The 113,859-nt window shown below is 58.8% G+C and carries 112 protein-coding genes, 3 pseudogenes and 1 riboswitch (2 of these 116 only partly in view); of the genes and pseudogenes, 67 read left to right on the top strand and 48 right to left on the bottom strand.

The window, feature by feature from the left end:
* Window positions 1-160, bottom strand: the start of a protein-coding gene (locus CKW38_RS04725) for a LysR family transcriptional regulator (RefSeq protein ID WP_095111997.1). Its footprint begins 734 nt before the window's first position; the window shows 160 of its 894 coding nt (coding positions 1-160); it begins with the start codon at window positions 158-160; the stop codon falls past the left edge of the window.
* Between the two features lie 115 nt (window positions 161-275).
* Between CKW38_RS04725 and CKW38_RS04720 the strand changes: the two genes are divergently transcribed.
* The 9 genes from CKW38_RS04720 to CKW38_RS04680 all read left to right on the top strand — a co-directional run bounded on the left by CKW38_RS04720 (window position 276) and on the right by CKW38_RS04680 (window position 7,603).
* Window positions 276-677, top strand: a complete 402-nt coding sequence (locus tag CKW38_RS04720; RefSeq protein ID WP_007919094.1) for a RidA family protein — start codon at window positions 276-278, stop codon at window positions 675-677.
* A 73-nt stretch (window positions 678-750) separates the two neighbouring features.
* Window positions 751-1,308, top strand: a complete 558-nt coding sequence (locus CKW38_RS04715) for a helix-turn-helix transcriptional regulator (protein ID WP_095111996.1) — start codon at window positions 751-753, stop codon at window positions 1,306-1,308.
* A 75-nt stretch (window positions 1,309-1,383) separates the two neighbouring features.
* On the top strand, window positions 1,384-1,956 hold the full coding sequence (locus CKW38_RS04710; protein WP_095111995.1) for an HD domain-containing protein: 573 nt from the start codon (window positions 1,384-1,386) through the stop codon (window positions 1,954-1,956).
* A gap of 205 nt (window positions 1,957-2,161) precedes the next feature.
* Window positions 2,162-3,025, top strand: a complete 864-nt coding sequence (locus tag CKW38_RS04705; protein ID WP_095111994.1) for a putative selenate ABC transporter substrate-binding protein — start codon at window positions 2,162-2,164, stop codon at window positions 3,023-3,025.
* On the top strand, window positions 3,022-3,819 hold the full coding sequence (locus CKW38_RS04700; protein WP_095111993.1) for a phosphonate ABC transporter ATP-binding protein: 798 nt from the start codon (window positions 3,022-3,024) through the stop codon (window positions 3,817-3,819). Before CKW38_RS04705 ends, CKW38_RS04700 begins: the two co-directional genes overlap by 4 nt.
* Window positions 3,813-4,637, top strand: a complete 825-nt coding sequence (locus tag CKW38_RS04695) for an ABC transporter permease (protein ID WP_007919103.1) — start codon at window positions 3,813-3,815, stop codon at window positions 4,635-4,637. The genes CKW38_RS04700 and CKW38_RS04695 overlap by 7 nt, the downstream gene beginning before the upstream one ends.
* Window positions 4,634-5,401 (top strand): phosphonate ABC transporter, permease protein PhnE, encoded by a 768-nt coding sequence (gene phnE / locus CKW38_RS04690; protein WP_007919110.1) that lies wholly within the window; start codon window positions 4,634-4,636, stop codon window positions 5,399-5,401. The genes CKW38_RS04695 and phnE overlap by 4 nt, the downstream gene beginning before the upstream one ends.
* Before the next feature lie 188 nt (window positions 5,402-5,589).
* Window positions 5,590-7,269, top strand: a complete 1,680-nt coding sequence (locus CKW38_RS04685) for an MFS transporter (RefSeq protein WP_095111992.1) — start codon at window positions 5,590-5,592, stop codon at window positions 7,267-7,269.
* Between the two features lie 118 nt (window positions 7,270-7,387).
* On the top strand, window positions 7,388-7,603 hold the full coding sequence (locus CKW38_RS04680) for a hypothetical protein (RefSeq protein WP_095111991.1): 216 nt from the start codon (window positions 7,388-7,390) through the stop codon (window positions 7,601-7,603).
* A gap of 521 nt (window positions 7,604-8,124) precedes the next feature.
* Here CKW38_RS04680 and CKW38_RS04675 read toward each other — a convergent pair.
* Window positions 8,125-8,895, bottom strand: coding sequence for a DUF72 domain-containing protein (locus CKW38_RS04675; RefSeq protein ID WP_095111990.1), 771 nt, complete (start codon window positions 8,893-8,895; stop codon window positions 8,125-8,127).
* 159 nt (window positions 8,896-9,054) lie between these two features.
* Entirely contained in the window at window positions 9,055-10,842 is a 1,788-nt protein-coding gene (locus CKW38_RS04670; RefSeq protein WP_095111989.1) for a thiamine pyrophosphate-requiring protein, read from the bottom strand.
* A gap of 185 nt (window positions 10,843-11,027) precedes the next feature.
* On the opposite strand from CKW38_RS04670, the gene CKW38_RS04665 reads away from it, so the two are divergent.
* A complete protein-coding gene (locus CKW38_RS04665; protein WP_095111988.1) occupies window positions 11,028-11,798 on the top strand; it encodes an APH(3')-II family aminoglycoside O-phosphotransferase in 771 nt (256 codons plus the stop codon).
* Between the two features lie 131 nt (window positions 11,799-11,929).
* Here the strand turns inward: CKW38_RS04665 and CKW38_RS04660 are convergent, their stop codons facing one another.
* Window positions 11,930-12,205 (bottom strand): DUF2798 domain-containing protein, encoded by a 276-nt coding sequence (locus CKW38_RS04660; RefSeq protein WP_007913109.1) that lies wholly within the window; start codon window positions 12,203-12,205, stop codon window positions 11,930-11,932.
* A 123-nt stretch (window positions 12,206-12,328) separates the two neighbouring features.
* On the opposite strand from CKW38_RS04660, the gene CKW38_RS04655 reads away from it, so the two are divergent.
* The 3 genes from CKW38_RS04655 to CKW38_RS04645 all read left to right on the top strand — a co-directional run bounded on the left by CKW38_RS04655 (window position 12,329) and on the right by CKW38_RS04645 (window position 14,833).
* The gene (locus tag CKW38_RS04655) at window positions 12,329-13,255 is read left to right on the top strand and encodes a LysR family transcriptional regulator (protein ID WP_095111987.1); all 927 of its coding nucleotides are present in this window, start codon (window positions 12,329-12,331) and stop codon (window positions 13,253-13,255) included.
* 88 nt (window positions 13,256-13,343) lie between these two features.
* Entirely contained in the window at window positions 13,344-14,420 is a 1,077-nt protein-coding gene (locus CKW38_RS04650) for an alpha/beta fold hydrolase (protein ID WP_095111986.1), read from the top strand.
* A 2-nt stretch (window positions 14,421-14,422) separates the two neighbouring features.
* Window positions 14,423-14,833 carry a GFA family protein gene (locus CKW38_RS04645; protein WP_007913096.1) on the top strand — a complete coding sequence of 137 codons (411 nt, stop codon included), beginning with the start codon at window positions 14,423-14,425 and terminating at the stop codon, window positions 14,831-14,833.
* A 59-nt stretch (window positions 14,834-14,892) separates the two neighbouring features.
* Here the strand turns inward: CKW38_RS04645 and CKW38_RS04640 are convergent, their stop codons facing one another.
* Complete coding sequence (locus CKW38_RS04640) at window positions 14,893-15,768, bottom strand: LysR substrate-binding domain-containing protein (RefSeq protein WP_095111985.1); 876 nt, start codon at window positions 15,766-15,768, stop codon at window positions 14,893-14,895.
* A gap of 166 nt (window positions 15,769-15,934) precedes the next feature.
* Here CKW38_RS04640 and CKW38_RS04635 point away from each other — a divergent pair, with 166 nt between their 5' ends.
* The 4 genes from CKW38_RS04635 (at window position 15,935) to CKW38_RS04620 (ending at window position 21,292) form a co-directional block, all read left to right on the top strand.
* Window positions 15,935-16,555 carry a LysE family translocator gene (locus tag CKW38_RS04635; RefSeq protein WP_007913092.1) on the top strand — a complete coding sequence of 207 codons (621 nt, stop codon included), beginning with the start codon at window positions 15,935-15,937 and terminating at the stop codon, window positions 16,553-16,555.
* A 111-nt stretch (window positions 16,556-16,666) separates the two neighbouring features.
* Entirely contained in the window at window positions 16,667-17,506 is an 840-nt protein-coding gene (gene yghU / locus CKW38_RS04630) for a glutathione-dependent disulfide-bond oxidoreductase (RefSeq protein ID WP_007913089.1), read from the top strand.
* Between the two features lie 274 nt (window positions 17,507-17,780).
* On the top strand, window positions 17,781-19,958 hold the full coding sequence (locus CKW38_RS04625) for a TonB-dependent siderophore receptor (protein WP_095111984.1): 2,178 nt from the start codon (window positions 17,781-17,783) through the stop codon (window positions 19,956-19,958).
* A gap of 140 nt (window positions 19,959-20,098) precedes the next feature.
* A complete protein-coding gene (locus CKW38_RS04620; RefSeq protein WP_095111983.1) occupies window positions 20,099-21,292 on the top strand; it encodes a GAF domain-containing sensor histidine kinase in 1,194 nt (397 codons plus the stop codon).
* Here the strand turns inward: CKW38_RS04620 and CKW38_RS04615 are convergent.
* From CKW38_RS04615 to CKW38_RS04605, 3 genes are all read right to left on the bottom strand, one after another.
* Window positions 21,289-21,930 carry a LysE family translocator gene (locus tag CKW38_RS04615; RefSeq protein ID WP_007913084.1) on the bottom strand — a complete coding sequence of 214 codons (642 nt, stop codon included), beginning with the start codon at window positions 21,928-21,930 and terminating at the stop codon, window positions 21,289-21,291. The genes CKW38_RS04620 and CKW38_RS04615 overlap by 4 nt on opposite strands.
* 739 nt (window positions 21,931-22,669) lie before the next feature.
* Window positions 22,670-23,011, bottom strand: a complete 342-nt coding sequence (locus tag CKW38_RS04610; RefSeq protein WP_095111982.1) for a hypothetical protein — start codon at window positions 23,009-23,011, stop codon at window positions 22,670-22,672.
* Between the two features lie 86 nt (window positions 23,012-23,097).
* Window positions 23,098-23,742, bottom strand: a complete 645-nt coding sequence (locus tag CKW38_RS04605) for an ATPase (RefSeq protein WP_095111981.1) — start codon at window positions 23,740-23,742, stop codon at window positions 23,098-23,100.
* A 171-nt stretch (window positions 23,743-23,913) separates the two neighbouring features.
* Here CKW38_RS04605 and CKW38_RS04600 point away from each other — a divergent pair, with 171 nt between their 5' ends.
* The 3 genes from CKW38_RS04600 to CKW38_RS04590 all read left to right on the top strand — a co-directional run bounded on the left by CKW38_RS04600 (window position 23,914) and on the right by CKW38_RS04590 (window position 25,970).
* Complete coding sequence (locus tag CKW38_RS04600) at window positions 23,914-24,162, top strand: hypothetical protein (protein ID WP_095111980.1); 249 nt, start codon at window positions 23,914-23,916, stop codon at window positions 24,160-24,162.
* A 147-nt stretch (window positions 24,163-24,309) separates the two neighbouring features.
* Window positions 24,310-25,467, top strand: coding sequence for a GGDEF domain-containing protein (locus tag CKW38_RS04595; protein WP_095111979.1), 1,158 nt, complete (start codon window positions 24,310-24,312; stop codon window positions 25,465-25,467).
* A gap of 8 nt (window positions 25,468-25,475) precedes the next feature.
* The gene (locus CKW38_RS04590; protein WP_095111978.1) at window positions 25,476-25,970 is read left to right on the top strand and encodes a PaaI family thioesterase; all 495 of its coding nucleotides are present in this window, start codon (window positions 25,476-25,478) and stop codon (window positions 25,968-25,970) included.
* Here CKW38_RS04590 and CKW38_RS04585 read toward each other — a convergent pair.
* Together CKW38_RS04585 and CKW38_RS04580 are read right to left on the bottom strand one after the other, a co-directional pair.
* Complete coding sequence (locus tag CKW38_RS04585) at window positions 25,967-26,413, bottom strand: hypothetical protein (RefSeq protein ID WP_007913077.1); 447 nt, start codon at window positions 26,411-26,413, stop codon at window positions 25,967-25,969. The genes CKW38_RS04590 and CKW38_RS04585 overlap by 4 nt on opposite strands.
* A gap of 155 nt (window positions 26,414-26,568) precedes the next feature.
* Window positions 26,569-28,773: an OsmC domain/YcaO domain-containing protein gene (locus CKW38_RS04580; protein ID WP_007913075.1), complete on the bottom strand. Its 2,205-nt coding sequence runs from the start codon at window positions 28,771-28,773 to the stop codon at window positions 26,569-26,571.
* Between the two features lie 221 nt (window positions 28,774-28,994).
* Between CKW38_RS04580 and CKW38_RS04575 the strand changes: the two genes are divergently transcribed.
* Window positions 28,995-31,607 (top strand): EAL domain-containing protein, encoded by a 2,613-nt coding sequence (locus CKW38_RS04575; protein WP_095111977.1) that lies wholly within the window; start codon window positions 28,995-28,997, stop codon window positions 31,605-31,607.
* 5 nt (window positions 31,608-31,612) lie between these two features.
* Here CKW38_RS04575 and CKW38_RS04570 read toward each other — a convergent pair whose 3' ends face one another.
* Both CKW38_RS04570 and ppk2 read right to left on the bottom strand, forming a co-directional pair.
* Window positions 31,613-31,828 carry a hypothetical protein gene (locus tag CKW38_RS04570; protein WP_007913071.1) on the bottom strand — a complete coding sequence of 72 codons (216 nt, stop codon included), beginning with the start codon at window positions 31,826-31,828 and terminating at the stop codon, window positions 31,613-31,615.
* Window positions 31,829-32,092: 264 nt separating this feature from the next.
* Window positions 32,093-32,908 carry a polyphosphate kinase 2 gene (gene ppk2, locus CKW38_RS04565; RefSeq protein ID WP_007913069.1) on the bottom strand — a complete coding sequence of 272 codons (816 nt, stop codon included), beginning with the start codon at window positions 32,906-32,908 and terminating at the stop codon, window positions 32,093-32,095.
* Between the two features lie 189 nt (window positions 32,909-33,097).
* Between ppk2 and CKW38_RS04560 the strand changes: the two genes are divergently transcribed.
* From CKW38_RS04560 to CKW38_RS04550, 3 genes are all read left to right on the top strand, one after another.
* Complete coding sequence (locus CKW38_RS04560; protein WP_095111976.1) at window positions 33,098-35,224, top strand: TonB-dependent receptor domain-containing protein; 2,127 nt, start codon at window positions 33,098-33,100, stop codon at window positions 35,222-35,224.
* A 59-nt stretch (window positions 35,225-35,283) separates the two neighbouring features.
* Window positions 35,284-36,075 (top strand): enhanced serine sensitivity protein SseB, encoded by a 792-nt coding sequence (gene sseB, locus CKW38_RS04555; protein WP_095112196.1) that lies wholly within the window; start codon window positions 35,284-35,286, stop codon window positions 36,073-36,075.
* Window positions 36,076-36,179: 104 nt separating this feature from the next.
* Complete coding sequence (locus CKW38_RS04550; RefSeq protein ID WP_095111975.1) at window positions 36,180-36,641, top strand: hypothetical protein; 462 nt, start codon at window positions 36,180-36,182, stop codon at window positions 36,639-36,641.
* 126 nt (window positions 36,642-36,767) lie between these two features.
* On the opposite strand, the gene CKW38_RS04545 is transcribed toward CKW38_RS04550, so the two are convergent.
* From CKW38_RS04545 to CKW38_RS04535, 3 genes are all read right to left on the bottom strand, one after another.
* Entirely contained in the window at window positions 36,768-36,998 is a 231-nt protein-coding gene (locus CKW38_RS04545; protein ID WP_095111974.1) for a hypothetical protein, read from the bottom strand.
* Window positions 36,999-37,032: 34 nt separating this feature from the next.
* Window positions 37,033-37,539, bottom strand: coding sequence for a peptide-methionine (S)-S-oxide reductase MsrA (gene msrA / locus CKW38_RS04540; protein WP_095111973.1), 507 nt, complete (start codon window positions 37,537-37,539; stop codon window positions 37,033-37,035).
* A 215-nt stretch (window positions 37,540-37,754) separates the two neighbouring features.
* Window positions 37,755-38,972 carry an MFS transporter gene (locus CKW38_RS04535; protein ID WP_095111972.1) on the bottom strand — a complete coding sequence of 406 codons (1,218 nt, stop codon included), beginning with the start codon at window positions 38,970-38,972 and terminating at the stop codon, window positions 37,755-37,757.
* Between the two features lie 131 nt (window positions 38,973-39,103).
* Here CKW38_RS04535 and CKW38_RS04530 point away from each other — a divergent pair, with 131 nt between their 5' ends.
* Entirely contained in the window at window positions 39,104-39,739 is a 636-nt protein-coding gene (locus CKW38_RS04530; RefSeq protein ID WP_095111971.1) for a TetR/AcrR family transcriptional regulator, read from the top strand.
* Between the two features lie 224 nt (window positions 39,740-39,963).
* Here the strand turns inward: CKW38_RS04530 and CKW38_RS04525 are convergent, their stop codons facing one another.
* The 3 genes from CKW38_RS04525 to CKW38_RS04515 form a co-directional block, all read right to left on the bottom strand.
* A complete protein-coding gene (locus tag CKW38_RS04525; RefSeq protein ID WP_176472283.1) occupies window positions 39,964-41,244 on the bottom strand; it encodes an ABC transporter substrate-binding protein in 1,281 nt (426 codons plus the stop codon).
* A 54-nt stretch (window positions 41,245-41,298) separates the two neighbouring features.
* Window positions 41,299-42,567, bottom strand: a complete 1,269-nt coding sequence (locus CKW38_RS04520) for a DUF1479 domain-containing protein (RefSeq protein ID WP_095111970.1) — start codon at window positions 42,565-42,567, stop codon at window positions 41,299-41,301.
* A 129-nt stretch (window positions 42,568-42,696) separates the two neighbouring features.
* On the bottom strand, window positions 42,697-43,569 hold the full coding sequence (locus CKW38_RS04515) for an AraC family transcriptional regulator (RefSeq protein WP_176472282.1): 873 nt from the start codon (window positions 43,567-43,569) through the stop codon (window positions 42,697-42,699).
* 215 nt (window positions 43,570-43,784) lie between these two features.
* Between CKW38_RS04515 and CKW38_RS04510 the strand changes: the two genes are divergently transcribed.
* Together CKW38_RS04510 and CKW38_RS04505 are read left to right on the top strand one after the other, a co-directional pair.
* Window positions 43,785-44,345, top strand: coding sequence for a hypothetical protein (locus CKW38_RS04510; protein ID WP_007913051.1), 561 nt, complete (start codon window positions 43,785-43,787; stop codon window positions 44,343-44,345).
* Between the two features lie 461 nt (window positions 44,346-44,806).
* The gene (locus CKW38_RS04505) at window positions 44,807-45,169 is read left to right on the top strand and encodes a DUF6124 family protein (RefSeq protein ID WP_095111968.1); all 363 of its coding nucleotides are present in this window, start codon (window positions 44,807-44,809) and stop codon (window positions 45,167-45,169) included.
* A gap of 140 nt (window positions 45,170-45,309) precedes the next feature.
* Here CKW38_RS04505 and CKW38_RS04500 read toward each other — a convergent pair whose 3' ends face one another.
* The 4 genes from CKW38_RS04500 to CKW38_RS04485 all read right to left on the bottom strand — a co-directional run bounded on the left by CKW38_RS04500 (window position 45,310) and on the right by CKW38_RS04485 (window position 47,477).
* Window positions 45,310-45,687: a hypothetical protein gene (locus CKW38_RS04500; protein WP_095111967.1), complete on the bottom strand. Its 378-nt coding sequence runs from the start codon at window positions 45,685-45,687 to the stop codon at window positions 45,310-45,312.
* A gap of 110 nt (window positions 45,688-45,797) precedes the next feature.
* On the bottom strand, window positions 45,798-46,154 hold the full coding sequence (locus tag CKW38_RS04495; RefSeq protein WP_007913045.1) for a hypothetical protein: 357 nt from the start codon (window positions 46,152-46,154) through the stop codon (window positions 45,798-45,800).
* Window positions 46,139-46,921 carry a hypothetical protein gene (locus CKW38_RS04490; RefSeq protein WP_095111966.1) on the bottom strand — a complete coding sequence of 261 codons (783 nt, stop codon included), beginning with the start codon at window positions 46,919-46,921 and terminating at the stop codon, window positions 46,139-46,141. The genes CKW38_RS04495 and CKW38_RS04490 overlap by 16 nt, the downstream gene beginning before the upstream one ends.
* 10 nt (window positions 46,922-46,931) lie before the next feature.
* Entirely contained in the window at window positions 46,932-47,477 is a 546-nt protein-coding gene (locus CKW38_RS04485) for a PAAR domain-containing protein (protein ID WP_007913041.1), read from the bottom strand.
* A 397-nt stretch (window positions 47,478-47,874) separates the two neighbouring features.
* Here CKW38_RS04485 and CKW38_RS04480 point away from each other — a divergent pair, with 397 nt between their 5' ends.
* The 8 genes from CKW38_RS04480 to CKW38_RS04445 all read left to right on the top strand — a co-directional run bounded on the left by CKW38_RS04480 (window position 47,875) and on the right by CKW38_RS04445 (window position 55,144).
* Window positions 47,875-48,864 (top strand): aldo/keto reductase, encoded by a 990-nt coding sequence (locus CKW38_RS04480; protein WP_007913039.1) that lies wholly within the window; start codon window positions 47,875-47,877, stop codon window positions 48,862-48,864.
* A complete protein-coding gene (locus tag CKW38_RS04475) occupies window positions 48,861-49,451 on the top strand; it encodes a flavodoxin (protein WP_095111965.1) in 591 nt (196 codons plus the stop codon). The genes CKW38_RS04480 and CKW38_RS04475 overlap by 4 nt, the downstream gene beginning before the upstream one ends.
* A gap of 24 nt (window positions 49,452-49,475) precedes the next feature.
* Entirely contained in the window at window positions 49,476-50,468 is a 993-nt protein-coding gene (locus CKW38_RS04470; protein ID WP_007913036.1) for an aldo/keto reductase, read from the top strand.
* A gap of 62 nt (window positions 50,469-50,530) precedes the next feature.
* Window positions 50,531-50,998, top strand: a complete 468-nt coding sequence (locus CKW38_RS04465) for a cupin domain-containing protein (RefSeq protein WP_007913035.1) — start codon at window positions 50,531-50,533, stop codon at window positions 50,996-50,998.
* 229 nt (window positions 50,999-51,227) lie between these two features.
* A complete protein-coding gene (locus tag CKW38_RS04460; RefSeq protein WP_095111964.1) occupies window positions 51,228-52,001 on the top strand; it encodes a carboxymuconolactone decarboxylase family protein in 774 nt (257 codons plus the stop codon).
* 121 nt (window positions 52,002-52,122) lie between these two features.
* The gene (locus tag CKW38_RS04455) at window positions 52,123-53,067 is read left to right on the top strand and encodes an alpha/beta fold hydrolase (protein WP_176472295.1); all 945 of its coding nucleotides are present in this window, start codon (window positions 52,123-52,125) and stop codon (window positions 53,065-53,067) included.
* A gap of 48 nt (window positions 53,068-53,115) precedes the next feature.
* Window positions 53,116-54,168 (top strand): alpha/beta hydrolase, encoded by a 1,053-nt coding sequence (locus CKW38_RS04450; RefSeq protein ID WP_007913032.1) that lies wholly within the window; start codon window positions 53,116-53,118, stop codon window positions 54,166-54,168.
* 82 nt (window positions 54,169-54,250) lie between these two features.
* Complete coding sequence (locus CKW38_RS04445; protein ID WP_007913030.1) at window positions 54,251-55,144, top strand: LysR family transcriptional regulator; 894 nt, start codon at window positions 54,251-54,253, stop codon at window positions 55,142-55,144.
* A gap of 243 nt (window positions 55,145-55,387) precedes the next feature.
* Here the strand turns inward: CKW38_RS04445 and CKW38_RS04440 are convergent, their stop codons facing one another.
* Complete coding sequence (locus CKW38_RS04440) at window positions 55,388-56,191, bottom strand: 2OG-Fe(II) oxygenase (protein WP_095111962.1); 804 nt, start codon at window positions 56,189-56,191, stop codon at window positions 55,388-55,390.
* Between the two features lie 265 nt (window positions 56,192-56,456).
* On the opposite strand from CKW38_RS04440, the gene CKW38_RS04435 reads away from it, so the two are divergent.
* The gene (locus tag CKW38_RS04435) at window positions 56,457-57,428 is read left to right on the top strand and encodes an AraC family transcriptional regulator (RefSeq protein ID WP_095111961.1); all 972 of its coding nucleotides are present in this window, start codon (window positions 56,457-56,459) and stop codon (window positions 57,426-57,428) included.
* 1,198 nt (window positions 57,429-58,626) lie between these two features.
* Here CKW38_RS04435 and CKW38_RS04430 read toward each other — a convergent pair.
* Window positions 58,627-60,546 carry a tyrosine-protein phosphatase gene (locus tag CKW38_RS04430; RefSeq protein WP_095111960.1) on the bottom strand — a complete coding sequence of 640 codons (1,920 nt, stop codon included), beginning with the start codon at window positions 60,544-60,546 and terminating at the stop codon, window positions 58,627-58,629.
* Between the two features lie 440 nt (window positions 60,547-60,986).
* Between CKW38_RS04430 and CKW38_RS04425 the strand changes: the two genes are divergently transcribed.
* A complete protein-coding gene (locus CKW38_RS04425) occupies window positions 60,987-62,567 on the top strand; it encodes an EAL domain-containing protein (protein ID WP_095111959.1) in 1,581 nt (526 codons plus the stop codon).
* Here CKW38_RS04425 and CKW38_RS04420 read toward each other — a convergent pair whose 3' ends face one another.
* Both CKW38_RS04420 and CKW38_RS30125 read right to left on the bottom strand, forming a co-directional pair.
* Entirely contained in the window at window positions 62,568-62,966 is a 399-nt protein-coding gene (locus CKW38_RS04420) for a hypothetical protein (protein ID WP_095111958.1), read from the bottom strand.
* A gap of 80 nt (window positions 62,967-63,046) precedes the next feature.
* Window positions 63,047-63,313 carry a hypothetical protein gene (locus CKW38_RS30125; protein WP_095111957.1) on the bottom strand — a complete coding sequence of 89 codons (267 nt, stop codon included), beginning with the start codon at window positions 63,311-63,313 and terminating at the stop codon, window positions 63,047-63,049.
* A 142-nt stretch (window positions 63,314-63,455) separates the two neighbouring features.
* Here CKW38_RS30125 and CKW38_RS04410 point away from each other — a divergent pair, with 142 nt between their 5' ends.
* Both CKW38_RS04410 and CKW38_RS04405 read left to right on the top strand, forming a co-directional pair.
* Entirely contained in the window at window positions 63,456-63,896 is a 441-nt protein-coding gene (locus tag CKW38_RS04410) for a TspO/MBR family protein (protein ID WP_007916213.1), read from the top strand.
* A complete protein-coding gene (locus CKW38_RS04405; protein ID WP_095111956.1) occupies window positions 63,896-64,873 on the top strand; it encodes an alpha/beta hydrolase in 978 nt (325 codons plus the stop codon). Before CKW38_RS04410 ends, CKW38_RS04405 begins: the two co-directional genes overlap by 1 nt.
* Before the next feature lie 313 nt (window positions 64,874-65,186).
* Here the strand turns inward: CKW38_RS04405 and CKW38_RS04395 are convergent, their stop codons facing one another.
* The gene (locus CKW38_RS04395) at window positions 65,187-65,381 is read right to left on the bottom strand and encodes a hypothetical protein (RefSeq protein WP_095111954.1); all 195 of its coding nucleotides are present in this window, start codon (window positions 65,379-65,381) and stop codon (window positions 65,187-65,189) included.
* Window positions 65,382-65,604: 223 nt separating this feature from the next.
* Between CKW38_RS04395 and CKW38_RS04390 the strand changes: the two genes are divergently transcribed.
* The gene (locus tag CKW38_RS04390) at window positions 65,605-67,464 is read left to right on the top strand and encodes an ABC transporter ATP-binding protein (RefSeq protein ID WP_095111953.1); all 1,860 of its coding nucleotides are present in this window, start codon (window positions 65,605-65,607) and stop codon (window positions 67,462-67,464) included.
* 541 nt (window positions 67,465-68,005) lie between these two features.
* Here CKW38_RS04390 and CKW38_RS04380 read toward each other — a convergent pair.
* From CKW38_RS04380 to gabP, 9 genes are all read right to left on the bottom strand, one after another.
* A complete protein-coding gene (locus CKW38_RS04380) occupies window positions 68,006-68,698 on the bottom strand; it encodes a hypothetical protein (protein ID WP_095111952.1) in 693 nt (230 codons plus the stop codon).
* A gap of 88 nt (window positions 68,699-68,786) precedes the next feature.
* Window positions 68,787-69,347, bottom strand: a complete 561-nt coding sequence (locus CKW38_RS04375; protein ID WP_007916191.1) for a hypothetical protein — start codon at window positions 69,345-69,347, stop codon at window positions 68,787-68,789.
* Between the two features lie 13 nt (window positions 69,348-69,360).
* Complete coding sequence (locus CKW38_RS04370) at window positions 69,361-70,449, bottom strand: patatin-like phospholipase family protein (protein WP_095111951.1); 1,089 nt, start codon at window positions 70,447-70,449, stop codon at window positions 69,361-69,363.
* Window positions 70,446-71,351: a diguanylate cyclase regulator RdcB family protein gene (locus CKW38_RS04365; protein ID WP_095111950.1), complete on the bottom strand. Its 906-nt coding sequence runs from the start codon at window positions 71,349-71,351 to the stop codon at window positions 70,446-70,448. The genes CKW38_RS04370 and CKW38_RS04365 overlap by 4 nt, the downstream gene beginning before the upstream one ends.
* Window positions 71,348-73,762, bottom strand: a complete 2,415-nt coding sequence (locus CKW38_RS04360) for a dynamin family protein (protein WP_095111949.1) — start codon at window positions 73,760-73,762, stop codon at window positions 71,348-71,350. The genes CKW38_RS04365 and CKW38_RS04360 overlap by 4 nt, the downstream gene beginning before the upstream one ends.
* 138 nt (window positions 73,763-73,900) lie before the next feature.
* The gene (locus CKW38_RS04355; protein WP_176472281.1) at window positions 73,901-75,313 is read right to left on the bottom strand and encodes a hypothetical protein; all 1,413 of its coding nucleotides are present in this window, start codon (window positions 75,311-75,313) and stop codon (window positions 73,901-73,903) included.
* Window positions 75,314-75,555: 242 nt separating this feature from the next.
* Window positions 75,556-75,969 carry a PaaI family thioesterase gene (locus tag CKW38_RS04350; protein ID WP_095111948.1) on the bottom strand — a complete coding sequence of 138 codons (414 nt, stop codon included), beginning with the start codon at window positions 75,967-75,969 and terminating at the stop codon, window positions 75,556-75,558.
* A gap of 133 nt (window positions 75,970-76,102) precedes the next feature.
* Window positions 76,103-77,203, bottom strand: a complete 1,101-nt coding sequence (locus CKW38_RS04345; protein WP_095111947.1) for a GlxA family transcriptional regulator — start codon at window positions 77,201-77,203, stop codon at window positions 76,103-76,105.
* An 88-nt stretch (window positions 77,204-77,291) separates the two neighbouring features.
* Complete coding sequence (gene gabP, locus CKW38_RS04340; RefSeq protein ID WP_007916180.1) at window positions 77,292-78,692, bottom strand: GABA permease; 1,401 nt, start codon at window positions 78,690-78,692, stop codon at window positions 77,292-77,294.
* Between the two features lie 426 nt (window positions 78,693-79,118).
* On the opposite strand from gabP, the gene CKW38_RS04335 reads away from it, so the two are divergent.
* From CKW38_RS04335 to CKW38_RS04325, 4 genes are all read left to right on the top strand, one after another.
* Window positions 79,119-79,853, top strand: a complete 735-nt coding sequence (locus CKW38_RS04335) for an AraC family transcriptional regulator (RefSeq protein WP_256588337.1) — start codon at window positions 79,119-79,121, stop codon at window positions 79,851-79,853.
* Window positions 79,787-79,981 carry an AraC family transcriptional regulator gene (locus CKW38_RS30330; RefSeq protein ID WP_256588336.1) on the top strand — a complete coding sequence of 65 codons (195 nt, stop codon included), beginning with the start codon at window positions 79,787-79,789 and terminating at the stop codon, window positions 79,979-79,981. The genes CKW38_RS04335 and CKW38_RS30330 overlap by 67 nt, the downstream gene beginning before the upstream one ends.
* A gap of 164 nt (window positions 79,982-80,145) precedes the next feature.
* Entirely contained in the window at window positions 80,146-81,024 is an 879-nt protein-coding gene (locus tag CKW38_RS04330; RefSeq protein WP_095111946.1) for an arginase family protein, read from the top strand.
* 242 nt (window positions 81,025-81,266) lie between these two features.
* The gene (locus CKW38_RS04325; protein WP_095111945.1) at window positions 81,267-81,743 is read left to right on the top strand and encodes a short chain dehydrogenase; all 477 of its coding nucleotides are present in this window, start codon (window positions 81,267-81,269) and stop codon (window positions 81,741-81,743) included.
* Window positions 81,744-81,789: 46 nt separating this feature from the next.
* Here the strand turns inward: CKW38_RS04325 and CKW38_RS04320 are convergent, their stop codons facing one another.
* On the bottom strand, window positions 81,790-82,224 hold the full coding sequence (locus CKW38_RS04320; protein WP_095111944.1) for a DNA methylase: 435 nt from the start codon (window positions 82,222-82,224) through the stop codon (window positions 81,790-81,792).
* 194 nt (window positions 82,225-82,418) lie between these two features.
* Here CKW38_RS04320 and CKW38_RS04315 point away from each other — a divergent pair, with 194 nt between their 5' ends.
* On the top strand, window positions 82,419-82,667 hold the full coding sequence (locus CKW38_RS04315; RefSeq protein WP_007916153.1) for a DUF6555 family protein: 249 nt from the start codon (window positions 82,419-82,421) through the stop codon (window positions 82,665-82,667).
* Between the two features lie 2 nt (window positions 82,668-82,669).
* Entirely contained in the window at window positions 82,670-83,062 is a 393-nt protein-coding gene (locus CKW38_RS04310) for a GFA family protein (RefSeq protein WP_007916151.1), read from the top strand.
* Between the two features lie 81 nt (window positions 83,063-83,143).
* Here CKW38_RS04310 and CKW38_RS04305 read toward each other — a convergent pair whose 3' ends face one another.
* Window positions 83,144-84,151 carry a saccharopine dehydrogenase gene (locus tag CKW38_RS04305; RefSeq protein WP_095111943.1) on the bottom strand — a complete coding sequence of 336 codons (1,008 nt, stop codon included), beginning with the start codon at window positions 84,149-84,151 and terminating at the stop codon, window positions 83,144-83,146.
* Window positions 84,152-84,646: 495 nt separating this feature from the next.
* Between CKW38_RS04305 and CKW38_RS04300 the strand changes: the two genes are divergently transcribed.
* From CKW38_RS04300 to CKW38_RS04285, 4 genes are all read left to right on the top strand, one after another.
* On the top strand, window positions 84,647-85,009 hold the full coding sequence (locus tag CKW38_RS04300) for a DUF6124 family protein (protein WP_007916147.1): 363 nt from the start codon (window positions 84,647-84,649) through the stop codon (window positions 85,007-85,009).
* Between the two features lie 227 nt (window positions 85,010-85,236).
* The gene (locus CKW38_RS04295; RefSeq protein WP_007916145.1) at window positions 85,237-85,455 is read left to right on the top strand and encodes a hypothetical protein; all 219 of its coding nucleotides are present in this window, start codon (window positions 85,237-85,239) and stop codon (window positions 85,453-85,455) included.
* A gap of 241 nt (window positions 85,456-85,696) precedes the next feature.
* Window positions 85,697-86,677, top strand: coding sequence for an acyltransferase family protein (locus CKW38_RS04290; RefSeq protein WP_371857957.1), 981 nt, complete (start codon window positions 85,697-85,699; stop codon window positions 86,675-86,677).
* 147 nt (window positions 86,678-86,824) lie between these two features.
* Window positions 86,825-87,292 carry a thiol-disulfide oxidoreductase DCC family protein gene (locus CKW38_RS04285; RefSeq protein ID WP_095111941.1) on the top strand — a complete coding sequence of 156 codons (468 nt, stop codon included), beginning with the start codon at window positions 86,825-86,827 and terminating at the stop codon, window positions 87,290-87,292.
* Here the strand turns inward: CKW38_RS04285 and CKW38_RS04280 are convergent.
* The 3 genes from CKW38_RS04280 to CKW38_RS04270 form a co-directional block, all read right to left on the bottom strand.
* Complete coding sequence (locus CKW38_RS04280; protein WP_007916136.1) at window positions 87,276-87,767, bottom strand: DUF2269 domain-containing protein; 492 nt, start codon at window positions 87,765-87,767, stop codon at window positions 87,276-87,278. The two genes, CKW38_RS04285 and CKW38_RS04280, sit on opposite strands and share 17 nt — an antisense overlap.
* A 1-nt stretch (window position 87,768) precedes the next feature.
* Window positions 87,769-88,896 carry a saccharopine dehydrogenase family protein gene (locus tag CKW38_RS04275; protein WP_095111940.1) on the bottom strand — a complete coding sequence of 376 codons (1,128 nt, stop codon included), beginning with the start codon at window positions 88,894-88,896 and terminating at the stop codon, window positions 87,769-87,771.
* 100 nt (window positions 88,897-88,996) lie between these two features.
* A complete protein-coding gene (locus CKW38_RS04270) occupies window positions 88,997-92,851 on the bottom strand; it encodes an autotransporter outer membrane beta-barrel domain-containing protein (RefSeq protein ID WP_095111939.1) in 3,855 nt (1,284 codons plus the stop codon).
* A gap of 166 nt (window positions 92,852-93,017) precedes the next feature.
* Window positions 93,018-93,224: riboswitch (cobalamin riboswitch) on the top strand.
* 91 nt (window positions 93,225-93,315) lie between these two features.
* Here CKW38_RS04270 and CKW38_RS04265 point away from each other — a divergent pair.
* The 7 genes from CKW38_RS04265 to CKW38_RS04235 all read left to right on the top strand — a co-directional run bounded on the left by CKW38_RS04265 (window position 93,316) and on the right by CKW38_RS04235 (window position 99,886).
* Window positions 93,316-95,253, top strand: a complete 1,938-nt coding sequence (locus CKW38_RS04265) for a TonB-dependent siderophore receptor (protein ID WP_095111938.1) — start codon at window positions 93,316-93,318, stop codon at window positions 95,251-95,253.
* The gene (locus CKW38_RS04260) at window positions 95,253-95,612 is read left to right on the top strand and encodes a ferredoxin (RefSeq protein WP_095111937.1); all 360 of its coding nucleotides are present in this window, start codon (window positions 95,253-95,255) and stop codon (window positions 95,610-95,612) included. Before CKW38_RS04265 ends, CKW38_RS04260 begins: the two co-directional genes overlap by 1 nt.
* The gene (locus CKW38_RS04255; RefSeq protein ID WP_095111936.1) at window positions 95,609-96,529 is read left to right on the top strand and encodes an ABC transporter substrate-binding protein; all 921 of its coding nucleotides are present in this window, start codon (window positions 95,609-95,611) and stop codon (window positions 96,527-96,529) included. Before CKW38_RS04260 ends, CKW38_RS04255 begins: the two co-directional genes overlap by 4 nt.
* A gap of 50 nt (window positions 96,530-96,579) precedes the next feature.
* A complete protein-coding gene (locus tag CKW38_RS04250; protein ID WP_007916127.1) occupies window positions 96,580-96,783 on the top strand; it encodes a PLD nuclease N-terminal domain-containing protein in 204 nt (67 codons plus the stop codon).
* Between the two features lie 182 nt (window positions 96,784-96,965).
* The gene (locus CKW38_RS04245) at window positions 96,966-98,054 is read left to right on the top strand and encodes an FAD-binding oxidoreductase (RefSeq protein WP_095111935.1); all 1,089 of its coding nucleotides are present in this window, start codon (window positions 96,966-96,968) and stop codon (window positions 98,052-98,054) included.
* A 45-nt stretch (window positions 98,055-98,099) separates the two neighbouring features.
* Window positions 98,100-98,420 carry an isochorismate lyase gene (locus tag CKW38_RS04240; RefSeq protein WP_007916125.1) on the top strand — a complete coding sequence of 107 codons (321 nt, stop codon included), beginning with the start codon at window positions 98,100-98,102 and terminating at the stop codon, window positions 98,418-98,420.
* Between the two features lie 56 nt (window positions 98,421-98,476).
* Window positions 98,477-99,886 (top strand): PLP-dependent aminotransferase family protein, encoded by a 1,410-nt coding sequence (locus CKW38_RS04235; RefSeq protein ID WP_095111934.1) that lies wholly within the window; start codon window positions 98,477-98,479, stop codon window positions 99,884-99,886.
* Here the strand turns inward: CKW38_RS04235 and panB are convergent.
* A complete protein-coding gene (gene panB, locus CKW38_RS04230; protein ID WP_095111933.1) occupies window positions 99,874-100,689 on the bottom strand; it encodes a 3-methyl-2-oxobutanoate hydroxymethyltransferase in 816 nt (271 codons plus the stop codon). The two genes, CKW38_RS04235 and panB, sit on opposite strands and share 13 nt — an antisense overlap.
* Window positions 100,690-100,951: 262 nt before the next feature.
* On the opposite strand from panB, the gene CKW38_RS04225 reads away from it, so the two are divergent.
* From CKW38_RS04225 to CKW38_RS04215, 3 genes and pseudogenes are all read left to right on the top strand, one after another.
* Window positions 100,952-101,434, top strand: coding sequence for a GNAT family N-acetyltransferase (locus tag CKW38_RS04225; protein ID WP_176472280.1), 483 nt, complete (start codon window positions 100,952-100,954; stop codon window positions 101,432-101,434).
* A 19-nt stretch (window positions 101,435-101,453) separates the two neighbouring features.
* A pseudogene (locus CKW38_RS04220) lies at window positions 101,454-101,890 on the top strand (phytanoyl-CoA dioxygenase family protein).
* A 58-nt stretch (window positions 101,891-101,948) separates the two neighbouring features.
* Entirely contained in the window at window positions 101,949-103,490 is a 1,542-nt protein-coding gene (locus tag CKW38_RS04215; protein WP_007916114.1) for a class I SAM-dependent methyltransferase, read from the top strand.
* Between the two features lie 73 nt (window positions 103,491-103,563).
* Here the strand turns inward: CKW38_RS04215 and CKW38_RS04210 are convergent.
* From CKW38_RS04210 to CKW38_RS04200, 3 genes and pseudogenes are all read right to left on the bottom strand, one after another.
* Window positions 103,564-104,491 (bottom strand): annotated as a pseudogene (locus tag CKW38_RS04210) (LysR family transcriptional regulator).
* Window positions 104,488-105,462 carry a quinone oxidoreductase gene (locus CKW38_RS04205; RefSeq protein ID WP_007916110.1) on the bottom strand — a complete coding sequence of 325 codons (975 nt, stop codon included), beginning with the start codon at window positions 105,460-105,462 and terminating at the stop codon, window positions 104,488-104,490. The pseudogene CKW38_RS04210 and the gene CKW38_RS04205 overlap by 4 nt, the downstream one beginning before the upstream one ends.
* A gap of 168 nt (window positions 105,463-105,630) precedes the next feature.
* Window positions 105,631-106,098, bottom strand: a complete 468-nt coding sequence (locus tag CKW38_RS04200; protein ID WP_176472293.1) for an anti-virulence regulator CigR family protein — start codon at window positions 106,096-106,098, stop codon at window positions 105,631-105,633.
* A 125-nt stretch (window positions 106,099-106,223) separates the two neighbouring features.
* Between CKW38_RS04200 and CKW38_RS04195 the strand changes: the two genes are divergently transcribed.
* The 3 genes and pseudogenes from CKW38_RS04195 (at window position 106,224) to CKW38_RS04185 (ending at window position 107,521) form a co-directional block, all read left to right on the top strand.
* Window positions 106,224-106,685: a VOC family protein gene (locus tag CKW38_RS04195; protein ID WP_095111930.1), complete on the top strand. Its 462-nt coding sequence runs from the start codon at window positions 106,224-106,226 to the stop codon at window positions 106,683-106,685.
* A 190-nt stretch (window positions 106,686-106,875) separates the two neighbouring features.
* A pseudogene (locus CKW38_RS30580) lies at window positions 106,876-107,220 on the top strand (alpha/beta fold hydrolase); the annotation flags it as partial.
* 145 nt (window positions 107,221-107,365) lie between these two features.
* Entirely contained in the window at window positions 107,366-107,521 is a 156-nt protein-coding gene (locus tag CKW38_RS04185) for a DUF2986 domain-containing protein (protein WP_077572520.1), read from the top strand.
* A gap of 295 nt (window positions 107,522-107,816) precedes the next feature.
* On the opposite strand, the gene CKW38_RS04180 is transcribed toward CKW38_RS04185, so the two are convergent.
* Window positions 107,817-108,845, bottom strand: coding sequence for a hypothetical protein (locus CKW38_RS04180; protein WP_095111929.1), 1,029 nt, complete (start codon window positions 108,843-108,845; stop codon window positions 107,817-107,819).
* Between the two features lie 394 nt (window positions 108,846-109,239).
* On the opposite strand from CKW38_RS04180, the gene CKW38_RS04175 reads away from it, so the two are divergent.
* Window positions 109,240-109,812, top strand: coding sequence for a GNAT family N-acetyltransferase (locus CKW38_RS04175; protein ID WP_256588335.1), 573 nt, complete (start codon window positions 109,240-109,242; stop codon window positions 109,810-109,812).
* Here the strand turns inward: CKW38_RS04175 and CKW38_RS04170 are convergent.
* Window positions 109,750-110,649 (bottom strand): EamA family transporter, encoded by a 900-nt coding sequence (locus CKW38_RS04170; RefSeq protein WP_095111928.1) that lies wholly within the window; start codon window positions 110,647-110,649, stop codon window positions 109,750-109,752. The genes CKW38_RS04175 and CKW38_RS04170 overlap by 63 nt on opposite strands.
* Window positions 110,650-110,757: 108 nt before the next feature.
* Between CKW38_RS04170 and CKW38_RS04165 the strand changes: the two genes are divergently transcribed.
* Window positions 110,758-111,525, top strand: coding sequence for a helix-turn-helix domain-containing protein (locus CKW38_RS04165; RefSeq protein WP_095111927.1), 768 nt, complete (start codon window positions 110,758-110,760; stop codon window positions 111,523-111,525).
* Here the strand turns inward: CKW38_RS04165 and CKW38_RS04160 are convergent.
* Entirely contained in the window at window positions 111,485-112,231 is a 747-nt protein-coding gene (locus tag CKW38_RS04160; RefSeq protein ID WP_095111926.1) for a class I SAM-dependent methyltransferase, read from the bottom strand. The two genes, CKW38_RS04165 and CKW38_RS04160, sit on opposite strands and share 41 nt — an antisense overlap.
* A gap of 215 nt (window positions 112,232-112,446) precedes the next feature.
* Here CKW38_RS04160 and CKW38_RS04155 point away from each other — a divergent pair, with 215 nt between their 5' ends.
* Complete coding sequence (locus tag CKW38_RS04155; RefSeq protein ID WP_095111925.1) at window positions 112,447-112,722, top strand: hypothetical protein; 276 nt, start codon at window positions 112,447-112,449, stop codon at window positions 112,720-112,722.
* 168 nt (window positions 112,723-112,890) lie between these two features.
* A protein-coding gene (locus tag CKW38_RS04150) for a DUF3772 domain-containing protein (protein ID WP_095111924.1) crosses the window boundary here: on the top strand, window positions 112,891-113,859 show its 5' portion. The gene runs 1,416 nt beyond the window's last position; the window shows 969 of its 2,385 coding nt (coding positions 1-969); the start codon lies at window positions 112,891-112,893; its stop codon lies off the right edge, out of view.

The raw sequence follows: 113,859 nt of genomic DNA, 5'->3' as shown, positions 1-113,859 counted from the left end.
GCGTGGTGCGGTTGAGCAGTTTGACCCGCAGCCGTGCCTCCAACTGTTGAACCAGTTGCGTCACGGTGGTTTTGCTCATGTGCAGGGTTTCTGCCGCTTTGGTGAAACTCCCCGCCTCGACCACCCGGGCAAAGGCTTGCATTGCGTCAAAACGGTCCAAGGTGCGCCCTCGATTGTTTGGATTTCACAAACAGTGAACGCCAAGCTTGCGCGTTTATCGCCCGCCTGCAAATACCTACAGTGGCTCCATCAACTCAAATGAAGGAGACACTCCCATGACTCAGCGCGATGTTGTTTTCCCACCCGCACGCCGCACCCTCTATGAGCGGCATCGATACTCGCCAGCCATTCGCTCCAACGGTTTTCTGTTTGTCTCGGGACAGGTCGGCAGCACCGAGGACGGCACGCCCGAGCCGGACCTGAAAAACCAGGTGCGTCAGGCTTTCACTAACCTCAATGCAATCCTTGAGGAGGCCGGTGGCAGCTTCGATGACGTGGTCGATGTCACCGTGTTTATCGTTGACCCCCAGTCGAAATTCGAGACGATCTGGGATGTGGTGCTGACCGAGTTCTGGGGCGAGGCGCCGCATCCGACGGTAACGGCTGTTGGTGTGACGTGGCTGTATGGGTTTGATTTCGAGATCAAGGTCATTGCCAGACTGCCCGAAGCAGTCTGATCGTCAGATCGATTTGCAGCAGGGGTCGGCAGTCTTCAGACTGGCGGCCCTTTAGATTTTTCCGACATCCATCATGTCAGTTTCATTGCTCAAACCTGCCCTCCCCGGCATCGCCCTGCGTCGTTGGCGCTTGTTGCATCGCGTCAAGCAAAGCCATGCCGCGCAGATGTTCAACGTCACCCAATCGACTATTTCCCGTTGGGAAAGTGGCGTGCTGGCGCTGGATCCGGCTGCGCATCTACAGCTTGAGCAATTGCTGGCCGCGCGTCTCGACACGGCAGCCGATCAGGCTCTCGCCCGTCTGGTGCGCGAAAGCACGCGACCGGTGCATCTGGTCTGTGACCTCACCCACCGCTTGCTGGCCTGCTCCCCGGCACGTGCCGCGCAGTTCGCCAGCCCGTTGAGCCAATTGCTCGGGCAATCGTTGTGGCGTTTCGTGACGCCAGAAATCGCCAGCAACGAACTGGCGCTCGACACACTGGGCTGGCGCGAATTGCAGGCACCGCCGGCGCTGGAGTTTGTCACCGGCAGCAATGACTCCGACCTGGTACCGATCCGCCAGAGCCTGTGCCGCTGGACCCGTATTCCGTTGTCCGACGGCACGGCGGCGCGGCTGGTCGAGACGCTCTGAACGCATATTTTATGCGTGGACGCTCACCCACATCAGTTCTAGGCTTGCCTCTCGGTTCCACCATCGGGCAAGTTCATGGACCTCGAAAAAATCAGCGGACGCCTCGAATTTCTGCGTGAAGCGGAAAAACTCAAGGACGTTCTCCGAAGCGCACACACCTCAAGCGGCCGCACCGAAAGCACCGCCGAACACAGTTGGCGCCTGTGCCTGATGGCGATGGTTTTCGCCGATGAACTGGTCGGACTCGACCTGCTGAAAATGCTGAAGATGTGCGTGATTCACGACTTGGGCGAAGCGATCAACGGCGACATCCCGGCAGTCGATCAGGCCGCGTTCCCCGACAAGGCTGAGCAGGAGCGTAATGACCTTCTGCTGCTCACCCGCTCGCTTGATGAGGCGCTGAGAAACGAGATTCTTGCGTTGTGGGACGACTACGAACATGCCCGGTCAACCGAAGCCAAAGCGGTCAAGGCACTGGATAAGCTGGAAACCCTGTTGCAACACACTCAGGGCCAGAACCCGGCGGACTTCGACTACCGCTTCAATCTGACCTACGGCAAAAAGCACACCAGTGCCGCACCGGTTTTCGCTGCACTGCGCGCCCTCATCGATCAGGACACTCAGGCAAGAATTCAACAAGCGAAGTGAACTCGTCGCGTCCGGCATCGCCCGCGCCCCGGCGAACAATACGATCAACGCTCGCCTTCAAGGGTTGGTCGGCTTACAAATCCACATCTGTTGATGCTGGTCTTTGATGCCTTGAGTGCGTATAACCTCGCCGTTTCGTCTACCCTGAGTTTGCGCCTCACGTCGCCACTTCAGCCCTTTTGACGCTCACGAAACGGAGATTCCCATGCTCAAACGAACCCTGGCACTGACCGCCGGCCTGGCGCTGTCCTTTTCTGCCCTTGTGACCCACGCCGCCGACGTTTTGCGCGTCAGCGCGATTCCCGATGAAGCGCCGACCGAACTGCTGCGCAAATTCGAGCCGCTGGGTGCCTATCTGGAGCAGCAACTGGGCATGAAGGTGCAGTTCGTGCCGGTGGCCGATTACCCGGCAGTGGTTGAAGCCCTCGCGACTGATCGCCTCGACATGGCCTGGCTCGGCGGTTTTACCTTTGTGCAGGCGCGTTTGAAGACTGATGCAACGACGCCGGTGATTCCGCTGGTACAACGCGAACAGGATGCGCAGTTCACCAGCAAATTCATCACTGCTGACCCGAACGTGAAGAGCCTCGCCGACTTGAAGGGCAAGACCTTCGCCTTCGGTTCGGTATCGTCCACTTCCGGCAGTCTGATGCCGCGTTACTTCATGCTGAAAAACGACAACATCAAGCCTGAAGCGTATTTCAGCCGTGTCGCCTACTCCGGCGCGCACGATGCCACCGTAGCCTGGGTGCAGGCCGGCAAGGTCGACGCCGGTGTACTGAACGCCAGCGTCTGGCAAAAACTGGTGGATGCCGGCAAGGTCGACACCAACAAGGTCAAAGTCTTCGCCACCACCCCGACCTACTTCGATTACAACTGGACCGTGCGCGGCACCCTCGATCCGGCGCTGGCGGCGAAGATCAAGAAAGCCTTCCTCGATCTGGACCCGGCCAACCCGGAGCAGAAAAAGATTCTTGATCTGCAGGCCGCCAGCCGTTTCATCGACACCAAGCCCGAGAACTACAAGGGCATCGAGGAAGCCGCCCGCGCCGCCGAATTGCTGAAATGACCCTGAGCCTCAACCAGGGCCGCCTGCGCCACGCCAATGGAGTCGACGCCCTGCGCGGTGTCGATTTGCAGATTGGCGTTGGCGAACAGGTCGCCATCATTGGCCCGTCCGGGGCCGGAAAATCGAGTTTGCTCAACCTGCTGGCCACCGCAATACGGCCCAGCAGCGGCGAGATCGAAGTGCTCGGCGAGCGTGCCTGGCACTTGTCGGCCCGCCAGCGTCAGCGCCTGCGCGCGCGGATTGGTCTGGTGCATCAGGCGCCACCGTTGCCGCCACGTCAGCGCGTGGTCACAGCGGTGCTGGCCGGCAAGCTCGGCCAATGGAGTCTGGGCAAAAGTCTTCTGAACCTGTTGCATCCACTTGATGTGGCCGGGGCGCGCGCGGCGTTGGCGCGGTTGGATCTGGGTGACAAGTTGTTCGCGCATTGTCAGCAATTGTCTGGCGGCCAGTTGCAACGCGTCGGGATTGCCCGGGTGTTGTATCAGGCGCCGGAGATTCTGCTGGCTGATGAACCGGTGTCAGCAATGGACCCGGTCATGGCTGGGCACACCTTGTCGATTCTCTCGCGCCATGCCCGCGAACACAACGTCACCCTGGTGGCCAGCCTGCATGCGGTGGATCTGGCGCTGTCGCACTTCCCACGGATCATAGGTCTGCGCGACGGGCAGATTCTGTTCGACTGCTCCTCCGATCAAGTCAGCCCCGAGATGCTCGATACGCTTTACGCCAACGAAAAACTGCAATCGCCGTCCGCTGCGGTGGCGCCTTTGACTGTGCAGATTCCACGATGCTGAAAGCCGATTCACGCGATCCCGCGGCGTGGCCACGGCTGCTGCTGACGTTGCTGGCGATTGCCTTGCTGTGGCCGGGCGTCCAGCTCAGCGAACTGAATCTGGGTGTACTGCTGCCCGACAGCCAGAATGAGATGGGCCGTTTTGTTGCGCAGTTCTGGCCACCGGCGCACGACCAAGCATTTCTGCAGTTACTGCTCAAAGCCACCCTGCAGACCCTGGCCATCGCCACTGCTGGCATGGCCTTGGCGTTGGTGTTGGCGATACCGGCAGGCCTGATCGCCAGCCGCGCGCTGTCGCTGTCCGCCGCTTCACGCGGTGGAGTGCCAAGCCGACTGGGGCGTCTGTTGCGCTGGCCGGTGCGCGGACTGTTGATTTTCCTGCGCAGCGTGCCGGAAATCGTCTGGGCGCTGCTGTTTGTGCGCGCCGTAGGGTTGGGGCCGGCAGCCGGTGTGCTGGCCATCGCCATCACCTACAGCGGCATGCTCGGCAAGGTCTACGCGGAGATTTTCGAATCCACCGACCAGCGCCCGGCGCACGCGTTGTTGCAGGCCGGCAGCGGCCGACTGGCGGCATTTGCTTACGGCACGTTACCCAATGTCGCGTCGGAACTGCTTTCCTACACGGTCTATCGCTGGGAATGCGCGATCCGTGCGTCAGTGGTGATGGGCTTTGTCGGCGCCGGAGGTTTGGGTCAGCAGATCGACCTGTCGATCCGCATGTTCGCCGGCGGTGAAGTCGCCAGTATTCTGCTGTGCTTTCTGATTCTGGTGCTGGCCGCCGATCAACTCAGCCGCTTGTTGCGCTGGAGGCTGACATGAATCGCCTGATCAACCTGCTGCTGATCGCCGGCATCGCGCTGGCAGTGATTGCCTCGTTCGCTTATCTGGGCCTGGATCTCGGTGAACTGGGCAGCGCCACCAGTCTCAAGCAGATGGGCGCGTATGTGCAGCGTTTTCTCAGCCCGGATTTGAGTGCGGATTACCTCAAGGCAATCTTCCATGGTTCGCTGGAAACATTGGCCATGTCGGCCCTCGGCACGCTACTCGCGGCGGTGTTCGGCATCGTTCTCGCCCTGCCCGCCGCCGGGCGCTTTGGCTGGCCGCTGCAAAGTGCCTCGCGCCTGTTGCTCAATGCCTTGCGGGCGATTCCGGAACTGGTCTGGGCCGCACTGATGGTGCTTGCCGCCGGCCTCGGCCCGAACGCCGGCACCCTCGCCCTCGCCCTGCACACCACCGGCGTGCTCGGCCGCTTGTTCGCCGAGGCACTGGAAAATACGCCGCCGCAACCGGCCGAAGCCATTCGTTTGCAGGGTGGCAATCCGATTCTTGCGTTCTGCTACGGCACACTGCCGAACCTGGCGCCGCAGTTGCTCGCCTACATTCTGTATCGCTGGGAAAACAACATCCGCATGGCCAGCGTACTGGGTTTTGTCGGCGCCGGCGGGCTTGGGCAGATGCTCTATGTGAGCCTCAGCCTGTTTCAGGAAGCGCAAGCGAGCACGGTGATTCTGGCGATGCTGGTGCTGGTGTTTGTGGTCGACTGGCTGAGTGCGTGGAGTCGTCAGCGTTGGGTCAAGGCGTGATGCGCGGGCCGGCGGGTGGATATCTGGCAAAAGCTGATTATGCTTCAGGAAACCTTGCAGCCATGCGAGGCGGTCAGACTGTGCAAGTTTCACGCGAAAGCAATGGCGGTATTTGCCACAAGGCCAGAGTGCGATAAGCAGTAACGGGGGACTCCGGCCTTCAACAATAAGCACGACGGAGAACACCCATGGCCACAATCGACACAGCATCCACCGGCAGCCCACCGCGCAGCGGCGGCATCACCAAAGAGGAGCGCAAGGTTATCTTCGCCTCGTCCCTCGGTACGGTTTTCGAGTGGTACGACTTTTATCTCTACGGCTCACTGGCGGCGATCATCGCCAAGCACTTCTTCGCCGGCGTCAACGAAACCACCGCGTTCATTTTTGCCCTGCTCGCCTTTGCCGCGGGCTTCGCGGTGCGGCCGTTCGGGGCGATTGTGTTCGGCCGGCTCGGCGACATGATCGGGCGCAAACACACCTTCCTCATCACCATTGTCATCATGGGTGTGTCGACAGCGATCGTCGGTATTTTGCCCGGCTACGCGACCATCGGTGTCGCTGCCCCGGTCATCCTGATTACCCTGCGCCTGCTGCAGGGTCTGGCGCTGGGTGGCGAGTATGGCGGCGCCGCGACTTACGTGGCCGAGCACGCGCCGCGCAACAAACGCGGGTTCTTCACCTCGTGGATTCAAACCACTGCGACGCTTGGGCTGTTTCTGTCGTTGCTGGTGATCCTCGCCTGCCGCACCGCGCTGGGCACTGAAGCCTTCGAGGCGTGGGGCTGGCGGATTCCGTTCCTGCTGTCGATCCTGCTGTTGATCGTCTCGGTGTACATCCGCCTGCAACTGAGCGAGTCGCCGGTGTTCCAGAAAATGAAGGCTGAAGGCAAGGCGTCGAAGGCGCCGCTGACCGAGTCCTTCGCGCGCTGGGACAATCTCAAAGTAGTGATCATGTCGCTGCTCGGCGGTACTGCCGGGCAAGCAGTGGTCTGGTACACCGGACAGTTTTACGCGTTGTTCTTTCTGTTGCAGACGCTGAAGATCGACCCGCAAACCGCCAACCTGTTGATCGCCGGCTCACTGCTGATTGGCACGCCGTTCTTCGTGATTTTCGGCAGCCTCTCCGACCGCATCGGGCGCAAGCCGATCATCATGGTCGGCTGCATGCTGGCGGCGATGACCTACTTCCCGATCTTCCACGCGCTGACCCAGTACGGTAACCCCGACGTGTTCATCGCTCAGGAGAAGAACCCGGTCAAAGTGATCGCCAACCCCGATCAATGCTCGTTCCAGTTCGACCCGGTGGGCAAGGCCAAATTCACCAGTTCCTGCGACCTGGCCAAAACCCTGCTGGCAAAACGCGCGATACCGTATGAGAACGTGATCGCCGAACCCGGCACCGTCGCGCAAGTGCGCATCGGCGACAAAGTGGTCGAAAGTTTTGAAGGCAGCGCTCTGCCGGCCACCGACTTCAAGGCTCGCAACGATGCGTTCACCGCGACCCTCGGCAGCGCACTCAAGGAGGCCGGTTATCCGGAGAAAGCCGATCCGGCGAAAACCAATTACCCGATGGTGCTGCTCCTGCTCACCGTGCTGGTGATCTACGTGACCATGGTCTACGGCCCAATTGCGGCGTGGCTGGTCGAGCTGTTCCCGACCCGCATTCGCTACACCTCGATGTCGCTGCCGTATCACATCGGCAATGGCTGGTTCGGTGGCTTCCTGCCGACCGTGGCGTTTGCCATGGTCGCCGCGACCGGGGACATCTATTACGGCTTGTGGTACCCGATCGTGATTGCGGTGATGACGGCGATACTCGGTACGTTCTTCCTGCCGGAAACCAAGGATCGCGACATTCTCAAAGACTGAAAACCGTCAGCGCGCCCTCTCCATCGCGGGAGGGCGCCATTCGGCACTACCCGGCAAAAATATCGAACGCCTGCCGCACTGCCTGCCTCCAATGTTTACACCCCTGGAGGTCACCAACATGAACAACGACGAGAACCCCCCCAAAGCCCCGCCAACCGACACGTCTGGCAAACCGGTGAATGTGGTCGAGCGCGATCTTGAAGACCGGGACGATGACACCGAAGCCGTGGATAAGGTCATCACGCCCTCGTCCACGAGAGTGAAGGAGCAGGACGCCGAGACGCTGCAGCGCAAGATCGATGAGATAGAGCGCAAAGTGGCCGATGGTAATTAGTGGTTTTGCAGGCGATCGCGACAGTCTGTTCGATCTCCCCCCTCACCCCAGCCCTCTCCCCCAAGGGGCGAGGGGGAAAGGGAGCCGATTTGTGGGCTTTTCAAATCTTGCGTTCAACTCGGTATTTCAAGTCGGCGTTACTTGCACAAACACCTCGGTAAGTCCCCTCTCCCCCAAGGGCGAGGGGGAAAGGGAGCCGATTTGTGCGCTTTTCAAATCTTGCGTTCAACTCGGTATTTCAAGTCGGCGTCATTTGCATGAACACCTCGGTAAGTCCCCTCTCCCCCAAGGGCGAGGGGGAAAGGGAGTCGATTTGTGCGCTTTTCAAATCTTGCGTTCAACTCGGTATTTCAAGTCGGCGTTACTTGCACAAACACCTCGGTCAGTCCCCTCTCCCCCAAGGGCGAGGGGGAAAGGGAGTCGATTTGTGCGCTTTTCAAATCTTGCGTTCAACTCGGTATTTCAAGTCGGCGTTACTTGCACAAACACCTCGGTCAGTCCCCTCTCCCTCTGGGAGAGGGCTAGGGTGAGGGCTTCTTCGCCAGGTTGAGTTTCACGGCCACACATTCCTGCTCCCAATCGGCCGTCGGTGTGGCCAGCGTCAAGGCGTTGCCCAGCGCTGCGCCGCTGGCGGTGTTGTCGAATATGCACCAGGTCGCAGCACCTGCTGCGGCCGCTGATTGCAGAGCTTGTGCGAGGTCTAGCAGATAAGTTGAATCGTAGGCGCTGTGGTAAATGCGCGGTGAGCCGTGCAGGCGCCAATACCGGGTTCCGGCCCAGCCACTGGGCGCAGCATCATTGCTGATGCGCGAGGGATCGACGGTTGTTTGGGCGATCTGCCAAGTCATCAACATCGGCTCAGCGATGATCCACGATTCATGCCGTGGCTCGAGCACCACAGGGCCGCAGAAGCGCTGACGCAGTATCTTAAAAAAGGCTTCGGCGATGGTGGCGTCGAACGCCAGTGATGGCGGCAATTGCACAAGCAAGCAACCGAGGCGCTCGCCCAACCCGCCGCACTCAGCCAAAAACTTGTCCAGCGCTGCCTCACATCCCGCCAGGCGTAATTCATGGGTGATGTGTTTGGGCATTTTCACCGAAAAGCGAAAGTCCTCCGGTACGCCATCGGCCCAGCGCTCGTAGGTTTGCCGACGATGCGGGCGGTAGAACGAACTGTTGATTTCCACGCAATTGAGGCGTGCGGCGTAGCGCTGCAAATGCGTGCCTTCCACCGGAAATGCCGGCCAATGCTCGCGCCCCAGACTCCAACCTGCACAGCCCACGAAAATCATCAACTTACCTCTTGTCGTGCCCACTCGATCGGTGATCGTTCCCACGCTCCGCGTGGGAATGTTGCCCGTGACGCCACGCGTCACTGGACGCAGAGCGTCCCTAGAGGCGTTCCCACGCAGAGCGTGGGAACGATCAACAGTTGCCTGTCGATTAACCGGTTACTTTTTTCCGGGCAACACCGAGCCGAGCACCTGCTTGGCGGTTTGCAGGATCACCCCGGCCTCATCCGGATCGCCCTTGAGCAGCGTCGTGGCGAATTTCTTCGCCTGCTCAAGTTTGATGTGCGGTGGCAGCGGCGGCACATTCGGATCAGTCTTGAACTCGATCAACACCGGCACCTCCGAGGCCAGTGCCTGCTCCCAGGCAGCGGCGACGTCTTCTTCGCGATCGACAAAAATGCCCTTCAGGCCAATGGAGATGGCGAACAAGTGGTAAGGCACATCGGGGATGCTTTGCGAAGCTTCGAATTTCGGATCGCCCTCCATCACCCGCTGTTCCCACGTGACCTGATTAAGGTCCTCGTTGTTGAACACCGCGCAGATCCATTTCGGGCTCGCCCACTGTCGCCAGTATTTGGCGACGGTAATCAGCTCGGCCATGTTGTTCATCTGCATCGCGCCATCGCCCACCAGCGCGATGACTGCACGTTCGGGATAGGCGAACTTGGCGGCAATCGCGTAAGGCACAGCGGCGCCCATGGACGCCAGCCCACCGGACAATGAACACTGCATGCCACGGCGAATCTTCAGATCACGGGCAAACCAGTTGGCGCACGAGCCGGAGTCGCTGGTGATGATTGCCTGATCGGGCAGGCGCGGTGACAATTCATACACCACCCTTTGCGGGTTGACCGGGTCAGCCTTGGCCATCGCGCGTTTTTCCAGGGTTTTCTCCCAGCTGCCGCGCCAGCCTTCGACTTTCTTGCGCCACTTGCCAGAGGTTTTCTGCTCAAGCAGCGGCAACAACGCCGCGAGTGTTTCCGCCGAGTCGCCAACCAGATTGACCTCCATCGGGTAGCGCAGGCTGAGCATGTCGGGCTGCAAATCGATTTGCACGCCCCGCGCCAGACCTTCCTTGGGCAGAAACTCCGCGTAGGGAAAACCCGAACCGATCATCAGCAAAGTGTCGCATTCGCTCATCAGCTTGTAGCTTGGCTCGGTGCCGAGCAGGCCGATGCTGCCGGTGACCCAAGGCAGATCGTCGGGTAACGCGGCCTTGCCTAAAAGAGCCTTGGCGACGCCCGCGCCGAGTTTTTCGGCCACCGCGATGACCTGATCGGTCGCCTGCAAAGCCCCCGCGCCAACCAGAATCGCGACCTTCTCGCCCGCGTTCAAAACGTCAGCGGCACGCTGCAGATCCACGTCATACGGCAACACTTTGGGTTTCGTGTAACCCACCCCGGAATGCGCGGTGCCATGGGCGCGTGCCGGTGCTTCGTATTTCAGCTCCTGCAAATCGTTAGGCAGAATCAGCGCGGTTACCCGGCGTTCGCCCACGGCCGTGCGCACGGCCCGGTCGAGCAGATGCCGCACCTGCGAAGGCGCCGACGCCTGCTGCACAAAGGCCCCGGCGACATCCTTGAACATCGACACCAGATCCAGCTCTTGCTGGTAGTGACTGCCCAGCGCCGTGCGTGCCTGCTGGCCGACAATGGCCAACACTGGCATGTGGTCCATGCGCGCATCGTAAAGGCCGGTGATCAGGTGCGAGGCGCCTGGGCCGGAAGTGGCAATGCACACGCCCAGCTCACCGGTGAACTTGGCGTGTGCCGAGGCCATGAACGCAGCCATCTCTTCATGGCGCGCCTGGACGAATTCGATTTTTCCCTTGGCCCGACTGAGCGCGCCGAACACGCCGTTGATGCCGTCACCCGGGTAACCAAAAATCCGCGTAACGCCCCATTGGCTGAGCCGCTCGACCAGAAAATCCCCCACTGTCATCGTCATCTCGATCCTCGTCTTTCTCCGCTGCATGGAGCTGTCCCGGCAGCACATCCGCCGGGAGGTGTAAGGGTCTGGACACTCGGGGCGTTGGCGAAGTTTCGATGGATTTCTGCGCGCCGATCCTTGTTTGCGAACAAAACCGCCAGAGCGGCACAATGCGCACATCGATAATGACAAGGACAAAAGACATGGATTTCCCAGCAGCATGGCGCAGCCAATTTGCCGGTGCGGCCATTGAACAGCAGACCATTGGCGAATCGCGCGCTGATGTATGGCGGATCACGCCTGCCGGGGCTGCGCCGCAATTCGTCAAAACCGAACAGGTGATGACCTGGGGCGAGTTGCCCGGTGAAGTGCAGCGGTTACGCTGGATGACGACTCAGGATTTGCCGGCGCCGCGAGTGCTCGACACCACCACACAAGCGCAACACAACTGGCTGTTGATGACCGCCGTGGCCGGTCGCGATCTGGCCAGCAGCGAGCACCTCTCGCCGCAGCAGATCGTCACGCTCGCAGCCCAGGCGTTGCGCGCACTGCATGCGGTCGCGATCGACAGTTGCCCGTTCGATCATTGCCTGGAGCAGAAGATCACACGGGCCCGCGAACACCTGCTCGCCGGGCTGATCGATGAAGAAGACTTCGACGACTCGCGCCTCGGACAATCCGCCGAGGAAGTGTTCGAGCAGTTGCTCGCCACACGCCCGGCGCACGAGGATCTGGTGGTGACTCATGGCGATGCGTGCCTGCCCAACCTGCTCGCTGCCAATGGTCGTTTCAGCGGGTTTGTCGACTGCGGACGCCTGGGCGTTGCCGATCGTTATCAGGATTTGGCGTTGGCTGCGCACAGCATCACGGACAACCTCGGCGAGCAGTGGCTGCCCTTGTTTTTCGAGGTGTATGGCGTGGAGCCGGATCAGCAGCGGATCGCCTTTTATCAGTTGCTCGATGAATTTTTCTGAGACCCCACAAGACCTACAGGTTGGCGGTGAGGCCATTCGCGAGCAGGCTCGCTGCCACCCGGAATTGAGTTCCAATGTGGGGCGAGCCTGCTCGCGAAGACGTCAGAACAATCACTGCTGACGTGGCGGTTTCAACAATGCGGATGCACTGTCCACGCGACCAGTTTGATCACGATCGGCCGCACGATGAGGATGCACAGGAACGCCGCAGGCATCGCCAGCTTGTAGGCGTGCAAGGCATTACCCAGGTAATCATTATCAATGCCGGAGTTGGCGGCAGTGATCACCAGCGACATCAGAAACGCCATGATCGTCGCCATGTACAACGCAAACACATAAGGCGTGGCGCGCGGCGACAGCTTTCGACGGCCAAGGATCATGGCTTCGGAATTTGTTGGTTGATTCATAAGGCGTTTCCATCCATTGACAGGGAGACCGCACGTTAGCAAAGCCCTCCGGCTGCAACTAGACGCTCAACCGCAGGTACTTTATAAAGCAGAACTTACGAATAAACCCTCAGCGGGACATGGATGAATCTGTTAGCGGCGATTGCCAGCTTTATCAAAGTGGTTGAAGCCGGCTCGATTGTCGGCGCCGCCAAGACCTTGGGCGTGAGCGCGGCGGCGGTGAGCCAGACGATCAATCGGCTGGAGGCGCATCTCGGCGTGCGCCTGTTGCAGCGCACCACGCGCAGCATGGCGCTGACCGAAAACGGCGCGGTTTACTACGAGAAAGTTCGCCGTATTGCGGCGGACCTGGAAGCCGCGCAAAGCTCGATCAGCAGCGATGAAACCGAGTTGCAGGGCCGCTTGAGTATCGCGTCGACGTCTGCGTTCGGCCGCCATGTGCTGGCCTCGCTGATCGCCGGTTTCGCTGCTCGGCATCCGCGTCTGCTCATCGAACTCTCGACCACCAATGGCAAGATCAACCACATCCAGGACGGCATCGATCTGAGCCTGCGGATCAAACCGCAACTGGAGGACGGCATCGTCGCGCGCAAGATCGTTTCACTGCCCTTCGTCATGTGCGCCGCGCCGGCCTATCTACAACGCGCCGGTCGCCCGCAATCACCAGACGACCTGCAAAACCACGCTTGCCTGGCCTTTCGTTATCCCTTGGACGGGCGTTTTCTGCGCTGGAGTTTTACTCGCGACGGCCGGCGTTTCGATGCCCCGATCAATGCCACCGCCGTCAGTGATGACATCGATGCATTGGCGCAAATGGCGGTCCACGGCGCCGGGGTCACCCGGCTGGCGGAGTTTGTCGCGGCACCTTATCTGGCGAGCGGGCAATTGGTGCCGCTGTTTGAACACAGCGACGCCACCCACTCCGCTGTCGAGCCGATGGACATCTACGCCTGCGTACAGGAACGCGCGGCGATGACGCCGAAGGTCAAAGCCTTTCTGGACTATCTGACAGCGCATCTGGCCACGCGCTGGCCGATGGAAAATGTTTAAGACGCAGGGATCAAAGAGGCTCGCTGAAGCGCGCGAAATCGGGCAAAGTTCACCTCGCCCATTCGGCCCATCACGGAAGATAACAACAATGAAAAAGTCTCTCGGCGCCTTGCTACTGATCTGCTTGAGCAGCCACGTATTCGCTGATACCCGACCCGTCGGTTTCCAGTACGCCACGCTGGCCGACCCGCGCAACGAGCGCCCGCTGGAAATGGTCGTCTGGTACCCGAGTGCGACCACGGATGCGACGCCCCAATTGTTCGGTGACAACCCGGTCTTCGTCGGCGCCCCTGCCGTGCTCGACGCCCCAGCCGCCAAGGGTGAGCATCCATTGGTGGTGATTTCCCACGGCAACGGCGGCAGCTGGATCAACCAGACGTGGCTGGCCAGTGCGCTGGCCCATCAGGGTTACATCGTCGCCGCGGTCAACCATCCCGGCACTACCAGCCGCGATCGCAGCCCGCAAGCAGCAGCGCAACTGTGGCAACGCCCCGTTGACCTCAGCCGTGCCATTGATGCGGTAACGGCGCAACCGGGTAAATTCGGTACGGTGGCCAAGGATCGAATTGCCGTTATCGGCCATTCTCTCGGTGGCTGGACGGTGCTGGAAAGCGGCGGCGCGCGCTTCGACCCCAAGCGCTTTGCTGACGACTGCAAAGTCCAAACGCAATTGATCAGTTGCACGGCGTATCAACAGATGAACACTGAAAGCACGGCGCAATCGAAATCTCAGCTCGCCGCCGATTGGCGTGACAAGCGCATCACTGCCGTGGTGTCACTGGACCTGGGCCTGTCACGCGGGATGACCGATGCAAGCCTGGCGACCTACCCCGTACCGATCCTGGTGATCGCCGCCGGCGTACCGTCGAAAGAACTGCCCGCGCAACTGGAATCCGTCGACCTCGCCAAACGCCTGCCGAAAACCTCATCGCGCTTCGTCGAGATCAGCGACGCCAGCCATTTCACCTTTATGGCGATTTGCAAACCTGGCGCCGTGGCCATACTCGACAAAGACGTACCGGGCGACAGCATCATCTGCACCGATGGCGAGGGTGGCCGTCCACGCGCGGTGATTCAGCAGCAAGTGATTTCCCTGATTACCGGGTTTCTGGCGCAGTCACCCGACAGCCTGAAACACGCCATCACTTTTAAGGACTCCCAATAATAATGCTCACGCCCTCCCCTCAAACCTTCCGGGGCAGTTGCCTGTGCGGTACGGTGAAATACCAGATTCGCTCACGGCCCAAAGCACTTTCGCACTGCCACTGCAGCCAGTGCCGCAAAAGCCATGGTGCGGCATTTGCCAGCTATGGCAGCGTGCTGCGCCAGAATCTGGAATTGCTGGCGGGGGCCGATCAAGTCAAGTCTTACCGTTCTTCTGAAGCGGTACAGCGCCAGTTCTGCTCGCACTGCGGCTCGTCACTGTTCTGGGCGCGTGATGAGGGTGAGCACAGGGAATGGATTTCGGTCGCGCTGGGCACGCTGGACACAACGTTCACCAGCGAAAAACAGCAACACGTCGAAGTGACGTCGAAGGCGCCGTGGTTTGAAATCAAGGATCAATGGCCGCAGCGCTGAGTTGAGCTGATTGTGCGCCAGGCGTTAACAGGTTCGTTGCAGCAGCTCTGTTCAGGAGGTCAGCGATGAGAACGGCACACACTCATCGCTTCAGTCAGCCACACTCGGAAGGCGGTGCTGTTGGCGCAGTTTTCGAACGGCCGTGGCGATAGCAGGCAGTAAGTCGATCCGTCCTGCGTAAAACCGAACGGTGCGATCAATTGCCCGGACTCCAGCTCACTTTGCACCATCAGAAAAGACGCCATGCCGATGCCCTGGCCGGCCAATGCCGCTTGGATGCACAGATAGAAATGTTCGTAGTCGACGCGACTGCCGTCCGGTACGCCTTGGCCGACAAGCCGCAGCCAGTTGTCCCATGCCAGCGGACGCGTTTTGCTGCGTAACAGGCAGGCGCCGCGCAAATCAGCGGACTCGGGCTTTTTCGAGGGCAGGCAAACCGGGCCTATCCACTCCTGGCAAATCGTCACGGCATGAACCGATTCATCCCAGTGAAAATCGTCTCGGCGGATCGCCAGGTCAGCACCTGAACGGGCGAAGTCGATCGGCCCTCCGGCAGTCAGCAGTTGCACCTGAATGTGCGGGTGGCTGCGGTGAAAGTCGGGCAGACGCGGGATCAGCCATTTCATGGCGATGGTCGGCTCGCAAGACACCACCAGCACATCGTCATGGCGCTCTTGCTGCAAACGATAAACCACCCCTTCCAACTGCTCGAACATCGGTCGAGTGACCTCGAACAACAGGCGACCGGCCTGATTGAGAAAGATCGCCCGGTTGCGCCGTTCAAACAACTCGACCCCGATCGCCTCCTCCAGCAAACGCACCTGACGGCTCACCGCGCCGTGAGTGACGTGCAACTGTTGCGCGGCTTTGACGAAACTCTGGGTCTGCGCGGCGGTGTTGAAAAAACGAAAGGCAGCCAATGGAGGCAAGTTCATATAGACGACGATTTCTCACAGATTTACGCGACTATAAATCGTTTTTTCTGCAGACGAAAATTCTTCATCATTCGCGCCAAACGCCGTACTGATCACGATCCTGGTCGCGTCATGCAGCGCGACATCTGTGAGTTAACGTAGCGCAAATAATGAATGGAGAATGTTGATGAATGAGTTGTTTCTGATGATCGCCATCACGATGTTGGCGGTGATCAGCCCTGGCCCGGACTTTGCCATGGTCACCCGCAACAGTTACGCGTTCGGGCGACGCAGTGGCTTGATGGCGGCGCTGGGCATCGCCTGTGGCGTGCAGGTTCATGTGCTCTACACAGTGTTTGGCGTGGCCGTGATCATCACGCAGTCGCCCTTGTTGTTTATGGCGATGAAACTGCTGGGCGGCGGATACCTGGTTTATCTGGGCATCAAATCTTTTACCAATACCTCGGTGATGACGTTTGCGGACGCTGGCGGCTCGGCCCCCTCAGCCTGGGCGGTGTTTCGCAGCGGTTTTCTGACCAATGCACTGAATCCGAAAACCATGCTGTTTGTCGTCGCGGCATACAGCCAGTTTGTTCAGGCCGGTAGCTCGCTCGCCATTAACTTCGCGTACGGATTGTTTATGTCGCTGGCCCACTGGCTGTGGTTCAGTCTGGTCGCGTTGTTCTTCTCCACAGAGGGATTGCGCCGCCGCATGCTGGAAAAACAGCGAGTCATTGACCGGGTGATTGGCACCGCCCTGATTGGCCTTGCCGCATGTTTATTGATTCCGGGGATTGGCCAGTCTTGAATGCAGGGGACATTTGGCCTGGCGACCTCTGGATTACACAGCGAGTTCTGTGGTGTCCTGTCTCTTATCAGCGAGGTATTTTTTCCACTTGCCAACGAAGAGGCCCCTTAGATGAGCAAAGCGCCGTATGTTCCGCCCCAGGTCTGGAAAAACGAAGCCCCGTCAGGAGGACAGTTCGCCAGTATCAATCGACCGATTGCCGGCCCCACCCATGACAAGACGCTGCCAGTCGGCAAACATCCGCTGCAGCTCTACTCGCTGGCCACGCCCAACGGCGTCAAAGTCACGATTCTGCTGGAAGAGCTGCTAGCGCTGGGACACAGCGCTGCCGAATACGATGCCTGGCTGATTCGCATTGGCGAAGGTGATCAGTTCTCCAGCGGTTTTGTCGAGATCAACCCCAACTCGAAAATCCCGGCGCTGCTGGACCGGAGCGTTGAGCCGCCGATTCGTGTGTTCGAATCCGGTTCGATCCTGCTGTATCTGGCCGAAAAGTTCGGCGCCTTCCTGCCGAAAGACCCGGCTGGCCGCACCGAAACCTTGAATTGGCTGTTCTGGCAAATGGGCGCCGCGCCGTACCTGGGCGGTGGTTTCGGGCATTTCTATGCCTATGCGCCGGAAAAGATGGAGTATCCGATCAACCGCTTCACCATGGAAGCCAAGCGCCAACTGGATGTGCTCGATCGGCGCCTGGCCGAAAGCGCCTACTTGGCCGGCGACAGCTACACCATCGCCGACATCGCGGTCTGGCCGTGGTACGGGCAACTGGTGCGCAACAACGTTTATTCCGCCGCCGAGTTTCTCGCGGCGCACGAATACACGCATGTGCAGCGCTGGGCCGAAGACATCGCCAAACGGCCGGCAGTCATTCGTGGGCAACGCGTCAATCGCACGTGGGGCGATGAAGCGACTCAAGTGCCCGAGCGACACGACGCCAGCGATTTAAACTGACAACCCTGTTCGTCATATTCACCCACTGAGCACGCCCCTCAGCAGCGCCGGTCACCGACCTTTGTGACCGGTCTGCTACATCTCATTTGCCCCCCAAAAAACCACGACTCTGCGCCAACCCGCGCCACAGAGCGGTCAGCCAATTGTGAAAAATTCGTTAACTAACTAAGCCGTACGGCTTTCTTCACCCGGAATGATCTGACACACTAATGCGAATAATTCCTACACGCACTCGCACTGGATTCGTTTTCGTATCATTTGGGGAAGCAGATTGATGTCGTTTCGCACCATTCACCGCCGTTCAAACCGTTCACCTAACCTGTTGGCGCTCGCCATCTGCATGGCCAGCATCGCACCGGCACTGGCCGACGAGACAACGCCCGCCACGCCTGAAAAAACCGCGCCGACCACGCTGGAACTGGATGCGACGGAAATCGGCGCCACGCAGATGAGCAGCACCACCGAGGACACCCAGTCTTACACCACTGGCCCGATGCGGACGGCGACCAAGCTGTCGCTGACCATGCGCGAAACGCCTCAGGCGGTGACGGTGATCACCCGTCAGCGCATGGACGACCAGAACATGACCAGCATCAACGATGTGGTGCAAGGCACGCCGGGACTGTTCCTCAGTCAGGCCAGCGGTCCAGGGCGGCAGACGTACAGTTCACGCGGTTTCGACATCGACACCATCATGTACGACGGCTTGCCGAGTTCCTACTCGCCCTTTTCGATGGCGGTGCAACCGAACCTGGCGATGTTCGATCGCGTCGAAATCGTCCGCGGTGCGACTGGCCTGGTCACCGGCGCCGGCAACCCTTCGGCGGCGATCAACCTGGTGCGCAAACGTCCGACCGCCGATCAACGCGTCACCCTCACTGGCGCCGCCGGCAGTTGGGATGACTACCGTGGCGAGATCGACGCCTCCAGCCCGTTGAACGAAAGTGGCACCCTGCGTGGCCGCGTGGTCAGTTCCTACCAGGGCGCCGACAGCTTCCGCGACAAGGAAGAAAACGATCATGGTTTGTTCTACGCCATCGGTGAAGCCGACCTGAGCGACAGCACCACCGCGACCCTCGGCTTCTCGCGGCAGAATGAGCAAACCAACTATTTCTGGGGCGGCCTGCCGATTGGCACCAACGGCCATCACCTCGATCTGCCCCGCTCCACCTACCCGGGTACCGACTGGGAAAACCGCAAGCTGCAAATCGACACCGTGTTCGGTGAAGTCGAGCATCGCTTCGACAATGACTGGAAACTGCACGTCGCCGGCTCGTCCTCGACCCTCGACGGCGAGTTCTCCGGGACTTACCTGTCGCGTTACGCGGGCCCGCTGGAAACCACCGCTTATCAATCCCATCACACCGACAAGCAACACTCGCTCGACGTGTTTGCCAGCGGCCCGTTCGAAGCGTTCGGCCGCAGCCACGAACTGGTGGTCGGCGCCAGCAACCGCGTATATGACGCGACCACCAAGGAATACGATCCGTACACCACGGCCTGGCCGATTGGCGCGCCCAAGCCTGATTTCGTGCGTGACGGCAAAACCCGCAACGTCACCACCCAGGACGCGGTGTACCTGACCACCCGCCTGAGCCTGGCCGATCCGCTGACGCTGATCCTCGGCGGCCGTCTCGACTGGTACGACTACGATGACCGCTCCGGCGATGGCGATTACAAGGTCACTCGTAACGTCACTCGCTATGCCGGTCTGATCTACAAACTCGACGACCATCACTCGGTGTACGCCAGCTATACCGACATCTTCACCCCGCAAACCCAGAAGGACCTCGGCGGCAAGGTGCTCGAGCCGATCGTCGGCGAAAACTACGAGGTGGGCATCAAGGGCGAGTACTTCAACGGCGCCCTCAACGCCAGTCTGGCGGTGTTCCAGATGGACCAGACCGGCCGCGCCACCCAGGCCGACACTCAGTTCGGCTGCCCGGTCCTGACCTGCTACGGGTCATCGGGCAAGGTACGTAGCCAAGGCGTGGACATGGAACTGCAAGGCGCGCTGACCGAAAACTGGCAGGTCGGCGCCGGCTACACCTACACCCGCGCGCACTACATCAAGGACGAGAACCCGGCGAACAACAATCAGCGTTTCGATACCGACACGCCTGAGCATCTGTTCAAGGTCTCCACCGTGTACCGCTTCCAGGGTCCGCTGCAACACCTGCGCGTGGGTGGCAACGTTTACTGGCAGAGCCGCATGTACAACGATGTCGCCCTGGCCAATAACGGCAGCTACCGCCTCGAACAGGGTGGCTACGCCGTCACTGATCTGATGGCCGGGTACGAGGTCAACAAACACCTGGATCTTCAGGTTAACGCGAACAATATCTTTGACCGCGTCTACTACTCCGCCATCGGCTCCAATGTCACGTGGGGTTCCAACGACAACTATGGCAACCCGCGCAGCTACATGCTGACCGCCAAATACAAGTTCTGAGTCACTGACGTTCTGATCAGCAGCAATAAACAAGGGCGCCTGGGACATCCACGGCGCCCTTGTACTTTCTGGCCGCTGGATTAGTCATGAGCAGTAATAACCGTTAGTCTCTGAGCGAACTCTTCACGAAGCATCGCGCTATGACCAATCCGGCCTTTACCCCCGACATCGACGCGATCCGCAGCATTGAAGCTGTTCCGGTCATCCTGAGCATGGTCAAGCACCTCACGGGCATGCGTTTCGCTGCGGTAGCGCGGGTCACCGAAAGCAACTGGGTGGCGTGCGCCGTCGATGATTCTATTGATTTCGGGCTCAAACCCGGTGGCGAGCTGGTACTTGAATCGACTATCTGCCACGAGATCCGCCAGCATCAACAACCGGTGATTTTCGGGCACGCCAGTGCGCACCCGGTCTTTTCGCTGCACCACACGCCGAAAACCTATGGCCTGGAAAGCTACATCTCCATTCCCATCGTCAAAGCCAATGGCGACTTCTTCGGCACTCTGTGCGCTATCGACTCGGTCCCGGCCAATATCGACGAACCGGCTATTACCAAAACACTGACCTTGTTCGCTCAATTGATCGCCATGAACCTGGACACGCAACGCCATCTGGAAGCGACCCAAATCGAGCTGGACAACGCCAATGAACTCGGGCGCCTGCGCGAGCAATTCATCGCCGTACTCGGCCACGACTTGCGCACACCACTGAGCGCCGTGCGCATGAGCGCCGACCTGCTGCAAAGCAAAACCGAAGACAAGCGCTCGCTCAACCTGATTGCGGCGATCCGCAATAGCTCGGTGCGCATGGGCGTGCTGATCGAAAACATCCTTGACTTTGCCCGAGGACGCCTGGGCGGCGGGATTCCGGTGCAGCGCAAGCTGGTGGACGACTTGCAGCACACCCTGCAATTGACCCTTGCCGAGGTTCAGGCGTCCCATCCGCAGGCGAAATTCATTCATGAACTGGATGTGCCGGCAGGCGTCTATTGCGATGCGCTACGGATCAGCCAATTGCTTTCCAATCTGCTGGGCAATGCGGTTACCCACGGCTCGAACAGCACACCGATCGTCCTCAATGCTTGTGCAGAAAACGACGAGATCGTGATTTCCCTGACCAATCAGGGCACGCCGATTTCAGCGCAGCTGATGCCACTGCTGTTCGAACCGTTTTCCCGCGCCGAAGCCGGGCAGCGTTGCGAGGGTTTGGGGTTGGGACTTTATATCGCGTCGCAGATAGCGACGGCGCACAACGGCACCTTGAGCGTGACCTCAAGCGCCGAGTTGGGAACCTGCTTCGTGGCGAGATTCCCGGCCCGGTTCAAATGGGTTTAAGCCGCCTGCCGACGCATCGTCAGAATCGCTGCGCCAAAACCGATAAACGTTGAACCGACCACACGACTGACCCAACGGGACAACGCCGGCCGGGTCAGCACGCCCTTGGCGCGGGAAGCCAACGCGGCGTACACGCTCAGTGACGACACCGACAACGCCATGAAGATCGAAGTCAGGATCAGAAACTGCGGCAACAGCGCGGCGCCCTGATCAATGAACTGCGGAAACAATGCGGTAAAAAACATCGTCGCCTTGGGATTGGTCACCGCCGTCAGGAACGCCGACTTGTACAACTTGCCGCGAGTCGGCCGCACCATGCTCGCCTCCCCCTCGACACCCTCCGGCAGCATCGGGCCCTTCTTGAACAGCTGCTTGACCCCGAGGTAGAACAGATACCCGGCCCCGATGATTTTTACCGCATTGAACAGAATTTCCGAACTGGCCAACAACGCCCCCAGCCCCAACATCGCCGCAGCCGACAGACAGAACAAACCACTGGCATTGCCCAGCGAAGACCAGATCGTGCTGCGCTGCCCATGCGCGAGACTGTTATTGATCGCCATCAAAGTCGCCGGCCCGGGGCTGGCGATGGCAATTGCGGCGACCAGAGTGAAGGTCAATATCGAGTGAGAATCCATTTCCGCTGCTCGCATAAGTGAAGTCGCCGCATGTTACAGCAACCTGCTGCATAGCCCAGATCAAAAGCCCCTCACCCTAGCCCTCTCCCAAAGGGAGAGGGGACTGACGGTGGTGTTTGGGAGAGTTACGCCGACGTGCGATACCGCGTTGAACTCAGATTTTGAAAAGCCCACAAATCGGCTCCCTCTCCCTCGGGAGAGGGCTGGGCGGGCGGCGTTCCGATGAAGGGCAGCAACAACGCAAATCAAAAGCCGAACACCCGCGCCCTTCACCACTCAATAGGCCGAGTATCAGCTCGCCTGCTCTTGATCTTGATCCACGGGCGACGTCGGAAGGCTGAGTGGAGGGATTGATCCGGGCGTGGGAGCGCAGCGACCGTTTGGCGCAGCCAAACACAGCGGGAGTAGGTGCAGCGAAGCAAACCGGAGACGCTGCGCCCGGATCGATCCCGCAGCGAAGGAACCCCGAGCCCCAGCGAGCGGGCCGCACGCAGGAGCAAGCGTTTTTTGCTTACTTTTTTTGGCGTTTGAAAAAAAGTGAGTCGCCGTAAGGGCGAAACCGTAATAAGCCATCACCGCAGCAACGGATATTCACAAAGAACACCCCGAGCATGGTCGGCCCAAAGGCCGCCAAGCCCAAACAAAAAAAAGCCCCGCAGCCACATAAAGGCGCGGGGCAAAAAATTGGTTGGTTGCGGCCAACCAAAGGAGCTCAGTCAAATCCATACAAAAGCGAAAATCAGATGCAATCCTGCGCAGCCCGCTCAAAACTCGAAGGCAAAAGATTCGAAGCCAACAAATGCCGCTCATAAATAAACACCTTGCCGCCATTACCCGCCTTGTACGCCTCAAGCACGTTGTCAGCAGAAATCTTGCTCGGCACCACAATCCGGTAACTACGCTGAGTCTGCGAAACCGTCGGGTTCAACGCACTGCCCTGCAACTTCGGCACAACACAATCGGCGTACTGCGCAGGCGTCTTGCTGGTCTGCAAAGTAAGGCTCGGGTTATTCGGCGCCGAAGCACAACCGGCGAGCAACAAAGAAGCAAAGGCCAAAGCAGGCACAAAGAAAAGACGCATCGGTGTCATCCTGAAAATAAAGGTTCGGTTCAACCGGCAACGGTTCAGCCTCACGGAGCCGCCGTCGCCATTTATGTTTTAAGTGATCAGCTCGACGCCACCAGCGCCTTGAGCGACACATCGAATTGCTTCAAGGCGTTGAGTTGCAAGTCACGCTGCCTGTCGATTTGTGCAGCAATGACCGGTGCCGCCTGGTTATGCACCCACACCGAAGGCAGCTGTTTCTCGACGGCGCCTTCAGCCTTGCCGATGTATTGCAGGTCGGCGTCGTAGAAACGTGCGGTGAAACGCGCTTCGACCAGGCTGTTTTGCTGCGTCAGCAAACGATTGAAGGTGTCGAGTTTCACCACGATGTCCGGATGCGCCTGTACCAACGCATCAAGGTTGTCGTAAACGGTCACGGACAAGAACTGCTGTTGCAGCGAACTTACCAGCCAGTCGATGGCCAATTCCGGATCGGAACTGCTGACAAAGGCTTCTCGAATCCGCGAATCCAGCGCACCTTTCGCACCGTTGACCGCCATGTCGTGGTAACGCCCAAGGTATTGCAGGTTGTCCAGCGTGTTCTCACTGAGCAACACGCCCACGGTTTGCGAATGCTGCAACGTGGCGCTGCTGCCCGTGATGGTCTGGAAGTGACACGACCCGGCGTCGGCTGCGTAAGTCGGGGCTGTGAACAGTGCGCCGCCTGTCAGCAACGCGACCAAAGCCAATCGGGTCAGTGTGTTCATCGCGCAAATTCCTTGAGCTGCGTGTTCGATGGGAGTGATTTTCCGCCGATCGCCAACAAAGCAGAACTTGCGTTTCGTGATGGTCACTATTACTTCTAGCAATAGTTGCGCGACGTGCAGACTGATACACACTCAATCACAACGAGAAAAACATGAAATGAGGAGTTCGCCTTGAGAACGTTTGACCTGATCCGAGACGCCGTTTTGCCCGATTTCCGCGAGCGCGTGGCCGAGTATCTGGTTCAGTACGAAAGCGTATTGCTGAACAAAGACGCGACCGACCCGCAGATCATCACCGACACCGCCAACCAGCTGCGCGGCTACCTGCGCGGGCTCAACACCACGCGGGTGCTGGGTATGGCGTATTGGGAAGAACTGGATCGTCGAGTTGTCGACACTTGGCTCACGCCCGAGCAATGACCGATCGGCACGGTGATCAGGGCGGCGGTCAGCAACCGCGCCCTCCCCGCTGCCAATGGTCTGCGCGGCAACACGACCTCTGCGAAAAAACCGCCCGAACGCTTACAATCGCCGGTCTCACCGCCAATCAGACAGGCTCATCCAGAAATGCCGCTCGACCCACCTACGATGCTGACCATTTCCATCGCCCTCGCAGCCGCCGCCTCGCTGTATCTGGCGATCGAGTGGCGCAGCATTCGTGAGCCTTCGCTACTGTTCTGGAGCGCCGGTTTCGCCACCATCACCGTCGGCTCCACCCTGGCTCTGCTGCGCAGCAGCGGCTTTTTGCTGATCGGCATCTGGTTCGCCAATGGCTTGCTGGTGACCGCGCACTTCCTGTTCCTGCTTGGCGTGGCACGCTTTACCCAGATACGCCTTTCGCCGGCCTGGTATCTGATCTTCGCCACTTGGCTGGTCATGCTGTTGTTGCCGGACGGGCCGCTGTGGTCGAAGGTCATGCTGGCGGCCAATTCGCTGCTGGTGGCGCTGTCGACCCTCAAGGCCAGTTCACTGCTGCGCCCCCACGGCAAGTCGCTGAGCGTCGGTGCGGTGCAGTTGCGTTACGTCCTGCTCGGTCACGGGATCTTCTACGTGGCCAAAGCCCTGACCGTGGTGATCCCCGGCACGTTGATCGATCTGGCGGCGTTTCGTGGCGAGATCATTCAGATTTCCCTGGTCGAGGGTGCGATGGCAATCATGTTGATCGCCCTGTCGATGACCGGCACCGAACGTTACCGTCGGGAAAAACAGATCGCCCGCCTCGCCGAGCGCGACCCGCTGACGGCCCTGTACAACCGCCGCGCCCTGGAAAAACGCGCACCGCGCTTGCTCGAACACGTATCGCCGGAGCATCCCGGCGCCCTGCTGCTGATCGACATCGACAATTTCAAACTGGTCAACGACCAGTACGGCCATACCGCCGGGGATCGTTTGCTGATCGCACTGAGCGAGATGATCCGCTCGGTGCTGCCGCGCAATGCGCTGACAGCGCGCCTGGGCGGTGACGAGTTTGTCATCCTGCTCAACAGCGCTTCGAGCGAGCGCGTCATGCAACTGGGCAACACACTGCGCGAGCAGTTTCTGAGCACCACTTCACAGACATTCCCCACTACTGCCGCCGTGACCCTGAGCATCGGCGCCAGCCTGTTCGACAAACCGCCAGCCAACCTCACCGCGCTGATCGAGCAAGGCGACGCCGCCCTCTACGAATCGAAACGCGGCGGGCGCAATCGCTTGCGCCTGACCGGACTCACCACGCCAGGATAATAAAAACCATGTCCAGCCTCGATACTCCTCTGCAAGACCTCGCCGCGCCCGAAGGCGTCTGCTACGGCTGCGGCGGCCGCAACCCGCACGGCCTCCACGTCAAAAGCCATTGGCATGAAGACGGCGTGCACGTCATTGCCGAACACCTGCCGGAGGCCAAATACTGCGGCTGGCCGGATCTGGTCTACGGTGGCCTGATCGCCATGCTGGTCGACTGCCATTCCAACTGGACGGCGATGGCGTATCACTACCGCGCAGAAAACCGCGAACCCGGCAGCCCGCCGCGCATCGACTGCGTCACCGGCAACCTTGGGATCAAATTCATCAAACCGACACCGATGGGCGTGCCGCTGACTCTGCGCGCGAAAGTCGAGGGTGACGTCGGGCGCAAGACCCGGGTGATCTGTGAGGTGTTTGCCGGGGACGTGTTGACGGCGGTGGGTGACTCGGTGTTTGTGCGAGTGGATACCGAGCTGCTGGCGAATGCGGCGCATGGTCGTTAAGCGTTAGAAGACCGTTTGAGCACCGCAGTCGAGACCCGTGGCACGATCATCCTTTCGATCAGCGCCACGACCTCTTTAGCGCCATAGCAGCGGAATTTGACGCTACCAGCGTCGGTGTCCAGACGGATGATCTTGGTGAAGAATCCACCTTCGTTGGCGACAGCGCGGATCATACCGATCGGAATCTCGATGTCTAACGTACCGTCCTGAACCATGCGATTCAGGGCGTTGGCATTGAGGTGAACCGCCGTTTTGGTCAGCACCATCTTCCCACCGACCCACAGACCGCCATAGGCTTGCTTGAACGACTCCATGACCCCGGCCACCACGTCGACATTGCCGGCGCCAACAGCATCGTAAAACTCACCCACCTCCTCGTAATTTACCTCGACATCAGCTACCAGAAAGTTGACCAGTTTGGACTTTACAATCTTTTCCGACATTTACACTTCTCCCTGATTTTAAATCATCGTCCGTGACTTCAGACGCTCGTGGCAAATTCTAGCACTTGGCCACTACTCACCTATAAGACATTCACACGATTCAAGACTTGCAGGTAAAAAAAGCACCCGAGGGTGCTTTTGTTCTAGCGCAGATATCAGCGCGACAAAGCCGTCACATTCGCCCGCGCTGTGTGCAACTTCTTATAGCTCTCGATCAAGCGCAAATGCCGATCCAGCCCTTCCAGCTTCATGCTGGTCGGCGTCAGGCCATAGAAGCGCACGCTGCCATTGACCGAGCCAATCGCCGCGTCCATGCGCTCGTCACCGAACATCCGGCGGAAGTTGGCTTCGTAGTCTTCCAGCTCGAGGTCTTCGTCGAGTTCCATCTCCAGCACCACGTTGACCGCTTGATAGAACAAGCCGCGCTCAACGGTGTTGTCGTTGTACTGCAGGAACGCTTCGACCAGATCCTTGGCCTGTTCGTACTTCTGCAGGGCGAGGCAGATCAGCAGGCGCAGTTCCAGAATGGTCAGCTTGCCCCACGGCGTGTTGTCGTCGAACTCGACGCCGATCAGCGTGGTGATCTCGGTGTAATCGTCCTGCTCGCTGTTTTCCAGGCCTTGGGCGAGGTTGCGCAGGCCGACCTTGCTGAGGTTGTGCAGGTTGAGGATGTCGGCGCGAAATTGCAGGGCTTTGTTGGTGTTGTCCCAGATCAGGTCTTCGACCGGGTAGATCTCCGAGTAGTCCGGCACGAGGATGCGGCAAGCCTTGGCGCCGATGTGCTCATAGACCGCCATGTAGACTTCTTTGCCCATGTCTTCGAGGATGCCGAACAGCGTTGCGGCTTCTTCGGCGTTGGAGTTTTCACCCTGGCCTGAGAAGTCCCACTCGACGAATTCGAAATCTGGTTTGGCACTGAAAAAGCGCCACGAAACCACACCGCTGGAATCGATAAAGTGCTCGACGAAGTTGTTCGGTTCGGTGACGGCCTGACCGGAGAACGTCGGCTGCGGCAGATCGTTGAGGCCTTCGAAACTGCGGCCCTGCAGCAGCTCGGTGAGGCTGCGTTCCAGCGCCACTTCCAGGCTCGGGTGGGCGCCGAACGAGGCAAATACGCCGCCGGTGCGCGGGTTCATCAGGGTCACGCACATCACCGGGAACTCACCGCCCAGCGACGCGTCCTTGACCAGCACCGGGAAGCCCTGCTCTTCCAGGCCTTTGATGCCGGCGAGGATGCTCGGGTATTTCTCCAGTACTTCTTGCGGCACGTCCGGCAGGGCCATTTCGCCTTCGAGGATTTCGCGTTTGACCGCGCGCTCGAAGATCTCCGACAGGCACTGCACCTGTGCTTCGGCGAGGGTGTTGCCGGCGCTCATGCCGTTGCTGAGGTAGAGGTTTTCGATCAGGTTGGACGGGAAGTACACCACTTCATTGTCCGACTGGCGCACAAACGGCAGCGAGCAGATGCCGCGCTGGGTGTTGCCGGAGTTGGTGTCGAACAGGTTCGAGCCGCGCAGCTCGCCGTCACGGTTGTAAATCTTCAGGGTGTAGTCGTCGAGGATCTCGCTCGGCAACTCGTCTTTCGGGCCCGGTTTGAACCACCGCTCGTCGGGGTAGTGGACGAATTCGGCGTTGGCGATTTCTTCGCCCCAGAACTGATCGTTGTAGAAGAAGTTGCAGTTCAGACGTTCGATGAACTCGCCCAGCGCCGAGGCCAGTGCGCCCTCTTTGGTCGCGCCCTTGCCGTTGGTGAAGCACATCGGCGAATGCGCATCACGGATATGCAGCGACCAGACATTGGGCACGATGTTGCGCCACGAAGCGATTTCGATCTTCATGCCCAAGTCGGCCAAAATTCCCGACATGTTGGCGATGGTCTGTTCCAGCGGCAGGTCCTTACCGGCGATGAAGGTGCCTGCGTCCGAGCCGGCCACCGGCATCAACAGCGCCTGGGCATCGGCGTCGAGGTTGTCGACTTCTTCGATGATGAATTCCGGACCGGTCTGCACGACCTTCTTCACCGTGCAGCGGTCGATGGAACGCAGGATGCCCAAACGATCTTTCTCGGAGATATCCGCCGGCAACTCCACCTGGATCTTGAAGATCTGGTTATAGCGGTTTTCCGGGTCGACGATGTTGTTCTGCGACAGACGAATGTTTTCCGTGGGGATGTTGCGCGTGTCGCAGTACAACTTCACAAAGTACGCCGCACACAACGCCGACGACGCCAGAAAGTAATCGAACGGCCCCGGTGCCGAACCATCGCCCTTGTAGCGAATGGGCTGATCGGCGATCACCGTGAAGTCGTCGAACTTGGCTTCAAGTCGAAGGTTGTCGAGAAAATTGACCTTGATTTCCATGCGGGATTACCAGAATACGGCTAAACGAATGGGCGCCATTATCCGGTTTTTGCGCGGGAAGTCTTGCCCTTTCGGGAATCGCCGCTGATCGGCGCGCTGCACTCGGGGAGGCAAATCACGCGGGCTTCACTACGCTTTCAATGCAGTCGCCGAGAAGAATCTGAACATTGCGCCCGCGCCGTGGTTCTAGATTCAGAAGACAGCGGATCAAGGACGAGCACATGGACCTTTCCAGCTATGCAGCCCCGCTTCCACCGCGCCAGAGCGCCGTCACCCGCCGCCTGGCCTTCGCGGTCGGTGCGCTGTTTGTCAGCGGCGTGATTGCGGCGGCGGTCGCTTTGCTGGGTATCGCCGAGCGCCTGGACAGCGAAGAGGTCAACAAAACCCGCTTTTACTCGGCTCGCGCGCTGGAAAACCGCATCACTGCCTCGAAAAACTACATCACCAGCTACGCCTACTGGACCACCGCCTACGAGCATTTGAGCGGTCAGGTCGACACCGACTGGGCCTACACCGAGCAGAACCTCGGCAAGACCCTGTTCACCAGTGACGGCTATGACGGCGTGTTCGTCCTCAACCGCGAAGGCACCCGTTACGCGGTGGTGCGCGGGCAAATGGTCGATGCCGAGCTGTCCGCGTTCGTTCAGGTGAGCGCCACGGAGTTACTCGATCAAGTGCTGGGCCAAGGTGATCTGACCAAGCCGGTCAGTCGCTATTCACTGTTCGAAGGCTGGCCGGCGCTGGTGTCGACGGCAGCGATCATTCCCAACGATGAGCGACCACTCGGCGATCCGCAGACTTCTTCGGTGCTGGTGTTCGTCGACAAACTCACGCCGACCAAATTGCGCCTGATCGGCAGCGGTTACGGCTTGAATAACCTGACCCTGGCACTGGACGATACGCTCGACCCGAACCGCCCTCGCGTGCCGCTGGACAGCACCGGTTACAGCCTGATCGCTGATCTGGAACGGCCCGGACAACATTTACTCTGGTCATTGCTGCCGCCACTCGGCGCAACGATTGTGGTGCTGATGCTGCTGACCGCGTACTTCTTCCGCCATGCCTTGCGCTCATCGCAGTACGTCGACCAGAGTTTTGCCGTCATGCAAACCTCCAATCAGGCGCTGGAACACGCCAATCGCGAGCTGGAAGCCAGCGAAGAACGCTTTCGCGCCGTGGCCGAAGCCGCGTCCGACTGGATCTGGGAAGTCGACCGCAACCTGGCGCTGACGTACCTGTCGGCGCGCTTCAGCGAAGTGACCGGCTACCCGCAAACCCTGTGGCTGGGGCAGGACATCGGCCACCTGTTGAGTTGCGACACCACGCCGCTGGAACTGTGGCTGAGAAAACTGACCGAGGAGAACAGCGCGAGTGACTTGCGTTGCACCTACCGTGACCACTCCGGCCAGACGCGCCATTGTCGGTTGTCCGCCCGGCCAATCTTCGACAAACACGCGGTCATCGGCTATCGCGGCACTGCCAGCGACATCACCGACGAGGTCGCCGCCCATGCGCAGATCCAGCATCTATCGATGCACGATGCCCTCACCGGACTGCCCAACCGCAACAAACTCGCACGTTATCTGGATGAGGCACTGCTGCTCAAGGAGCACGCGCCGCCGCTGTCGCTGCTGATGATCGACCTCGACAACTTCAAACCGATCAACGATTCGCTTGGCCACCCGGCCGGTGATGCCGTGCTGCAGGAAGTCGCCGTGCGCCTGCGTGAATGCACCCGCGAACACGACATCGTCGCGCGACTGGGCGGCGACGAATTCATCGTCGTGCTCAACGGCATGGACAGTCAGCATGAGATCGACAAATTCTGCACCCGCCTGATCGGCAGCCTGCATCAACCGATAGTCTTCGAACATCACCCGCTGCACATCGGCGCCAGCATCGGCATTTCGCTCAGTCGCCGCCACGGCTATGTGCCCAGCGACCTGATCCGTTATGCCGACATCGCTCTCTATCAAGCCAAATCCGAGGGCAAAAACACCTGGTGTTATTTCGAAGCGCACATGAGCGATCAGATCCAGACGCGCCGGCAACTGGAGGATGACCTGCGCCACGCGCTCAAGCACAACGAATTCATCCTGCACTATCAGCCGCGCTACAAGGTCGATGGCAAACACATCGTTTCGGTCGAAGCGCTGGTGCGCTGGCAACACCCCAGCAAAGGCCTGCTCGGTCCGGACCTGTTCATCCCGCTGGCGGAACAGACCGATCTGATTGTCCCGCTCGGTCGCTGGGTGCTGCGCGAAGCTTGCGAAACCGCATTGGGTTGGCCGGAAGACATTATGCTGTCGGTCAATCTGTCACCCGCGCAGTTTGCCGTCAGCGATGTGGTCGAGGATGTTCGCGAGGTGTTGGTACAAACCCGCTTCCCGGCCAGTCGCCTGGAACTGGAGATCACCGAAAACGTGATGCTCAACGACACCGACGGCGCCCTGACCACCATGAATGCCCTGAAGGAATTGGGTGTACGCCTGAACATGGACGACTTCGGCACCGGTTACTCATCGCTCGGTTACCTGCGTGCCTATCCGTTTGACGGGATCAAGATCGACAAGCGCTTCATCGCCTCGATCAGCAGCGGCACCAACGATCGCGCGGTGGTGCAGGCGATCATCGGGCTGGGTAAAGCCATGGGCCTGACCGTGACCGCCGAAGGGGTCGAAACCGAAGAGCAGCTGGATATTCTCGGGGTCGACCAATGCAATGAAGTGCAGGGTTACTTCATGAGTCGGCCGATCGACAAAATCGCGTTTGCGCGGCTACTGCACGATTCCAGGGGCGCACAGCTGAAGGCAAAGAAAGGTCGCGTGACCTGAAGGACTTAACCGTTTGTTCGCCCCAAATCAGCGGTAAACACATTACCTGCATCGCGAACTAACTGCCGCCACTCGGCGCTGGTGATCAACCCCTGCTCCTCCATCTCATCGGCTGCCTTGAGCAGTTCGTCGTACTGTTCTTCCGGATCCAGTCGCATCTGCGATTGCGTCGCCAATTTTCGCCATGCCGCCAGTTTTTCTTGTTTGCGCTGATTGAACATCGGGGAATGATCTCGTGAAGGGCTTCCTTGATAGAAAGAAACGGGATCAAAGGGGTTCAGCGCAGTCGACGGATGGACTGTTTGCTTCTAAAGGGCTTTGCCGATCAACAATGATGGATACACCACCGAATACTGTGGGATTGAGCCTGCTCGCGAAAGCGGTGTGTCAGGCAACACATCCGCCACAGACAATCCGCTATCGCGAGCAGGCTCACTCCTACAGGGATTTGTGCTGGTCAGTTCCCCTGTGTCTGACGCAATTCGTCAGAACTTTTCCGCTACGCGTTTATACGGATAATCCGGATCCCGGTACTTGCCCGGCTTCTGCCGCTTGGGCAACTCGACCTTCTCGCGCTTCACATCCTCATACGGAATGCGGCTGAGCACATCGGTGATGATGTTCAGCCGGGCACGGCGCTTGTCGTTGGAGTCGGCCACCAGCCATGGCGCGTGTTCGGTGTCGGAGTGCTTGAACATTTCGTCCCGCGCCCGTGAGTAGTCGTACCAGCGGCTGTAGGATTTCAGGTCCATCGGTGTCAGTTTCCAGGTCTTGCGCCCGTCGTTGATCCGCGCCTCAAGCCGACGGGTCTGCTCTTCGGGGCTGACTTCCAGCCAGTACTTGAGCAGGATCACCCCGGACTGGACGATGGCGTGCTCGACCCAGGGAATCGATTTGAGGAACTTGTCGGCCTGCTCATCGGTGCAAAAGCCCATCACCCGCTCGACGCCGGCGCGGTTGTACCAACTGCGATCGAAAATCACCACTTCGCCTGCCGCCGGTAGATACGGCAGATAACGCTGCACATGCATCTGGCTTTTCTCGCGATCGGTCGGCGCCGGCAGCGCCACCACGCGAAAGACTCGCGGGCTGACACGTTCGGTCAATGCCTTGATGGTCCCGCCCTTGCCAGCGCCATCGCGGCCTTCGAAGACGATGCAGACCTTGACGCCCTTGGCGATCACCCATTCCTGCAACTTGACCAGTTCGACGTGCAGTTTGCGCAACTGCTCAAGGTAATCCTTGTTCTTCAGCTTCGGACTTTCAGGCGCCGTGGCGGCCTTCTTTTTGCCTTTTGCCATGACCTTGGCCTCTCTCCAATAAATGCAGAAACAGAGTGTTGATTGACGGGACAAACCAGACACGTGAGGTTAGTTCATGCCGTGCTGATTGCCATTGCCGGGCAAAAAGCCAAATTGCCATGTGTTTCCTTCGTTCTTTATTGCGTCGCACTGTTCATTGCCCTGCCCTTGTCTGCCTGGAGTTTCTCGATGCCCGCGTCCAAATCCCTGCCCACCGCCCTGCTCGGCCTGGCCCTCGCCTGCCCGGCAATGGCCGAGACTCAAGGTCTGGAACTGGGGCAAGTGCTGATTTCGGCCGATGAGCAACGGGGGGCGGATGCATCCGTTGAAGAAGCGCAAGAGCGCCTTGATCAGGTCCCCGGCGGCACCAACGTGGTCGACATGCGTCAGCCATTGCAGGGCCGTGTGGCGAGCAATCAGGATGTGCTGGCGTATCAGCCCGGGGTTTATGCGCAGTCGGCGGGCAACGAAGGCGTGAAAATCTCGGTCCGCGGTTCGGGCATCAATCGCGCGCCGGGCGCGCATGCGTCGGGGCTTTACACGATGCTCGACGGCCTGCCGCTGACCGGACCGGGTGGCACGCCGTATGAATTGCTCGAGCCACTGTGGGTCGATCACGTTGAAGTCCTGCGCGGCGCCAACGGCTTTGATCGCGGTTCGCTGGCACTGGGCGGCGCCATCGATTACGTCAGCCACACCGGCTACACCGCGCCGAAACTGCAAGTGCGCTACGCCACCGGCAGCCACGGCTATCAGCAGCGTCAGGTCAGTTCCGGGCAAGTGCTCGGCGACTTCGATTACTACGTGTCGCTGACCGACTCCAACGCCGATGGCTATCAGGATCACACCGCCAGCGAAAGCAAAGGCGTGATCGCCAACTTCGGCTATCACTTCAACCCGAACCTGGAAACCCGCTTCTATATCCGCTACCGCGAGACCGACAACGACCTCGCCGGCCGCGTGACCAAGCACTCCATCGAACACTCGCCTCGCGCGGCCAATCCGTCCTATGTGGCGCGCGATGACAGCCGCAAGCAGCCGGGCAGCACCTTCATCGGCAACAAGACCACGTATTACATCGACGACGATTCGAGCATCCAGACCGGTCTCGTCTATCACGACTATCCGATGGACCTGCGCGAAGGCCCGAACCGTTTGAAGGTCGCCTACACCGACGTCAGCGGAACTTTCGACTACAAACGCCGCGACACGATTTTCGGCATGGAAAGCCGCAGCAACGTCGGCCTGCGCGTGACCAAGCACCTGCCCAACGACGGCGCCAGCGAGTTTGTGCGAGTTCCCTCCGGCAACACCGCCAGCTACCTGCCCGGCACGCGCATGCGCAACTTCACCTATCAGGGTTCGGACACCGTTCTGCATTTCGGCAACGACCTGGAAATCGCCGACGACCTCTGGCTGACCACCGGCCTCGCAGCCATCTACACCCGCCGCGAAAGCGCCGTGACCTACCCGCAAAGCGGCGGCAAAACCAGCATGAACGACTGGGACTACGCGCCGCGCCTCGGCCTGCGCTACCAGATCACCCCGGACCTGCAAGTGTTCGGCAACCTCAGCCGCTCGGTTGAGGCGCCGCATCCGTGGTCGCTGATCTACAGCTCCAACGTGCGCTTCCCCGCTGGCAATGGCGCGGCGACCGGCACGCAGAAAGACCCGATCAAACTGCAGAACCAGACCGCGACCACACTGGAACTGGGCGGCCGTGGTGACAGCGCCGTCGGCGAATGGAGTCTGGCGTGGTACTACGCGCAAGTGCGGCATGAGTTGTTGTCGGTGTTGCCAGATGCCAACGCCGTCACGCCTTACGAACTCAACGCCAGCCCGACCGTGCACCAAGGCGTCGAAGCGAGCCTCAACAGTCAACTCTGGTCGGCCGCCGATGGTCGCCAGTTGAGCCTGCGTCAGGCGTATACCTTCAGCGATTTCCACTATCGCGACGATGATCGTTTTGGCGATAATCGCCTGCCCGGCTTGCCGATGCATTACTACCAGGGCGAGTTGCGCTACGACTGGCCTCAGGGCTTCTTCGCCGCGGTCAACACGCAACTGGTGTCGAAAGTTGCCGTGGATTACGCCAACAGCTACTACGCCGACCCTTACGCGCTGTTCGGCGCGACACTCGGCTACAACGCGCCGAAAGGTGACTGGCAGACGTGGCTGGACATGCGCAATCTGAGTAACAAGCACTACGCCGCCACGGTGACACCGGGGTATGACGACAAAGGTCTGGACGCGGCGCGATCGACACCGGGTGAAGGGATGGGTGTGTATGTCGGGGTGTCGTGGAGTCTGCTCTGACACGAGCCGGTGGCGAAAACCCAAGTCAGCAATTTTCTAGCGAGTCACGGATGGACATCATGGATAACCGGCAAGAAAACCCACTGGAAAAATCGCTCAGGCTGGCCGCCGACGAGCCCGCGCAACGGCCTGAGTTCTTCACGACACTGCTGAACTCGCCGGTTTACATCCTCGGCACGACGGGCACGGCAGACGGCGTGGTCAATCTCGAAGCCGGCAGCAATATCAGCATCGCGCACTGGGAAAAACCGGATGGCACCTCGGTCATTCCGTTTTTTTCGTCGCTGCAAACCCTGCAACAGTCGATCAACGGTGAAGAGACTTATCTGGAGTTGCCGGCCAGGTCGCTGTTCGAGATGACGCTGGGCACGCCTCTTTTTCTCAACCCGAAGTCGCCTTATGGCAAAGAGTTCTTCCCGCAGGAAGTGGCCAATCTGCTCTCCGATGAAGTCGGCCAGACAGCCACCTCGCGCACCGTCGAAAAAGAAACCAAAGTCCTGCTCGGCCAGCCTTCGCAATACCCCACACAAATGATCCATTCGCTGACGCAGTTACTCGCCAAACATCGCAACGTTAAACGCGGTTTTCTCGCGTTGATGCACGACACTTCGGTGGACGAAAAACCGCACTTGATCGTCGGGATCGAGGCGGACGGCGATGTTCAGCGGGTCATGCGTGAAGCCGGCAATGTCGCCGGGGACACGGCGCCGTCGGGCGAACCCGTTGACCTGTACCGCGTCTGCGAAGGTGAGTCGGGGCTGAGCGATTACTTTCTCAAGCAAACGACGCCCTTCTATGAGCGCAGTTGGGGCAGCAAGCTGCGTTCACTGTTTGGCTTGGGCAAGGCTTGAGCGCTGGCGCTCTGTTGGCAAACACCCGCTCGCAATCAGCAAATCAACAGCGTCAGACGCCCGTCTGATCGTGAATCAACTTTGAGTAAAAACAGGTTTTATCGATGAAAAAGATTGTCCTTCCCTTGATCATGGCGCTGTTGGGCCTGCAAGGTTGCGCAGAAATGCCGGCGTACTCCAACGTCGGCGTCACCACCGCAGCAGACGAGTCGCGCTACACCGTGGTCGAAACCGACACCTATGCCGGCCGGCCCCAGCGGCACTTTGCCGATCTTCAGCCGAACCTGAACATCATCCGGATCAACGATGAAAAAGTCGGCAATATCCCGTTCTCCACGTACTACTACAAGAACGATTCGCCGCAGCGCGCGGTGCTGAAACCGGGCACCTACACGATTCAACTGGAATACCGACTGCCGCAACATTTCATGTATGCGGATCTGAAGTTCGATGGCAAGCCGGGCCAGAAAATCATGGCACGCTCGCAATACGTTGGCCTCAATCGTCTGCAAGTCTGGCTGGAAGACACCGCCACCGGGGAAGTCGTGAGTACGCGTGTGAATTGAACACCGTTGCCGCTCCACTCGGGCGCCATCCTGCAACAGATGGCCCCGAAAAGAGCGCTTCAGCCCAGTTGCATCGACAGCTCAATGTCAGTGCTTATGTGCTGGCGCTGGATGGCGACAGGTCGCTCAGCCCAGGTCTCTGTAGGACGTCTTGTCTTGTTCGGGAAAGTCGGTCCGGTACTCGCCCCACTGCATGTGCGCATAGTACTTGGTCATCGCTTCGAAATGACTGTCAGCCTCGACCTCCCAAACAAGCTTCGCGTCCGAATCCATAAGTGCCCGCGCACTATCACCTTGAGCACCGGCCAGACAAAAGGTCTGACAGCCATCAGGGTCCAGCCAAAGTTCATGATTCATATTCGAGGTTCTGGTGGTTAAGGACGTTTTGGACTCACGCGCGTTTCGGCAGCTTCCAGTTCGGCCGAATGAAATGGCAGGTGTAGCCATTCGGAATGCGCTCGAGGTAATCCTGATGCTCCGGCTCCGCTTCCCAGAACGGCCCCGCCGGTTCGATTTCGGTGACCACGCGACCCGGCCACAGTTTTGAGGCGTCGACATCGGCAGCCGTATCCTCGGCGATGTCGCGCTGTTCTTCGCTGAGATAATAAATCGCCGAACGGTAGCTGCGACCGAGGTCATTACCCTGACGGTTGGGCGTGCTCGGGTCGTGAATCTGGAAAAAGAATTCAAGGATCTGTCGGTAGCTGATCACCGTCGGATCGAAGGTAATCTCGATGGCTTCAGCGTGGTCACCATGGTTGCGATAAGTAGCGTTCGGCACGTCGCCGCCGCTGTAACCGACGCGGGTTTGCAACACGCCGGGATAGCGTCGCAGCAGATCCTGCATGCCCCAGAAGCAGCCGCCGGCAAGGATGGCGGTTTCGGTTTGACTGGTCATGGCTTGTCGTTCCTCTCGGGGGTGTTGGGTGTAGCACTTGTTATGAGGGCGGGTTGGCGGATTCCAAGGGGCTGAGCCAATAGAACTACTGACGCGCTGAAACCTGATTGGCTTCATCGAGCAACAAACCCGTAATCCTTCGGCCGCTGTAATCACTGACAAAGCAATTGATTCGTGGTCGCCCTCGAGGCCCACGCAGTGCGCGCGTCCGGGCATCAGTGCCCGGCAACCGCAGCCGCTCCTGCAACACGCGGCCCCGACCTGAACCCGTGCACCCGTGCGCCAAAGGCAATGACAAATCCCACGCTCACCAGCACCACCATGGCCCATGGAAACGAGGCGACACCCCAGCGGTCGAGCAACACCCCGCCGACCACCCCGCTGCCGGCAATCGCGCTGTTCCACGCCACCACATTCAACGACAGTGCGACATCGGCGCCATCACCGGCAGCATCCGCCAGTGCCGTCTGCAACAAAGTCGCCGCGCCGCCAAAACTCAATCCCCACACCAACACGCCGAGGTAAATCACCTGCGGCATTTGTCCCCAAAAGCCAAACACCACGCAAACCAATGCAAACGTCGCCAGGCTCACCAGCACGGTCTTGCGCAACAGCGGCTCAACCAGTTTCGCCGTCAGCCAGATCCCCGCCAACGCTGCGAGACCAAACACCAACAACACCAGATCCACGCGATCCGCCAGCCCCGCCGGCGCCACAAACGGGGCGATGTAGGTGTAGAGAATGTTGTGCGCCAGCATCCAGCTGATCACCACTGCCAGCACCGGTCGGACGCCGGGCGTCGTCAGCACATCGCGCAGCGACAGGCGCTGATGCGCAGGCTGCGGTGGAAAGTCGGGGACCTTCACCAGCACCCATACAATCAAAATCAAAGTCAGCCCGGACATGATGCCGAACGTCGTACGCCAACCGACCAGCCCTCCCAGCCATGTGCCGAGCGGCACGCCCAAAGACAGGGCAATCGGCGTGCCGACCATGGCCAGCGCCAACGCCTTACCCTGCTGATCCGGCTCGACCATTCGCCGCGCATAACCGGCCAACAGGCTCCACGCCAACCCTGCCGAGACTCCGGCGAAGAAGCGCGCCACCAGCGTCACACCATAGTGAGACGACAGCGCCGTGATCGAATTGAACAGCAGAAAACCGAGAATCGTCAGCAACAACACATTGCGCCGACGCCAGCCGCGAGTGGCGATGGTCATCGGGATCACCGCCAGCACCGAGCCCAGCGCATACGCGGTGACCATCTGCCCGGCCATGGAAGGTGAAATCGCCAGGCCGTCGCTGATCAGCGGCAACAGCCCGGCGGGCAAGGTTTCGGTGACGATGCAGATGAATCCGGTCATGGCCAGCGCCAGCAAGGCGCCAATGGGCAGGCGTTTGGGCGCAGCCGTTAGAGTCAATGAAGGTGTCACGGGAAACTCCTTGAGTTTGGAAAATCAGACTTGCATACCGATCGATATAGAATACTGGCGGCAGCCAAGGCACGTTGTCAACGACTTATGTATCGACTAGTATCCAAATCACTTTCCGAGGAGTTTCAGCTATGGCCAGAACCGGCCGCCCCCGCGCATTCGATCGTGACGACGCCGTCGACCAGGCCATGCAATTGTTCTGGCAACACGGCTACGACTCGACATCCCTTTCACTGCTGAAGGCTGAACTGGGCGGCGGCATCTCCGCCCCCAGCTTCTACGCCGCGTTCGGCTCCAAAGAAGCCTTGTTCGACGAATGCGTGCAGCGTTACCTGGCGACCTTCGCCCAAGTCACCGAATGCCTGTGGGACGAAAGCCTGCCGCCACGCCAAGCCATCGAAACCGCACTGCGCCGGTCAGCACGCATGCAATGCGACGACGGGCATCCGAAAGGCTGCATGGTCACCCTCGGCGTTATGAGCGCCCCAAGCCCGGAAAACGCCCACGTCGCTCAAGCCCTCACCCACTCCCGCGCACGAACCCGCGCCGGGATTGTGGCGTGTGTCGAGCGTGGGGTGAGTGAAGGACTGTTAGCGGACGATACGAACGCGGCCGCCATGGCCACGGTGTTCGACAGTTTCCTGCAGGGGATTTCCATCCTTGCTCGGGATAACACGCCGATTGAAAACATTGATGCGGCGATTACGCAGGTGATGCGGACGTGGGATGTGATGGCGGTGAGTGAGACATTGGTGGAATTGCAGTAATTGAAGGGCTCGCGTAGCCGAAAACCATTCGGCTACGCGTCAGCTCATCCAACCGAAATCCAACAGCCGTAAATCCCGCTCAACTATTCCCCAACAACCTCAACATAATTCGACTCCCCGCCCCCACTCGCTCCCGACAGCCAGCCCCACACAAAACTCAACGTCGTCCGCCCCGCCTCATCAACCCCGACCGTCCCCCGCGACCAACCGGAAAGCCTCTCGCCCTACAGCGCAGCTCTGATCGCCGCCAACAACTGCTTTCCGGCCTTTGCCGGATCAGCATCTTTGTCATTCATGAAGTGCGTCACCACATCAAACACCGCGCCCTGCACGGCCTGCGATGTCGACATATTAAACGCCATGCTCGGCGCCAGTGAGCCGGTCTTTTCGGCGTTGGCAAAATCCTTCGCCGAGGCCTGAGCGCAGCTGTCGAATCGGCTCATGTCCAGCCCTTTAATCACTGGAATGGAGCCTTTGTTCTGGTTGAAGACATATTGAAACTCCGGCTCCAGCGCGACCTTGGCCAGATCATCACGAGCAGCAATGTTGCCGGGGTTGTCGTTCTTTGTGGCCAATTTGAACATCGCGAGCGAATCAATCGTGTAGCTGTAAACGCCCTGCGAGCCGGGAAACGGTACGCACAGGTAATCGACATCGGCTTGCTTGCCGGCCGCCGTCCATTCGCTTTTCGCCCAGTCACCCATGATCTGCATACCGGCCTTGCCGTTGATGACTTTGGCGGTTTCCAGATTCCAGTCCTGACCATTGCCGTCGGGATCCAGATAACCCTGCAATTTGTGCAATGCAGCAAACACCTCGGTCATTTTTGGCCCGGTGAGAGTCGCCTCATCGACATCAATAAAGGCTTTCTTGAACCCGTCAGCACCCATGACGCTCAGCAGCAGATTCTCAAAAACGGTGGTGTCCTGCCAGGCCTGGCCGCCATGGGCGATGGCGATAAAACCCGCTGCCTTGAGCTTGTCGCCAGCGGCATACAGCTCTTCCAGAGTAGCCGGCGCCTTGCTCACGCCGGCCTTTTTCAGCACCACCGGGTTCAGCCATAACCAGTTGATGCGATGAATGTTCACCGGCACCGCGACGTAATGCCCTTCGTATTTCATGCTGTCGGCGATGGTCCTGGGCAGCAGGTTGTCCCAATGGTTGGCCTTGGCGACGTCATCCACGCTGGTCAACAAATCGAGCCGACCCCACTCCTGAATATCCGGCGCTTTGATCTGTGCGGCCGAGGGCGGATTGCCCGACACCGCGCGAGTTTTCAGCACGGTCATTGCCGCGCCACCTCCGCCGCCGGCGACGGCGCTGTCCTGCCAAGTGAAACCCTCCCTCTGGATGATCTTCTTCAACACGTCCACCGACTTGGCTTCGCCACCGGACGTCCAGTAATGAACGACCTCGACGGTGCCTTTGCTTTCAGCGGCGTGGACGACGAAGGGGAAAAGTGACGCCAAAGAAACCATTGCAGCAAGGCGATTGATGCGGTTCATTTTCGATACCTTTATTGTTGTTATTGAACGGATTCAGCGGTGCAGTTCGATGACTTACTCGAGCCCAAGACCCGCGCGCCCCAGTGCATTCAAGCCTTCGACACTGAAGCGTTCCTGCCAGTTTTTTTCGTAATGCTCAGGCGGAAAATCGTCAGGCGACGCGCCCCGTTCAAATGCCCTGAATACATCTTTGGCGTAACGCCGGTTTTTCGGACACATCGGCGCCGCAGGCACATACATCACGTTGCCCCAACCTTGTTGGTTGTCCACGGGCGCGACGCTGTGGATCACATCGCAATGCCACCAGACCGAGTCCCCCGCCTGCACATCCGGAATCGGGCTCAGCCCGTCGACCAACAGCGGATGCCATTGCCTTGAAACCGGCAGCACTTTGCCGGGCGCCACGCCGCACAACTCATCCTCGGGCACGTCATCGAGCAACGGGCGAAGCAGCATGTACGCCATCGCTTTCGGAATCGGCAAGGTATGCAGCACGCCCTGATCCGCCTTCATGTCAGACAACGCCGTCCACCCCTGAAACGTGCGAAACGCGGAACACTTGACCGTGTCCTTGTAGGCGTATTCATCAACCTCGGTACGAAACGCCGCGTCCCAGGGGTCGTAGGCGTTGAAATCGTTGCTGTAGATTTTGTCGAAGACCTTCAGGTACGCCGGATGCAACCAGCGCTCCAACGCACCCGAATCGGTGTGCGGCCCCAGCCCTTTGGAATACGTGCCCGGTGGGCGCCGCCGCACCCGGTCGGGATACAGCGCATTGACGTCAGGGTCGAACCATTCCTGACCGTGCGACTGAGTTTTCCAAAGACGATTGAGGAACGATTGCGCGGCGCCCATCCGCTCGTCCTGACGCAACTGCATTTGCGACGCAGACCAATAGATCGGGAAAATCTCCGGACGTGAACCCTCAAGGTTGCCGAAAAACTGGTCAACCGGGCCACGGTAAACAGTGTCGAAGTGGTTTTTATCGAGGTATTCCAGCAGGCCCTTGTCCCAATTCAACACCTGCGCTCGTGGAAAGTGGTTTCTGATCACCACGCAACCCCGGCGTTTGATCAACGCCAACTGCTGCGGCTTCACTTTCGCCGCGAGAATGTCAGCGAACTCCAGCTCCGGCCAAGCCGAACCTGTGAGCGCTTCCTGCTCTTTGATTGAGGCGATTTCGCCAGCAACAAACTCACTGACCTGGGCGAACAACGCATCCACATCGCCGATCTGCTCACGCAGCGCGCGCTTCATATTGACGATGCTGGCTCGGTAATCGCCGGGAAGCGTTGCGCTTTCGAATGCCTGGTATTTGCTCATTGAATGACCTGCTGTTCTTGTTATTCAGGCAGGTATGGAAGCACTTCCGAGGGCTATCGCGGCAGCCTCGATTGAAGCGTCAGGTAATACGATTGTGGCGTTTTGCCCGGATGGGCCGGGACGATCGACCTAGTGAAAATGATGCTCGTGCTGGCGGCGAAACTCCGAGGGGGTCAGCCCTTTCTGCGCCTTGAACTGACGATTGAACAGCGCCAACGACGAATAGCCAACCGCCTCAGCGATCAGCGAAACCGTAGTGTGCCCTTGCATCAACAGCGCACAAGCATGTCCGATCCGTAAGCGCACGATGTAGTCCAGCGCCGTGCAGCGCGTGTGACGACGAAACATTCGATGGAACGCCGACACGCTCACGCACGCCATCTCGGCCAAAGCAGGAATACTGACGGGTTGGGCGTAGTGCCCATGCAGGTACTCCAGGACTCGATGGATGCGCGGGTCTTCGACGATGGGGCTCCCGGCCTGCGTGCTCGGCGCTGGGAGAATCCGCGTGGCATCAACGTCTTTCGCCAGTTTGCCGAGCACCGCCAGCAGCGCAATCAATCGCTCCGCCGGCTCCTGATCGACCATCGCCTCAATCACCGGCCGCACCTCGCGAGACGCGTCCTCACTGAAACTCAACGCATGCCCCGCCGCCGCGAGCAACCGCCGAACCGACCCCAACTCAGGGAACAACGTCACCAACGACTCCGCCCACGCCGCCGAAAACCAGATGACCAACGCAACGTGCGGCTGCCGCGGATCAATCAACTCCGCCGAAGACCAGCTATGCGGCACATTCGGCCCCACCAGAATCAGATCCCCGTCATCGTAAGGCGCAACGTCATTGCTGATATAGCGATGGCCTCGGCTGTTCAACGTCAGCGTCAGCTCATACTCGGGATGGTGATGCCACTCGAACGGAATCGCCTCGGGTAAGCGCCGGTTCAGCAGCGTCCAAGAGGCATCGGCCTCGGTGGGAATTTTCTCGAAACTGGGCTTCATGGTGACGGATTCTGCTAGCTGGCGTGGTTGGCACGCCACGATCGTATCACTCACACCCAGCCGTTCAAGGCGTGAAGTCGTCCTCCGCCCGATCATGGCGCTGCCTTGCCCTATCGCGTGAACACGCTAGTTTTAAGGTCAAGGAATGACGCTACCAATCACCGGGCCTGCGCAAAACACCCTTTTAACCCATAACGCGTACCCCGGGAGGCCTGATGAACAACTTCCCAATCGTCGCCACCGTTCTCTCAATGATCCTCGGGCTCTCCGTCACCCGCCTGCTGCTTGGCGTATTAACGGTGTTCCGCATCCGCCGAGTAGCCAAGCCAGATTGGGTGGCGCTGGTCTGGGCGGTGATGCTGTTTACCATGCAGCTGCAATTCTGGTGGGCCGTCAACGCACTGTCGACGGTGAAACAGAGCTTCTCGTTTCTTGAATTTCTACTGTTGGTGATGCTGACACTGTCGCTGTTCGTCACGGCGGCGTTGCTGCTGCCGAGCCGCAGTGAGGATGAGCAGAACGGGTTGCGCGTGTATTTCGAACAGGATGGGCGCTATGCATTGCTGTCGCTGTCCACGTATCTGTGCCTGGGGCTGATCGTTAATGTCACGTTGTTTGAGGCATCGCCTGTAGCGCTTTGGGGTTTGCTCGATGTGGTCATGATTGCGTTGCCGATTGGCGCATTTGTGGCTCGGTCGCGTAAAGCGTATGCGGCGATTACGTTGATTTATGTGCCGATCAATGTGATCGACACGCTGATTTCGCTGGCGAATTAACTCCCCCTCTAGCCACGGGACTTGCTGCGGTGGATCGCGAAACGGCTATCGCTCATCCAGTCCACAAAGACATCGCAAAAACAGCTCGAACTGCCCTGTTGAAGCAATTCCTGGACTTTGTTTAAAGACACCCCAAGTTACGTCATCCCAACCTACAACGCCTTGCGCCGTTGCCTACGACTACGCCAGAATCCGCCGGCTTGTGCGCCTTGGATGCGGGTTCTATTGTGGGTCGGTCACTGAATAGCAGTGATCGGGTTTGGTAGCCCGTGTATACAAGGTGCGCAATTTCACTATTGGCGAAAGTCTTCGCCTGGCTTTTATGGTGGTCATGCGCAGGGCGCTTTCGAGCGCGCCGGTTTTCCTTGTGTCCCGGTCTACCAACCTGTGCATGGCCGCCACCCATCGTTTGGTAGCGAGAGGGTGATGGCTCCTTTTAAGCGACACAAGGGAGTTACATCATGTTCAAAATCACACCGAATCCACCAGAAACCGACCCGATCGCGGGCGACGAGTCCCCCGACGCCAAGAAATTCAACGAAGCCGTCGACCGCGCCCTCTCCCACTACCTCGGCCCTGCCCCGGAAATCATGCTCACCCCGTACCAAACCAACAAGATGTTTATCGCCAACCCGAACACCAAGACTGAGGAATTGCTGGTGAATGCCAGTGAATCACTCGGCTCGGCATCGGTGATGCTTGGGGATGTGATCGGGCTGGTGCAGGGACCGGCACGCAAGACGCTGCAAGGCATTGCACAGGTGGTGATGCTTGGGGAGTTGGCAGTGAATCGGGCGTTGGATAACGTGGTGCCAACGGAGTAACCGGCCCCCGACTATGGCGGCGATTAGGCCGCCATACGGGAGAAAACAGAGAGAAAAATGAGCATAACGACCAATTTTCGGCCCATTGCGGCTGTTCGGAGTCGACTGATGTAATCGAACAAATATCACCGTGATCACATCTAACTTTCGATGTAACTAGCTAAGCGCATGACGTCGCTCATACTTTTAAGCCTGACAGTAAACTCTCCGTTCGCATTCTCTTTTACGTCGGGAATTCTTCCAAAAATTTCCTCACGCGAAAACTTTTGGAGACGCAGGCACGGCTTTCTGAAGTAGAACAACATCCACTTTTGGTTCGGAATGAATGCAAAATCGCAGTCATCCTCACGCAAGAAACGAAAATCCTTGATGTATCCGTGCGAGCTTGGAAAGCAGTCATAGCCCTTAAGCGTTGATGCCCATCCAATCATGTACAAGAGCGCGTGCTTGGCCTCTGGAGTAACCAGAATCTCGTAGTATTCCCGCAACATCTCACTGTTCTCAGCTCCGCGCAGCATCTCGAGATCTCCCACTCTTTCCGATGGAGGCTGCCTTTAGCGTGAAAAAGCAGCTGCGGTGGTCGCCAGTCTTCAAGGTTCACCAAGCTGAGGCCTTGAAGCATTCTGGATCACAATCTGCTGGCGATTTCCTTCCAAATATAGGCGTAGTTGTATTTCAGCCAGCGCACCAACACCTTATCGAACTGCCGACGAAACCAATTACGTTTTCTCGCAGCCAACCTTTCCTCTATCGACTCTCTGAGTATGTCAGGATCGAAACCAGTCCATACCGGGGGTACTGCGGCCACAAGATTGGTGAAGCACACCGGTGCGACCTCTGAATAGAGAATTTCGTAAAGAATGTCAGGGTCGACGCCTCTTACTTTCCTTGCTAGGTAGTCATATTCAACCGGAAAGTCGTTGAAGGGCTCGGAGAGTGCCGCTCTGACCTTGGTCAGTTCTGGCTCAGTCAGAAGGTGTCCCAATGCGTGAACTCCTCAAGCTCTTCATCCAATGAACTCGCAACAGCTTCGCCCGCAACACCGCCTGCGATTGTTCCAACCAAGACCACTGCGATTGCACAAATGGGGGCACCAGGTCCGCAAAATGCGCTGACGCCCAACCCTGCAAGTACCCCACCAAATGCCCCAGCACCGACAATGATTCCTTGGCGCGCAGCTTCCTTGGGTTTGTTTTCAGCATTCAATATCTGATATGTCGCCAGAGCCGCAGTTACGAGAACACCAAGCTTGCCCATGATCAGCATCTTTTTTGTACCGGCCGAGAACTTGGCATTATCCCGGCCCGAAGATTCCAGAATGGTGTAATGGACTTTGTTCTTCTCTATTTCCGAAAGGCTGTCGTAACCTTTTTGGAATAGGTTTTCAGAGTACATATTTAAAAGTGTTTTGAGCTCCGTCCCACCCTTTTTCTTCCTCTGGGCGATTGCCAGCCCCTGCGCAGAGGTGAACTTGCGATGCTCAACCATGATTTTGTTGCGCATCTCGTGACTGAACTTCACTCCCTCTTGCGCCGTAATCTTTCCAGCTTTCACGTCATCGCGTGTTTGCTGAGACATACGCTGGATATTCTTGATATAGCTCGCTCGAGTTTTTTCATCAGATATCGCATCCAGTGAAAACCGCAGCGCAGAGCCCTCCATTAGCTCTAAAGCCCGATCAAGAGGAGAGTCTTGCAAGGCGTGCTCTCGCTGGACCACATAGCTGCCAGTGACGATGTACGGCTCTGTCATAGGATGGTCCTTATCCCAAAATCGAATTCAATAGACTTTCGGTGAGAGATGCCGCTTCTTCGGATGCTTGCTCTTCAAATTGGAGCATCACGCACGCCTTCCCCGATAGGTTCGAAAATTTAATGGCGTTGTCTTTATCAAATACACCGGGCAACGATGAGCCGTCATCAAAATGCGCGGTGCAGGATAGGCCTTCGTAGCTCTCGTCCGCAGGTATTCTGAAGCCGATCCAACGCGCATACCCCGCTAACGGCGCAGGAGCAACAAACTCACAAGGCGAATGGGTATCACCGATTATCACCGTCCCCGACCCGCCAACTACGACGCCGCCGTGAGTGCCACCCGTGTCAATGGTTGCGGCATTCTTACCGTTGATGAGCACAGTCGAAGATAGGCCAGATGAGAGCGCACTCCCGCATGTGCACGCGTCACCTTGCCGTGCTGCGGCCAGTCCGTCGAAAAACACGTCGGGAGAGCCGACCGCAATAGGGTTGGTGCCGTGTCCTGGCAATGGGCAACTGTATGGATCACTTTTTCGCGCCGCTGGCTTGGCCATAATGACTTCCTGTCAAATCCTTGTGAGCGTCGTAAGCTACCAGAACAGGTCACTTGTTAAAAATCTATGTGTTGGAGGGCATTGTCTATCGCCCTCCAATAGCCGCACGCATTAGCTGATCAGCGTTTGAATCGAGACGTCACAACTCGGATGGGAAAGGCTGCCTCTGATTGCATTCACGGGCAGCAATCGGCCAAAAGCGGACGGTCAAGAGAGTGTCAGATTTTTTGTGTGCGAGCGGTGATGGCCTACCGTGACCCAGGCTTTCATTCGGCAGTCGCCACGTCCCCTTTTCCGGGACTGATGAGCAAACCTCATCAAGCTTTGCCGATTTACCCGTCTAGTCCTCAGTCGTTAGCGCGCTTACTGTTCTTCCCATGCCCAACGGGAGATCAACATGCACAAACGCACACTCGGCAACAGTTCACTCGAAGTATCCGCCCTCGGCCTCGGCTGCATGGGTCTGAGCCATGGTTATGGCCCGGCCACGGACACCGAACAAGCCATCGCACTGATCCGCTCAGCCGTTGAGCGAGGCGTCACGTTCTTTGATACCGCCGAATTCTACGGCCCCTATATCAATGAGCAAGTAGTCGGCGAGGCGCTGGCGCCAGTTCGCGACCAGGTCGTGATCGCCACAAAATTCGGCTTCGCCGTCGGCGCCGACAATACAAAGCAGACTCTGGACAGCCGCCCCGAACGTATTCGAATAGCCGTCGAGGGCTCGTTGCGTCGTTTGAAGACCGACTACATCGACTTGCTCTACCAGCACCGCGTCGATCCGAACGTGCCGATCGAAGACGTCGCCGGCGTAGTGAAGGACTTGATTGGCGAAGGCAAGGTCAAGCACTTCGGCCTGTCGGAGGCCGGTGCGCAGACCATTCGCCGTGCGCATGCGGTGCAGCCGATCACGGCGCTGCAAAGCGAGTACTCACTGTGGTGGCGCGATCCCGAGCAGGAAATCCTGCCGACGCTTTGGGAGCTGGGCATTGGCTTCGTGCCCTTCAGTCCGCTGGGGAAGGGGTTTCTCACTGGCACGGTGACGGCTGAGACCACTTACGGCAGCGACGATTTCCGCAGCATCGTCCCGCGTTTCAGCCAATCGGCGCTCCAAGCCAATCAGGCGCTGGTGGTGTTGGTCCGTCAGATAGCCGCGCAGAAACAAGCGACACCGGCGCAGATCGCGCTGGCCTGGCTGCTCGCGCAGGCACCGTGGATTGTGCCGATTCCGGGCACGACCAAACTGCATCGCCTGGAAGAAAACCTCGGCGGCGCGGAGATCACGCTCGATGCGGCCGAACTCAAAGCGATTGATACCGCGCTGGCGCAAGTCCGCATCGAAGGCGAGCGCTACCCCGAATCCCTCAAGGCGCGTGTCGGCCGATGAGTAACGATCACGATCCGCTGCGGCGCACGGTGATCGCCGCATTGGCCAGCGCGCCACTGCTGTCGCTTGCCGACACGCAGAGTGCCGGTGAAACACCGCGTTCTGGCTCGCGCATTCTGGTCGCGTATTTTTCGCGCTCGGGCAATACCCGTGTGGTTGCCGGGCTGATCCAGCGTGGACTGGGTGCCGATCTGTTCGAGATTTGTCCGGCCCACGCTTACCCCGAGGATTATCTGCAAACCGTGGAGCAGGCCCGCCAGGAGCGTGACAGTGGCTTCGAGCCCGAGCTGCAGAACAAGGTTCATGCCCTCAGCGACTACGACACGATCTATCTCGGTTTTCCGATCTGGGGTGAAACCGCGCCGCCGATCGTGCGCGCATTCCTCAGCGCCCACGACCTGACCGGCAAGACCCTCATCCCCTTCAACACCCACGGCGGTTACGGCTTGGGCAGCAGCCGCAGTGTGCTGGTCAAGCACGCGCCGAAGGCCAAAGTGCTGGAAGGATTTGTGATGGAGGGTGAGCAGGAGCGCAAGACCATGGAACGCGTGAACGGCTGGCTGAACGATCACCCTCTCACGCATTAATCGAATTCTGTACGGAGTGACATAATGAAAAACCGCACGTTGGGCAATGGCCTGGAAGTGTCTGCATTGGGCCTTGGCTGCATGAGCATGACGTCGGCCTACGGGCCGGCAGCCGACCAAGCCAGCATGATCAAGCTGATTCGTTCGGCCCACGAGCAAGGCGTCACCTTGTTCGACACCGCCGAAGCGTATGGCCCGTTCGCCAATGAAGAGCTGCTGGGCGAGGCCTTGCAGCCGATCCGCGAGCAGGTCGTCATCGCCACCAAGTTCGGCTTCGATATCGACCCGATCACCGGCGCACGAGGCGGCGGCACCAATAGCCGGCCGGAGCGTATCCGCGCCGTCGCCGAGGCGTCGTTGAAGCGCTTGCGTACCGATCACATCGACCTGTTTTATCAGCACCGCGTTGATCCGCAGGTGCCCATTGAAGACGTCGCCGGCACCATCAAGGAATTGATCGCCGAGGGCAAGGTCAAGCATTTCGGCCTGTCTGAGGCAGGTGTGGAAACCATCCGCCGGGCCCACGCGGTACAACCGGTCACGGCGGTACAGAGCGAATACTCGCTGTTCTGGCGCGGCCCGGAACTGGAGCTGCTGGCGGTGCTGGAAGAACTGGGGATCGGCTTCGTACCGTTCAGCCCGCTGGGCGCCGGTTTTCTCACCGGTCAGATCGATGAGCACACGCAGTTCGACGCCAGCGACTTCCGCAACTTCGTCCCGCGTTTTTCCCCCGAAGCGCGCAAGGCCAACCTGGCGCTGGTCGATGTGGTGAAAGTCGTCGCTGAGCGTAAGCACGCGACACCTGCGCAAGTCGCGCTAGCCTGGTTGCTCGCACAAAAACCGTGGATTGTGCCGATCCCTGGCACGACCAAACCCCATCGACTGCAAGAGAATCTGGGCGCGGTCGAACTGCAATTGACCGGCGACGATCTGCGCGTGATCAACGAGCAGATCGCGCAGATTCAGGTGCACGGTGAACGCCTGCCGGAATCGGCACTGAAAATGACCGGACTCTGAGTCTGCCCAACGCGGCGCCACGGGCGGCGCCGCTTTTCTTGTCTGACCGGAGAACCAATCCGATGAACCGATTGATTGCGCCACTCGTTGCTTTGTCACTGATGGCGGCAGAGTCCCAGGCCGCCGGCGAAATCCGCATCACGCCAAACGGCGCGCAGCCCTCGGTCAAGGGCGCGGCGCAAAACTTTACCGGCACGGTGCGCGTTGATGGCCTGTTCAAAGGTGAACCGCCGGCGCGCATCGGCGGCGGCACAGTGACCTTCGAGCCGGGCGCACGCACGGCGTGGCACACCCATCCGCTGGGGCAAACGCTGATCGTCACTGCCGGCGTCGGCTATGTGCAGCAAGAGGGTGGCGCGCGTCAGGAGATCCGTCCGGGCGACAGTGTCTGGATTCCACCGAACACCCGTCACTGGCATGGCGCCACGGCCAGCAACGGCATGACCCACATCGCCATCGCTGAAGCCGAGGACGGCAAGACCGTCACTTGGGGGGAACAGGTCTCGGATGCGCAATACGCCGGTAAATGAAGTTACGGAATGTGTCGAAGTTGCGCTCCCGGCACGTTGGGGGCAATCGACTAGTCGACGTCTAAGCCCCGAATCTGCGGGGTTGCGTCTGGATTTCTGCGATGACTGCTCCGTCGATTCATGAGTTCTGCTCAGGAACCCATGCGCAATATCAGGGTTAATCGCCATAACCAACCTCCGTACGATTCAGCGACACCGCAGCGCCCCGCAATGGATGGAGCCCTTCACGATGATCACTGACACCCGCAACAGCACTGCACTCCCCACACTCATGGCGCTCTGCCTTGGCGTCGGGGCGATGTTCAGCGTCACCACTCAAGCAGCCGAGGCTTCGCCCACCATGACCAGCACACCCGCCAGCGCAGCCAGCTTGTCGAGCCAGAAACAAGCCATTCCACTGATCGCGGCGTTCATGGCGACCAGCGACATGCCCAACCTCAACACGGCGCTCAACCAAGGGCTTGATGCCGGCCTGACCATTAGCGAAACCCGTGAAGTTCTCGTGCAGCTCTACGCCTACGTCGGCTTCCCCCGCAGCCTCAACGCCTTGAATGAATTGATGACCGTGGTGCAGGCGCGCAAACAACGCGGCCTTGACGATGCGCCGGGACGTGAGCCGAGCCGGGCGACTCCGGTCGGGGATGAGCTATTGGCAGCGGGTACGGCGAATCAAACGAAAATCTCCGGCGCCCCGGTCAAAGGCCCGGTGTTCGAGTTCGCTCCGGTGATCAACCGGTTCCTGCAAACCCATCTGTTCGGCGACATTTTCGAGCGCGACAACCTCGACTGGCAAAGCCGCGAACTGGCGACAGTCGGGGCGCTGGCAGCGTCCCCGGGCGTGGAATCGCAACTGCGTTCGCACATGGCGGCGAGCCTGCGCGTCGGGCTAAGTGCGGCACAGTTGCGCCAGGTCACCGAGCTGCTTGAAAAGCATGGCGATACACAGACTGCCAAGCGGGCAAGCGCAGCGCTGACCCAAGCGCTCGCAACAGCGGGGAAATGACATGAAATCTGCAAAGCATTTACTGAGCGTCACGCTGCTGAGCCTGTTGGCGGCCTGCGCGAACCACTCCGAAGGCCCGCTGCTGATCCAGAAACAAGGCAGCTTCGCCGCCGGCGGAACGATGACCACGGCACCGGGCACCTTCAACCCGCGCCAACCGATGACACCCAACGGCCAGACCTACCACGGTGACCACGTCCACGCCTTCTATCAAATCCCGGCGGACGCGCGAAAACTGCCCATCGTCATGTGGCACGGCGCGGGTCAGTTTTCCAAGACCTGGGAAACCACCGCCGATGGTCGCGAGGGTTTTCAGAACATCTTTCTGCGCCGCCACTACGGCGTCTATCTGATCGATCAGCCCCGGCGTGGTGATGCCGGGCGCAGCATGGTCGAGACCACCATCAAGCCTGTGCCGGACGAACAACTGTGGTTCAACCAGTTCCGCATCGGCCTTTGGCCCCGCTACTTCAACGGCGTGCAAGTGGCACAGGACGCCCAGACCCGCGAGCAGTTTTTCAGGGCAATGACGCCGAACACCGGGCCGTTTGACATGGGCGTGGTCTCCGATGGTGTGTCGGCGCTGTTCGACAAAATCGGCCCCGGCATCCTGTTTACGCATTCTCAGGGTGGCGGGCCGGGCTGGTTGACGGCGATCAAGAACGACAAGGTCAAAGCCATCGTGGCGTTCGAACCGGGCAGCAGTTTCGTGTTTGCTGACGGTGAAGTGCCGGCGCCGATTCCCAGCGCGTTCGACACGGTGCAAGGCGCAGCGGTGCCGATGGAGCAATTCATGGCACTGACGCGCATTCCGATCCTGATCCTGTACGGAGACAACATTCCGGAACAGACAGTCGATCTGCCCGCTCAGGACAGTTGGCGCGCACGCCTGAAAATGGCCCGGCTCTGGCGTGACGCGGTCAATCGCCATGGCGGTGATGTGCGACTGATACACCTGCCGGAGATTGGCATTCACGGCAATACCCATTTCCCCATGTCGGATCTGAACAACGTGCAGATCGCTGATCTGGTCGCGCAGTTCCTCAAAGAAAAACAGCTGGACTGACCCAAATACTTTTGCTACTGCCGCCCTTTTTTTGCTCAGGAGCTTCACGTGAAAAACACTCTCAAAGCCACGCTCATGTCGGCATTGGTCGGTCTCTCGGCGGGCGAAGCGTTAGCCGCTGACTACAAGAAGAACCCGTTCACACTCGCCTATGACGGCGCGATCAGCAAGAACGAGCCGGGCAAGGTCAACATCCACCCGGTCAGCTATAAGCTCAACGGGCTGGACATCGCCGCCAATGTCTACACTCCTGCCAACTACGACGCGAAGAAGAACTACCCGACCGTGGTGGTTGCGCATCCCAATGGCGGCGTAAAAGAGCAAGTCGCCGGTCTCTATGCCCAGCGGCTCGCCGAACAGGGCTACATCACCATCACGGCCGATGCGGCCTATCAGGGCGCCAGCGGTGGCCAGCCGCGCAGCATCGATAAACCGGCGTATCGCATCGAAGACATTCACGGCATGGCCGATTTCATCAGCCAGTTCGCTGGCGTGGATGACAATCGTCTGGGCCTGCTCGGCATTTGTGGCGGCGGTGGTTATTCGTTGGCGGCGGCGCAAACCGACAAACGCTTCAAATCCCTGGCGACGGTGAGCATGTTCAACTCGGGTCGAGTACGCCGCAACGGCTACAACGACTCGCAAATGGACAGCATCCAGCAACGTTTGCAGCAGGCATCAGCTGCCCGCGCGCAAGAAGCAGCGGGGGGCGCGGTGCTGTATTCGGGGGATGCCAACCTCACCGACGAGCAGATTGCCAAACTGCCTTTCGAACTGTATCGCCAAGGCTATGAGTACTACTGGAAAACCCACGCGCACCCGAACTCGACCTTCAAATACACCACCAGCAGCCTTATTGACCTGATGCGTTTCGACGCCACCGACCATATCGAATTGATCAATCAACCGTTGCTGATGATCGCCGGCAGCAAGGCCGACAGCCTGTACATGACCCAGGATGCGTTCCCCAAAGCCACCGGCACCACCGACAAGGAAGTGTTCATCCTCGATGGCGCCACCCACATTGAAACCTACTGGGTGCCGCGTTATGTCGATGCCGCGATTGGCAAACTGACCACGTTCTACGCCCGTACCTTGTAATCAACTCTCTGGGGGTCGCGCATCTGTGTGCGACCTGCTTTCATGGAATAATCACGCGCCCCCTCATGAGAGGTTCTCATCAATGTCCCGCGCCAATCTCAACGACCTGCAAGCCTTCGTGGTCATCACCCGCGAAGGCAGCTTTACCCGTGCTGCCGCACAACTCGGCGTCTCGCAGTCGGCGCTGAGCCACACCATGCGCGCACTGGAAAGCCGCTTGGGTGTGCGCCTGCTGACGCGCACCACACGCAGCGTCTCGCCGACCGAGGCGGGTCAGCGGTTGTATCAATCGATGGCACCGAGGTTCGATGAGATCGAACTGGAACTGGCCGCCGTCAGCGAGTTTCGCGACACCCCCGCCGGCAATGTGCGGATTCAGGCGTCCGAGCATGCGGCGAACAATATTCTCTGGCCGAAGCTGCTGAAGGTGCTGCCCGACTACCCGGACATCAGGGTCGAAATCACCGTCGATTACGCCCTTTCCGACATCGTCGCGCAGCGGTATGACGCGGGGGTGCGCCTGGGCGAACAGGTAGCCAAGGACATGATTGCCGTACCGATTGGGCCATCGTTGCGCATCGCCGTTGTCGGCTCGCCGCAGTATTTCCAGCATCGGCCTTACCCGATGGAACCGGGAGATCTGGCGGCGCACAACTGCATTAACCTGCGCCTACCGACTCACGGCAGCCTGATGCAATGGGATTTCGAAAAGGATGGCCACGAGCTCAAGGCCCGCGTCGAGGGCCAATGGACATTCAACAGCAGCGTGCCAATTCTGCGTGCGGCCGTGGCGGGATGTGGCTTGGCTTTCCTGCCAGAGGACATGGTGGCGAAGGAACTTGCGGACGGTAGCCTTGTGCGGGTGTTGGAAGATTGGTGTCAACCCTTTGCCGGTTACCATCTCTACTACCCCAATCGTCGCGAACACTCATCAGCGTTTGGCGTTGTAGTTGAAGCGTTACTCTACAGGGACTGAGACATCGACCTTCAAGGCGTCTGGATTTTTTCCGCCCCCTCACAACCGTGAATGAGCAGATGATTTTGATCGACTGCGTCGGGCGCGACCGGCTGCAATGGGAGGTTTACTGCTCATTATGAATGGCAGCTATTGGCCGAGAGCAGCCTTTCGTGAATGGCAGCAATTGGCCGAAAGCTGAACCACCACCAGCTGCTACCACCCAGTCCAAAAAACGGCTGCTTCCCTGATTACGCAGCCTCCTCACGCTTTCGTTCTAAACAACTTATTCATGTAGTACCTCAAACTCCACCGATCCTTCGGCCGCGGCTTATAGTGCGTTTTATTCCTCTGCCCCGGCTCCCCGCCCACCCCACTCGCCGTGTAGTAATAAAGCGCAATCGACCGCCGAGTGATGTGTTCCGGCGTAGTCAACGGCTCCGGATGCCCATGGTTACTATCCTTGTCCGTATTAAAAATCACACACCGGTTATAAACCGGTAGCACTTTCTTCAGACATTTCTTCATCCCCACATCCCAAAGCTCCAGGTTGCCGCCGTACGCCTCCTGCCAGTCCTCGGTCAGGTAAATGATCACGTTCAGTCGCCGCTCAACATTGAGCTTTTTATTCAGCCGAAAATCCGAGTGCACGCCGAGGAAGCCGCCGGTTTTGGTTTCGTGCAGGCCGCCGCCGGTGAAGTAAGGATCGGGGATCAGCCCTTGTATGCCGGTGAGTTTTTCGAGGAATTCCAGCATGGGGGCGGAGTTGAGGGTATTGAAGACGTTCTTCAGGTAAGGGCTGCAGGCGTTGGGGCTGATCTGGCGTTTGAGTTGGCCTTTGTAGCCGCGCTCGTAGATTTGTTCGTTGTTGGTCGGTTCGACCGGGAAGTGTTCGCGGATGCTGGCGATGACGTCAGCGTGCAGGAAGTTGTCGATGACGATGTGCGGGAATGGCGTGGCTTGGGTGTATTCGTGGGTCAGTGATTCGCCGAAGGCGCTGGCGGCGTTTTGGTCGAAGTCGAGTTCTGGGGTCAGGGTGATGGGGAGTGTTTGCGTGTTGGCTTGCATTGCCGCTCCGATGATTTTTGGCTTCCAGGGCTGGACAAACAGGGGCTGGGGCTTGGCGCGGTGCCTGTGTTTGCTTGCTGAGTACAGTGGCGAGCAGGTTGCCATGTCGGCGATTGGCTGCCGAGTGTCCTTTGCTTAAACGTGGCGCGGCGGTGTTACGGCATGTTTCCGGCTGTCACAAACCGGTCATATTTCCTCTGCTAACCTCCTCGGCGCCCTACCCTTCACCCCTGTCCTAGAGCCCCCAACCGAAGGTGCCGCCAAGGTGTTTCCGTCTCCTGTTCGCCAGCAAATTATCCTGCGTTCCGACAACCTCCGTTCGGACGACTTCGGTGCACTGTTTTCCAGATTGTTTGGCAATCGTTATGCCGACAATCCACCGCTGCCGTCGAACATCATTATCGGCGGGGTCTACGGGCGGCACGATGGCGTGAGTTTTCGGCGGATGCATTATCACGGTGATTTCACCGTCGCTTTCCCCGATCCACAGGACGAGATCACCTTCGTCATTCCCACTGCCGGCAAGATCGTTTTCAACCATGCCACCGAGTCTATCGGGGTGTCGCACGTTGGGCTGGCGATTGATAAGGCGGATATCCGTTCGATGCGTTTCTTTGATGATCACGCGCATCACGGGATGTCGATCAATCGGCATCAGCTCACTGAGCGGTTGTCGACGCTGTTGGATAAACCGATTCTGCAGAAGATCGTTTTTGAGCCGAGTGTGGATCTGGAGACGGCAGCGTTTCAGGGGATCAAGGCGTTGATTGATCTGGCCACGGGGACGGAGTTTGATCTGTTGCTCAACAGCGGGACGTTGATGCCGTCGCGGTTGCGCGAGATGTTGGTTGATGCGGTGTTGGAGGCGTGGCCGCATAACTTTTCCGAGGCGTTGCGGCGGCCGACGGCGATGGTTGCGCCACGGCATGTGAAGTTGGCGGTGGAGTTTATTCAGGCACATCCGGAGCAGTTGGTCAGTGGTGTGGATCTGGCGCGGTTGAGTCATGTGAGTCAGCGGGCGTTGCAGGAGGGGTTTCGGCGGTTTGTCGGGATGTCGATTGTGGCGTATCAGCGGCAGGTTCGGCTGGAGCGGGCTTATGAGGTTTTGAAACGGCGGGGTTCGGGGTCGGTGACGGAGGTGGCGTTGCGGTTCGGGTTTAGCAATGTGGGGCGGTTTTGTCGGTATTTTCAGGGGGCTTATGGGGTGAGTCCGGCGGATTTGCGCGGGCGGGATTGAGGGTGTGAGTCTGTTGTGGTGATGGTGGCTGGGAAGGCGCTATCGCTAGCAGGCTAGCTCCCACAGGGGTCTGTGTTGTGATTGAGATTGTTGGCAATCCACAAAACCTGTGGCTGGCTTGCCAGCGATTGCAGTGGGTCAGGCAATGAAGAGGTTGGCTGGGCTGGCCAAATCGCTGGCAAGCCAGCTCCCACAGGGGTCAGCGGTGTGATTGAGATTGTTGGCATTCCACAATCTTTGGGAGCTGCTTGCCAGCGATGGCGGTGGGTCAGGCAATGAAGAGGTTGGCTGTGTTGGCCCAATCGCTGGCAAGCCAGCTCTCACAAGGATTTTTGGTGTGCCTGAGATTGTTGGCAATCCACAAAACCTGTGGCTGGCTTGCCAGCGATTGCAGTGGGTCAGGCAATGGAGAGGTTGGCTGGGCTGGCCAAATCGCTGGCAAGCCAGCTCCCACAGGGGTCAGCGGTGTGATTGAGATTGTTGGCAATCCACAAAACCTGTGGCTGGCTTGCCAGCGATTGCAGTGGGTCAGGCAATGGAGATGTTGGCTGGGCTGGCCAAATCGCTGGCAAGCCAGCTCCCACAGGGGTCTGTGTTGTGATTGAGATTGTTGGCATTCCACAATCTTTGGGAGCTGCTTGCCAGCGATGGCGGTGGGTCAGGCAATGAAGAGGTTGGCTGTGCTGGCCAAATCGCTGGCAAGCCAGTTCTCACAAGGATTTTTGGTGTGCCTGAGATTGTTGGCACTCCACAAAACCTGTGGGTGCTGGCTTGCCAGCGATGGCGGTGGGTCAGGCAATGGAGAGGTTGGCTGGGCTGGCCAAATCGCTGGCAAGCCAGCTCCCACAGGGGTCAGCGGTGTGATTGAGATTGTTGGCATTCCACAATCTTTGGGAGCTGCTTGCCAGCGATGGCGGTGGGTCAGGCAATGAAGAGGTTGGCTGTGTTGGCCCAATCGCTGGCAAGCCAGCTCTCACAAGGATTTTTGGTGTGCCTGAGATTGTTGGCAATCCACAAAACCTGTGGGAGCTGGCTTGCCAGCGATGGCGGTGGGTCAGTCGATGGAGATGTTGGCTGGGCTGGCCCTATCGCTGGCAAGCCAGCTCCCACAGGGGTTTGTGGTGTGATTTAGATTGATAGCAACCCATAGAACCTGTGGTGTTGGTTGGAGTGGGGTCTTCCTTGACCCCGCTTCTGTTTAGAAGGCGTAGCTGGCTTTGAGGCCGCCGTTGAAGCCGTGGCTGTCGCCGCCGCCGTTGGCGCCGACTTCTGCGCCCAGGCTGAGGGCGCCGAGGCTGGCCATGACGTTTACGCCGCCGCTGAATTGGTCGCGGTTGTCGAAGGCGGCGCGTTGTTCGATGTCGAGGCCGAGCAAGTGGCTTTGGCTCTCGACCTGGTTATCGCCCAGTGTGCGTTCGTAACCCACTTGTACGCCCGGCACCAGTTGCCATGCGCCCATCGCCACCGGCGCAAAGGCGACGTTGAGATTGGCAACGGCGCTGCGGCGGGTGGCGGTGTTGTCGTCGACGTCGAGTGAGAGTTCGCTGCCCTTCTCTTGGAAGCCGTTGAGGTCGAGGTGGCTGACTCGGAAACCGAGGCTTGGTTCGAAGGTCATGCCGTTGACCGGGGCGCGATAACCGAGGGCAACGGTGGCGCCGGTGAGGTTGCCGTGGGTGTCGCCCTTGGCGGTGCCGAGGCCGCCGCCGAGGTCGCGTTTACTGTCGTAGTCGATGTAGCCGGCGCTGGCGTTGGCGTCTAGGAACAAGCCTTGTTCAAGGCTGGTGAAGCCGTAGCGGGCGCCGACGTTGAGGAAGGTGAAGTCAGTGTCGGCTTCGCCACCCGCGCCGCCGACGCTGCCTTTGCTGTAGCCAAAACCGCCGCGTGCGCTGAGTTGTTCGCTGAAGCGCTGGGTGATGCCGACCATCAGGCCTTGGCTGTGTTCGTTGCTGCTTTCGGCGTGAGCCGAGCCGTCGGTGCCGAGGTAGCCGGCGAGCGCGGTGGTCCAGAGGCGGTATTGGCCGACCTTGAGATCAGTGCCGCTGGCGAACGGTGCGGCGGCTTGTTCGATCATCGCGTTTTGGCGCAGCAGGTAGCTGGCGGCGTCGGCGTGCACCTGGCCGCCGACCTGGGATTCAACACCGCCGAGGGTGCCGGCATCGATCGCCGATTGCAGATAGTAGTTGTAGGCGCTGTAGGTGCCGGACAGGCTGGTGTTTTGCAACTCGCGGAGCAATTCGGCGCCGGCAGCGGCGTTGCCGATCAGCCCGGCCTGACCCGGCAGGCTGTTGTATTCGACCAGTTTGCCGCGCAGGACGTAAATGGTTTCTTGCGACAGGCCGAGGCCTTGTTTGAGGTAGTTGTCCATGCTGCCGTATTGCGCGGTGACTTCGTCCAGACCTGCCTGCAAGTAGCTGGCCTGGACGCCGAGCAACGGCTCGTAAATGGCGGCCATGCTCGGCGGCAGCGCTTTGAGCGTGGCGGCGACGCGGGCGGCGGTGTAGTCGTTGGTCGCCAGGTAGTTGGCCATGATGGTGGCGTTGTCGACGCCGGCAATGCTCTGCAACACGGCAGCGGTCCAGCCGGTCCGATCCTTGCCGGCGGTGCAGTGAAACAGTTGCGCGGCATCGACACTGGCCAGTTCATTGAACAGCACGCCGAACTGACCGCGCATGCCGGCATCGCTGACAAAGGCGCGGTTGGTCTGTTCCATCATGGCGATCGCGTCGGCGGCGCTGTTGAAGGAAATGTTGGTGATATTCGAGCCGGAGGTGGTGCTGCCGATGATGTCGATGTTCTGGTAGGTCGCGCCACTGATCATTGTGTCCGGGGTGGCGGCGATTTCGCTGGGGGTGCGCAGGTCGTAGATGGCTTTGATGCCGAGACTGTTGAGGGTCGCCAGATCGCTGGTCGTCGGCGTCAGCGCGTTGGAGCGGTAGAACACGCCGCTGCGCATCGTGCCGTCGTGGGCCGTGGTGTACGCGGTGGTGATGCCGGCGATATCACGGAAGTTGTCGATACCTTGCAGGCGCGGCGTGTCCAGCGGCACGGACTCGGCAGCATGGGCGGCGGCGATGGACAGGCTCAGTACGGACAGCGAACACAGAAGACGTTGAAACACAGTGCAGCCTCATTGTTTAAGCGTTGGGCTGGTCACTATGGGTAGGCAAGTGATACTGAATATGACAGTTTTGCTTTGAATGGAAATGGCTGCGTGATCGGGCCGTGGGGTGCGCGATTGGTCCGTACCAGGCGCTAATCCAGGGAGCAATTTAGACCTGTCTGCTTGGATGATTGAAGATTTCGGGCGTCACACAATACCTGTGGGAGCATGGCTTGCCCGCGAAAGCGGTAGGTCTGGCTATGAGGATGTTGGACGTGCCGACGCCATCGCTGGCAAGCCAGCTCCCACAAAGTTTTGCGGTGTATGGAATGCTCGCGCAAGGCGGGCCGGCGGTTGATCTACAGCAATATTTGCCCCACACACCGGCGGTATTCTGAATGGGCTGGGAAACAGCCGTGCTGTGCGCACGTCACAGGCCTTGAGGCCAAGGTGGCGCCATGAACAAAAAACGCATTGTCTGGGGGAGCATTCTCCTGGGCCTTCCGTGTGTCTTGCTTCCGGTCATTTTGATGGGTTACGTCGCCTGGATGTTGAATCTGGCAGCGGCTCAACAACGTCTGGAAGCCCTCGCTTCCGTCGCCTCCAGTCGTGCCCATGGCACCTTCAGTGAAGCGGCCGGCGCGCTGAAATCCATCGCCGGTTCCCGGCTCGCTCCGTGCACGCCGGAAAGCATCGACGAGATGCGTCTGCTGACCATCAACACCCTCTCGGTGAAGTCTATCGGCTATGTCGAAGAAGAGATTTACGCCTGCGGGTCATGGGGCCTGGTCAGGCAGCATGCGGCGCCGTGGCGTGAAGACTTCACCACCGCGGATGGCGTGCGTGTGTCGCTCGGTGTGCAGTCGCGCATCGTTGCGGCCAAGCCGATGATGGCGCTGCAGTATGCGGCGTTCAACGTGCTGGTCGATCCCGAGCAGTTTTTGCAGGTGATGCTTGACGAGGATCTGCACCTGACGGTCGGCACTGCTGCCGGACAATTGATCAGTACCTCGCGACCGGGCGCAGAACACTTTCTTGCTCGCGTGCATTCCGGCCCGCACTCGGGCCTTGCCGACGGCTATCTCTACACCCTCGTGCACAGCGGCGACTGGGTCGTCATCGCCGCGCTGTCGCGCCATGACCTGATGCAAGGCTTGATCCGCCGGGAGTTACTGCTATTGCCCATCGGTGGTTTGCTCGCCGGGGTGCTGGTGTTGCTGATCGTGCGCCGCACCCGGCAACGTCTGTCGCCGCTGGCGGAACTGCAAATGGCGGTGCGCAATCGTGAGTTCGTTGTTCACTATCAACCGATCATCCGCCTTAGCGACGGTGCTTGCGTCGGTGCGGAGGCACTGGTGCGCTGGCAGCATCCGGATGGCTCGCGGGTGTGCCCCGATGCGTTTATTCCGCTGGCCGAGCACAGCGGTTTGATTCTGCCGATCACCGATCAAGTCATCGACAATGTGATGCGTGACCTCGGCCCGTTGCTGGTCAAGGAGCGCAGCTTGCACGTGGCGATCAATCTGGCGGCGAAGGACGTCAGCAGCGGGCGCTTTCTGGCGAAACTGGAGGCCGCGCTGGACCGGGCCAACGTGCAGCAGCATCAAATCTGGCTGGAGGCCACCGAGCGCGGATTCGTCGAGATCGACGCCGCGCGGGCCACGGTCAACCATGCCCGTGAGCTGGGTTATCTGGCGGCTATCGATGATTTCGGCACCGGGTTTTCCAGCCTGCAGCATTTGCAGCAACTGCCGCTGGACGTGCTGAAGATCGACAAATCGTTTGTCGATAATATCGATCAGGATGCCGCGACCGGCACCGTGACCGGCCACATCATCGAAATGGCCAAGAGCCTGCGCCTGCAGATAGTCGCCGAAGGCATCGAGACCGAAGCCCAGCGCGATTACCTGCGCGATCACGGCGTGCATTTTGGTCAGGGCTGGCTGTTTGGCAAAGCGATGCCGGCGGATGAGTTTTTGCGGTTCTATCAAGACCGGGCAAACGTGCTTGTCGACCATCCAGCGCTAGAAAGCGTGTAACTATCGACGACCTCCGGACAAGCCACCCGTCAGCTGACCAAGAATCTGCACGAGCTCAGGTCGCGTCCATTTTTCCCACGGTACGACCTCCTTGTTATCACCGGTGTGCCAATGCTCTCCAGAATCAAACGCGAGGTAGATGGAAAAAGCCGGCTCGGGCATTTCGGCATCCATGCCGAGGTTCACGATATCGCCGAACAACAGATTCATCACCTCGTCGCATGCGTGAAAGTCGCGTGCACCGCTAAGGAACTGATCGGCCATGGCAATCGCGACTTGATTCAACAGGTCGCGAGGATTCATCTGCACGGCCTGAGAAATAAGGCTCAAGTCGTGAATCGTGTCTTGCTCGAGGATTTGTAGAACGTAAGCAAGATCAGCGCGGCTCAGGGTCGGCAAGGCGTGTCCTCCGGGCGTACAGTGAAGTGTGCGCGCAGCATGCAATGGATCCCCACCGTTGCCAACGTTTGCCTCACCCTTCAGTTGGTCTGGCTGACGACCTTGATGTCCGTAATCCCTACCCGCTCAGCCTGTTCGAGGATCTGCTCGGGTGTTGAGTCTGCAGTGGGCATCATCAGGCCGTTTTCCGCGTCGCCCAAGTGCAGTTCCAGCAGATGCATCGCGGCTTCGTGCTCGGACAACTGCTGTTCCTTGAGTTCAAGCAGAAAAGTCCGCGGCTCGCCGTTGAATCGATATTCGATGTGATAGGTGTACATGATGTCATCCGCGTCAGTTGGAAAAGGCACTGATTATCCTGACGCAGTGGTCAGTTTTTAGTTCAAATTGAATCGCCTCTCTGGCCAATCCGAATTTCATGGCAAACTTTTTCCTTGCCGAGGCGTCCCTTTCTTAAACCCCCAACCGGCTGATTTCAGCCAAGGACTGGCGATGACCTTCTTCATTTTTCTTTTGGCCTGCGCAGCCGCAGCAACCACCGGCGTGATGTTCAAACCGGGGCCGTGGTACGAAGGGCTGAACAAACCCGGTTTCACCCCGCCCAACTGGGCGTTCCCCGTGGCCTGGACGATTATCTATCTGCTGTTGGCCTGGGCCGGTTACCGCTTGAGCCTTATTCCCGGTAGCCAGACCGTGCTGGCGCTATGGGCGGCGCAGATTGCGTTGAACACGCTGTGGACACCGGTGTTCTTCGGTGCGCATCAGGTGCTGGCGGCGATGGTGATTCTCACCGTGTTGTGGCTGGTGGTCGCGGCGATGGTGGTGCTGGCGATACAACTGGACCTGATCACTGGCTTGATCCTGTTTCCGTATCTGGCGTGGCTGTGTGTGGCGGCGGCGTTGAATTTTTCCATCCTGATCAAGAACCGCTGATGAGCAATGCCAATTGGGGTACTGCAACACCGTGGCCGCAGGGCGAACGCGAGTTGGATGAGGTGCGCGCCTTCAACAGGAAGCTGGCCTGGCTGCCACGTTTCAAGATCCGCAATCGCCTGACGCCGCGTGTGATTCAGGCGCTGTTGCGCGTCAGCCAGATCGGCGGTTCCGGCGTGTTGCGCAAGTTTGGTCTGACGGCTGAGCGCAAGCTGATTGATAACGTGCCGGTGCGGATCATTCGCCCCAAAGGCCCGGCGAAAGGCGTGGTGCTGGACTTTCACGGTGGCGGCTGGGTGATCGGCAATGCGCAGATGGACGACAACTTCAACGCGGCCATCGTCGACAGCTGCCAAGTAACCGTGGTCTCGGTGGATTATCGACTGGCCGTGTCCACGCCCATCGAAGGCTTGCTGGAGGATTGCCTCAACGCCACTCGTTGGTTGTTACAAGAGGCTGAGTTCGCCGGCCTGCCCGTCGTGGTAGTCGGTGAATCGGCGGGTGGTCATCTGGCGGCGGCAACCTTGCTGGCGCTGAAACAATGGCCCGATCTGCTGCAGAGAATCAGCGGCGCACTGCTGTATTACGGCGTCTACGACCTGACCGGCACGCCCAGCGTACGCACCGCCCCCGCAGACACGCTGGTGCTGGACGGCCCGGGCATGGTCGAGGCGCTACGTCTGCTCACGCCCGAGTTGACTGACGAGCAGCGCCGCCAGCCACCACTGTCTCCGCTGTACGGCGATTTCAGCGGCTTCCCGCCCGCGTTGCTGTTTGCCGGTGAACTCGATCCGCTGCGCGATGACACTCTCGAGATCGCCAAGCGCTGGGCGCAAGCGGCCCCGGTCGAAATGTACACGCTGCCCTCCTCGCCTCACGGGTTTATCCACTTTCCCACAGCCATCGCCGAGGGCGTGCTGGCGTACAGTCGAAAGTGGATTTCGGCGCGCGTTGAGGCTGGCGCGCTGCGAGATTGAAAACTGGCAGCCCGGCCAGATGCTGAAACGCTGTCCCACACTGTTCCGCGTTACCGGAAGATCAAAAGCAAAAGCCCCACGGCTATCGCAATCCAACCCACAACTCTCGCGGCGCCTGCCCACTGATAATACCGGCGCTTGTCTCTCTGCTCCCTTGTAAGCATCTGAGCGGACATCAGCCGAGACCGCTCGGCCTTAACGGACTTTGAATAGCCAAACATATCTGACACATACAAAATCAGCCCCAGGCCTATCACCAACAGTGCGCAAGCGAAACTCACCACATCGATCCCTCTATCGAAATCCGCCAGATTCAGGCGATGTAAAAGAAGTACAGCGCCAAACCAAGCAACTGCATGAGCAGCATGATTGAAAGAACATGATTGCAAGCCCTCCACGCCTTGCTCACCGGTTTGCTCTTGGCCACCCGGTAACGAAGGTAACTGTCGAGTGACAGCGACGCCGTGGGAATGAGCACGAACAGAAACGTCAAAAAGAAATTAAACATTTCCTTTGCCCATCGACTCCCAACAGGAAACCCGGTGTATTCGCTGCATCTTGCGTTGCTCAAGGCGTCTGAGCAGTCAGTTTAGCTGACCGGCATGCACCCGGAATCCCGGGCGATACTCGGGAATCCAGCGCCCAATGGGGACAAGCCATTGACGTGCAAACCCTCAAAGCCGCCATTCAATGGCAGAATCCCCCAGACCCTGATCATTTCGGAGACCACAATGCTGCGCGTGTTTGAACAACGGCTCGACCCATTTCCTCCCGACGAAGCACCGCCACCGCCCGTCGGCCTGATGCGGTTCCTGTGGGCCTGCACGCGCGGCGCACGCGGTTATATCCTCGCGCTGGCGCTGCTCAGTGCCGGTGTGTCGATCTACGAAGCCTGGCTGTTTTCCTTTCTCGGGCAAGTCGTCGATTTGCTCTCGACGTGGCAGGCCGGTGGCGGCGTCAACGCGCAAGAAAGTCGCGTGCTCTGGGGCATCGGCATTGTGTTGTTCATCAGCATCGGCCTGGTGGCGTTGCGCACCATGGTCCAGCACCAGATTCTGGCGATCAATCTGCCGTTGCGGCTGCGCTGGGACTTCCACCGGCTGATGCTGCGGCAAAGCCTTTCGTTCTTCTCCGATGAGTTTTCCGGGCGGGTCACGACCAAGGTCATGCAGACCGCATTGGCGGTGCGCGAAGTCTTGTTCACCCTGATCGAAATCGCACCGGGCATCGGCGTTTACTTCATTGCGATCATCGCCCTCGCTGGCGGTTTTGCCTTGAAACTGATGCTGCCGTTCATTGCCTGGCTCGCGTTATTCGGGCTGGCCATGGTTTATTTTGTGCCGCGCTTGGGGAAGGTCGGCCAGGAACAGGCCGATGCGCGATCATCGATGACCGGGCGCATTGCCGACGCCTACACCAACATCACCACGGTGAAACTGTTCTCGCACTCCAAACGTGAAGCACACTTCGCCCGCGCGGCGATGGAGGATTTCAAGCTCACCGGTTTTCGCCAGATGCGTCTGGTCAGCCAGTTCGAAATCGTCAATCAGGCGCTGGTGGTCGGGCTGATTCTGGGTGCCGGCGGCTACGCGCTGTGGCTCTGGCATCTGGGTCAGGTCGGCACCGGTGCGGTGGCGGCGATTACCGCCATGGCGCTGCGCATCAACGGCATGTCGCACTGGATCATGTGGCAGATGACGTCGCTGTTCGAAAACATTGGCACCGTGCAGGACGGCATGGCCACCCTCACCCGCGGCCCCAAAGTGCAGGACGCACCGAACGCCAGCGTGCTGGTGCCGGCGGGCGGTGCAGTGACGTTCGACAAGGTCAATTTCAACTACAACGGCGAACGTCAGGTCCTCGACAATTTGAGCCTGAGCATCCGCGCTGGCGAGAAAATCGGCTTGGTCGGCCGCTCCGGTGCGGGAAAATCGACGCTGATCAATCTGCTGCTGCGCTTCTATGATGTCGACAGCGGCGAGATTCGCATCGACGGCCAGAACATCGCGAAGGTGAGCCAAGACAGTCTGCGCAGCGCGATCGGCATGGTCACCCAGGACACGTCGCTGCTGCACCGCTCGATTCGCGACAACATCGCCTACGGCCGCCCCGACGCCAGCGACGAAGATATCCGCCGCGCCGCCGCCAACGCGCAGGCCGACGGTTTCATCAGCCAACTCAGCGACAAGCAAGGCCACAGCGGTTACGACACGCTGGTCGGTGAGCGCGGCATCAAGCTTTCGGGCGGCCAGCGCCAACGTATCGCCATCGCCCGGGTGATGCTGAAGAACGCGCCGATCCTGCTGCTCGACGAAGCCACCAGTGCGCTGGACTCGGAAGTCGAAGTGGCCATTCAGGAAAGTCTTGATGAAATGATGCAGGGTAAGACCGTCATCGCTATTGCGCATCGCTTGTCGACGATTGCGGCGATGGATCGACTGATTGTCATGGATGAGGGGCGGATTATCGAGCAAGGGACGCACACTGAGTTGCTGAACAGAAACGGCATTTATGCGCGGCTCTGGCAGCATCAGAGTGGCGGGTTTCTGGGTGAGGATCAGGGCGTCGCGGCGGCGATGGATCAGGCTTGAGGTATTCAAAAGGCTCAGGCCGGCCACCGACGCATCTCACGCTGATCAGTTCCGTGGACGCCGATACCGGAAGCCTGGTGTTTGCCCACACCGAAGTCGGGGAGCACAGAGTGCATTACACATCACGTGTCGAGTTGCTGAGCATGCTCAACAGCCTTTTGCGTCAGCGCGTGCCCATTGCTGTCGGTGGCATGCTCCCGGGACCTGCCGACGAAGTAGACATGTTAATCGCAAACGAAGTGCTTGAAGGGCCGTACATAGAACTGTCTTGGTCCGGCCCCGGGCAATGGGCCCTGCGCGAAATCGACGGCACTGCTGGGCAATGGCAATTAGTCGCTGACACTCGAAGTATGGCCAATGTGTCATTCGATCCGCAGTCGCTGAGATCCTTATGCCGGTAGTGGCTTGAATCGGCTCATCTACATGACTGGCAAAAGGTTTTAGAAACACAGGCGACACCACGGTTTATACTCTTCATCATCGTAGCCGCGCCCTCTGCCCCCTGCACAGCACATATATCGCGAACTCCAATCAGATGGCGTCATCGCTTTTGATGCGCCAGACACTTATAAATAATAAGCGCAATCACCAAGCCTATAACGATCGCAGCAAAATCGATGATGATCTGAGCCCACTGGAATCGAAGGTGTGTCCAGACACAAGGGCTATTCTCCCCTACCAGTAGCGCCCAGGTGATGCCCTCACTTTGTTGCCATCCACAAGCGCGAATGGTTGGCTCCCAAAAAAACTCACATATCCAAGAGATTGAGAGACAAACTAGCGTCGGAACAATGATCATCTTTGGGTATTTAACGCTGCGCTTGGAACTGTTCATCCAGACTGTCATTAAAACAGATATGACTGCACCTATCAGAGCAAAGATTGCAAAAAAATAGTAGGGAATATTCAGTTCAACAAACTTTGTTAATGCGAGCAAAAACATCAGCAAAACGGGGAGAATAAAAAAATGAACCTTCAGCATCCCCTTGAATGTCATCGAGTAAACATAGGACCATCCGAATAAGACACAACCAATAAATCCAAAAAAGTGGACAGCCTCTCTCCCGCCCACAAACCAGTTTCGTCCCTCGATTCCAAATAGCTGAAAAAAATATTGATCCTTGAACGGCGGATATCCGGTGAGCACCTGCATTAAAACAATTATGCCGAACGCAATTATTGCAACACCCAGCAGCACGATAGATGTTTTGGTTGTAGCTGGAGCTAAATCCATGGAAATCCCCTAACAAATTAGCCAACAACAAATGACTTGAAATTTTATTTAACCAACGACTTCTCGCTTTACCCCGCTAAAGACAGGGTCAAACCCTCAACTCTTCCAGAATAGTCCGCTGGTAAACATCATACATAGGCGAGCTTTTCATCGGCTGCACCGCCCAATGAAAACGCATGCCTTGACCAATCATGATCGCGCTGCGGATTTCATTCATTGGCTCAAACACGTGGTTTGATTTCTGAAATTCCATTTGCCTGTTGCGCAGCGGAGCCGCGCCGTAAATGTCTCGAAATTCGTGGATCAGCATCGCCTCGAAATCGGAATAAACTTTCGAGGCGTTCCGCGCGCGAGGGAAACAATAGCCGATGAGAAACTCATACTCGCCTTGCAAATCCGCGAGTTCCATCAGCCAGTTTTTGTGCTGAGTGATACGTTGTTCAAAGTTTCCTTCGCCGATATAGACCGTGGGAGAAACGCCTAGCGGGTACTGGATGGCGAACAGACCGTTGAGCCTGATCACATAGACGCATCGTTCAAGGTCTTGCTGTTTAACCCCTCTGCGTTGCAATTCCGGCCAGACATCAGTTCCCCACGTCTGACCACAATTCCAATGCAGCCAATCCCATTCAATTTTTACATTTGCCACTTCTGACTCCTTGTCAGGGCTGCCTGGATAATCGTGCCATCGCATCGGCCAGTGTTGCGTCGGCACTTGCGGACTCACTTGCGATGCCTGCAAGAGCGGCTTGCGCGACACGCAATTCGTCGCGGCTTTGCTGAGCCTTCATGACCCGTCCAACACAATGCAGCGTGTCCTGATAACCTTGCTCGATCCAGGTGGGGATCTTGTCGACATCAAAACCGAGCAAGTCCTGAGCGCCGCTCATGAGGCCCGTAGCTCGGTTAAGGCTTTGTTGGGGACGAATTTCCAAAATGGTTGCATCCGGAAATCGTTGACGGCTCCATGGCGATCCATCACTCAAGTGAGTGACGATTACCAGATTGCATCCAGCTTCCAGCAATGGGGTGATTGGCGTATTACCCTGCATCGTCTGCCAGCCACCTTGGCCGCCGTCCGAGTAACGTTTTTCACCGTGTTTGCGGGAGGCGAACAATAGCGGGATCGCAGCAGAAGCCAGCAACACCTGTTTGCGCCGGTCTTCCTCGAGCGACTGTATATGCACGAATTCCGAATCCGGTGTATTGCTCAGCCCCAGCTCAGCCATGAATGCTGACGCCAAGTCCTGCAGACCGCCGTTGCTGCGATACAACGAGACATAGAGTGGGATCCCTGTCGCTAGCTGCTTGCTGTCGAGAAACTCATCCATCAGTTGCTTCAACGGTTGGTCGTCCAGCAAGCCTTCGTCGAGCCCATCAAGCCAGCTCGGCAACTCGAACTCAAAGGCGCCCGCTATTTTCTTCACGGCGTGAACAAGCCCGAGCACAGCCCCTGCCCCCTGAATCCGTAGGCCCGCCGCAGCCAACAGCGCCAGATATCCAGGCGCCTTCATGCTCAACGGGGAGTCATAGGCCAATCTTTCCCAGACAGCCTCAAGGCGCTCGATAGCAACATCCAGCGATGGAGAAGAAGCCAGAACGCCGCCGTTGAGAGCGCCAATGCTGGCGCCTGAAACTGCATCAATGCGGGTGCCGAGTTCGCGCAAGGCTCTGAGCACACCGACCTGATAGGCCCCTTTGGCCCCACCACCGGAAAGTACCAACCCGACTTTCAAGGGAGCATTCATCATGAAGCCTCCAGAAACAGCTCACTGATCATGGCTTCTGTCACCCTTGGCGCTGCAATGATCCTTGGCAAATGCACAGGCAACTCCTCCGGGGTCTGCGAGGCCGCAAATGCGAAAGGTGTGAAATATGGGTCCGTCCAGTCCCCCAGATAGCGAATAGCATCTTCGCCGTCAGCAGAAACAACACTTCCAACAGGACGAGCCAGCCACCGGTCGCGAGTCGCTATACGCTCGCCCTGACTAATTCCTGCATCCTTGTTCATCTGAATGATTGCCTGATTGGCCAGACGCTCAAGCTGTTTCTGTCGTTCGTGCCCGGACACTGTCTGGCAATAGTCGCCAAACGCCCCCCACCGCAGTTCTTCAAGTGCTGCATAGCAGCGCCCGGACAGCGTGAACATATTGAACCGCCCTGCTCCCCACTTGCCGAAGACATCGTCCAGATGCAGGTGTGCCTGCTGTAACCGGTCAATCCTTGCGACATTGCGATCCAGCTCATCACAACGCTCGTCCAGACGTTGCGAAAGCGAATTAATAGCCTGGCGGCTCTCTATCGAAAAATCGACGAGGGTGGCGACATCATGTTTGAGGGCGTTGACCCGGGTGTTGACTTGAACAATCGCATGATTGCTTTTGGCCAACGACTCGCTCAAATCCTTCAACCAGTTCAACGCACCTTCCACGCCATCAGTAAGGCTTGCGTTGATCTCAGCCTGATTGCGATCACCCTGACCGGTAAAGCCGTCGAAAAGGCGAGTGAAAAACCCATCCCGCTTGGCCATGTAACGTTGGCGTTCACGCGCGACATCAATGCCGTTGGCAAAATCCACCACGAATTTTTCGGGCAGACACGTCAGTGTCTGGCAGATATCCGAGCCGGGTGAAATCGGGGTCTGCTCACTCATGCCGCCACCTCAACGCCCGCGGAAGGGACGTCACGTTTGAGCGCATCACTGTCCTTTTGAATACCAGGCACATGGCGTTTGAAGCCTGCCAGCAGTTCACCCAGTCTTTGCTGCTGCCCTTGATCGGACTGTTTGTCGCGAATACTTTGATTCAGGTCGCTGCGGATGGACTCGACGGTGAGCCTGAGTTCATCAAAGAAGTTGTCAACACTGGCCTCCAGTGGCTTGGCGATGGTCTCGACCGTGGCACTCGCCAAACCAGCGAACACATCGGCGACAGACTTTTCGATAGAGGCCTTCACCTTATTCACGTCGATTTCAAAATATTCCTCTCTCGACGAATAGGTTTCCCAACCCCAGTCATCTGTCTCGAAGAAGCTGCAAATGCCCCCCCACAACCCACCGGCTCGACGCCGCCGACGCACACTGCGCTGCTTGTTTTCGATGACCTCACCCAACACTTCTCCACTGGAAGGTCGCATTGAAAGCGCTGGCATGGGTGGTAGTTTGATTGCAATGGAAAAGCCGCTGCGGTTCAAACGCTGGTTGAGTTGGCTGATAATCTCACTGGCCTGAGTTGAAATGCCTTGCTCGAACAAAACATGAAAATCTCGCAAAATGAGCTCAGTCTCTGCGACTAAACGCCTTTCATTGAGCGTGATTATCTCCCGGACTCCATTCTCGATACCCTGCGTAATCTCTTGAGCTTTTTCCCGATTGCTGAGTTTGATGACAGGCGTGTCTTCATTAAACTCATAGCCGTAAGTCGTACGTCGTCTCTCCAGCCTCCGTTGGCTACCCGCACCCGTCAGCATCGAGAGCAGTCCGGTCAGAGACTCTCTTTTGCGCTCCTGAGGTTGTTGCTCTTCGGTTTCCTTGCCCGCTTTGAATCCCTCTTGAATCTGAGCGCTGATGGCGGCACGAATTTCAGAAAAGACCTTATTCATTTTTCCATCAATAGCTTGCAAGGCGCGTTCGGCATCCTTTCGCGTCTTGGCTTCCAGACCGGTGATACGGTCGATGTCATTGCGCAAAGAATTGATCTGCTCGCTCAATTCTTCTACGCCCTTTCCCAGCGCAGCATCTCGAACAGAGAGAAAGTTGTTCAATCTGGCCGCGATGTCAGCGAGCTTGGCGGCAGCAGAAGCCACGGCAAGTGTCGCAGCGCCGGCGTGGGCTTTACGAATGATCTGATCCAGAGGAGCCGCGAACAACGAGGCATTCCAGAGTGCGTTGGCCGCTGTTTTCACGGCCTCCGGATTTGTCACCATGCTCGTCCAAAGCATGCCGAACGCTGCTTTACCGAAGTCCTCCACCCAGGCGTTCTGCTCGCCGACAATCGTCGGCAAGCAGCCATTGAGTGCCAACTCGCGTCGTGCACGGTTGGCAAGATCGCCGAATTTTGACGATACGGGGAATACCTGAGAATGCTGTAGTCGACCCTCCATCAATGAATCAGCAACAAGGCGTTTGGTCTGCGCCTCATCATCACTGTTGCGATCTTTCTCATCGAACTTGTTGACGAGCGCAAACATCCGCCCTTGAGCTACATCTGCGATTCGCTCCAGTTCCTGGCGCACATGCTGGTCAGCATCTGACTTGAGTTGAGTGAAGTCCAGAACGGCTAAAACAGCCGAGGCGTTTTTCAGTTGCTCGCCCAGCATTTTGCGAAGATGCTGCTGGCCGGCTTCATTCGGGCCGGGCGTGTCGAGCAAGGTCAAACGGCCCAAACCTTCTGGCATTGCGGCCAAATGGGAAAACTCGACTTCAATAGCGGGGATTTCGTGAATTTCGTCATAGCTATCAAATGGGAAGTCCACGTCCAACTCGAGCGCTACGCGCACTAGATCATTCAAGCTTCTGAGAAACCAAAAAATGGCCTCAGGACCCTGATAGCAGTTGTCAAACCGCTGATTTTCGTCAATTAGCCGCAGCAGGGACTGCATATCCTTGTCGTCAATCAGTTCGTAGGGCAATTGCTGCCCGGCGGGGTCACGCAGCAACTCATGCAACTCAGCTACGACACTGTTGATCGGGCCGATGTTTTCCAGACGCAAAACAGGTTCGATCTGGCCGGGGGTATGACGAATGAGCGTCGGTAGAGCGGTCATCGGACGATTTCGATTTGGCAGCACCTCAGTGCCGACAATGGCGTTAATCGTCGTCGATTTACCTGCCTTCATCGTGCCGACAACGGCCAGCACCATTTCCAGGCGCTGAAGCTTGTCTGCTTCGCCCCGGAGCATTTGCAGATCTTTCTGGATGCTGGCCTGGGTAAACGTCTGGTGCTCATGACTGTGCTCATCGACCACTACGCCGTCTGCATCCTTCATTCGTTGCAACAGATCGATTTCCACTTCAAGCAAACGCAGGGATTCTTCGCGCAGCAGTTCGATATTTTGCTCGTACATCTGATCTCCTTGAAAATTAGCGGCCCGGATTGCGGTCCTTGAATCTGCCAATGCTTTACTCACAACAGCTGTCACTGCATCAAATAACGAAGGGATCATGACCAACGCCTCAGAAACTTGAAAACTCACGGCGTGCTATCAGCGAACGTCATACCCCAACATAAACAACGAACGCTCCAACATGCTTAATGTCACCGTGTAACTCTGCGCGTCGAGAACTTTGCCCGTAGTCCACAGCAAGCGGCTGCTCATCCGCACAAGCTCAGCCCACTCCCTGTTGCGTGCAGGAATGTCGCTGGAGGTGGTATAGAGGTTTGTGAAAATGAAGAGGTCTTGCGAAGGATTTCTCGTTTCATCCTTCTGGTTCGCGGTCTTGGTATTCGGGCCCCAGCGAAATGCCAAATCCGTAGGAACCGTGCGCTCAGCATTTGCCAAAAGCCAAGTGCGCGCCAACAACCCCAATGCCGCACCCACACGACCGTCATAAATAATCAAGCTGTCCGGCGCCGCTGCGGCATAGATCTTGGTCATCGCTGAATTCATCAACAGTGTTTTTCCGTTGAAATCGTCCAGCGGGTCTGCACATGCGCGGTCAAGCAACTTAACGGCCCTGCGGATTGAACGGCACAAGGTCTTGGCTGCCGCCTGCAACTCGACCCACTGCAAAGAAGCATCGTCAGCCTTTCGAGCAACGCCACCCCAGGCAAAGATCGCCTTGCACGCGACCAACGCCGCGGCTTCATCATTGTTCTCCAGACTCTTGCGCAGCTCAGCTGCAATACTCGCAAAATCATGCGGGGCAGCCTTTTCACGCCAGCAATAGTGCTGGTTCGCTTGGCTTAAGCTCTGGCACCACCAATCGCTGGCGCCATGCCGAGCTCTCCAGTCTTTCCAGGAATGGTGCCTACTGACCTTGTAGCGATGCGAAAACGAACCTGCTGCACCTGTCCATAAACCGCTCAGATACTGAGCAAAATCAAATTGCCTGGCAGTGAGCAAACCCTTCCCGACTCGTCGTACCGGGTTCGAAAATGAAAGATCATTGGCTGCGAGAGGCGTCACGAGCCAGACAGCATTAGGCGTCGATGTGCGAATATCGACCACGCCGAGTGCTTGCAGAATTGGCAGTACGTAATTGATGTTTCGCGGGCCGTACGCCCCGCTCAACGTGACTCTACTGGCACGACAGAGCGGGCCGGATAGCGCCGGGTCATTGTTTGACTTGATCAGGCACGGACTTTCAATCCCATGGCTGTGTTGGTGAAGGTAATTCAGCGCCGCTTCGAACGCCGATCTGAGCAGGACGTGGCGCTTGGAGGCGACCAATACGATCACCCGGTCATCGGCGAAACCTTCAACGATGTATTCACTGCGTTGGGACGGAGTCCGAAGTCGACTCAGCTCTCCCATGCGCGACCAGGCACGAGAAATCGTTTGCACCACCCTCTGCGTCATGCTGATTCCTTTCGATCTCAAAGCTGCTCGCGACTGACTGAAACTGGCTGGCCGATCCATCTCCAAGATCGCCAATATGATGTCGAAAAGGCGCACGAAGGTGCTCCCTTTCCCATGATTCCACTTCAGTCTGCTTTGGCAGCGGCGTCCGATTATGCACAGGAAGACATCGAAATGCCATCACGCCAGACACCGACCAAAGTTCTATCGACGCGGCCGAAACCCAATCAGAAACGGCCCTGATTGGCTTACCGTACGAGTTTCAACGGGTGCGCCAAAAGATGCAGTGGCGCAAGGGTTAATGGCACAGTAACCAACGCTTTGACGAATACTCACTTTCAACTCACCGGCACCGCAAACACCGCACTGGCCCGCGCAACCGTTCGCTCCCCAACATGCAAACTAACGGCAGCAAACGCCAGTTGACGTCCCTTTTTCGAATGCTCCAAACGCACTTCCAGCCACTCATTCATTTTTACCGCGCCGAGATAATCCAGAGTCATGCTCGCGGTGATCAATGGCTGCGGAGGGTCGCTGGAAAACGCCATGGCATAACCCATCCCGACATCGGCCAATGTCGCCAATACACCACCATGCAAGGTGCCACGGCCATTGGCATGGCGTGAGTCAGTCAACAATCCCAGTTCCAATTGCAGCCCACTGCCTCGCGCGTAGATCGGGCCCAGCAAATCAAGCAACGGACTGCTACGGGTAAACGGGGTGAAACCTTCGGGAATTGGCGTGGCGTTCATGATCCCTCCTGGTGCCGGTGACTCACCGGCTTCATTGACCTTAACAGGAGGGTTTATTGGCAACCGCGCAATGGAGCAAGAACTATACGTATGCGGAATCTGCAGTGATCAACTGTCAAAGCAGACCGACCGATCATCCCGTGGACGCCAGATCTGCACGCTCCATCATTCGGACACTGGCAAACGTCGATTCATTGCGCGCTTGGTCGAGCGTCGTCAGCGGTTTGGTCACTGACCGTGGCGATGCCGATTTACGGCTCATTTCAGAACCTGATCGCTCGTCGCTCGGCGGTACGCCAAAGTGCTCGCGATAGCATTTGGAGAAATGCGGCGTGGAGACGAAACCGCAGACATACGCCAGCTCAACGATCGACAAGGAGGTTTGCTTGAGCAGTTGTCGCGCGCGAATAAGCCGCAACCTCAAGTAGTAGCGCGACGGCGTGCATTGCAGGTACTTCTGAAACAACCGCTCCAACTGCCGCCGTGACAGATCCACGTATTCGGCCAGGTTGTCCAGGTCGATCGGCTCTTCAAGATTGGCTTCCATCAACGCAACGACTTCTTGCAGCTTGGGCTGGTGCGTGCCGACCACATGCTTGAGCGGCACGCGCTGATGATCCTGCTCGTTGCGGATGCGCTCGTAGACGAACATCTCGGAGATGGCGGTGGCCAGTTCACGACCATGATCGCGGGCAATCAGGTGCAGCATCATGTCCAGCGGCGCAGTGCCGCCGGAGCTGGTGAAGCGGTTGCGGTCGAGGGTAAACAGACTGGTGCTGACGTTGACGCGCGGAAAAGCTTCCTGCATGGCCGCCAGAAATTCCCAGTGCACGCTGCACTCGTAACCGTCGAGCAACCCGGCCTTGGCCAGCGCCCAACTGCCGGTGCACACCCCGCCCAAGCGTTTCGATTGCCGCGCCAGGGCTTGCAGCCACGTCGTGTGCTCGCGGGTAATTGCGCTCTGGATGCCGACACCACCGCAGACGATGACCGTGTCCGCCACGGAGGGATTACTCCACGAGCCATCCGGGGTGATCGGCACGCCGTCACTGGCCCAGACCGCCGCGCCATTGGCGCTGAAGGTGTGCCAGCGATACAGCGTTCGCCCGGTCAGTTGATTGGCCATGCGCAATGGCTCGACGGCGGACGCCAGCGACATGAGGGTGAATTTGTCTAACAGCAGAAACCCGACGGACTGCGTCGCACCGTCGGCCACGGCGGAGATCGATGACATCATGTCCTCATAAGAATCGGTCTGAGACGCAGGCGTCTGTCATTCCCTTCGGCTTTCGCGAAGGGAGTATCAGGTTCGGCGCAACCGCCTACCCCACCGACGTAACCCTCGCCGCCGGCGCAGGATGCCGCGACGTCAACAGGCCAATAAAGGAAATCGCCAGCGCCAGGCCAATAGTTGTGGTGACTTCGGTGCGATGTTCAGGAGTGATCATCATCACCGCCAGCGCTGCGCAGATGAACACAATCACCAGCCACGTCAGCCACGGAAACAGCCACATGCGAAAAGTCAGCTCGACGTTGCGCTGGCGCAGTATCCGCCGCATGCGCAACTGCGATACCGCGATCGCGAGGTATACCAGCAAGGCAATCGCCCCGGAGCTGGCCAGCAGGAATTGAAACAGCCCGGCAGGCATGAAATAGCTCCACACGGTAATTGACGCACCGATCACGGTGCTGGCGATGACCGCTGCGCGCGGTACACCTTCCGAGGATGTCGCCTTGAGCATCTTCGGCGCATCGCCACGCCGGCCCAGCGAGTACAACATGCGCGAGGCAATGTAGATCGAGGAGTTCATGCAACTGGCCACGGCAATCAGCACGACGACGTCGACCATGAACTTGGCGTGGGGGATATTCATGATTTCCAGGGCGCGCTGATAAGACCCGACCGAGGCCAGCAACGGATCGTTCCACGGCACCACAGAGATGACGACGAAGATCGACAGCAGGTAAAACACGCCAATACGCCAGATCACCGAGCGCGTGGCCTTGGCAATGTTGCGCGACGGATCATTCGATTCGGCGGCGGCGATGGTCACCGCTTCGGTTCCGATGAAGCTGAACATGATGGTGATGAAAGCACCGACCACCGCTGACAAGCCATTGGGCGCAAACCCGCCGTGCTCGGCCATCAATCCGCTCAAGCCGCTGACTTCCCTGTCGGGAATCCAGCCCATCAACACGGCGAAACCAACGCCGATAAAACCGATGATCGCCACGACCTTGGCCATGGCGAACCAGAATTCGAATTCACCGTACTTGGACACGCTGAACAGGTTGGTCACCACCAGCGCAATGATCGAGCCCAACGCGAACAGCCAGGCATCAACCTGCGGAAACCATTGGTTAAGCACATGCCCGGCCGCCAGCGCTTCGATAGGAATGACCAGAACCCAGAACCACCAGTACAACCAGCCAATGGTGAAGCCCGCCCAGCGCCCGATGGCCTGGTCGGCATAGGTCGAGAACGACCCGGTGTCGGGATTGGCCACCGCCATCTCGCCGAGCATGCGCATGACCAGCACGACGAGCAAACCGGAGAACAGATAAGCCAACAGAACCGCCGGCCCCGCCGCCGCAATGGCATGTCCTGAACCTACGAACAATCCGGCGCCGATAATCCCGGCGATGGATAGCATGGTGACGTGACGAGGCTTGAAGCCCTGCGCCAATTGGCTACTCGAATCCGTTGAGTTCGGGCTGATCATTGGTTTTTTGTTCTCTGCTGATCGACATTTAAGCGAGTTGACTCCGGCAAACGAGCACGATCGTTGCCTGCTGAACTTCCCGAAAGAAGCCCGTTCAACCGCCGCAGTTCTTATTAACCCCATGATCTGGATGGGGTTATTTTGACGTGAAGACGCGTCACCTTACCGGGATTGTCCGACAATCCAGTAGCCTGAGTGCGCCATGGTTGTGTCTGATATCGACATGCGGAGACCGGATGGTCGATATAGATATCCATCCGTCAGCGAGCAGTCTCTGAATAGCTTTCGGGTTCGTTGAGCCTGCTGGTCTGATAGCATCCTTGCTAGCCGAACCCACTCTGCGAGTCAGTTACTACGACAATGGCCATTCTCTACCCTCCTCGATCCTTGCTTGCCAAAGAGCGGCTCGACTATTGGAGCGAGGTAGTGTGCGCCACCTACGGCCTGACCACCCAGCGCACGCTGTCCGACACGCCATTCGATGGTCGCCTCAGCGCTAACACGCTAGGCGATATTCTGCTGACGCACATCTCATCGGCGCCCATCGAATACGAAAGCAGACAGACAGATTCAGGCGTTGAGCAGTTTTTTCTTTGCTTCACCCTCAGCACAGAAGCCGAACTGGAACAACGCGGGCGACGATCGGTACAGGCTCGCGGCGATATCGTGCTGTTCAACAGTGCCGAACCCTACCGGTGCCGTTTCCCCAAGGGAGACGATCAGATCGTCATTGCGATCCCCCGCGAACGATTGATCCAGCACTTGCCCAGACCCGAAGCCCTGGTCAGTCGCACGCTCGACAGCCATTCGGCACTGGCAAGACTGGCCGGCAACATGATGATTGAAGTGCTCGATACCGGCCCTCAGCAAACCCGTGCCGGCGAACGCTTGAGTGGCGCGTTGCTGGAAGTGCTGGCCACAGCTTTCGAAGGCGCGTTCGACCTCGCGGATCTTGGCCACTCGAGCCGTCATGACGCGCAACTGATGAAAGCCAAAGACTTCTGCTGGCCAACCTTGAGGACACCGGGCTGGACCTCGCGGCCATCGCACAAGCCATTCATGTCTCCCCGCGCGCACTCAGCCGCCTGTTCGCCATGGAGGGCACAACGGCCACTCGCTGGCTGTGGCAGCAACGCCTTCAGGCTTGCCGGACGGCGCTGATGAAAGGCCCGTCTCGCAGCGTCAGCGAAGTCGCACCCTGCTTTGGTTTCACCAACATGGCGCACTTCAGCCGCGCCTTCAAAAGCGCTTTTGGCGTTTCACCCAGCGTCTTTTCGAAACAGCAATGACCGCTTGGCCAGTCAGGCGAAGTGTCTGGCCAGTTCAGCAAAGCGCACGATAGCGGTCATCGTCACCATGACACGGCTTAAGCGCGTCTCGAATCGCGCCAGGCCACCGGCACCGTACTTTTTCGCCTCTGAGCCGTCTGCTCGCCCCCATCAGGAATCTCGGCATGACCCCTTCGAACGATAAAACCCTGCGCCTGCTTTTCCCCCAATGGCAGGGTGGCAACAACCCTCCTTATCATTTCGGCGCGCAACTGTTGGCCTGGCTGGCACCCGATCCGCACGGGCCGGTGGCTGAGGTGCCGGTCGCAATGCCAAGTGACGAGCCATTACCGATGGAGAGCGGGATCCGCGGGCGTAGCGCGTTGTTGCAACAACTGCACAGTGCGCGGGCGATTATCGATGAGCATGCACCGGATCGGATGGTCATTCTCGGCGGTGATTGTCTGGTGGATCTCGCACCGTTCGCCTACCTCAACGAGCGCTATGCCGGCGACCTTGCCGTGCTCTGGGTCGATGCACACCCCGACGTGTTAACGCCTGCGGACTTCGCCAATGCCCACGCCATGGTGCTGGGCAATCTGCTGGGCGAAGGTGATGCGGACTTTGCTGCTGCAGTCAAATGTCCGCTGAAACCGGCAAACGTGATGTATGCCGGTTTGATGGAAACAATGCCTGTGGAAACCGCTCTGATTGAACGCCTGGGACTGCAACATGCCAGCCCCGCGCAATTGGCCCACAGCAGCGAACCGGTGCTGAAATGGTTCCGTTCTACCGGTGCGAAACACCTGGCCATTCACTTGGATCTGGATGTACTGGATCCGAACGGTTTCCGCTCGCTGCTGTTCGCCAATCCAGAAGCACCACCGGGAACGTTTGACGGCGTCGCCCAAGGCAGGATGTCTATCGCCCATGTGGTGCGGCTGCTGGCAGACATTGCCAGCATTGCTGACGTTGTAGGCATCGGCATCGCCGAACACCTGCCGTGGGATGCACTGGCGTTGAAAAACATGTTGGCGCGTCTTCCGCTGCTCGCTACTGTCTGAGCCACACACCGGTGATAGCGTTTGGTGCCGCCCCTCAAACGCCACCTCGGGCCTGACGGACATAGAAAAGCCCTGGCACCCGATGAACCTGTAGCGCTGCTACTTCGTCCGGTCTTCATCGGGGCAAGTTGTTTTCACCGTTTACCGGTTCATTTCGGGACAACGGCTACCTTTCCTCCTTTACATGGAACGACGGTCGCTCCGTGTTCTCTACCGCTGAACCTACAGCGGAGGGATTGACCATGATTGCCCCTGAAACCGGTATGAAAGCGGGTGAGCGTTACAGCATTGAAAGCGTCGAGCGCGCGCCGCAGTTTTCTGGCTTTTTCCTCGACGGCAAGTATTACCTGGGCCCCGAGTTGCAGACGGCCGTGGGCTGGCTCGAAGGGCAGAACTTCTTCTATGACCAACTCGACCCCAATGGCGAACCGGTTTATCCAGACAGAATCGTTGGCACGATCACCGCGCGGACACTGGAACTGTCAGATGGCCTGCGTTTGAGCATCGAGGAAATGCCGTTTCAGGCAGAAGCCGTTTCACCATTGCGTACGTTTGACGAAGCGACCGTTGAAACCCGACCACTGGCGATATGGCAGCGGCATACAGCATCAGGCTTGCGCCAGCCGATGCAACCTTCGGCACTGCTGGTTGCAGGCGCCGCACTGCTGGTCGGGCTGTGCCTGTTGGCGATCAATCGTTCTGGCCGTCGAGTCAAATAGGCTCTGCACGATCTGGGCGGTGACCGCTTTTCGTCACGGCCCACGATCAAAGGCTGATCACAGCGCTTGCCTCGCGCATGAAGATTTCCACGGTTTTCGGACCGATGCCGTCGAACTCCGCCAGCCGTTTCTCAAACGCCTGGCGATTAGCGCTGGCCTCGACCATATGGCTGACCTTGCCCGCGTATTCGTCGTTTAACCGGCGTGCCAAGGCGTGCAGCCGTACGGCGGTGGTCTCGTCGTAACGCACGTAGTGCGCCTCACCGAGCATCGCGACCAGTTCACGATGGCTACACGCGGCCAGTTTGCGCGGTGTATCGCGCCCGTGTTTATCAGCGATCACCCGATAGGCTTCGGCGGCGATTTCGGCCTGTATCCGCTTGCCCATCAGGAAACTGGCGAGCAGCCATTTGAACAGTGCAGCGTCATCGTTGTGTTTGAGCTGAATGTTCAAATCCTCGGCACTGATCGTCTTGTTCACCGGGTACCTCCGGGGTTGAAATCGAGGGGATTTTTCCTGTTCTGTCTGCTTGGCAAAGGCTTGATCTTTAGGCCTCCGCCGGTTCCAACCGTTCAAAGCAAAACAATTGTCAGCAGCCTGAAACAAACCCCGAAAATCCTTTGAATTTTTTTCGACGGCAAAACTCATTTGCGTATGAGCGTAAGGAGGAACGCATGAGCAACGTCGACATCTTCGTCATCGAATACAAACTTCACGGCCAGCCAAAATCATTCGTCATCCGCGCAAAAACCATGCGCAATGTTGACGCATGGCATTGGGCGAGTTGCGATGCCGGCATCGCGCCGATTCCCAAACCCGGCAAGCCACCGTTGAAAGTCATCTCTAAACCCCAGGCCGAGCGGTATGGCATCACCGAGGTCAAATGGCGCGAAACGGCAACGGTGGACTGGATGGAGGCTTAGTCATGCTCAAACAGATCGGCAATACGTTGATCCGCCGTGACCATCGAGCCAGTTGCCATTGCGGCGCCGTCATTCTCGAAATCCACCTGCCCGACGGCCTGCCGGCGCCGCATCGCTGCGACTGCTCCTTCTGCAAACGCCGTGGCGCAGTCGTTGCGGCAGTGCCGGCGGCGGACCTGAAAGTGATCCGTGGCCAGTCTGCGCTGTTGAAGTACAGCTTTGGCCAGCAAGTGGCCGAGCACTTTTTCTGCGGTAACTGCGGCATCTACACCCATCATCGACGCAGTACCAATCCGCATGAATTCGGCTTCAATGTCGGCTGCCTTGAGGGGATCAATCCTTATGATCTGGGTGAAGTGCCGGTGGCGGATGGCGGGGCTTGGCAATCGCCGTGAGGGCGAATGAGCACTGGCGAGCGCATCAAGGCTCGCCAGCGGCTCAATGAGCAAGATCGGCTTTTCCGAAAGAAACCTGCCTTATTCCACTTTCAAATCAAGCAACTCACCGCCCTCCTTGCTCAGACGCTCCAGATACGCACCGGCCTCGAGCAACTGATAAGGGAAGTAAAGACCTGCCGCAGTGGGCGCTCGACCATCGAGCCCGAGCAGTCGCTCCAGCAGCATCGCGATACTCAACCCCGTGAGCGCGGCGGCGCCCGCCGGATGCACGAGGGCATGCCGAGTGTGCAACGGTCGCCCCTGGCGATCCTCGCCAGCCATTTCGATAAGGATCTCAGTCGACATCGGCCGCCCCGCGCGTCGCGAAGAACTGACCCCGCTGGCGAGATTGAACTGCACATTCGGCGCATCGGTGGCGGCCGTCAGCCCAGTGACGTCGATGGACGAGAAACCGCTGGCTTGCATCGGCGTACCGTCCAGCGCGCGGAAGCTGACGTTCTTGTCCTCCCCTTCGCGCCAGATGTACTCCCCGTCGCGCCGGGTCAGGGCGGCCGGCAGCATCTTGTTCAGGTGTTCGAAATCCTTGGCCACGGTCGGCCCGCCACCGTCCTCTTCGTCGACCAGCGCATCAATACGGATATCGCGCACTCGGGCAAACGCTTCGGCAAGGTGCAATGTCGCCACGGTCGTCGCGCCCACCATCCATTCGTAACCCAGGACGATGGGCGCCGCGTCAGGGCGATGGATGAAACTGGCGATTTGCGGCGCAATCTCGAACACGCCGGAAGAAATGCTCAGGTGCGGAATCTTGCGCTGCTGCGCAAAACGTAGCCCGGCAAGAGAATGATCCATGTAGAAAACCGCCACGGCGCTAACCGGGCGATCGCCCAACCCCAAGTCTTCGGCAGCAGGATCAATGACCACGCCCTGCGCCCCGCCCATTTCTTGCGCGGCTTGTTGAGCCTTGGCCAGGTCACGGCCGCCGATCAGTAAAGGGACCTCGGGGTGGGCGGCGCGTATGGCTTTGGCAGAATGGTGGCCGATGGCGCCGGAACCGCCCAGAAACAAAATCGGATGAACTGACATGGGTATCCTTCCTCGTCTTTTTGGGTTGCAACCTAGTGTTGATGCGTTCCCCGACGTGAGGGTTCCAAGCCTTTGCGTGAACTGCAGGGTGGACCGACGAATGTCATTTTGAACGGCGTGTTGATGATGCGTGTTTAGGAGTTTTTCGTGGCTGTTTAAAAGACACGTCGCGTTACCTGCTTAAGGCTACAACGTCTTGCGCCGTTGCCTACGACTACGCCAGAATCCGCCGGCTTGTGCGTCTGGGGCGCGGGTTTTATCGTTCCTGGGTCACTGAAAAACAGTGATGGGGTTTGGTAGCCCGCTTCCATATGACGCATAACGTCACCGTGCGCAGATGCTTTTTCAGCATTTGTTTTATGGTGGCCATGCGCAGGGCGTCTTCGGGCGCGCCGGATTTTCCATATGGGCCGGTCTACCAACCTTCGTATGGCCACCACCTTTCGTTTGGTAGCGAGGGTGATGGCTCCTTAAGTCCCATATGGAGCTTCATCTATGTTCAAACCAACGCCGAATCCACCAGAAACCGATCCAGTCTCACCCTACAAATTCCCGGATTCCCGAACACTCAACGACGCAGCAGAACGAGCACTCGATTACTACCTCACCCCAACCCAGCGCATCATGGGCAGCGACAAAAAACACGCTCCCATGTTTCTGGCCAATTCCGACTACGACAGCGAGTCCTTGCTGGTTAACGCCAGCGAATCGCTCGGCTCAGCCACCGAAATGCTCTGCAACTTCGCCGCCCTACTTGACCCAGGCCACCGCAAAACTGCGCTGGGGATTGCGCAAGTGGTGATGCTGGGGGAATTGGCGGTGAATCGAGCGCTGGATAATGTTGTGCCGGTGGATTGAGGGGTGTTCCCTTTGTGGCGCGGGTGTGGCTGCTGTCACAAAGGGCTCAAGATTGCATTGGGCGTGTGCTTTCGGCCAGAAGCGCCCGGTCTGCCTGATAAATAAATCTGTCCCCATTCCACACGGCAATGAGTTCCCCTTCCTTGAACCATGAAGGCAATGTGATAGCATGGGTTCGCCCCCCGGAGAGGGGGAATTTTTCTACATCCCGCAAGGAATATGCCCCTGTGAAAGACTTCGTCATCAGCGTCAACAACACCGTCCTCTATCTGTCCCTGGCGTTCATCTGGCTGGTCGCTATCGTCGCGATTTTCACCAGCGGGTTCCTCCCGGCGCTGGGTATCTTCGTGGCCGGCACCCTGTGCTGGTGCATCATTTCCGGCTTCTGGTTCGTCCAGTCGGCGACCTACGAAGAACTGCGCAAGCTGAACGCAAACAAAGGCTGAAACGTCAGGGTGGAGCAGTAAGTGCCCCGCCCTACCCTGAGCGCTTGGTTCCGTGCCGAGCGCTCTCGCCCACTGCGAATGACTCGCATAAATCCCGCATTCTCCGAAATCCTGAAATTCCCCGCCATTCCCTAGCCCCGAGCGCAGAGAAAAACCTGTAATCCACCCACAAACCATCGTAATTTACCCGCCATAACTACAAGGTCGTTTGGGGATACACGTGGGAGCCTAACGTCTGCTATTGGCCGTGATGGTCGCCGTTTCGCATCTGGGCAAGATGTTCATGGGGTTCAACCCGGGTGTGGTTGCTGTAATTTCCTTCCTGCTCATCAGCGGTTTCGTGATGACTTCACTGATCGAGCGCAACTACAAGGCGCCCGGGAAAGTTGGCCTGTTCTACCTGGACCGGGCCTTGCGCCTTTATCCGCAGTTCCTGTTCTACTTCGTCGTTTCTTGTGCGGTGATCTACTTCCTGCTGCCCGGTACGCCGCAAGCGGCCGAATTAACCGTCAAAAACATCGCCGCGAGCCTGGCCATCGTGCCCCTCGGGTTCTATATGTTTGGTGCATCCGGAATCTGGATTTTGCCACCGGCGTGGTCGCTCGGCCTTGAGATGTGCTTCTACCTGGTGATCCCGTTCCTGCTCATCTACCGAGCACGCGGTGTGGCTTTCGCCTTGTCCGTTGCGGTCTTCATCCCCGCGTGTCTTGGACTCATCAACACCGACTTTTACGGCTACCGTTTGTTGCCGGGTGTCCTGTTCATCTTCCTGTGCGGCAGCTATCTCTACAAACCACAGGCGAAGGGTTTAGCGATTGCTGGTGGTACCGCTGTGGCGGCGGCGTTAATCTTTGTAGCGATCATGGCGGGATGGATCGAACGCCGACCGTTCAACGCTGAAGTGGCCGCAGGCATTGCCGTGGGCATCCCCGCAGTGTTCTTGCTGACGAAGCTCAAGTTTCACCGGATTGACGAGTTCCTGGGCAACATCAGCTACGGCGTATTCCTCAATCACTTCGTGGTGTTCTACTTCCTGCACGGTCTCTCGCCGATTACTTCATTCGACTGGCACAAGATTGCAACGGTGTTGGTGCTGTCGTTCTTGCTGAGTGGTGTTTCGTATTACTGCGTCGAACGGCCGGCGTTGAAGCTTCGGCATGCGCTGCGGGCGGGAGTGAAGCATCGCGTCGGTGAAGTGCGCGGTGGTGAAAGAGCGGTGTGACGGCAACAGGAGACAGATCACGCCTCTAAACGTGGTCTGTACCTTTTCCACAGGCACTCGCCCGGCTCTCGCCGAATACTGGCCATTCGCAGATCGTACTTTCTGAGGCTATGATCGCAGCACTCCAGCCTCTCCCGAACCCAGCCCATGCCCACTCCGAAAACCCGCCCAACCCCCGCCCCGCTGCTCAACCCCGGCGAATCCGTGGTTCTGTTCGACGGCGTGTGCAAGCTCTGCAATGGCTGGGCGCGGTTCCTCATTCGCCACGATCACCAGCACCGCGTGCGCCTCGCCGCCGTGCAATCCCCCGAAGGCCAGGCACTTCTGGCGTGGGCCGGCCTGCCCATAGATCAGTTCGACACCATGGCCGTAATCCGCGACCGCCACTACTGGGAACGCTCCGACGCTTTTCTCGAAGTCATCAGCCAATTACCCGCCCGCTGGCAGCCATTGCGACTGCTGCGCGTCTTCCCGCGAGGCTTGCGTGACTGGGCCTACGACCGCATTGCGCTGAACCGCTATCGCCTGTTCGGCAAGTACGACACCTGCCTGTTGCCAACTCCAGATCATGAACAGCGCTTTCTCAAAGCAACTGTACCTACGCCAGAAAACTGAACAACTGCAGCGGTGTCATCTTCGTCACCATCATCAGTACAATGACGAACATCCCGGCAAAACCGAGCACGCCCATCCATAACCATTGGCGGTACACGCCTTGGTATTGCTCATCCAGGTCGGCCCCCGTCTCGCTCGCACTCGATGCCATTACGTACAAGCGCTTCTGCAGAAGCAACACCGGCAGCCACAGCGAGCCGACGCAGAAGAAGATAATCAGCGAGGTCAGCACCCAGTCGGTACTCATCGACAAACCCGAAAGTCGCATCAACAGATACCCCGTGATGATTTGCACGAACCCGGCCGGTGTGGTGATCCACGTGTCGAAACGCACGACCATGCGCGCGACGTGCGCTATGACCTGCGGGTTGGCGGTGCGGCTGGCGGCGATCAGGTAGAGGTAGGAACCCATGCCGAAGCCGAACAGGAAAATCGCGGCGATGATGTGCAAGTACTTCAGGCACAGATAGAGCATGTCAGCGATGCCCGTCGGAGAAATGCACGGCCAGGCTCAGGTTGGCCGGGTCGTTGATCGCGGCCATGTATTCGGCGACGCTGATTTCGCCCACGCAAGGCCGGGCACCGGAGGACGGCACGTAGCCTTGCGCCATTTTAGTGGCCAGTGCCACGGCAGCGCAGCTGGGAATCTCGGGGCCTTTGTCATTCAGGGCGGTGAGTTGCGCGGTCATCGACAACGGTTTGCCGTCGACGCCAAGGCCCTGCACGTCGATGTACATTGCACTTTTGCCATCGCCGAAACGCTCGAACCGCGTGCCCAGGCGATGCAATCTTGCAGCCCACAAAGCATGGTCGCGCACCAGCCCGATTTTCAGCGCCTGAGCCAGCAGACCGTTGGCGATGCCGCCGAGTTTGAGACCGGCGCCCGCCTTGAAGCTCAAGGTCTGCGCACCATAACGATTGGCAAAAATATCCATGTCGGGGACATCAACGTTGGCCAGCAATCGGGTGCCCATCTGCGGCATTTTGCGCAAGCACAGGTCCAGCCAGCCGGAGACTTCGTGGACCTTGCCGTTTTTCAGTTGTTTGATCGGTTTGCCGGCGTAAGCGAGCACGCCTTCGATGGTCGACAGCCCCGGCATTTTCGCCGACGAGGAAATGCCATGCTCGATCGAGTCAATGCGCGAAAAGCGTTGGCGCTGCTCATCGATAATGGCTGACGACAACGTCGGCACCGAGCTGCAACCACTGAGGATCGCCACACCCGCCTGCTTCGCCCGCGCATCAAGCACGTCGATGCCGTTGACGAACGTGCGGCAGTCCGCCAGGTCGCAATAGTTCACGCCGGCATCGATGCAACTCTGCGCAACGGCATAGGATTGCCCTTGAAACGGCCCGCCGGTGTGTACGACCAACTGAATGTTCAGCGCACGCAAAGCGGCTTCGAACTCCGCACCCATGGCATCGCCGCACCAGCCTTCGCAGACGTTGCCCGATTGACTGTCCAGCTCATCGAGTTTGCGCTGCAATTTGCGCGGATCACGGCCGGAGAGTACCAAGCCGATCTCCGGCATCAGCGCCAGGTGCCGGCAGACGATACTGCCGAAATTTCCGTAACCACCGACCACCATCACCCTGAACGGCATGCAATTCTTCCCTAAGTCAGTCCATCAAACAGGCGTGAAGGATATAGGGCCGAGCGTCAGCAAGCCATCCAATGTAGGGTTTGCGGCGTGTACAAAAGCCCTAGAAATTGATCTTGAACCCCAGCATCGCGTCATACCCATGGCTGTCACCATCGAACCCCTGACGATAGCCGGCCGATGCGGTAAACGTGGTGCGTTGATTGGCCTGGTAATCCACCCCGACATTCACTTCACCCCACGTGCCCTGAATGTCGGATTCGAACGGAATGTACCCCGACTCGGAGGAAAACTCGGTTTTCGGTTGCCCTTTGAACTCATGCCAGATGCTCGGACGGATCCAGCCATTGGTGCGCCGTGCGCTGTTGTCGACGCCCTCGGTGTCCCAGTCCTTGGCGATACGCACGCCGGCGCGGCCAATCAGTGAGTCGACGTCCTTGAAGCGAATCTTCGCGCCGACGTCATCGCTGCTGTCCAGATCGACGTAACTGTAGATCGCTTGCAATTGCGGCTCGATGTACCAGTCTTTGTCGACTTCGAACGGGTAGCCGTTTTCCAGCGAGGCGGTGTAGCCCCAACCGCGGGTTTTCAGTTTGGCCATGTCGTTGGGTTTGGCTTCGATGTCAAAGCGGTTGACCTGCAACACCCCGTCCAGATACCAGCCGGAGGGGCCGAAGTGCGTCCAGTACGCGCCGACGCCGTACGCACGCAAGGTGTCTTCGCCGGCGGCGCGCCGGGTGTAGTGGCTGACGCCAGCGTCGATGGTGCCGGCGGACAATGACAGCCCGGCCTGCTCGTGACTGCCGTCGGGCCGGTCCTTGCGGTAAAGGTCGGTGCCGACCTGAAATGCCGTCAGGTCATAGTTGTACTCGGGTGTGTTGCCCAAGGCGTTTTTGCGGTCACCATCCTGTTTGCCGCTGCGGTAGATCACCCGGCCCCAGCCCATCGATGGCGCCAACGTCGATTCGTCTTCCTTGGGCAATGGATCACCGCGATTCAGGCGTTCCTCGCCGACCCGCTCGTGAAGGGTGTCGACCATTGTCCGGCCGTAAACCAAGGCCAGCGCGGGCACGGCACCGTACAGCGACACTTCCGGACGGTAATTGGGTACCGGGGAAGGATCGGGCGTCGGATCAGGACCCGGATCGGGATCGGGCGTCGGATCCGGGCCTGGAGGACCGTCCGGCGGTACCGCGTCCGAGCGCAGATACCAAGTGTCCTTGCCGCTACCGTCCTGGGCACCTTGCTGCAGGCGATATTCGTACGGACCGGCGACAACACGCCGGGCCAGTTGAAAGGCATTGGCGTCGCTCGCGGCTTCGGTCTTGTTGAGCAGTTCGACCACCGCAATACCATTGCCCTGAGTCAGATCGCCCTGGCCGCCGACATTGCTCACGATCACGCCGGTGGCGCCGCCGCTGGCGGTGGTTGTCGAATCCACAACCAGCATGTCCGAGAGGCTGTTCGCGCCACCACCATTCAACGTGGTGTTAAGCAGCAGCCGGCCGCCATTGGACACGAACACCCCGCCGCCATCGGTGCCGACGGTGTTGGCCCCGCTGATCAGCAACACATTGCCGACCGTGTTGCTGCCGGCGGCAAGGTCGAGCGTGCCGCTATGGGTGAATCGGTTTACACCGAGCAACTGGCCCTGTACAGCACCGCCCAGCGTCGGCGTATTGGCCGTTTGCCCCAAGGGCAGATAGGCGCCGCTGGCGTTGAAGCTGACGATGCCCGTCGCCGGTTGCGCCGCCAGACGAATCACACCGCTGTTGTCGATGCTGTTGGCGCCCGATGAGCCGAGATCACTGACGGCAACGCCCCAGGTATCGCGACTGCCGCTGGCACTACTGGCGGTGAAATTGCGCAGTGTCCAGGTGCCGCTGTTGGCCACCGTGCTGGCCGCGCTGACGGCATTCACAACGCCGGTTATCTGCCCGGTATTGTTGAGCGCAAACGTCGTGCCCGGTGTGGTCGCATCGGCGCGTACGGCGACATCGCTAAGCGCAGTGATCGCACCTGAGTTGGTCAACGTCTGGCTCGCACCGCCAAGGGCAATGCCGCTGCTATCGGCCCACCCACCCTGAAGCGTGGCGCTGTTACTGACATTGACACTGCCGCCCTCGGTCAAGGCGTCTATGGCCGACGAGCCAACGCCTCGAGTAGTGATCGCGCCGCTGTTGTTGACGGTCAAATTCGCGGCGCCCGAGGCCTGGGCGAGAATGCCCTGACTGTCGCTGGCACCGAAGGTCTGGATCGCGCCGCTGTTGACCACACTTTGCGCGCCAGTGACCGACAACGTTCGGATACCGCGTTGTTGATTGCCCCGCGCGATCAACTCCCCGCTGTTACTGACACTCAATGTGCCCAGCCCACTGCCTGAGTTGAAGGCATTGCCGGCCAGAATCGCCGCGCCCTGACCGTTGACGTCGATCAGCGGGCCGTTGAACACGACACCCACGTCGCCGCCCAGCGTCAGCGCCTGGATACCAAAAGCACCAATGCCCGTGCCGTCGCCCGAGCCAGCGTTCGAGTGGGTGATGATCGTGCCGCCGGAATTGACGTTGACCGTGCCCGTCGGCGACTGCGTCGAGGCATAGATGCCGTTGGCGTTGCTGTGCAGGGTTTCGATGCGATCGCCACGGTAGTTGACCTGAACATTGCCGCCGGTCGAATCGACCCGTATACCGCCCGCGCCAAACCCGCTGGCGAACAGATCGCCCGAGTAATCAATCAGCACATCGTTGTTTTCGGCGCTGACAATGATCGCGTAGGCCCGGGTGGTGTTGATGTCGCCGAGGACTTTGATATTGCCGCTACCCGTGATCGCGACATCACCGGTACCGCGCTTGATCACGTAGATCGCCCGCGAACCGGCGGTATTGGCCGTGCTGCCGACGTTGATGGCAGCATTGTTCTCGATGCTGATCGAACCGCTGCCGCCGACATTGTCATTGGCATAGATACCGTGGGCGCCGCCACCCGTGGTGGTGATGGCGCCGTCGTTGACGATGGCGATGCTGCCAACGCTGGAAAACGAACGAATGCCGAAACCGTTGAGGCCGCTGGTACTCAGGTTGCCGCTGTTGGTCAGGCGGGTATTGCCTGTGCCGCCCTCGGTGAACAAGCCAAAGGCGTTCATGCCGATGCTTTGCACATTCGCCGCGTTGATCAGTGTGGTGTTGCCATTGACTGCGCGGGTATGCACGCCGGCGTGATTACCAATGCCGGCAGTCGGCAAAGTGTCGTCAATGATCGGAAGACCGGCCGAGAGTGCATCATCGTTGTTGACCAGAATACTCACGCCACTGCCGACGTTGACGTTGGTCTCGCCACTGCCCGTGGCTTTGGTCCAGACGCCGTTGCCGCCGAGCAACGTGATCTGGCCATTGCCCTGATGATTCAGGTTGATCGCCCCGCCGCCGCTGGCGTTGATGTCGATGCCATCGTGTTCATTGCCGACCACGGTATTGAGGATGTTCAGCGTGGTGCCGGCACTCACCGAAAACGTCGACGAGCCAGCGCTGGCATTGGTGATCGCCAGCGCGTCCAGGCCACTGCCGCCGACATTCACCGTGTTGGTCCCGCCATTGACGCTGAGGCTGGCGTTGCCGGTCGCGCCGATGACATTGGCAAACACTGCGTTGGCGGCGGTTGGGGGGGTGCTGTTCACCGTGGTGCCAGTGAGTGTCAGCGTGGTGTTGGCATTGTTGCCACGACTGTTCAGCGAGGAACCCGCCGTAGTGGTAATGGTAGTGCCCGACTGCGTGCTGATCGACGCATCGACGCCGGCCGCCGGCAAACAGGTTTGCGAGACGTTGTAGGCACCCGCCGCCAAAGGCCCGCACGCAGCTTGAGCGTCTGCGAGCATCAGGGTGTTGGCCATGGCGACCAGTAAAGCGCTGCGAATGAAATGCGGGGCGTGCCCACCGTGAGGATGGCCGCTGGCACCGTGCATGAGAACCTCCCTGTTCAGCGTACGTGGCGAATCCCTCACGCCTGTCGACGCCGCGCGATATTGCGTTGTGATTACCGCTATAGACCTTAGTAGTTATTTCCAAAGTTGGTAATTCGCGGGTCGAGTACCTGTATCGGCAAGTTGACGAACGGTCATTCGAATGTTCAGATGCCGCCCAGTTTCAGGTGTCCCATGCCGCCGTGCATGGGGTGAAACGGGAAACCGGTACGTTCTTTTCGAACAAGTCCGGTGCTGCCCCCGCAACGGTATGCGCGTGATGCTTTCGATACACCACTGTGGCCGCTTGGCCATGGGAAGGTGAAAGCCTCGATACGCGCGAGCCCGGAGACCGGCCTGAATTGCTGTTTGGCAAAATCCTGCGGTGGGCGGGCATGGGCCGGTATTGGCTGTGCGCGATGCCTTCTCTTGCATGCTCTTCTGCGAAGATCCTTTTCGAGAAGACAATGATTCGACCTTTCTACACCTCGGCTCCAACCCTCTTGTTCGGCTGCCTTTGCAGTCCTCTGTTGCTGGCGGATGACGCGCCACTGCAACTCAATCAGCAAATCGTTTCCGCACCGTCGGTGGAGTCGACCACGGTCGCCGACATGGCGAAGTTCGGCAGCAAGGTCGAGATCGTCAGCCGCGAACAGATCGAGCGCGCCGGCCCCAGTGCCGATGTCAGTCGCGTGATGCAGATGTTCATTCCCGGCCTGTACGTCGCGCCGAAAAATGGCCCGTTCGACTACGGCACCTATTCGCTGCTGGGCGGACGCAACGACGACACATTGATCCTGCTCGACGGCGTGCGCCTGAACAATCGCCTGTACGGCGGCCTCTATCTGGACACCCTGCCGGCCAACGCCATCGAGCGCATCGAAGTGCTCAAGGGCGGGCAGAGCCTGTTGTTCGGCACCCAGGCGGTGTCGGGGGTGATCAACATCGTCACCCGCAGCCCGCAATCGCGCAAAGCCTCCGGCGAGGTGAATCTGGGCGTCGACAGCTTCGGCGGCACCACCGAAGACGCTCGGGTCGAAAACATCTTCAGCAACGGTTTCGGCGATCTCGGTTTGCTCGCGTACGTCAGCCACAACGTCTCCGACGGTTACCAGCCCTATCGCAACCGCGACATGAAAAACGTCAGCGAGAAGAACCGCGCCTACGAAGTCACCACCTTCGGCGGTAAGGCGATTCAGTCGTTTGGCGAGGATGCGCGGCTGGAACTGTTCTACCAATACGCCGACGCCAACCTCGACTTCGCCCGTCCGGTCGACAATCACAAGACCACCAACGACCGCGTGCAGCAGATCGCCACGGCGACCTTCGAGCAGACCGTCAATGAGCGTCTGAGCTACTTCGTCAAAGGCCATATCAACGACTGGGACACGCGCTACACCCGGGTCAACAACGTCGCCGGCGGCGGCACAAAAGTCATCAACCACAACGACTATTGGGGCTTCACCGATTGGGGCGTGCAGGCCGAAGGCAAAGCAGAATTACCCGGTGGCCATGTGTTGGTGTTCGGCACCGACAACCAATGGTTCAAGGGCCAGGACGATGTGCTGATTATCGACAACGACAAGGCTGAAGCGCACGCCTTCTACACGCAACTGCGCCCGCAAATCGATGCCCTGCCCGACTGGCACCCGAGCATCGGCGTGCGTCACGAGGCCATGAGCGGCGGCGACAGTGCCACGGTCGGCATGCTCACTTCGCTGTATGACCTCAACGACAACTGGTCGGTGCGCGGTCAGTACGGCAGCGCCTACAAACTGCCGAACGCCGAGCAACTGTTCGTTAACGAGCCGGGCGACGAGATCGGCAACCGCAATCTCAAACCGGAAAAAAGCCGCAACGCCGAACTGGGTGTTGACTACAAAGGCTTTCTGCTCGACCGCGAATTCAGCGCCAGCGTGACCCTGTTCAAACGCAAGATCGACGACCTGATCACCGTCGATGACATTCAGTGGGTCAACGGTGAAGGCACGATCCAGATGCGCGGTTTCGAGGCGGACGCGAAACTGGCGCTCAACGATCAGTGGAGCCTGCAAGCGGACATGACCCGCAACCTCACCGAGTCGCGCACCGGTGTAACCATCAACGACATCCCGAGCTTCTTCGCCCGTTCGCGGGTGGGTTATGAATCGGAAAATCGCCTGTGGGGTGTTGGCGGTGCGATCCGTTACATCCGCGATATCAAAAGCTCGAAGCAAGTCGAATACGGCAATTATTCGGTGGTCGACGCCGACGCTTATCGCTACCTCGACAACGCCCACCAACACCGGGTGAGTCTGCTGGTGGAAAACCTCTTCGACCGCGACTACGTCACCAGCCGTTCGAGCAACGTCGACAACCTCGGCCGGCCGTTCACCTCCGAAGTACGCTACACGTACTGCTTCTGATGAGTGAAATCAAAACCGTCGACGGCGTCGATACGCACCCGGACTGGTCGCATGTGCCCGAGCATGCGCGCCATGTGTTCCTCTGCACCGGCCCGCGCTGCACCCAGCGCGGCGCCTTGCAGTTATGGAAAACCCTGCGCCGGCATTTGCTGGCGCACGATCGCATCGAGACGCCGGGCGGCGTCTTGCTGACGCGCACGCACTGCCAGTTTCCGTGCAATCTGGGGCCGATTGTGACGGTGTACCCGGAACGTTGCTGGTATGGCGTGCACAGCCATGAAGAGGTGCAGCGGCTGGTCGAGGGGCATCTGGTGGGCGGTGAAGTGGTCGCGGATTTGCTGATCAAGGCGCAGGGATGAAATCGATCCTGTTAGCGCTTGGCGCCCTGCTCTGTTCAATGCCGGCACTCGCCGACAGCTTCAGTAATTGCGGCGAGGACTGGAACGCCGCTGCGCCTTCGCGCGTCGTCGCGCTCAATCAGCATGCGGCGGATCTCGTCCTGGCGCTGGGTGCCGGGCCAGCGCTGGTTGGCGTGGCGTATCTGGATGACACCGATGCCGGTCAGCGGCCAGCCGCGTATTTCGGTGTGCCGGTGATCGCGCGGCAATACCCGGCCAGCGAAGTGCTTTACGCACAGAAACCTGATCTGGTGATTGGCGGGTTCGCCACGGCATTCGGCGACGGTGTGATTTCACGCTCGGGTCTGGCGCGCAATGGCGTCGGTTCTTATCTATTGGAGTCGGCCTGCAACGGGCATTCGCTGGATTACTTCGCGCATGTGCGCAATGACTTGCTGACCTTGGGCAGGCTGCTGCACAAACAGCCACAGGCGCGGCAATTGAGTGAGGCCATGGACGCCGACCTCGCCAGTGCCCGAGCCCTGGCCGATGCGGGTAAATCGCTGTCGGTGTTCTATCTCGACAGCGAAGTCAAAGGCCTCGACAGCGAAGGTCGGCGGGGGTTTGTCACCCCGTTATTGGCCGCTGCCGGGGCACGCAATGTCTTTGCCGACATCAACCTCTATCGAGTGACCGTCAACAGCGAAACCCTGCTGGCCAGCGACCCGGACGTGATTCTGCTGGCCGACGCCGAATGGTCACCCGCTCGCCGCAAACGCTATCTGTTGACCCACGACCCGGTGTTGTCGCAACTGCGCGCGGTGCGCGAAAACCGGATCATCGAAATCCCTTTCACCCACCTGCTGCCGACTTTCAACAGCGGCCGCGTAGCCTTGCAACTGGCGCGGCAGCTCAACGCACTGAAGAAAAATAAATGAACCCGCCGCCCCCCACGCCACCTAACGAACAGACCATCAGGAGGTAGCCAATGCAAATCGAAACCGTGTGGATCGTACTGGCGGCAGTTCTTCTGCTGATTGAACTCTGGGCCATCAATCGGGTGCGCAAGAGCGAGGGGAAAGCGAGCAATAAAGGTGTGTGGATCGTGCTGATCGTGTTTGTGCCGTTGTTCGGGTTGATTGCCTGGGCGTTAGCGGGGCCAAAACACGTCAGTCAGCATTCGGCGTCGTAATCTGACCCTTGATCCATAGCGACTGAGCATCCGTCACGGACTGACATTCCAAAAGCCCGCCGGAGATATGCCTGCTTAAGCCGTTGCCAGCGGACGAGCCCGGCTTTGGCCGGGCTTTTTTCTGGTTGCTCGCCGCGTCTCCCTGCTGCAGGATCAGCCGATCGACAACAGGGAATGTTGAAATGAAACAGACAACACATGGGCGAATTGTGGTGGTCGGTGCGGGCATCGTCGGTGCCGCCCTTGCGTATCACCTGTCTGGCAAAGGAGCGCACGTCACGCTGATCGAGGCTGACGAGATCGCGAGCGGCGTCACGGCAAACTCTTTCGCCTGGATCAATGCCTCGCACGCCGGCGCTGATCCGATTGCGCAGTTGCGCGGTATGGCCATAGAAGCATACCGACGACTCGAAACCGAGCTGCCGGATTTGCAGATTCGCTGGACCGGGGCTTTGTCGTACAACGAATCAGCAGAGTATCCGGCGTCGGCGACATTGTTATCGTCTGCCGAGGTGCTTGCCCGCGAGCCCAACCTGAAAAATCCCCCACCCTGCGCGTTGTATCGCGCGGAAGAAGGCGCACTCGACGCCGTGCAAACCACCCACGCCCTGATTGCCGGCGCCCGGGCGCTGGGCGCGCAATTGCTCACGCAAACCCGCGTGACCGGTTTCACAACCTGCAACGCCGATGTCACCGGCGTTGAAACCACAACGGGCGCGATCGATGCCGACCTTGTCGTGCTTGCTGCGGGGACCGGCACCCAACAGTTAACGCAGATGCTCAACGTCTCCCTGCCCATCGACGCCTCCCCCGCCATTTTCATCCGCTACAAGACCCAACCGGGCCTCGTCAAAGGCATCATCTCCAGCCCCGAAATGGAAATTCGGAAAAGTGCCGACGGCACGTTGCTGGCCGCTGAAGATTATCTGGGCGAGGCGCCGGGCAACTCGCCGACAGACCTTGCCTGGCGAACCGCCGAAGGCATACAAAATGAACTTCACGGAGTGGTTTCCATCGAGCCGCAAACCGCCGTCGTCGGGTTCCGGCCCATGCCCGCTGACGGCATCCCCGTTGTCGGTTACCTGCCCGGTGTCGGCGGAGTTTACGTTTGCGCGATGCATCCCGGAGTGACGCTGGCGGCAATCGTCGGGCGCCTCGCCAGTGAAGAGCTGCTGGATCGCCAGTCATCTGCGGCCCTTGCACCGTGCCGCCCAGAGCGTTTTTTTCAGAACGCCGGCAAAGTGACAAAAAACGCTGCGCTTACCCGCTGAAAACCCGCCGCACGATCAACAACAATTCGAGAGGCACAGACGCACATGGACGTCATCAACACGTTACAACCCGCCGACTGTGCGGACATGCAAGATATTCGAAGTGAAATCGACCGACTCGATCAAGCGGTGATCAAACTGCTGGGCAAGCGCTTTCAGTACGTACTCGCTGCCTCGAAGTTCAAGACCTCGGCGGCCTCAGTGCGGGCACAGGAGCGTTTTCAGGCGATGTTGGCAACCCGTCGCGACTGGGCCGAAAACGAAGGTTTGAATGCAGATGCCATTGAGAAAATGTACAGCGACCTGGTCAATCACTTCATTGCTGAAGAAATGAAGCACTGGGCGGCGGCGCAGACGGACAGTTGACTGCTTTAGCGCAGTCTTCCGTTTGCTCCCTAAGCTGACAATCAAGGAGAACAGCATTGACGCCCCCCAAGGACACCGCGTTCGCCTATCAGGAGGTCTACCACTACCTCGTCGGATTGATCGAGGCCGCCAGTGGCATGGGTGAGCAAAAATTGCCGTCACTGCGACAACTGGCATTGCGCCTCGGCGTTTCAGTATCGACGACCAAATACGCCTACGCACTGCTCGAGGACGAAGGCAGAATCCACGCCAAAGCCAGGTTCGGCTATTTCACCCGGTCAATATCGGCGGCACCTGTGACGGCCAACTCTGGCAATCTTCTGGATCACGTCTTCGCCAGCGCCCGTCAGCCCGGCATGCTGGCCCTGAGCAGCGATGCGCCGGCGATGCTGCTGTCGCTGCAAGGCCCATTGTTGACGATGGAGCGCGAACTGACCCGCCAATACCCGCGCTCGCACGCGCCGCTCTATCAGCCCCTCGGCGAGCCGGAATTGCGCGCGGCCCTGGCTGAACGCTACACCCGTTCCACTCACAACCACTGGCAGGCCGAGCAGGTGTATATCGGCGCGGACCTGCGCAGTGTGCTGGAGTTGTCGCTCAGTGCCTTGAATCTCGGTGGCACTGTGGCGCTGGTGGAATCGCCCTGCTCGTGGGCGATTCTGCGCCAGTTGCAAGAGGCCAATATCCGCGTTGTCGAAATGCCCTTCGGCGATGACGGCCGCTTCAACCTGCCTGCATTGAAGGCGTTACTCACGCGCGAACCGATACGCTTGGCGGTGCTCTCCTCCACGGTGAATATTCCTCAGGGCCAGTTGATGCCCGCGCAGGATAAACAGCAGATCTGTCGCTGGCTGGCCGAGCGGGCGATCTGGCTGTTCGAAAACGACACGTGGGGCGAGTTGAGTTTCTCCAAGTCAGCTACGCGTTATCGGGACTTTGCCGATCCGCACAAGCTGCTGGTGTTCTCGACATTCGACAAGATTATTGGCGGCGAAGCGCCGTACGGCTACGTGCTGTGTCGCCAGCATGCCGCGCAGTTTCATCGACTGTTTATGCAGCGCGGATTTCGCCTCTCGCCGATGCGGCAGAAAGCGATTGCCAGACTCTACAACTCCAGGCGTATTGACCAGCACCTGACTATGTTGCGCGCACTGTTGGTCAAGCGCATGCAACAGCTGCAGACCTTGCTGGAAGTGCACGGTAGCGACCACTGGCAGGTGCTCGCCCCGCAAGGCGGTGCGAGTTTCTGGCTCAAGGCTGTGCGGCCGATCAACATGCAACGGGTGTTCGAGCGCCTGCTGGCCGAGCGGATCGTCATCGCCCCCGGCGAAATCTTCAGCCAGCAAGGCGCCTGGAACCAGCACCTGCGCCTGAGCTACAGCCTTGATTGGGACAAGAACATCGCCCACGCGGTGCAACGACTGGCGCAGGCGATCACTGAAGAAAACCGCGTCTACAGTCCATAGCAATGCCGCGCTTCAGGAAACCGGCCGTGGCGCACATCGTCAGCAAACTGCGCACAAGCCTCGCTGATCACCGCACCGACATCGGCGTAACGTTTGACGAAGCGCGGCAGATGTTCACCGCCCAGGCCGAGTACATCTTCGGTGACCAGCACCTGCCCGTCGCAGGCCGGTGAAGCGCCGATGCCGATGGTGGGCATTTTCGACTCCAGCGTAATCTGCCGCGCCACGCCCTCCGCCACACCTTCGAGCAACAGGCTGAAGGTGCCCGCGTCGAGATTGGCGCGGGCGTCTTCGGCAATCACCGCAGCGGTTTCGGCCGTCAGGCCCTGGGCCTTGAAACCGCCCATGACATTGACGAACTGCGGCATCAACCCGACATGGGCCATGACCGGAATCCCGCGCGCCACCAGAAACTCGACCGTCGGCGCCAAGGCCTTGTTGGCTTCCAGCTTCACCGCATCACAACCGGTGCGCGCCAACACCTGAGCGCAATTGCGAAAGGCCTGTTCATGGGATTCCTGATAACTGCCGAACGGCATGTCGGCCACCACACAGGCCAGGCGCGTGCTATCGACCACCGCACGCGTGTGACCGATGATTTCTTCGAGCTGCATGCTCAGTGTCGAGGGGCGGCCGTAACCGACCATGGCTGTGGAATCACCGACCAGAATGAAGTCGACAATGGGGTCGATCAGTTTGGCAATCGCGCTGGAATAGGCCGTCAGCGAGACGATTTTCTGTTGGCCTTTCATGGCCACCAATTGCGGTACAGTCAGGCGTTTGGTGCGCGTATGCAGGCTCATGGGCGACACTCCGAGGCTGCCGTCCATGAACGATAAATGTCGCCAGATTGAATGCGTAACGCTTCCATACAGTGCCCAACTCCAAAAGATTCGAGCGCTCGATTATTCGTTTAACGCAGAAACATTCAATGCACAGACTGACCTGAAAAAGCGACCCAGGTGCACCCTGCTTCGTTGAAATGCAGCAGGATCCCGGATGCTTTATTTCGCCGTTTACCGCAGGATGCGAACTTATAAACACACCCAAGGAGCAATTTTTATCATGGAAGAAATCATCACCTACCGCACAGCCACTGCCGCCGATGCGCTGGCAATGAGCGAGCTGGGCCAATTGCTCAACTCGGTACACCACGCCGCCCGCCCCGATATCTACGCCGCCGCGACCGAAGATTTTGCCCGCGACTTGCCGCACTGGGCCGGGGTATTCGAAAAGCCTGGCCAGATCGTCTATATCGCCAGCGCCGCTGAGCGCCCCGTGGCGTTCATTACGGCCACCGTGTCCGCCAGTTCCGGCCCGCTGATGCAGCCGCAGAACGTGGTTCGCATCGGGTCAGTCTGTGTGGCCGAGCCGTTTTGGGGCAAAGGCATTGGCCGCACGCTGATTCAACGGGTGAAAGACTGGGCTATCGAGCAAAATGCTCAAGACTTGCGCCTGACGGTCTGGCCGTTCAACGAGCGTGCGGTGCGGATGTATGCCGAGTTTGGCTTCGAGACCCGCGCCCTGGAGATGGGCGTGCGTTTGTGAGGAGCGAACACGTCCGATCATGAATAACCGTGAACAGCTTCATCAGCAGGGTTTTGCCCTGCTCCGTCGCGCCATACCCGCCGAGTTGCTGGACGACCTGCGCCAGGCGTTTGATGCGGGTGTACTGCCGTCGGATCGCTGGCCCGTGCCCCGGGGTCAGGACTGGCGCCATTCGCTGCCGTGTCCGGAGCACCGCCCGCTGACGTCCATGATGAGACGCGATCCGTCCAGCTCACGGGCCGTGCGGGCGACATTCTGGTGTTCGATGTCGACCTGCTGCATGCCGGCAGCCGGAATCTTTCGGGCGCGCGCCGACGCTCGATGCTGATCAATTATTGGGCCGAGCCGCTGTACGTATCTCACCGGCAAACCGTGGCCCTGCGAAATATCCACATGGACCCTATCGAATGGTTCGATCCTGCCGACAACATCCTGGTGGACACCGAGAGGTTTTAATGGCGCGAGTCCATCACGTATAAAGCCACTTTCAATGACGATTCAAGAGGCTGCACCCATGAGCAACGCCTGGAACGAAGGTTATTTCACGGACGAAGGCTACACCTACAGCTATAGCCGGGAAATCAATCCGGTATTCCAGCGTTACTGCCTGTTGTTGCGCGGCTTTGCCGGTCTGGACAACCCCGACGGTTATCACTGCGAACTCGGTTTTGGTCAGGGTGTGTCAATCAATATTCACGCCACGGCCAACCCGGCCGGCTTCGTCGGTACGGACTTCCACCCCGGTCAGGCGGCCCATGCGATTGAACTCGCGGCGCTTGGCAATAACGGTGCGCGGCTGTACGACGACAGCTTCGAGCAACTGCTGGCGCGCCATGATTTGCCGCAATTCGACAGCATCAGCCTGCATGGCATCTGGACCTGGGTCAGCCGTGACAACCAGAAGCTGATTGTCGAATTCGCCCGACGCCACCTCAAACCGGGTGGTCATCTCTACGTCAGCTACAACGCATTCCCGGGCTGGTCGCCTGCTGCGCCGTTGCGCCAATTGTTCAGCCTGCACGACCGCTTTGCCAGTCACTCGACGCGAGCGGATCAGCGCATCGATGCCGCGTTGCAATTTTCCGAAGCGCTGCTGGCGGCCAACCCCAAATACGCCATTGCCGCGCCGCACTTGGGGGCCAGGCTGCAAACCATCAAAGGCCAGGACCGTCAGTACGTCGCCCATGAATATTTCAATCGCGACTGGAACTGCATGTATTTCGCCGACATGGTTGATGCACTGGCCCCGGCCAAGCTCGATTACGTCACGACGGCGGTGCCGATGGATTCGGTTGACGCACTCAACCTGAGCGCCGAAGGCTTGGCCTTTCTCGACGGTATCGAACACCCGGTGATGCGCGAGCAGGCGCGTGACTACTTCGTCAACCAGGCTTTCCGTCGCGACCTGTACGTGCGCGGTGCCAACCGACTCAGCGCGACCGAGCGCCGCTCGCGCATGCTCAATACGCGATTTGTGCTGATGCAGCCGACAGAAAACGTAGCCTCCAGCGTCACCGGCCCCGCTGGCGCAGCGACGCTGCAAGCGGAAATTTACCGCCCGCTCCTCAATGCCCTCGCGGACCAGATGTATGAAGCCAAAACGATGCAGCAGCTGCTCGATGCGGTGTCGCCAATGGCCTACGACGATCTGGAACAGGCCATCGCCATCCTGGTCAGCATGGGCGCGGTAGCCCCGTGCCAGAGCGAAGCCGCCGAGGCGCGGGTGTACGAACGCTGCGCTGCGTTCAACCTGCAACTGTGCAAGCGCGCGCTGTTCAACGCCGACATTCAAGTGCTGAGCAGCCCGGTCACCGGGGGTGGCGTCACGGTCAGCCGCTTCCAGCAACTGTTCCTGATTGCAATCCGCCAGGGCAAACAGCACCCGGCAGAGTGGGCACAACTGGCGTGGAGCGTCATTGCCGAACAAAACGAAGTGCTGGTCAAGGACGGCAAAACGCTGACCACCGCCGAAGCCAACATCGCCGCACTGACCGAACAGGCCCAGGCTTTTGCCGAGCAATCGCTGATCGTGCTGAGTGCTTTGAAAATCGTTTGATCGAGGTGGATGGCGCGCGGTGTTGCAGGCAAATCTGCTGTCACTCGCGCCATCCGCAGACCACTGCCAGCCATCAAAAAGCCCACGGTGGCGCGGGCGCGAACATCGCTTCGAGCCATTGCTTGAACGCGACGACCACCGCCGTCGGAAACCGCGCCGAGGGTCTGACCAGATACACACCTCCCGCGCTATCCAGTTGCCAGTCAGGCAGGACATGAATCAGCTTTCCGGCGGCGATATCGCGACTCATCAACCAATCGCCCGCGCCCAAGATGCCGGCATCCGCCCGGGCAGCGGCCAGCAGCGACTCGCTGTCGCTGGCCGTCAGGTTGCCCTTGACGCTAACGGTTTGCAGCTCATGGCCACGATGAAGGCGCCACAGCGGAAAAGACGCCAACCCGCTGAAGCGCAGACAGTTGTGTTGAAGCAAATCCTCAGGTGTTGCGGGCACGCCATGCACCTGGAGATAGGCTGGCGAGGCGCACAGAATCCGCCGGTGGTTGCTGAGCTTCGTCGCGATCAGCCGATTATCCTCCAGCTCGCCGATACGAATGGCGGCGTCAAACCCCTGCTCGATGATGTCGACCAACCCCTCGCTGTAGTCGGCAATAATCGAAACTTGCGGATGAGCTTTGAGAAACTCCGGCAACATCGGCCCCAGCCAGAGTCGGCCCATGGCGGCCGGCAACGCGAGGCGCAACGTGCCGCGAAGTTCGCCGGCCCCCCTGCGCCGCTTGCTGCTGGGCGTCGTTCATCAGTTCGACGGCCGAACGCAGACGCTGCTCCAATTGGGCGCCGGCCTCGGTAATGCGGACCTGACGGGTCGAGCGCTCGACAAGGCGAACGCCCAGACGCTTCTCCATGGCGGCAAGGCGCTTGGAGATAATCGTCGGATGGCGTTGCAGCAGCCGACCCGCCGCGACAAAGGAACCTTGCGAGGCGACGGCCAGGAATGCAGCGATCTCATCGCCGTGTTGATTGCTCAAGACATCAAGATTCATGGTTTCAGAATGATCGCCCCAGAAGATCGGCCCGTTTCCAGGTCGGCATGCGCCAGTGCGGCATCGGCCAATGGATAGCTCGCCCAGATATGTGGCTGGATGATACCGGCTGCGACAGCGGCCAGAACATCCTGCGCACGCGCCTGATACTCAGCAGCCGTCGCAGTGTGCGCAGCCAGTGAGGGACGGGTCAAAAACAGCGAACCCTTGCTGTTGAGTGTCGCCAGTTCCACGGCTGCCGGCGCACCGGATGAGGCGCCGAACGACACCATCAAACCACGCGGGCGCAAGCTGTCCAGTGACGCCTGAAAAGACACCCGCCCGATCGGGTCATACACCACATCGACCTTCTGCCCATCGGTGAGTCGTGCGACGTCCGCTGCCAGGGTCTCGGCGTCGAACACCAGCACCTCGTTACAACCCGACGCCCGGGCCTTTTCGACACTGGCCTGCTTCGACACGACACCGATCACCGTCGCGCCCAAATGCCTTGCCCATGACGCCATGATCGCCCCCAAACCGCCCGCCACCCCGTAAAGCAACAGGGTGGTGCCCGGCCCTACGGGATAGGTGGATTTCAATAAATACTGCGCGGTGATGCCCTTGAACATCACCGCCGCTGCCTCATCGCAAGACAAGGCATCAGGAATTCTGACCAGCCGCTCTGCCGGGAAAAGCCGCGCCGAGGCATAAGCCCCCAATGGCCCGGTGGCGTAAGCCACGCGATCACCCACAACGATGTTACTGACACCTGTGCCCACTGCGGCCACCCGCCCCGCGCCTTCCAGTCCCAAGCCGGAAGGCAACGCAACCGCGACCGCGCCTTTGCGTTGGGTCACATCAAGAAAGTTGACCCCTACCGCTTCTTGCTCAAGCCAAACCTCACCGTGCCCCGGCGCTTGCTTGTCGGTTGCCTGCATTTGCAGTACGTCGTGATTGCCAAACTGCTCAAACCGGATCACAGAAACCATCGTCATCTCTCCTTATCTGGAAGCTGCTTCAACGTCAGTTGATTCCAGTCTGATAACCGATGAGCGGACGAACAAGACCCTCCATTTGCAGATCATTGCTGCGTGCCTTGCAGCAATGCAGCCACACTTCAACCTTGGCCAGCGGCGACATCTGCGGCGCGATAACGCTTAATCAAATGCCCCGTTGAGCACCTCATAAATCAGGCCGGTTGCCAGCGCGACGAGGATCAGGTCCGTGCCCGCCTGCTGCCATTCGTAGCCATCGTAATGCGGCAAATGACCGAGCAGACGTCCATCGAGCTTTTTCGCGATACCGGGCGGCAATGGCTTGCCGCGTGCAAGATTCTTTTGAATGCCCGGTGGCAGCGAGGGGCCCGGGCTCCAGTAGTCGCGATAGCCTCCGACAATTCCGAGCACATTGCCGCGATTGATGCTTGGTCCATCATTCCAGTCACCGCCAGCGTTGTTGCCCTTGTTGCTGTTACCTTTCTGGTTGCCGTGGCCCTGCACATTCTGCGAATTACCCTTGCCATTGCCCTGGCCCTTTCCATTACCGGGGTCAGCCAATGCCATCGCCGAACTGAAAACCAAGGCCAGCGAAGAAATCGTTGCAATCCACGTACGTGACTTGATCATGCGGCGCGCCTTCATGGGGGGATGCTCCTGTGTCATCTTGACGTTACACATCAGCTTAGTTTATTCCGGCTGGCCGATCGTCGATTACACCCAGCCCATCGACACCGCCCGACAGGAGCTATTTCATGGACTTGAAGTTCAGCCACATCGACGTACTGGTCAAAGACCTTGAACAAGCTTGTGCCTACTACGCGCAGATACTGCAGGCGCGGATCTCCACAACGCAGATCTGGAATCGCGGGGGCCTGCACGTGCGCTATGCCGTCGCATTGATCGGTCAGGAACGCTTCATGCTGGTCCAGCCGCTGGCGGGGAATCTCAAGGAGCTGTTGGATACAGTGGGCGAAGGCATGATTTACCGCCATTGCTACACGACCCCGAATATCGAGTTGGCTTACGACGAACTGCTCGCCAGCGGTGTTCAGCCGGAAGACGAAAACGGCCAACCACTGACTCGCGAAAACCTGCAATCGCCGTCCGGAACGCGCATCATCTGGCTGCCGAAACGCTTCGGACATTTCTCTATCGAGATTCTTGAAGAGCAGGCGCTGGGGGCGTTTATCGAGGCGGCGTTCGCTTCTGGATGAAACTCCGCCGGCCCTGATCGATACGTCTACGCTGTCTCCATCGCCCCCACGCCTGGAGACTTCGCCATAACCGCCCGCTACTGGCCGCCCTCGCCCTTTTGACCCTGAGTGTCCAGGCTTTTGCCGAGGTCGTCCCCTTCCCGCCGACCTTCCACACTCAGGACATCAAGGTCGAAGGTGCCACCATGCACGTGCGTGGAACGAGTTCGCCGGCAACCCGGCCAAAGTCGATGAAGGCACCCGCCAGCATTACGCCAGGCTTTATGCCCGCCCTGGCGCCATGCACGCGGCGTTCGCGCAGTTCCGCAGCATTCGTCAGGACGCCCTCGACAACGCTCCGGTCCTGCAGAAACACTTGAGCATGCCGGTGCTGGCCGTGGGCGGTTAAAAGTCCTTCGGCAACAACGAAGCGATCGTCATGCGCAATGCTGCGGACAACGTCACCGAGGTGGTGATTCCGGCGGCAGGACATTGGTTGATGGAAGAAGCCCCCGCGCCGACCATCAAGGCTGTGCGTGACTTTATCGCCATGTGAGGAATTGGCATTGCCTTGGCCCGAGGCTTACGTCAGGATTCGCCCCTTTTCGAGGGCAACGTGCATATCTTGTGGCTCGTCCATTGATGCGTACGTTTACGCCCTTCGCTAACCGATATTCAAACTTGCAGACCGGGTAGAACACATGAATCGCCAAAAGAAACTCAAGCAGTTGTTCAAGGAAAAGGCCAAAAAGGCCAGCGCCAAACTGGCGCCGAAAAAGCCTAAATACATCAGCAAGGCTGATCGGGCGAAATTGGAAGCTGAAGCCGCAGAGCCGGTCGAAACCAGCGAAAGCTGAAACCAGTTCTCAGCATCAAGGAGCACACTCGTGCGGCGAAGTCTTTGTATCTCGCACGTGCGACAACCGGTCCAAGATGCGCAGCTACAACGGCAACAGCCGATCCTGCACCACCCGTTTCATGAACAGCGTCGATTACAAGTCGTGCTTCTGGGGGCATCATGATCATCATTGCGCTGGTGCCGCTGGTCGAGCAGTGGCGTACCTGATCGGGCTTGTCTACAGGGGAACAGATCACCTGCCATTGGCAGATTGATGGCCAATCCTCGCAAAGAAGCGGGCATTGACTCCAGGCTCAGCCCGTTTTTTGATCCGTCCATTCAGACCATTCAACGGGGACGATCGTAGCGTTGTTGACATTGCCCTCGGCGGCGGTGAATTTGTAAAAAAACTTATGCTTGGGGGCGACCCCGTTACCTCCTACCCAGCCTAGCGGTTTCGTCGACGCATTTTCCAAAAGCATTTTTCGCCCGCTTACTTTGAGCTTTTCAAGCGCCGTCAACTTGCCGTTATCGACTAACTGTTTACTCAGGTCCGCTGCCGTTAACGCTTGATCATAGCCGGCAACGATGATGTTCTTATTGAAATAGCGTCCGTAAATATTGAGGAACCTGAATACAGGATTAAAAAAGTTTTGACGCAATTCGATTTCTTGTAGATGGGCACTTAAGGTCAACTCACCGGTTTCATCTACGCCATTTTGTTTAAAGCGCGCAACGTTTATCTCTTGCGCTCTTTTGCCATTGCCTATTTTTTTCTTATCGCTCGTCCAGAAATTGGTGTTTTGCTTCACTTCCGCTGCTTTCTCAAATATTTTTGCGGCATTGCATGCATTAAAAACAATCTTGTCAAACACGGGGAAAATCCCATTTACCTCATTCCCTGGTTTTTTTGTACAAACAATAAGATTCTGGGCGAACAATTCTGGCTCGATGTTACACAACGCCATAGAGGACGCATGACACGCGATGATTGCGCCATTTTGGTGAGACAGCCTGTACTGCTTCGCGGAGGCTGCCTGGTTTTCATTCACGCCGGTTAGATTTTCTTTTGCGAACGTGGTGAACGGGTTGATGTACTCATCACTCTCGGCTTCTTCATCGTTGCTCTCTGGCGCAGGACTCGATATCAATACCCAGCCGCCTCCGTCTTCTTTTTTAGCCGAAGTTTGAAGCGTGGCGATGGCTGTCTCAGCGTTGAATTCGTAAACGAATATATTCTCCGCATTGTTGTTGAGCATGTACTTGTACAGAAACCCTCGAGCACTGCCTTTTATTTGTGCATCCGCTTCGACACTTATAATAAAGAGGTTTTTAACTTTCACTGAACGCCTCCTGGCCATCAACCCAAGTCCGAATTTTGTGTGAAAAAGCAGTACCCCTTAGCAAGGTCACTTGAGCGTAGCAGGCTGCCATCCCTGCTGCCGGCTGACGTTCCGAACCCTCTAGGTTTACAGGATCATTGCAGGGCCGACATTGGCCGACATCATCCATTCAGCCATGAACGCTATCGACCCACAGGCCAACGCTAAATGCGCGCACATCCTTCAAAACAGCAGATCCACAACCAACTCCGACACCACTTCAGGGGATGCACCCACTTACCCTGCGAAATCCGCAGACCGTTGGCTCCTTGAATACCCATCGAATTGGATCTTTCCATCACCTGTTCCCGCCCTAAACTGGCCGCACTTCCCAATTCGGCCAGGAACGCAAACCATGCCTGCAGGCGACTTCGACTGCCAACCCGCTCTTTATGGAAGCACGCTGAAGCTCAGGGCGTTGATCGCCAGTGATTTTGAAACACTGTTTCTGGCGGCCAGTGACCCGCTCATCTGGACCGGCCACCCCGCCAGCGATCGCTACGAACGGCAAGTGTTTGAAGCGTACTTCGCCGCGCGGTTGGCCACCCGCAAAGCACTCGCCGTCATTGATATCGAAACTGCGCAGATCGTCGGAATGTCCAGCTACTACATCCCGCCTGATCAACCTGAGAGTATCGCCATCGGCTACACCTTTCTGGTGCGGGAGAAATGGGGTGGCGATGCCAATCGTGAGTTGAAGCGATTGATGCTGGAACATGCCTTCAAGGTCTACGACACCGTCTATTTCCACATCGGCCCCGCCAACCTTCGTTCGCAAAAAGCGCTGTTGAAAATCGGCGCCGGGCACTTATATGACGCCGAATTGAACCTTTCCGGGGCACCTGCCCTGTGCAAGTGCTACGGGTTATCCAGGGCACAGTGGCTGGCGAACCCGAAGGCGCAGCAACATTGCGTGCATGTGCCCTGATCCCAAAGGGATTGCCAGTAACACCAGCGAGATCGAAAGCCAGTCAAAGAGGCTGGGATACTGACCGAAGATCGCCATCGAGCTGAAGATTCCAAACACAGGGATCAACAGCGACAACGGTGCCACTCGCGACATCGGGTATTCGCGCAACAGCAGGTTCCATCCCCAGTAACTGAAGTGCGTCGCGGCATAGACCTGAAACGCAAGCGAAAACAGCGTCATCGCATTGAGCTGCGACGCCAGTGCAGTGAACGGTGCGGTGCCATGCAGCAGCCATGTCAGCAGCATGAGCGGGATTGGGGGAAACAAACTCGCCCATACCACAAACGCGAAAATCTCACGCACCTTCGAGACCTTGATCACGACGTTGCCAATGCTCCACGCCAGGGCGCTGCCAATGACCAGTGCCAAACCTGCTGTCGATGCGTCGCCGGGGCGACTCAGTACGATGCCCATCAGGCCGGCAGCGGCCAACAACGTGCCAAGGCATTGCAACCGCCCCAGACGTTCGCCGAAAAAAACCACGCCCCAGCCCAAGGTGAAAAATGCACTGAACTGGATCAGCAACGATGCCGTTCCGGGAGGCACGCCCCAGGCGATACCGAGGTTGATCAACGCCCACATCGCCACGCCGAAGATCAAGCCGTAGGCGGCCAGCCAGCGGAACGCCACGCGTGGACGCTCGACGAAAAACACCCAGGGCAATGCGGCCAGCGTGAAACGCAGCGCGGTCAGCAATAACGGATCGATAGCGGCAAGGCCGAGTTTGGTCACGGGGAAGTTCAAACCCCAAACCGCCGTCACCAGAACGGCGAGTAGCAGATGTTTCTTTTGCATGGTCAATCTTTCCCGGTGCCGAGCGGAAGTACTCGGGCGCGGAGAAATATGCCGGCAATAGGCCTGGCCTGCTTTCAGTCACAGGCCAACTTTCATTAGAATCGGGCCATGCGAGAAATGAGCCGCCATCCTTACCAGAACACCCCACGCGATGCCGTCGTCACCGCCGTTGATTACGCGGACGGGACGCTGTTCCCGCTGCACGATCATCAGCGCGGCCAGTTCGCCTATGCCGCCAGCGGCGTCATCACCGTGTTCACCGACGACGGCAACTGGGTCGTACCGCCGCAGCGCGGCATCTGGGTTCCCGCGCGACTGCGCCACGCCATGCAAATGCGTGGGCCTGTCACACTGCACAACACCTATATCCGCCAGCAAGCGGCGCAGCGCCTCGGACTATCGGAACAATGCCAGGTGCTGGACGTGTCGCCGTTGCTGCGTCATCTGCTGATGAAAGCCATCGATGTGCCCGCGCGCTATTCCACCCAAGGCCATGACGGCCATTTGATGGGCTTGCTGCTGCATGAAATCGCCAGCATGCCCGCGCTCTCGCTCAATGCGCCGTTGCCGGCGGAGCCACGGCTGGCGACGGTGTGTCGCGCGTTTCTGGAGCAGCCTTCGCTGGAAATCGGAATCGACGAAATGGCGCAACGTGCGGGCATGAGCCGACGCACCTTTACCCGCCATTTTCGCCTGCACACCGGGGTCAGCTATATCGAATGGCGGCAACAAGCCTGTCTGCTGGCAGCGATTGTCATGCTGGGCAAAGGTCAGTCGGTCACACAAGTCGCGATGGACTTGGGATACAGCAGCTCCAGTGCGTTTGCGACGGTGTTCAAGCAAGTGTTGGGGGAAGTGCCGAGTCGCTACTTTTAGAGGAGTCCGTTTTACACGTCAGCCACGCCCCCCAGAACAAACTGCTGAAGAACCGCGTCGCTTCGCCAAATCCGGCGTCATGCAACAGCGCCTGAACCGCCGCCTCGGAATGCGGCGGATCGGCGCCTTGCAAAATCTTGCCCAGCTTGGCCTTCACCTCCTCCGCGCTCGCACCCTGCTGGCGCCAGCGCTGCCCCCACGCTTCCAGCAATAACGGCTGACTGGCATAGGCGTAATGATTGCCCGCGACAATCAGCGGCGCACCCGGCTTGAGACGCGCCTGAATCGATTGCAGGATCTGGTGCTTGGGTTCATCACCGTTCAGATGATGGAGCACGCCGATCAACGTCGCCGCGTCGAATTGCGCATCGGCCGGCAAGTCCTCGACATGCCCGAGATGAACCTGCGTCCGATGCAGCAAGTCGTTGGCCTCCAAATGCTGCACGGCGGCTTCAAGCATCGGCGCGGAAGGATCGACCGCGATGAAACGCCACTGCGGTTCCAGCGCCGCCATCGCCATGATTTCCTGTGCCGTACCGCCCGCGCCGACCACCAGTATGTTGGTCGGGCGCGAACCGAGACTGGCGGCCAACATGCAGGCCGCCAGATCGTGACAGGCGTCGTAGCCGGCCAGGGCGATGCGGCTTTGTCGGGCATATTCGCTGGCGCGGGAGGTGTCGAATTTTTCTACTGATGTTGGGTGCACGACGAGACTCCTTTCTGTTTCAGAAGAAACTACGCCGAGAAATCAGATAAGAAAAATTCATTAATTTTATGCCCCGCATTCCTCTCTGGAATTCGACGTCAACGCCTATCATTAATCGCATCAATAACAACCATTGATTCAATGAAGTTCTCTTATCAGGCTCGCGGCGTAAGATCGGCTCCAGACCTCACCACTACCCCACGGAGCACACACTCATGAAACGCCAAGCCCTTCTCAGCATCGCTTTCTCGCTCTTTGCCCTGAATGCTTTTGCCGCTGAACCTGCCACCCAGACTGATCCACTGTTCAGCGACGCAGTAGCCGCCGCGACCCAGACTGATCCGCTGTTCAGCGATGCAGTGGCCGCCGCGACCCAGACTGACCCACTGTTCAGCGACGCGGTAGCCGCCGCCACCGAAACCGACCCGCTGTTCAGCGACGCAGTAGCCGAAGGCGGTTCAGACCGTTTGCTCGAACGCCGCGCCGTCTGAATGCAGCGCTTCAGCGCAGTCACCGAAGAAAGGCCCGACCTCACCCGTCGGGCTTTTTTCGTCTGGACGCGCTGCGCACCTGCCCTGCTCTGCCCGAAACTTTTCCTCCCCGATCGGCTTGATCACCTAACCTCATAGACTGTGTGATCAATTCGAGCCGCCGCACCCATGCGCAACACATTGAAGTCGTTGTTTTTTGTCGTATTCATGCTGCTGGTTGGCGGTAGCCCGACGCTATGGGCAGCCGACTTGCCGGCGCCGGTAACCACCGCGGCTGCGCCATTGCCGGTGATTTCGCAAAGCGATCTGCAGGCCTTGCAACAACGCCTCGATGCCCTCAAACAACAGATTTCCGCAGCGAACAATTACAACCAGCTCGAAGGCCCGCAGGATCGGGTGCAGGCGTTTATTCTGGATGTCGATCGGTTGTCGGCGGCGTTGTTGCCGCAGCAGGCGCAACTGGCGGTGCAGTTGGGGGTGCTGGGGGCGGCGCCGGATGCCGATCTGGCAGCTGAGCAAGCAGACATCGTCGCGCAACGAGCGTCGCTGGCCGAGCAGAAGAGCAAGGTCGACGGCACATTGAAGAGCCTGGCGGCGCTGAAACAGAGCGCGGCGGATCTGATTACGCAGATCGCCGGCATCCGTCGCACACTGCTTGAAAGTGAGCTGACGCTGGGCACTGACAGCGTGCTGAGCCCGAGTTTCTGGTCGCCGCTGGTGAGCCCGAGTGACGACGACCGTCAGCGTTTACGCTTTTTCGTCGCGCAGGTGCGCGACACCTGGGCCACCGTGTGGGCACCAGGGGAACGTTTCTACACCAGTGTGTTGATGGCGTTGGCGCTGATCATCTGGACATTCGGCCGCAGACTGGCCGAACGCGGTCTGACCTGGGTGTGCATTTACCGCATGCCCGAGGGTCGCCTGCGTCGCAGTGCGCTGGCGTTCGCCTCGGCGCTGGCAACCATCGCCACCACCGCGATTGCTTTGCAATTGCTGTTCTATGCCTGCACCCGCCACCAACCTTTGCCGCCGGTGCTGGAAACCTTCTCCGAAGAGTTCGAAAAAGTCGTCTATGCCTGCGTGCTGCTCACCGGATTGAGCCGTGCGTTGCTGTCGACCGAGCATCCCTCGTGGCGC

Source organism: Pseudomonas sp. Irchel 3H7, assembly GCF_900187605.1.
In the GTDB taxonomy this organism is placed as follows: Bacteria; Pseudomonadota; Gammaproteobacteria; order Pseudomonadales; family Pseudomonadaceae; genus Aquipseudomonas.
This window is presented reverse-complemented; position numbering and strand designations above follow the sequence as displayed.

Coding starts and splice junctions, on each gene's coding strand:
- CKW38_RS04710 (WP_095111995.1), top strand. CDS start 1,384: ATGGACCTCGAAAAAATCAGCGGACGCCTCGAATTTCTGCGTGAAGCG.
- CKW38_RS04185 (WP_077572520.1), top strand. CDS start 107,366: ATGAATCGCCAAAAGAAACTCAAGCAGTTGTTCAAGGAAAAGGCCAAA.
- CKW38_RS04310 (WP_007916151.1), top strand. CDS start 82,670: ATGCTCAAACAGATCGGCAATACGTTGATCCGCCGTGACCATCGAGCC.
- CKW38_RS04670 (WP_095111989.1), bottom strand. CDS start 10,842: ATGACGATGACAGTGGGGGATTTTCTGGTCGAGCGGCTCAGCCAATGG.
- CKW38_RS04505 (WP_095111968.1), top strand. CDS start 44,807: ATGTTCAAAATCACACCGAATCCACCAGAAACCGACCCGATCGCGGGC.
- CKW38_RS04695 (WP_007919103.1), top strand. CDS start 3,813: ATGCTGAAAGCCGATTCACGCGATCCCGCGGCGTGGCCACGGCTGCTG.
- sseB (WP_095112196.1), top strand. CDS start 35,284: ATGGATAACCGGCAAGAAAACCCACTGGAAAAATCGCTCAGGCTGGCC.
- CKW38_RS04245 (WP_095111935.1), top strand. CDS start 96,966: ATGAAACAGACAACACATGGGCGAATTGTGGTGGTCGGTGCGGGCATC.
- CKW38_RS04620 (WP_095111983.1), top strand. CDS start 20,099: ATGACCAATCCGGCCTTTACCCCCGACATCGACGCGATCCGCAGCATT.
- CKW38_RS04515 (WP_176472282.1), bottom strand. CDS start 43,569: ATGAAGCCCAGTTTCGAGAAAATTCCCACCGAGGCCGATGCCTCTTGG.
- CKW38_RS04305 (WP_095111943.1), bottom strand. CDS start 84,151: ATGTCAGTTCATCCGATTTTGTTTCTGGGCGGTTCCGGCGCCATCGGC.
- CKW38_RS04610 (WP_095111982.1), bottom strand. CDS start 23,011: ATGCGTCTTTTCTTTGTGCCTGCTTTGGCCTTTGCTTCTTTGTTGCTC.
- CKW38_RS04425 (WP_095111959.1), top strand. CDS start 60,987: ATGAACAAAAAACGCATTGTCTGGGGGAGCATTCTCCTGGGCCTTCCG.
- ppk2 (WP_007913069.1), bottom strand. CDS start 32,908: ATGGCAAAAGGCAAAAAGAAGGCCGCCACGGCGCCTGAAAGTCCGAAG.
- CKW38_RS04175 (WP_256588335.1), top strand. CDS start 109,240: ATGCCTGCAGGCGACTTCGACTGCCAACCCGCTCTTTATGGAAGCACG.
- CKW38_RS04330 (WP_095111946.1), top strand. CDS start 80,146: ATGACCCCTTCGAACGATAAAACCCTGCGCCTGCTTTTCCCCCAATGG.
- CKW38_RS04370 (WP_095111951.1), bottom strand. CDS start 70,449: ATGATGAATGCTCCCTTGAAAGTCGGGTTGGTACTTTCCGGTGGTGGG.
- phnE (WP_007919110.1), top strand. CDS start 4,634: ATGAATCGCCTGATCAACCTGCTGCTGATCGCCGGCATCGCGCTGGCA.
- CKW38_RS04530 (WP_095111971.1), top strand. CDS start 39,104: ATGGCCAGAACCGGCCGCCCCCGCGCATTCGATCGTGACGACGCCGTC.
- gabP (WP_007916180.1), bottom strand. CDS start 78,692: ATGATCAGCCCGAACTCAACGGATTCGAGTAGCCAATTGGCGCAGGGC.
- CKW38_RS04390 (WP_095111953.1), top strand. CDS start 65,605: ATGCTGCGCGTGTTTGAACAACGGCTCGACCCATTTCCTCCCGACGAA.
- CKW38_RS04525 (WP_176472283.1), bottom strand. CDS start 41,244: ATGAACCGCATCAATCGCCTTGCTGCAATGGTTTCTTTGGCGTCACTT.
- msrA (WP_095111973.1), bottom strand. CDS start 37,539: ATGACCAGTCAAACCGAAACCGCCATCCTTGCCGGCGGCTGCTTCTGG.
- CKW38_RS04605 (WP_095111981.1), bottom strand. CDS start 23,742: ATGAACACACTGACCCGATTGGCTTTGGTCGCGTTGCTGACAGGCGGC.
- CKW38_RS04625 (WP_095111984.1), top strand. CDS start 17,781: ATGTCGTTTCGCACCATTCACCGCCGTTCAAACCGTTCACCTAACCTG.
- CKW38_RS04195 (WP_095111930.1), top strand. CDS start 106,224: ATGGACTTGAAGTTCAGCCACATCGACGTACTGGTCAAAGACCTTGAA.
- CKW38_RS04475 (WP_095111965.1), top strand. CDS start 48,861: ATGAGTAACGATCACGATCCGCTGCGGCGCACGGTGATCGCCGCATTG.
- CKW38_RS04490 (WP_095111966.1), bottom strand. CDS start 46,921: ATGACAGAGCCGTACATCGTCACTGGCAGCTATGTGGTCCAGCGAGAG.
- CKW38_RS04170 (WP_095111928.1), bottom strand. CDS start 110,649: ATGCAAAAGAAACATCTGCTACTCGCCGTTCTGGTGACGGCGGTTTGG.
- CKW38_RS04640 (WP_095111985.1), bottom strand. CDS start 15,768: ATGAACTTGCCTCCATTGGCTGCCTTTCGTTTTTTCAACACCGCCGCG.
- CKW38_RS04380 (WP_095111952.1), bottom strand. CDS start 68,698: ATGGATTTAGCTCCAGCTACAACCAAAACATCTATCGTGCTGCTGGGT.
- CKW38_RS04350 (WP_095111948.1), bottom strand. CDS start 75,969: ATGAACGCCACGCCAATTCCCGAAGGTTTCACCCCGTTTACCCGTAGC.
- CKW38_RS04225 (WP_176472280.1), top strand. CDS start 100,952: ATGGAAGAAATCATCACCTACCGCACAGCCACTGCCGCCGATGCGCTG.
- CKW38_RS04205 (WP_007916110.1), bottom strand. CDS start 105,462: ATGGTTTCTGTGATCCGGTTTGAGCAGTTTGGCAATCACGACGTACTG.
- CKW38_RS04510 (WP_007913051.1), top strand. CDS start 43,785: ATGAACAACTTCCCAATCGTCGCCACCGTTCTCTCAATGATCCTCGGG.
- CKW38_RS04275 (WP_095111940.1), bottom strand. CDS start 88,896: ATGCCGTTCAGGGTGATGGTGGTCGGTGGTTACGGAAATTTCGGCAGT.
- CKW38_RS04445 (WP_007913030.1), top strand. CDS start 54,251: ATGTCCCGCGCCAATCTCAACGACCTGCAAGCCTTCGTGGTCATCACC.
- CKW38_RS04455 (WP_176472295.1), top strand. CDS start 52,123: ATGACCACGGCACCGGGCACCTTCAACCCGCGCCAACCGATGACACCC.
- CKW38_RS04635 (WP_007913092.1), top strand. CDS start 15,935: ATGAATGAGTTGTTTCTGATGATCGCCATCACGATGTTGGCGGTGATC.
- CKW38_RS04325 (WP_095111945.1), top strand. CDS start 81,267: ATGATTGCCCCTGAAACCGGTATGAAAGCGGGTGAGCGTTACAGCATT.
- CKW38_RS04580 (WP_007913075.1), bottom strand. CDS start 28,773: ATGGAAATCAAGGTCAATTTTCTCGACAACCTTCGACTTGAAGCCAAG.
- CKW38_RS04365 (WP_095111950.1), bottom strand. CDS start 71,351: ATGAGTGAGCAGACCCCGATTTCACCCGGCTCGGATATCTGCCAGACA.
- CKW38_RS04460 (WP_095111964.1), top strand. CDS start 51,228: ATGATCACTGACACCCGCAACAGCACTGCACTCCCCACACTCATGGCG.
- CKW38_RS04645 (WP_007913096.1), top strand. CDS start 14,423: ATGCTCACGCCCTCCCCTCAAACCTTCCGGGGCAGTTGCCTGTGCGGT.
- CKW38_RS04270 (WP_095111939.1), bottom strand. CDS start 92,851: ATGCACGGTGCCAGCGGCCATCCTCACGGTGGGCACGCCCCGCATTTC.
- CKW38_RS04155 (WP_095111925.1), top strand. CDS start 112,447: ATGAAACGCCAAGCCCTTCTCAGCATCGCTTTCTCGCTCTTTGCCCTG.
- CKW38_RS04655 (WP_095111987.1), top strand. CDS start 12,329: ATGAATCTGTTAGCGGCGATTGCCAGCTTTATCAAAGTGGTTGAAGCC.
- CKW38_RS04240 (WP_007916125.1), top strand. CDS start 98,100: ATGGACGTCATCAACACGTTACAACCCGCCGACTGTGCGGACATGCAA.
- CKW38_RS04705 (WP_095111994.1), top strand. CDS start 2,162: ATGCTCAAACGAACCCTGGCACTGACCGCCGGCCTGGCGCTGTCCTTT.
- CKW38_RS04410 (WP_007916213.1), top strand. CDS start 63,456: ATGACCTTCTTCATTTTTCTTTTGGCCTGCGCAGCCGCAGCAACCACC.
- CKW38_RS04165 (WP_095111927.1), top strand. CDS start 110,758: ATGCGAGAAATGAGCCGCCATCCTTACCAGAACACCCCACGCGATGCC.
- CKW38_RS04550 (WP_095111975.1), top strand. CDS start 36,180: ATGAAAAAGATTGTCCTTCCCTTGATCATGGCGCTGTTGGGCCTGCAA.
- CKW38_RS30330 (WP_256588336.1), top strand. CDS start 79,787: ATGGAGGGCACAACGGCCACTCGCTGGCTGTGGCAGCAACGCCTTCAG.
- CKW38_RS04665 (WP_095111988.1), top strand. CDS start 11,028: ATGGATTTCCCAGCAGCATGGCGCAGCCAATTTGCCGGTGCGGCCATT.
- CKW38_RS04685 (WP_095111992.1), top strand. CDS start 5,590: ATGGCCACAATCGACACAGCATCCACCGGCAGCCCACCGCGCAGCGGC.
- CKW38_RS04405 (WP_095111956.1), top strand. CDS start 63,896: ATGAGCAATGCCAATTGGGGTACTGCAACACCGTGGCCGCAGGGCGAA.
- CKW38_RS04265 (WP_095111938.1), top strand. CDS start 93,316: ATGATTCGACCTTTCTACACCTCGGCTCCAACCCTCTTGTTCGGCTGC.
- CKW38_RS04200 (WP_176472293.1), bottom strand. CDS start 106,098: ATGATCAAGTCACGTACGTGGATTGCAACGATTTCTTCGCTGGCCTTG.
- CKW38_RS04345 (WP_095111947.1), bottom strand. CDS start 77,203: ATGTCATCGATCTCCGCCGTGGCCGACGGTGCGACGCAGTCCGTCGGG.
- CKW38_RS04250 (WP_007916127.1), top strand. CDS start 96,580: ATGCAAATCGAAACCGTGTGGATCGTACTGGCGGCAGTTCTTCTGCTG.
- CKW38_RS04280 (WP_007916136.1), bottom strand. CDS start 87,767: ATGCTCTATCTGTGCCTGAAGTACTTGCACATCATCGCCGCGATTTTC.
- CKW38_RS04395 (WP_095111954.1), bottom strand. CDS start 65,381: ATGTTTAATTTCTTTTTGACGTTTCTGTTCGTGCTCATTCCCACGGCG.
- CKW38_RS04545 (WP_095111974.1), bottom strand. CDS start 36,998: ATGAATCATGAACTTTGGCTGGACCCTGATGGCTGTCAGACCTTTTGT.
- CKW38_RS04440 (WP_095111962.1), bottom strand. CDS start 56,191: ATGCAAGCCAACACGCAAACACTCCCCATCACCCTGACCCCAGAACTC.
- CKW38_RS04700 (WP_095111993.1), top strand. CDS start 3,022: ATGACCCTGAGCCTCAACCAGGGCCGCCTGCGCCACGCCAATGGAGTC.
- CKW38_RS04595 (WP_095111979.1), top strand. CDS start 24,310: ATGCCGCTCGACCCACCTACGATGCTGACCATTTCCATCGCCCTCGCA.
- CKW38_RS04285 (WP_095111941.1), top strand. CDS start 86,825: ATGCCCACTCCGAAAACCCGCCCAACCCCCGCCCCGCTGCTCAACCCC.
- CKW38_RS04315 (WP_007916153.1), top strand. CDS start 82,419: ATGAGCAACGTCGACATCTTCGTCATCGAATACAAACTTCACGGCCAG.
- CKW38_RS04255 (WP_095111936.1), top strand. CDS start 95,609: ATGAAATCGATCCTGTTAGCGCTTGGCGCCCTGCTCTGTTCAATGCCG.
- CKW38_RS04500 (WP_095111967.1), bottom strand. CDS start 45,687: ATGCTGCGCGGAGCTGAGAACAGTGAGATGTTGCGGGAATACTACGAG.
- CKW38_RS04660 (WP_007913109.1), bottom strand. CDS start 12,205: ATGAATCAACCAACAAATTCCGAAGCCATGATCCTTGGCCGTCGAAAG.
- CKW38_RS04485 (WP_007913041.1), bottom strand. CDS start 47,477: ATGGCCAAGCCAGCGGCGCGAAAAAGTGATCCATACAGTTGCCCATTG.
- CKW38_RS04715 (WP_095111996.1), top strand. CDS start 751: ATGTCAGTTTCATTGCTCAAACCTGCCCTCCCCGGCATCGCCCTGCGT.
- CKW38_RS04215 (WP_007916114.1), top strand. CDS start 101,949: ATGAGCAACGCCTGGAACGAAGGTTATTTCACGGACGAAGGCTACACC.
- CKW38_RS04560 (WP_095111976.1), top strand. CDS start 33,098: ATGCCCGCGTCCAAATCCCTGCCCACCGCCCTGCTCGGCCTGGCCCTC.
- CKW38_RS04720 (WP_007919094.1), top strand. CDS start 276: ATGACTCAGCGCGATGTTGTTTTCCCACCCGCACGCCGCACCCTCTAT.
- CKW38_RS04360 (WP_095111949.1), bottom strand. CDS start 73,762: ATGTACGAGCAAAATATCGAACTGCTGCGCGAAGAATCCCTGCGTTTG.
- CKW38_RS04615 (WP_007913084.1), bottom strand. CDS start 21,930: ATGGATTCTCACTCGATATTGACCTTCACTCTGGTCGCCGCAATTGCC.
- CKW38_RS04680 (WP_095111991.1), top strand. CDS start 7,388: ATGAACAACGACGAGAACCCCCCCAAAGCCCCGCCAACCGACACGTCT.
- CKW38_RS04590 (WP_095111978.1), top strand. CDS start 25,476: ATGTCCAGCCTCGATACTCCTCTGCAAGACCTCGCCGCGCCCGAAGGC.
- yghU (WP_007913089.1), top strand. CDS start 16,667: ATGAGCAAAGCGCCGTATGTTCCGCCCCAGGTCTGGAAAAACGAAGCC.
- CKW38_RS04300 (WP_007916147.1), top strand. CDS start 84,647: ATGTTCAAACCAACGCCGAATCCACCAGAAACCGATCCAGTCTCACCC.
- CKW38_RS04575 (WP_095111977.1), top strand. CDS start 28,995: ATGGACCTTTCCAGCTATGCAGCCCCGCTTCCACCGCGCCAGAGCGCC.
- CKW38_RS04520 (WP_095111970.1), bottom strand. CDS start 42,567: ATGAGCAAATACCAGGCATTCGAAAGCGCAACGCTTCCCGGCGATTAC.
- CKW38_RS04465 (WP_007913035.1), top strand. CDS start 50,531: ATGAACCGATTGATTGCGCCACTCGTTGCTTTGTCACTGATGGCGGCA.
- panB (WP_095111933.1), bottom strand. CDS start 100,689: ATGAGCCTGCATACGCGCACCAAACGCCTGACTGTACCGCAATTGGTG.
- CKW38_RS04470 (WP_007913036.1), top strand. CDS start 49,476: ATGAAAAACCGCACGTTGGGCAATGGCCTGGAAGTGTCTGCATTGGGC.
- CKW38_RS04480 (WP_007913039.1), top strand. CDS start 47,875: ATGCACAAACGCACACTCGGCAACAGTTCACTCGAAGTATCCGCCCTC.
- CKW38_RS04585 (WP_007913077.1), bottom strand. CDS start 26,413: ATGTCGGAAAAGATTGTAAAGTCCAAACTGGTCAACTTTCTGGTAGCT.
- CKW38_RS04570 (WP_007913071.1), bottom strand. CDS start 31,828: ATGTTCAATCAGCGCAAACAAGAAAAACTGGCGGCATGGCGAAAATTG.
- CKW38_RS04260 (WP_095111937.1), top strand. CDS start 95,253: ATGAGTGAAATCAAAACCGTCGACGGCGTCGATACGCACCCGGACTGG.
- CKW38_RS04650 (WP_095111986.1), top strand. CDS start 13,344: ATGAAAAAGTCTCTCGGCGCCTTGCTACTGATCTGCTTGAGCAGCCAC.
- CKW38_RS04675 (WP_095111990.1), bottom strand. CDS start 8,895: ATGATTTTCGTGGGCTGTGCAGGTTGGAGTCTGGGGCGCGAGCATTGG.